The sequence below is a fragment of the Nonomuraea sp. NPDC051941 genome (assembly GCF_044593615.1).
On sequence record NZ_JBIUCF010000007.1, the window covers coordinates 228,269 to 320,587 of the forward strand.

At 69.7% G+C, this 92,319-nt stretch carries 88 protein-coding genes, 2 tRNA genes, 1 pseudogene and 1 riboswitch (1 of these 92 running past the window's edge); of the genes and pseudogenes, 52 read left to right on the top strand and 39 right to left on the bottom strand.

The window, feature by feature from the left end:
• From ACIHFD_RS15305 to ACIHFD_RS15320, 4 genes are all read left to right on the top strand, one after another.
• Window positions 1-1,242, top strand: the end of a protein-coding gene (locus ACIHFD_RS15305; RefSeq protein WP_397367404.1) for a dynamin family protein. 1,242 nt of this gene lie to the left of the window's left edge; 1,242 of the gene's 2,484 nt are visible here — the last part of the coding sequence; its start codon lies beyond the left edge, outside the window; its stop codon occupies window positions 1,240-1,242.
• Window positions 1,239-2,861: a YfjP family GTPase gene (locus ACIHFD_RS15310; RefSeq protein WP_350731613.1), complete on the top strand. Its 1,623-nt coding sequence runs from the start codon at window positions 1,239-1,241 to the stop codon at window positions 2,859-2,861. Before ACIHFD_RS15305 ends, ACIHFD_RS15310 begins: the two co-directional genes overlap by 4 nt.
• A 705-nt stretch (window positions 2,862-3,566) precedes the next feature.
• Window positions 3,567-4,364: a single-stranded DNA-binding protein gene (locus tag ACIHFD_RS15315; protein WP_397367405.1), complete on the top strand. Its 798-nt coding sequence runs from the start codon at window positions 3,567-3,569 to the stop codon at window positions 4,362-4,364.
• A 970-nt stretch (window positions 4,365-5,334) separates the two neighbouring features.
• Complete coding sequence (locus ACIHFD_RS15320) at window positions 5,335-6,543, top strand: GGDEF domain-containing protein (protein WP_350731609.1); 1,209 nt, start codon at window positions 5,335-5,337, stop codon at window positions 6,541-6,543.
• A gap of 162 nt (window positions 6,544-6,705) precedes the next feature.
• Here ACIHFD_RS15320 and ACIHFD_RS15325 read toward each other — a convergent pair whose 3' ends face one another.
• A complete protein-coding gene (locus ACIHFD_RS15325) occupies window positions 6,706-6,906 on the bottom strand; it encodes a hypothetical protein (RefSeq protein WP_397367406.1) in 201 nt (66 codons plus the stop codon).
• A gap of 547 nt (window positions 6,907-7,453) precedes the next feature.
• Here ACIHFD_RS15325 and ettA point away from each other — a divergent pair.
• A complete protein-coding gene (gene ettA / locus ACIHFD_RS15330; protein WP_363980788.1) occupies window positions 7,454-9,118 on the top strand; it encodes an energy-dependent translational throttle protein EttA in 1,665 nt (554 codons plus the stop codon).
• A gap of 370 nt (window positions 9,119-9,488) precedes the next feature.
• Here the strand turns inward: ettA and ACIHFD_RS15335 are convergent, their stop codons facing one another.
• Genes ACIHFD_RS15335 through ACIHFD_RS15345 form a run of 3 tightly spaced genes read right to left on the bottom strand, consistent with a single transcriptional unit; the run spans window position 9,489 to window position 12,163 of the window.
• Window positions 9,489-9,899 (bottom strand): hypothetical protein, encoded by a 411-nt coding sequence (locus ACIHFD_RS15335; RefSeq protein WP_397367407.1) that lies wholly within the window; start codon window positions 9,897-9,899, stop codon window positions 9,489-9,491.
• Window positions 9,900-9,902: 3 nt separating this feature from the next.
• Complete coding sequence (locus ACIHFD_RS15340) at window positions 9,903-10,850, bottom strand: ribonucleotide-diphosphate reductase subunit beta (protein WP_397367409.1); 948 nt, start codon at window positions 10,848-10,850, stop codon at window positions 9,903-9,905.
• Window positions 10,847-12,163, bottom strand: a complete 1,317-nt coding sequence (locus ACIHFD_RS15345; RefSeq protein ID WP_355200164.1) for an MFS transporter — start codon at window positions 12,161-12,163, stop codon at window positions 10,847-10,849. The genes ACIHFD_RS15340 and ACIHFD_RS15345 overlap by 4 nt, the downstream gene beginning before the upstream one ends.
• 162 nt (window positions 12,164-12,325) lie before the next feature.
• Between ACIHFD_RS15345 and ACIHFD_RS15350 the strand changes: the two genes are divergently transcribed.
• Window positions 12,326-12,838: a VOC family protein gene (locus ACIHFD_RS15350; protein WP_397367410.1), complete on the top strand. Its 513-nt coding sequence runs from the start codon at window positions 12,326-12,328 to the stop codon at window positions 12,836-12,838.
• A gap of 151 nt (window positions 12,839-12,989) precedes the next feature.
• On the opposite strand, the gene ACIHFD_RS15355 is transcribed toward ACIHFD_RS15350, so the two are convergent.
• Window positions 12,990-13,601, bottom strand: coding sequence for a TetR/AcrR family transcriptional regulator (locus tag ACIHFD_RS15355; RefSeq protein WP_355200166.1), 612 nt, complete (start codon window positions 13,599-13,601; stop codon window positions 12,990-12,992).
• 118 nt (window positions 13,602-13,719) lie between these two features.
• On the opposite strand from ACIHFD_RS15355, the pseudogene ACIHFD_RS15360 reads away from it, so the two are divergent.
• Both ACIHFD_RS15360 and ACIHFD_RS15365 read left to right on the top strand, forming a co-directional pair.
• Window positions 13,720-13,863, top strand: a pseudogene (locus tag ACIHFD_RS15360) (acyl-CoA dehydrogenase); the annotation flags it as partial.
• A gap of 175 nt (window positions 13,864-14,038) precedes the next feature.
• Entirely contained in the window at window positions 14,039-14,404 is a 366-nt protein-coding gene (locus tag ACIHFD_RS15365; protein WP_397367411.1) for a hypothetical protein, read from the top strand.
• 78 nt (window positions 14,405-14,482) lie between these two features.
• Here ACIHFD_RS15365 and ACIHFD_RS15370 read toward each other — a convergent pair whose 3' ends face one another.
• Window positions 14,483-14,734, bottom strand: coding sequence for an SCO4226 family nickel-binding protein (locus tag ACIHFD_RS15370; RefSeq protein WP_350731592.1), 252 nt, complete (start codon window positions 14,732-14,734; stop codon window positions 14,483-14,485).
• Window positions 14,735-15,414: 680 nt separating this feature from the next.
• Between ACIHFD_RS15370 and ACIHFD_RS15375 the strand changes: the two genes are divergently transcribed.
• Window positions 15,415-15,786 (top strand): thioesterase family protein, encoded by a 372-nt coding sequence (locus ACIHFD_RS15375; protein WP_350731589.1) that lies wholly within the window; start codon window positions 15,415-15,417, stop codon window positions 15,784-15,786.
• A complete protein-coding gene (locus tag ACIHFD_RS15380; protein ID WP_350731587.1) occupies window positions 15,783-16,949 on the top strand; it encodes an MFS transporter in 1,167 nt (388 codons plus the stop codon). The genes ACIHFD_RS15375 and ACIHFD_RS15380 overlap by 4 nt, the downstream gene beginning before the upstream one ends.
• A gap of 31 nt (window positions 16,950-16,980) precedes the next feature.
• Here ACIHFD_RS15380 and ACIHFD_RS15385 read toward each other — a convergent pair whose 3' ends face one another.
• From ACIHFD_RS15385 to ACIHFD_RS15400, 4 genes are all read right to left on the bottom strand, one after another.
• Entirely contained in the window at window positions 16,981-18,501 is a 1,521-nt protein-coding gene (locus ACIHFD_RS15385) for a glycoside hydrolase family 13 protein (RefSeq protein ID WP_397367413.1), read from the bottom strand.
• Window positions 18,502-18,506: 5 nt separating this feature from the next.
• Window positions 18,507-18,887 (bottom strand): globin, encoded by a 381-nt coding sequence (locus ACIHFD_RS15390; RefSeq protein WP_185067323.1) that lies wholly within the window; start codon window positions 18,885-18,887, stop codon window positions 18,507-18,509.
• 9 nt (window positions 18,888-18,896) lie between these two features.
• Window positions 18,897-19,730: a mechanosensitive ion channel family protein gene (locus ACIHFD_RS15395; protein ID WP_397367414.1), complete on the bottom strand. Its 834-nt coding sequence runs from the start codon at window positions 19,728-19,730 to the stop codon at window positions 18,897-18,899.
• A gap of 575 nt (window positions 19,731-20,305) precedes the next feature.
• Entirely contained in the window at window positions 20,306-20,590 is a 285-nt protein-coding gene (locus tag ACIHFD_RS15400) for a hypothetical protein (RefSeq protein ID WP_350731579.1), read from the bottom strand.
• A 276-nt stretch (window positions 20,591-20,866) separates the two neighbouring features.
• Here ACIHFD_RS15400 and ACIHFD_RS15405 point away from each other — a divergent pair, with 276 nt between their 5' ends.
• From ACIHFD_RS15405 to ACIHFD_RS15440, 8 genes are all read left to right on the top strand, one after another.
• Window positions 20,867-22,408 (top strand): XRE family transcriptional regulator, encoded by a 1,542-nt coding sequence (locus tag ACIHFD_RS15405; protein ID WP_397367415.1) that lies wholly within the window; start codon window positions 20,867-20,869, stop codon window positions 22,406-22,408.
• The gene (locus tag ACIHFD_RS15410; protein ID WP_363980757.1) at window positions 22,405-22,893 is read left to right on the top strand and encodes a GNAT family N-acetyltransferase; all 489 of its coding nucleotides are present in this window, start codon (window positions 22,405-22,407) and stop codon (window positions 22,891-22,893) included. Before ACIHFD_RS15405 ends, ACIHFD_RS15410 begins: the two co-directional genes overlap by 4 nt.
• 297 nt (window positions 22,894-23,190) lie before the next feature.
• The gene (locus tag ACIHFD_RS15415) at window positions 23,191-24,414 is read left to right on the top strand and encodes a DMT family transporter (protein ID WP_397367416.1); all 1,224 of its coding nucleotides are present in this window, start codon (window positions 23,191-23,193) and stop codon (window positions 24,412-24,414) included.
• A gap of 275 nt (window positions 24,415-24,689) precedes the next feature.
• Window positions 24,690-26,321, top strand: coding sequence for a tetratricopeptide repeat protein (locus ACIHFD_RS15420; protein WP_397367417.1), 1,632 nt, complete (start codon window positions 24,690-24,692; stop codon window positions 26,319-26,321).
• Window positions 26,322-26,352: 31 nt separating this feature from the next.
• Entirely contained in the window at window positions 26,353-26,805 is a 453-nt protein-coding gene (locus tag ACIHFD_RS15425; RefSeq protein ID WP_397367418.1) for a hypothetical protein, read from the top strand.
• Window positions 26,806-26,861: 56 nt separating this feature from the next.
• Window positions 26,862-27,038 carry a hypothetical protein gene (locus ACIHFD_RS15430; protein ID WP_397367419.1) on the top strand — a complete coding sequence of 59 codons (177 nt, stop codon included), beginning with the start codon at window positions 26,862-26,864 and terminating at the stop codon, window positions 27,036-27,038.
• 15 nt (window positions 27,039-27,053) lie between these two features.
• Window positions 27,054-27,845 carry a hypothetical protein gene (locus tag ACIHFD_RS15435; protein ID WP_397367420.1) on the top strand — a complete coding sequence of 264 codons (792 nt, stop codon included), beginning with the start codon at window positions 27,054-27,056 and terminating at the stop codon, window positions 27,843-27,845.
• Window positions 27,846-27,904: 59 nt separating this feature from the next.
• Window positions 27,905-28,645, top strand: a complete 741-nt coding sequence (locus ACIHFD_RS15440) for an MBL fold metallo-hydrolase (RefSeq protein WP_397367421.1) — start codon at window positions 27,905-27,907, stop codon at window positions 28,643-28,645.
• A gap of 7 nt (window positions 28,646-28,652) precedes the next feature.
• Here ACIHFD_RS15440 and ACIHFD_RS15445 read toward each other — a convergent pair whose 3' ends face one another.
• Both ACIHFD_RS15445 and ACIHFD_RS15450 read right to left on the bottom strand, forming a co-directional pair.
• Complete coding sequence (locus ACIHFD_RS15445) at window positions 28,653-29,108, bottom strand: NUDIX domain-containing protein (protein WP_397367422.1); 456 nt, start codon at window positions 29,106-29,108, stop codon at window positions 28,653-28,655.
• A gap of 10 nt (window positions 29,109-29,118) precedes the next feature.
• Complete coding sequence (locus ACIHFD_RS15450; protein ID WP_350731560.1) at window positions 29,119-29,475, bottom strand: ArsR family transcriptional regulator; 357 nt, start codon at window positions 29,473-29,475, stop codon at window positions 29,119-29,121.
• Between the two features lie 33 nt (window positions 29,476-29,508).
• Between ACIHFD_RS15450 and ACIHFD_RS15455 the strand changes: the two genes are divergently transcribed.
• The gene (locus ACIHFD_RS15455) at window positions 29,509-30,396 is read left to right on the top strand and encodes a TIGR03620 family F420-dependent LLM class oxidoreductase (protein WP_397367424.1); all 888 of its coding nucleotides are present in this window, start codon (window positions 29,509-29,511) and stop codon (window positions 30,394-30,396) included.
• Window positions 30,397-30,449: 53 nt separating this feature from the next.
• On the top strand, window positions 30,450-31,403 hold the full coding sequence (locus ACIHFD_RS15460) for an SDR family NAD(P)-dependent oxidoreductase (RefSeq protein WP_397367425.1): 954 nt from the start codon (window positions 30,450-30,452) through the stop codon (window positions 31,401-31,403).
• Here ACIHFD_RS15460 and ACIHFD_RS15465 read toward each other — a convergent pair.
• On the bottom strand, window positions 31,400-32,032 hold the full coding sequence (locus ACIHFD_RS15465; protein ID WP_397367426.1) for a DUF47 domain-containing protein: 633 nt from the start codon (window positions 32,030-32,032) through the stop codon (window positions 31,400-31,402). The genes ACIHFD_RS15460 and ACIHFD_RS15465 overlap by 4 nt on opposite strands.
• A 262-nt stretch (window positions 32,033-32,294) precedes the next feature.
• Between ACIHFD_RS15465 and ACIHFD_RS15470 the strand changes: the two genes are divergently transcribed.
• Complete coding sequence (locus tag ACIHFD_RS15470) at window positions 32,295-33,494, top strand: RNA-guided endonuclease InsQ/TnpB family protein (protein WP_397367427.1); 1,200 nt, start codon at window positions 32,295-32,297, stop codon at window positions 33,492-33,494.
• A 14-nt stretch (window positions 33,495-33,508) separates the two neighbouring features.
• Here the strand turns inward: ACIHFD_RS15470 and ACIHFD_RS15475 are convergent, their stop codons facing one another.
• The gene (locus tag ACIHFD_RS15475) at window positions 33,509-34,459 is read right to left on the bottom strand and encodes an anion permease (RefSeq protein ID WP_397367428.1); all 951 of its coding nucleotides are present in this window, start codon (window positions 34,457-34,459) and stop codon (window positions 33,509-33,511) included.
• A gap of 195 nt (window positions 34,460-34,654) precedes the next feature.
• Here ACIHFD_RS15475 and purU point away from each other — a divergent pair, with 195 nt between their 5' ends.
• Window positions 34,655-35,509 (top strand): formyltetrahydrofolate deformylase, encoded by an 855-nt coding sequence (gene purU, locus ACIHFD_RS15480; RefSeq protein ID WP_397367429.1) that lies wholly within the window; start codon window positions 34,655-34,657, stop codon window positions 35,507-35,509.
• On the opposite strand, the gene ACIHFD_RS15485 is transcribed toward purU, so the two are convergent.
• Entirely contained in the window at window positions 35,510-36,487 is a 978-nt protein-coding gene (locus tag ACIHFD_RS15485; protein ID WP_397367430.1) for an NADP-dependent oxidoreductase, read from the bottom strand.
• 80 nt (window positions 36,488-36,567) lie between these two features.
• On the opposite strand from ACIHFD_RS15485, the gene ACIHFD_RS15490 reads away from it, so the two are divergent.
• Window positions 36,568-37,161: a TetR/AcrR family transcriptional regulator gene (locus ACIHFD_RS15490; RefSeq protein ID WP_397367431.1), complete on the top strand. Its 594-nt coding sequence runs from the start codon at window positions 36,568-36,570 to the stop codon at window positions 37,159-37,161.
• A 98-nt stretch (window positions 37,162-37,259) separates the two neighbouring features.
• Here the strand turns inward: ACIHFD_RS15490 and ACIHFD_RS15495 are convergent, their stop codons facing one another.
• Complete coding sequence (locus tag ACIHFD_RS15495) at window positions 37,260-39,317, bottom strand: prolyl oligopeptidase family protein (protein ID WP_397367432.1); 2,058 nt, start codon at window positions 39,315-39,317, stop codon at window positions 37,260-37,262.
• Between the two features lie 285 nt (window positions 39,318-39,602).
• Between ACIHFD_RS15495 and ACIHFD_RS15500 the strand changes: the two genes are divergently transcribed.
• From ACIHFD_RS15500 to ACIHFD_RS15510, 3 genes are read left to right on the top strand one after another with little or no spacing between them, the layout of a single operon-like run.
• Entirely contained in the window at window positions 39,603-40,109 is a 507-nt protein-coding gene (locus ACIHFD_RS15500) for an HNH endonuclease (protein WP_350731891.1), read from the top strand.
• 47 nt (window positions 40,110-40,156) lie between these two features.
• Window positions 40,157-40,954, top strand: coding sequence for a GNAT family N-acetyltransferase (locus ACIHFD_RS15505; RefSeq protein WP_397367433.1), 798 nt, complete (start codon window positions 40,157-40,159; stop codon window positions 40,952-40,954).
• A 4-nt stretch (window positions 40,955-40,958) separates the two neighbouring features.
• Window positions 40,959-41,162 carry a zinc ribbon domain-containing protein gene (locus tag ACIHFD_RS15510; RefSeq protein WP_355200186.1) on the top strand — a complete coding sequence of 68 codons (204 nt, stop codon included), beginning with the start codon at window positions 40,959-40,961 and terminating at the stop codon, window positions 41,160-41,162.
• 16 nt (window positions 41,163-41,178) lie between these two features.
• On the opposite strand, the gene ACIHFD_RS15515 is transcribed toward ACIHFD_RS15510, so the two are convergent.
• The 3 genes from ACIHFD_RS15515 to ilvD all read right to left on the bottom strand — a co-directional run bounded on the left by ACIHFD_RS15515 (window position 41,179) and on the right by ilvD (window position 44,617).
• Window positions 41,179-42,054: a serine hydrolase gene (locus tag ACIHFD_RS15515; protein ID WP_397367434.1), complete on the bottom strand. Its 876-nt coding sequence runs from the start codon at window positions 42,052-42,054 to the stop codon at window positions 41,179-41,181.
• 67 nt (window positions 42,055-42,121) lie between these two features.
• Window positions 42,122-42,616 carry a helix-turn-helix transcriptional regulator gene (locus ACIHFD_RS15520; RefSeq protein ID WP_397367435.1) on the bottom strand — a complete coding sequence of 165 codons (495 nt, stop codon included), beginning with the start codon at window positions 42,614-42,616 and terminating at the stop codon, window positions 42,122-42,124.
• Window positions 42,617-42,778: 162 nt separating this feature from the next.
• Window positions 42,779-44,617, bottom strand: a complete 1,839-nt coding sequence (ilvD, locus tag ACIHFD_RS15525) for a dihydroxy-acid dehydratase (RefSeq protein ID WP_397367436.1) — start codon at window positions 44,615-44,617, stop codon at window positions 42,779-42,781.
• A gap of 146 nt (window positions 44,618-44,763) precedes the next feature.
• On the opposite strand from ilvD, the gene ACIHFD_RS15530 reads away from it, so the two are divergent.
• Window positions 44,764-47,460 carry an ABC transporter substrate-binding protein gene (locus ACIHFD_RS15530; protein ID WP_397367437.1) on the top strand — a complete coding sequence of 899 codons (2,697 nt, stop codon included), beginning with the start codon at window positions 44,764-44,766 and terminating at the stop codon, window positions 47,458-47,460.
• On the opposite strand, the gene ACIHFD_RS15535 is transcribed toward ACIHFD_RS15530, so the two are convergent.
• Window positions 47,457-48,239 (bottom strand): thioesterase family protein, encoded by a 783-nt coding sequence (locus tag ACIHFD_RS15535; RefSeq protein ID WP_397367438.1) that lies wholly within the window; start codon window positions 48,237-48,239, stop codon window positions 47,457-47,459. The genes ACIHFD_RS15530 and ACIHFD_RS15535 overlap by 4 nt on opposite strands.
• Before the next feature lie 96 nt (window positions 48,240-48,335).
• On the opposite strand from ACIHFD_RS15535, the gene ACIHFD_RS15540 reads away from it, so the two are divergent.
• A complete protein-coding gene (locus ACIHFD_RS15540) occupies window positions 48,336-49,091 on the top strand; it encodes a TetR/AcrR family transcriptional regulator (RefSeq protein WP_397367439.1) in 756 nt (251 codons plus the stop codon).
• Window positions 49,092-49,140: 49 nt separating this feature from the next.
• Here ACIHFD_RS15540 and ACIHFD_RS15545 read toward each other — a convergent pair whose 3' ends face one another.
• A complete protein-coding gene (locus tag ACIHFD_RS15545) occupies window positions 49,141-49,917 on the bottom strand; it encodes a nuclease-related domain-containing protein (protein WP_397367440.1) in 777 nt (258 codons plus the stop codon).
• Between the two features lie 256 nt (window positions 49,918-50,173).
• Here ACIHFD_RS15545 and ACIHFD_RS15550 point away from each other — a divergent pair, with 256 nt between their 5' ends.
• Both ACIHFD_RS15550 and ACIHFD_RS15555 read left to right on the top strand, forming a co-directional pair.
• Window positions 50,174-50,464, top strand: a complete 291-nt coding sequence (locus ACIHFD_RS15550; protein ID WP_397367441.1) for a hypothetical protein — start codon at window positions 50,174-50,176, stop codon at window positions 50,462-50,464.
• 7 nt (window positions 50,465-50,471) lie between these two features.
• Window positions 50,472-50,834: a DUF5130 family protein gene (locus tag ACIHFD_RS15555; protein ID WP_350731525.1), complete on the top strand. Its 363-nt coding sequence runs from the start codon at window positions 50,472-50,474 to the stop codon at window positions 50,832-50,834.
• Here ACIHFD_RS15555 and ACIHFD_RS15560 read toward each other — a convergent pair.
• The 9 genes from ACIHFD_RS15560 to pepN all read right to left on the bottom strand — a co-directional run bounded on the left by ACIHFD_RS15560 (window position 50,831) and on the right by pepN (window position 63,349).
• Entirely contained in the window at window positions 50,831-51,781 is a 951-nt protein-coding gene (locus tag ACIHFD_RS15560) for a hypothetical protein (RefSeq protein ID WP_397367442.1), read from the bottom strand. The two genes, ACIHFD_RS15555 and ACIHFD_RS15560, sit on opposite strands and share 4 nt — an antisense overlap.
• Window positions 51,782-51,831: 50 nt before the next feature.
• Window positions 51,832-53,121 (bottom strand): protein kinase, encoded by a 1,290-nt coding sequence (locus tag ACIHFD_RS15565; protein ID WP_397367443.1) that lies wholly within the window; start codon window positions 53,119-53,121, stop codon window positions 51,832-51,834.
• A 10-nt stretch (window positions 53,122-53,131) separates the two neighbouring features.
• Complete coding sequence (locus ACIHFD_RS15570) at window positions 53,132-55,384, bottom strand: TIM-barrel domain-containing protein (protein ID WP_397367444.1); 2,253 nt, start codon at window positions 55,382-55,384, stop codon at window positions 53,132-53,134.
• The gene (locus ACIHFD_RS15575) at window positions 55,381-56,478 is read right to left on the bottom strand and encodes a glycoside hydrolase family 15 protein (RefSeq protein WP_397367445.1); all 1,098 of its coding nucleotides are present in this window, start codon (window positions 56,476-56,478) and stop codon (window positions 55,381-55,383) included. The genes ACIHFD_RS15570 and ACIHFD_RS15575 overlap by 4 nt, the downstream gene beginning before the upstream one ends.
• A gap of 18 nt (window positions 56,479-56,496) precedes the next feature.
• Window positions 56,497-57,753: an ABC transporter substrate-binding protein gene (locus tag ACIHFD_RS15580; protein WP_397367446.1), complete on the bottom strand. Its 1,257-nt coding sequence runs from the start codon at window positions 57,751-57,753 to the stop codon at window positions 56,497-56,499.
• Window positions 57,754-57,765: 12 nt separating this feature from the next.
• Window positions 57,766-58,572 (bottom strand): carbohydrate ABC transporter permease, encoded by an 807-nt coding sequence (locus tag ACIHFD_RS15585; RefSeq protein ID WP_397367447.1) that lies wholly within the window; start codon window positions 58,570-58,572, stop codon window positions 57,766-57,768.
• Window positions 58,565-59,461, bottom strand: coding sequence for a carbohydrate ABC transporter permease (locus ACIHFD_RS15590; protein ID WP_397367448.1), 897 nt, complete (start codon window positions 59,459-59,461; stop codon window positions 58,565-58,567). Before ACIHFD_RS15590 ends, ACIHFD_RS15585 begins: the two co-directional genes overlap by 8 nt.
• Complete coding sequence (locus ACIHFD_RS15595) at window positions 59,458-60,657, bottom strand: ROK family protein (protein ID WP_397367449.1); 1,200 nt, start codon at window positions 60,655-60,657, stop codon at window positions 59,458-59,460. Before ACIHFD_RS15595 ends, ACIHFD_RS15590 begins: the two co-directional genes overlap by 4 nt.
• Window positions 60,658-60,784: 127 nt before the next feature.
• On the bottom strand, window positions 60,785-63,349 hold the full coding sequence (gene pepN / locus ACIHFD_RS15600; RefSeq protein ID WP_397367450.1) for an aminopeptidase N: 2,565 nt from the start codon (window positions 63,347-63,349) through the stop codon (window positions 60,785-60,787).
• 90 nt (window positions 63,350-63,439) lie between these two features.
• Between pepN and ACIHFD_RS15605 the strand changes: the two genes are divergently transcribed.
• Both ACIHFD_RS15605 and ACIHFD_RS15610 read left to right on the top strand, forming a co-directional pair.
• Complete coding sequence (locus ACIHFD_RS15605; RefSeq protein WP_397367451.1) at window positions 63,440-64,060, top strand: disulfide bond formation protein DsbA; 621 nt, start codon at window positions 63,440-63,442, stop codon at window positions 64,058-64,060.
• A 126-nt stretch (window positions 64,061-64,186) separates the two neighbouring features.
• A complete protein-coding gene (locus ACIHFD_RS15610; RefSeq protein WP_397367452.1) occupies window positions 64,187-65,590 on the top strand; it encodes an aldehyde dehydrogenase family protein in 1,404 nt (467 codons plus the stop codon).
• Between the two features lie 153 nt (window positions 65,591-65,743).
• Here the strand turns inward: ACIHFD_RS15610 and ACIHFD_RS15615 are convergent, their stop codons facing one another.
• Window positions 65,744-66,475, bottom strand: a complete 732-nt coding sequence (locus tag ACIHFD_RS15615; protein ID WP_350731506.1) for an SDR family oxidoreductase — start codon at window positions 66,473-66,475, stop codon at window positions 65,744-65,746.
• A 9-nt stretch (window positions 66,476-66,484) separates the two neighbouring features.
• The gene (def, locus tag ACIHFD_RS15620; protein WP_397367453.1) at window positions 66,485-66,970 is read right to left on the bottom strand and encodes a peptide deformylase; all 486 of its coding nucleotides are present in this window, start codon (window positions 66,968-66,970) and stop codon (window positions 66,485-66,487) included.
• Window positions 66,971-67,061: 91 nt separating this feature from the next.
• Here def and ACIHFD_RS15625 point away from each other — a divergent pair, with 91 nt between their 5' ends.
• Window positions 67,062-67,529: a ribose-5-phosphate isomerase gene (locus tag ACIHFD_RS15625; RefSeq protein ID WP_350731504.1), complete on the top strand. Its 468-nt coding sequence runs from the start codon at window positions 67,062-67,064 to the stop codon at window positions 67,527-67,529.
• Here the strand turns inward: ACIHFD_RS15625 and ACIHFD_RS15630 are convergent.
• Both ACIHFD_RS15630 and ACIHFD_RS15635 read right to left on the bottom strand, forming a co-directional pair.
• Window positions 67,526-67,672: a hypothetical protein gene (locus ACIHFD_RS15630; RefSeq protein ID WP_350731502.1), complete on the bottom strand. Its 147-nt coding sequence runs from the start codon at window positions 67,670-67,672 to the stop codon at window positions 67,526-67,528. The two genes, ACIHFD_RS15625 and ACIHFD_RS15630, sit on opposite strands and share 4 nt — an antisense overlap.
• 24 nt (window positions 67,673-67,696) lie before the next feature.
• Window positions 67,697-68,926, bottom strand: a complete 1,230-nt coding sequence (locus tag ACIHFD_RS15635; protein WP_397367454.1) for a GNAT family N-acetyltransferase — start codon at window positions 68,924-68,926, stop codon at window positions 67,697-67,699.
• Between the two features lie 118 nt (window positions 68,927-69,044).
• Between ACIHFD_RS15635 and ACIHFD_RS15640 the strand changes: the two genes are divergently transcribed.
• On the top strand, window positions 69,045-70,160 hold the full coding sequence (locus tag ACIHFD_RS15640) for a PP2C family protein-serine/threonine phosphatase (protein WP_363980638.1): 1,116 nt from the start codon (window positions 69,045-69,047) through the stop codon (window positions 70,158-70,160).
• 117 nt (window positions 70,161-70,277) lie between these two features.
• Here the strand turns inward: ACIHFD_RS15640 and ACIHFD_RS15645 are convergent, their stop codons facing one another.
• On the bottom strand, window positions 70,278-70,874 hold the full coding sequence (locus ACIHFD_RS15645; RefSeq protein ID WP_397367455.1) for a response regulator transcription factor: 597 nt from the start codon (window positions 70,872-70,874) through the stop codon (window positions 70,278-70,280).
• A gap of 156 nt (window positions 70,875-71,030) precedes the next feature.
• Here ACIHFD_RS15645 and ACIHFD_RS15650 point away from each other — a divergent pair, with 156 nt between their 5' ends.
• The gene (locus tag ACIHFD_RS15650) at window positions 71,031-72,335 is read left to right on the top strand and encodes a M50 family metallopeptidase (RefSeq protein WP_397367456.1); all 1,305 of its coding nucleotides are present in this window, start codon (window positions 71,031-71,033) and stop codon (window positions 72,333-72,335) included.
• Window positions 72,336-72,345: 10 nt separating this feature from the next.
• On the top strand, window positions 72,346-72,696 hold the full coding sequence (locus tag ACIHFD_RS15655; protein ID WP_397367457.1) for an MmcQ/YjbR family DNA-binding protein: 351 nt from the start codon (window positions 72,346-72,348) through the stop codon (window positions 72,694-72,696).
• Between the two features lie 55 nt (window positions 72,697-72,751).
• Here the strand turns inward: ACIHFD_RS15655 and ACIHFD_RS15660 are convergent, their stop codons facing one another.
• A complete protein-coding gene (locus ACIHFD_RS15660) occupies window positions 72,752-73,636 on the bottom strand; it encodes a LysR family transcriptional regulator (protein WP_397367458.1) in 885 nt (294 codons plus the stop codon).
• A gap of 172 nt (window positions 73,637-73,808) precedes the next feature.
• Here ACIHFD_RS15660 and ACIHFD_RS15665 point away from each other — a divergent pair, with 172 nt between their 5' ends.
• Both ACIHFD_RS15665 and ACIHFD_RS15670 read left to right on the top strand, forming a co-directional pair.
• On the top strand, window positions 73,809-74,012 hold the full coding sequence (locus ACIHFD_RS15665; RefSeq protein ID WP_397367459.1) for a hypothetical protein: 204 nt from the start codon (window positions 73,809-73,811) through the stop codon (window positions 74,010-74,012).
• A gap of 259 nt (window positions 74,013-74,271) precedes the next feature.
• A complete protein-coding gene (locus tag ACIHFD_RS15670) occupies window positions 74,272-75,501 on the top strand; it encodes a serine hydrolase domain-containing protein (protein ID WP_397367460.1) in 1,230 nt (409 codons plus the stop codon).
• A 384-nt stretch (window positions 75,502-75,885) separates the two neighbouring features.
• On the opposite strand, the gene ACIHFD_RS15675 is transcribed toward ACIHFD_RS15670, so the two are convergent.
• Window positions 75,886-75,962, bottom strand: a tRNA-Pro gene (locus tag ACIHFD_RS15675).
• A gap of 89 nt (window positions 75,963-76,051) precedes the next feature.
• Between ACIHFD_RS15675 and ACIHFD_RS15680 the strand changes: the two genes are divergently transcribed.
• The 4 genes from ACIHFD_RS15680 to ACIHFD_RS15695 all read left to right on the top strand — a co-directional run bounded on the left by ACIHFD_RS15680 (window position 76,052) and on the right by ACIHFD_RS15695 (window position 79,224).
• Window positions 76,052-76,125, top strand: a tRNA-Gly gene (locus tag ACIHFD_RS15680).
• 539 nt (window positions 76,126-76,664) lie between these two features.
• On the top strand, window positions 76,665-77,246 hold the full coding sequence (locus ACIHFD_RS15685; RefSeq protein ID WP_397367461.1) for a hypothetical protein: 582 nt from the start codon (window positions 76,665-76,667) through the stop codon (window positions 77,244-77,246).
• A 2-nt stretch (window positions 77,247-77,248) separates the two neighbouring features.
• Window positions 77,249-77,875 (top strand): uridine kinase, encoded by a 627-nt coding sequence (locus tag ACIHFD_RS15690; RefSeq protein ID WP_397367463.1) that lies wholly within the window; start codon window positions 77,249-77,251, stop codon window positions 77,873-77,875.
• A 38-nt stretch (window positions 77,876-77,913) separates the two neighbouring features.
• The gene (locus ACIHFD_RS15695) at window positions 77,914-79,224 is read left to right on the top strand and encodes a TrpB-like pyridoxal phosphate-dependent enzyme (protein WP_397367464.1); all 1,311 of its coding nucleotides are present in this window, start codon (window positions 77,914-77,916) and stop codon (window positions 79,222-79,224) included.
• Window positions 79,225-79,259: 35 nt separating this feature from the next.
• Here ACIHFD_RS15695 and ACIHFD_RS15700 read toward each other — a convergent pair whose 3' ends face one another.
• A complete protein-coding gene (locus tag ACIHFD_RS15700) occupies window positions 79,260-79,337 on the bottom strand; it encodes a 50S ribosomal protein bL37 (protein ID WP_376776135.1) in 78 nt (25 codons plus the stop codon).
• Between the two features lie 145 nt (window positions 79,338-79,482).
• Between ACIHFD_RS15700 and ACIHFD_RS15705 the strand changes: the two genes are divergently transcribed.
• The 4 genes from ACIHFD_RS15705 to ACIHFD_RS15720 all read left to right on the top strand — a co-directional run bounded on the left by ACIHFD_RS15705 (window position 79,483) and on the right by ACIHFD_RS15720 (window position 83,025).
• Window positions 79,483-80,259: a DeoR/GlpR family DNA-binding transcription regulator gene (locus ACIHFD_RS15705; protein WP_350731483.1), complete on the top strand. Its 777-nt coding sequence runs from the start codon at window positions 79,483-79,485 to the stop codon at window positions 80,257-80,259.
• Window positions 80,256-81,335, top strand: coding sequence for a galactose-1-phosphate uridylyltransferase (gene galT, locus ACIHFD_RS15710; RefSeq protein WP_355200214.1), 1,080 nt, complete (start codon window positions 80,256-80,258; stop codon window positions 81,333-81,335). The genes ACIHFD_RS15705 and galT overlap by 4 nt, the downstream gene beginning before the upstream one ends.
• A 65-nt stretch (window positions 81,336-81,400) precedes the next feature.
• A riboswitch (cyclic di-AMP (ydaO/yuaA leader) is annotated at window positions 81,401-81,542 on the top strand.
• A gap of 5 nt (window positions 81,543-81,547) precedes the next feature.
• Window positions 81,548-82,504, top strand: coding sequence for a hypothetical protein (locus ACIHFD_RS15715; RefSeq protein WP_397367465.1), 957 nt, complete (start codon window positions 81,548-81,550; stop codon window positions 82,502-82,504).
• 20 nt (window positions 82,505-82,524) lie between these two features.
• The gene (locus ACIHFD_RS15720; protein WP_397367466.1) at window positions 82,525-83,025 is read left to right on the top strand and encodes a DinB family protein; all 501 of its coding nucleotides are present in this window, start codon (window positions 82,525-82,527) and stop codon (window positions 83,023-83,025) included.
• Between the two features lie 10 nt (window positions 83,026-83,035).
• Here the strand turns inward: ACIHFD_RS15720 and ACIHFD_RS15725 are convergent, their stop codons facing one another.
• Window positions 83,036-83,512 (bottom strand): ATP-binding protein, encoded by a 477-nt coding sequence (locus tag ACIHFD_RS15725; RefSeq protein ID WP_357745423.1) that lies wholly within the window; start codon window positions 83,510-83,512, stop codon window positions 83,036-83,038.
• 233 nt (window positions 83,513-83,745) lie between these two features.
• Between ACIHFD_RS15725 and ACIHFD_RS15730 the strand changes: the two genes are divergently transcribed.
• The 6 genes from ACIHFD_RS15730 to ACIHFD_RS15755 all read left to right on the top strand — a co-directional run bounded on the left by ACIHFD_RS15730 (window position 83,746) and on the right by ACIHFD_RS15755 (window position 91,911).
• Complete coding sequence (locus tag ACIHFD_RS15730) at window positions 83,746-84,612, top strand: helix-turn-helix transcriptional regulator (protein WP_350731473.1); 867 nt, start codon at window positions 83,746-83,748, stop codon at window positions 84,610-84,612.
• A 200-nt stretch (window positions 84,613-84,812) separates the two neighbouring features.
• Window positions 84,813-86,204, top strand: a complete 1,392-nt coding sequence (gene tig, locus ACIHFD_RS15735; RefSeq protein WP_350731471.1) for a trigger factor — start codon at window positions 84,813-84,815, stop codon at window positions 86,202-86,204.
• Window positions 86,205-86,525: 321 nt separating this feature from the next.
• The gene (locus ACIHFD_RS15740; RefSeq protein ID WP_185078200.1) at window positions 86,526-87,158 is read left to right on the top strand and encodes a ClpP family protease; all 633 of its coding nucleotides are present in this window, start codon (window positions 86,526-86,528) and stop codon (window positions 87,156-87,158) included.
• Window positions 87,159-87,172: 14 nt separating this feature from the next.
• Entirely contained in the window at window positions 87,173-87,796 is a 624-nt protein-coding gene (locus tag ACIHFD_RS15745; protein WP_192786903.1) for an ATP-dependent Clp protease proteolytic subunit, read from the top strand.
• A 186-nt stretch (window positions 87,797-87,982) separates the two neighbouring features.
• Window positions 87,983-89,266: an ATP-dependent Clp protease ATP-binding subunit ClpX gene (gene clpX / locus ACIHFD_RS15750; protein WP_185067261.1), complete on the top strand. Its 1,284-nt coding sequence runs from the start codon at window positions 87,983-87,985 to the stop codon at window positions 89,264-89,266.
• 71 nt (window positions 89,267-89,337) lie between these two features.
• Window positions 89,338-91,911: a valine--tRNA ligase gene (locus ACIHFD_RS15755; RefSeq protein ID WP_397367467.1), complete on the top strand. Its 2,574-nt coding sequence runs from the start codon at window positions 89,338-89,340 to the stop codon at window positions 91,909-91,911.
• Window positions 91,912-92,319: the final 408 nt, after the last annotated feature.

Genomic DNA, 92,319 nt, shown 5'->3' on the forward strand with positions numbered 1-92,319 from the left:
ATGGTCGTGGTCGCGACGGAGAAGCTCCCGCAGGGCGTCGCGCTGCTCGACACCCCCGACATCGACTCGGTCGTCGAGGAGCACCACGAGGTCGCCCACCGCATGCTCGACGCCGCCGACCTGTGGATCTTCGTGACCACCGCGGCCCGCTACGCCGACGCCCCCGCCTGGAACCTGCTTAAGCTGGCCAAGGAGCGCGGCGCCCGGCTCGCGATCGTGCTGTCGCGGGTGCAGCCCCGGTCGACTGAGGTGGTTCTGAAGCATTTCGTACGGATGCTCACCGAATACGGCCTGGGCGAGATCGACAGATTCGTCATCAACGAGGCGAAGGTCACCGACGGCAGGCTGCCCGACAGCGAGGTCACCGACCTGCGGCTCTGGCTGGCCGAGCTGTCGGTCGACGAGGAGCGCAGGGCCCAGGCCGTGCGCGAGACGCTCAACGGCGTGCTCAACAGCTTCCGCACCCGCGTACCCGCGCTGGCCAGGCACCTGGAGGGGCAGGTCGCGTTCAGGACGGAGCTGCGCAGCGACGTGGAGGCGGCCTTCCGGGGCGCGCTCGGCGAGGTCGACAAGGCGTCGAAGAACGGCTCGCTGCTGCACGGTGAGGTGCTGGCCCGCTGGCAGGACTTCGCGGGCTCCGGCGACCTCGTGCGCTCGCTCCAGGTGCGCAAACGCGGCCGGTCGGACAAACACGCGCCGGAACGGGTGCTGGCGTTCAAGGCGGCGATCCGGGCCGGGCTCGAGGCCGTGATCGTCGCCGCCGCCAACCGCGCCACCGAGGAGGTGGTCGCGCGCTGGCGGCACCGTTCCGAGCTGGGCGCCAAGCTCGGTGAGGGCCTCGACAGGCCCTCCGACAATCTCGTACGTCACGCCGGTCGCGCCATCGCGTCGTGGCAGGAGCACCTGAGCGAGCTCGTACGCACCGACGGCGTGGCCAAACGGTCGGTGTCGAAGCTGGTGTCGTTCGATCCCGACTCGCTCTCGTTGATCTTCACGGTCGCGATGTTCAGCGGGACCAACGGCGAAGGGGTGCCGCACCGGCTGGTCAACGCGCTGCTCGGCGCGGAGTCCCTGCGTGGCATCGGGGCCAAGGCGCTCAGCGATTTGCGGGCCAGGATCGGCATGCTGTTCGACGAGGAATCCATGCGTTACGTGCAAGCCCTCGACACCGCGGGCATTCCGGACGAGTCCGTGGCGACTCGCCTCTACCAGGCGACGTACAACCTCGAGGTCGCCCGATGACCACCATGGCGACCAGGCCCGGGCTGGCTCCGCGGTTGTCCGCGCTCACCAAGGTGGTGGAGCACGGCCCCGGGCGGCTGGACAAGAAGCTGCTCACCGAGGCCAACACGCTGCTGACGCAGGCCGGAGACCGGCTCAAGCTGTCCTCCGAGCACACCGTCGTCGCGCTGGCCGGCGGCACGGGCAGCGGCAAGTCGTCGCTGTTCAACGCCATCTCGGGGCTGGAGCTGTCGCCCACCGGCGTGCGCCGGCCGACCACCGCCCGTACGCACGCCTGTGTGTGGGGGCTGGAGGGCGCCGGCCCGCTGCTCGACTGGCTGCAGATCCAGTGGCGGCACCGCTTCTCCCGGGCCAGCGCGCTCGACAAGGGCGACAGCCAGCTCCACGGGCTGATCCTGCTCGACCTGCCCGACCACGACTCGATCAGAGCCCTCACCGACACCGAGGCCGACCGGCTCATCGGCCTGGCCGACCTGGTGGTGTGGGTGCTCGACCCGCAGAAGTACGCTGACGCGTCCACGCACCGCCGCTACGTGACGGAGCTGGCCGGGCATGACGCGGTGACCGTGTTCGCGCTCAACCAGGCCGACAGGCTCACCAAGGAAGAGCTGGCCGAGCTGGTCATCGACCTTAACGACCTGCTGCGCCGCGAGGGCGTCGAGCATCCCAGCGTCGTACCCACCTCCGCGGTCACGGGCCGCGGCATCGAGAGCCTCAGGAGCGTCATCGCGACCGCGGTGGCCCGCAGGCGCGCCGCCATCCAGAAGCTGGAGGCCGACCTGCACCGGCTGGAGCAGCGCCTCAGCAAGGCCATGCCGCTGGGCGAGGCCCTGTCGGCGCCGTCCTCGGTCGACGAGGCCCGCCGGATGGGGCTCACGGACGCGCTGTGCGACGCCGTGGGCGTACCGGCCGTGGGTGAGGCCATGGAGAACGTCTACGCCGAGCGGTCGAGCCACTGGGTGGGCTGGCCGTACCCGCGGTGGTTCTCGAAGTTCCGCTCGGACCCGCTCAGGAGCCTGCGCCTGCAGGACCTGGGGGAGGAGATCCGCGGCATCACGACCGGCTCGGTGAGCGCGCAGTCGGCCGAGGTCGCCAACGCCGTACAGGCACTCGCCGACGGGTTGTCCGGTGGGATGCACCCGGTGTGGCGCACCGGGGTCCACCAGGCGGCCCGCTCCCGCTCCAGCCAGCTCCCGCAGGCCCTCACCGAGGACCTCACGGAGATCGCGCCGCAGCTCGACCGCGTACCCGGGTGGTGGCGCGCGCTCAAGGTGTGGCAGTACGTCCTGGTGGTCGCCTTCGTCGCCGGCCTGGCCTGGCTGGCCGCGGGCCTGCTGATGCCGGGACAGCTTCCTCCGGCCCTGGAACTGCTGGGCGACAGCGCGACGCTGCCGTGGGTGGGGCTGATGATGGCGTCGGTGCTGGGCCTGGGAGCACTGTCGGGCATCGCCTCCCGCAACTTCGTGGAACTTGGGGCTTCGCGGGAGCGGGAGCGTCTGGAGCGCGAGATGCGCCGTCGCGTGGCCGCCGTGTCGACCACGATGGTCGTGGAGCCGGTCGAACGCGAACTGACCCGCCACCACGCCTTCTACACAGCCCTACGCGACCTGTCCCCCTGACCCTCCCCCCGCCCCAACACACCTTCCACACCTCCACCGGCCAGGGCCCGCCTCGCTCCTGTCCTTATGACCATCCGGACCCACGTCCCACGGCCATCCGGACGCGCTCAACGGCCATGCGGGTCCGCGTGCTACGCCCGTTCGGGGCCGTGTCCCACAGCCGCGTTCGGGCTTGCGTGCTGCGGCCAGATGCGTCGGCGAGTCATGGCTCTCGGCACTTACGCACTGTGGCCGGATGCGCTCGCCAGCCACAGCCCTGATCCTCGACACTTGCCTGCCACGGCTGGCCGTGCCTGCGCCCGTCCTACGGCCTTTTGCGCCCGCTCGCTGTGGTCAGATGCAGCTGCGTGCACCGCCAACCGGCACCTTCGAGCTTCGGTCAGATGGCCCGCGTCCTACGGTCATTTGTGCCGGCACGCAACGGCTCGAATACGCCGACAGCCCTTAGCATTCCCGTAGGTCGGGCGGGCTGACACCTCCACCGTAAGCAGCTTCCCCACGGCAGATAACCACCAACAGCCTCCTCTCGCGCAAAAGGCCCATTGCCCACAGAGGCCTCACCGCCAACAACCCTCTCATCCACAGCCTCAACCCATACAGCCCCGCTCATCCACAGAACCCCGTTCCAGAGCTCGTGCCCAAGCCCACTCCCGGCACCCTGATCCCAGATCGCGGGCAGCCGGCCCGCCGCATGGGAGGCACGGGATGAACGACATTTACATCACACTCACCGGCAACGTCGCAGCAGAGCCGAGGCAGTACAGCTTCGATGACGGCAGCAGGGTCACCTCACTGAAGGTGTTCTCCTCACACCGCTACTTCGACAAGAAGGCAGGGCAATGGGTGGACGGCGACAGGGTGTGTTTCACGGTCCGCTGCTGGCGTACCTTGGGCGACAACGTCGCCTCCTCCATCCGGGCAGGACACCCTGTGGTGGTCTCCGGCAAGCTGCGCATCCGCGAGTTCGGCCCGGAAGGTGACCGCCGCTTCGTGCCCGAGATAGAGGCCAGCGCGGTCGGGCACGACCTGCGCTGGGGCACCGGCGTCTTCGCCAAGCCGGACCGTTCCGGAGTCACCTCGATGAGCAAGGAGATGCGCGACCGCCTGGACGAGGAGACCCGCGACTGGGCCATGGGCACCCGCAGCTTCCGAAACCTCCCCCGCTCCGGCTCCACCCCCGAACAGAACCCCTTCCACGCCCTGAGCACCGACCGCGATCTCCCCAGCATCTCGGGATCGGACGACGCGGCACACACCCAGGAGCCCGAGGCCGACACCCTGCGATCAGGAGAAGCCACCAGCACCGCAGACTCCTCAGAGGGTGAGGACAACATCATGCGCTCCGCAGGGGAGGCGAGCGGCAAGAGGCGCACCCCGAGCACGGGAGACCACACGGTCCGCTTCCTGGGCCCCGAGACCGACGAGACGACGAGCAAGGTGGGCGTCGACGAGGAAGACGGCGATGCCGAAGAGTCCGTGCTGGAGGAACGAGCCGCGGCGTAGGAGCACACGAAGGGGCACCGCTCGGCCAACCGGTGCCCCACACGCCCAAAGGGGCGGACCCAACTGAGAAGTCGACTGTCTGCGGTGCCACCGGTGTCCCTCACGCCCAGGGGGCGGACCCGGCGGTGGGGTCGACGGTTTGCGGCGCCCACCGGTGCCCTTCACGTCCGGGGGGCGGACGCTGACGAGCGACTCCCGAAGAGCGAGCCACGAGGCAGCAACCGCAGAAGGCGAGGTCTGCGTGAGCGGAGCTGCGGCAGGAGACGTCCTCGCGAGTGGAGCTGCTGCGACAGAAGCCATAGGGGGCGATACGTAGTGAGCGGAGTGCGCGGCTGCAGCGACAGAGGGAAAGCCTTCGCGAATGAGTTGCGACGGCAGTAACCGGAGAAGGACAGCGTCTTGGCATATGCCGAGGCCATGGCCGCGATAGGAGAAATCCGGGACGCGGTTATCGGAGCGAGAAATGCAACGGGGAAGGGCACTGGAGAGTCAGGCGAGCGAAGAGGGAGTAGGCGAAGACTGAGGTGTAGGGGAAGGGCGTGGTGAAGGGGAAAGTTGAGGCGAAAGGGAAAACTGAGGTCTAGGGGGAAGCTGGGGTGGAGGGGAAGGAGGGGGGAGGGGGCACCGGCCGTGGCCCGTTTGACTGGCACCCCCGAGGGCGGCCGATGGTGTGTTGTCCGCGGCAGATGGCTAGAGCATCTGTCAGGTCCAGGTCACGCCCCGCACCATGGCTGCTCCTTTCCGGCACGGCTGTCCAACACGACCCACTCGCGGCATGAGCAGGTGTGTGTAGTCAGTGCCAACGTATCCGTTCCCATCGCACATCGCACACTCCGCAATTATTGTGTTACACATCGTTAGTTAGGGAGGAGACGAGATGGCGGCGACCAGTCACGCCTCGATCGGGTCTCGCGACGGTGTGTCAACTTTGGCCGGCCGCTGGCCGTTGCTCGGGCAACGTCGCCCGCTCGTGATCTATTTGTGTGCGATCGTCGCTCTCGACCTTGCCGCGATCATGGTGTTCGCGGTGACCACCGTCTTCCAATGGTGGGACCTGGTCACGTTCAGTGCTCTCATGGCGTGCGGCGCGGTCTGCATCGAGGCCAGTCGGCGGCTGGGCATGCCCGCCGGCGTCTCGCGAGACCTGCTGTCGGCGTGGTGGCTGCCGGTTGCGCTGCTTCTGCCGCCGCTTTACGCCATTTTCGCGCCGATCGTCCTGCAGATTCTGCTCCAGGTACGCGTGCGCGCGACCGTTCTCTACCGGCGGGTGTTCAGCGCGGCCGCCATCGGTCTGGCCGGGTGCGCGGCGTCCGTCACGTTCCACTGGGTGATCGAGGACCCGTGGGTGCTGTCGCTCGGGAGCGGCCCGCCGATCCTTTGCGCGGTCGGGGCGGCTGTGCTGTTCTCCCTGCTCAACATCGCTCTCATCGCCATCGCCGCCCACACCGCAGACCCCGACATGCCGTGGCGGGAGGTCCTGTGGGACAGGGAGAGCGTGCTGCTGGACATCGTCGAGCTCTGCCTGGGCGTGACGGTCTCGATCTGCTGCGGACTCAACCTGGCCCTGCTGATCCTGACGCTGCCGCCAGTGGTGCTGTTGCAGCGCAGCCTCCTCCACGCCCAGCTCCAGGCCGCAGCCCGTACAGACGCCAAGACAGGCCTGCTGAACGCCGCCGCCTGGCAGCGCGAGGCCGACACCGAAATCGTCCGGGCCCGCCGGACGGGCGAAACCCTGGCGCTCCTGATCATCGACATCGATCACTTCAAACGGGTCAACGACGCCTACGGACATCTGGTCGGCGATCAGGTGCTGGTGGGGGTGGCGTCCACGTTGCGCAGCCAGCTGCGGGACTACGACGTTGTGGGGCGGTTCGGGGGCGAGGAGTTCGTGGTCCTCCTGCCTGGCGCCGACATCCACGAGGCCCGCCAGGTGGCCGAACGCCTCCGCACCCGCATCGGCCACATGGCCATCCCCGTCGACGACGCCCTTGTCAGGGTGACCATTTCGACGGGGGTCGCGTTGATGAGCGTGCACGGGGACGACCTGATCGACCTGTTGGCGGCCGCTGACCTGGCGCTTTACCGGGCGAAGGAGCTGGGGCGGGACCGTGTCTGCATTCCCGTCGTCCAATCACCCCCTCCTCCACGTTCCCTCCCCAGCGACGATCACAACTCCTGACCAACTGAGCCCCACTAGGTTGGCCGTCGGCTCCGCTTGGGGTGCCGATTCGGCGGTCCCATCCGCCCCACTGGGTGGGCTGTCGGCTCTGGCGTGCGGTGCCGGTTCAGCGCCTCCATCCGCCCCACTGGGTGGGCTGCCGGCTCTGGCTGCGATGTCGGTTCAGCGGCCCCATCCGCCGCTCGATATTGGCGGCAGCGGCGAAAGCGCATGCTGCGTACCGCAGCGCGCCATGCCCAGCACTGGAACTTCGATATCGGCCCGATCGAGCAGTTTCGCCGCGTACGCGAGGTGCTTCATTCCCGCTGCGCTGATGTGGGGCGGGACCCGTCCGGCATCCGATTTTCCTGTCAGGTGCGCCACGGCTTCTCCTGTCAGGTGCGCCACGACGGCGACCCGGCCGCGACGGCCACCTGCACACCGCCTGGACCCCGGTGTTCGGCCCTCGCCCCTGATGCCTTCGGCGCGGCGGGCTCCTGGATCGAGGCCAAGCCGTTCCTGCTCAGCGGCCGCCGCGCGCGTTCGCCGAAGCCGGAGCAGACCTCGCGATCGTCTACCTGCGACCGCCCAGCCACCCGTCGGTGCCGACCCTGACGGCGGAAGCCCTGCAGACGAGCTGACACCACAGCTTTCTCGGCTATGGGTTTGCGCGTTCCGCCAGCATGACGAAACGTGGAAACCCGGTTGCCTCGCTGTCCTGGCCGTCGCCAGTCAGTGACCACTGTGTTGCGACGACCTCACGAATGCGCCCGTGTACGCCAGGGGTGGGGGCTGGCCGCGTGGGTGGCCCGCATCGGCTTCGGAATGCGCCCGTGCACGCTAGGGGTGGGCGTGGGGGACCGCCTGGTCTTTCGGGTCTTACCGGGAGGAGCGGCGGAAGCCTGGGTGGAGAGCCCCTAAGCTAGAGGGCATGCCGGAGTACATCTATACCCTGCAGCGCGTGCGCAAGGCGCACGGCGACAAGGTTGTCCTTGACGACGTCACGCTGTCGTTCCTGCCCGGAGCCAAGATCGGCGTTCTCGGCCCGAACGGCACCGGGAAGTCGACGCTGCTCCGGATGATGGCGGGCCTGGAGCAGCCGTCCAACGGTGATGCCAAGCTGATGCCGGGCTTCACGGTGGGCATGCTCCAGCAGGAGCCGCCGCTCAACGAGGAGAAAACCGTTCTCGGCAATGTGCAGGAGGGCGTCGCCGAGACGATGGCGATGCTCCAGCGCTACAACGAGATCGCCGAGCAGATGGCCACCGACTACAGCGACGAACTGCTGGAGGAGATGGGCAAGCTCCAGGACCAGCTCGAGCACCGCAACGCGTGGGACCTCGACAGTCAGCTCGAGCAGGCCATGGACGCGCTGCGCTGCCCGCCGCCCGACGCCGAGGTGACGAAGCTGTCCGGTGGTGAGCGTCGCCGGGTCGCGCTGTGCAAGCTGCTCCTTGAGGCCCCCGACCTGCTGCTGCTCGACGAGCCCACCAACCACCTCGACGCCGAGAGCGTGCAGTGGCTGGAGCAGCACCTGGAGAAGTACGCCGGCACGGTGCTGGCCGTCACCCACGACCGCTACTTCCTCGACAACGTCGCAAACTGGATCCTGGAGCTCGACCGCGGCCGCGCGTACGCGTACGAGGGCAACTACTCCACCTACCTGGAGGCCAAGGCGCAGCGCCTCAAGGTCGAGGGGCAGAAGGATGTCAAGCGGAAGAAGCGCCTGGAGGACGAGCTCGAGTGGGTTCGGTCCAACCCGAAGGCCCGCCAGACCAAGAGCAAGGCCCGACTCCAGCGGTACGAGGAGATGGCGGCTGAGGCGGACAAGTTCCGCAAGCTGGACTTCGACGAGATCCAGATCCCGCCGGGCCCGCGTCTGGGCACCACGGTGATCAAGTCCGACGTGCTGACGAAGGGCTTCGGCGATCGGCTGCTGATGGAAGGGCTGACGTTCGACCTGCCGCGTAACGGCATCGTCGGCATCATCGGCCCCAACGGCGTCGGCAAGACCACGCTGTTCCGCATGATCACCGGTAGCGAGACGCCTGACACCGGCTCGATCACCGTCGGCGACACGGTCAAGATCTCGTACGCCGACCAGAGCCGCGGCGGCATCGACCCGAACAAGAACGTCTGGGAGGTCGTCTCCGACGGGCTCGACCACATCAAGGTCGGCAACGTGGAGATGCCGTCCAGGGCGTACATCGCAGCGTTCGGGTTCAAGGGGCCTGACCAGCAGAAGAAGGCGGGGGTGCTGTCGGGCGGCGAGCGCAACCGGCTCAACCTCGCGCTCACCCTCAAGCAGGGCGGCAACGTCCTGCTGCTCGACGAGCCCACCAACGACCTCGACACGGAGACGCTGTCGTCGCTGGAGAACGCGCTGCTCGACTTCCCGGGCTGCGCGGTGATCACCTCGCACGACCGGTGGTTCCTCGACCGCATCGCCACCCACATCCTCGCGTGGGAGGAAGGCTCGAACTGGTTCTGGTTCGAGGGCAACTTCGCCGACTACGAGAAGAACAAGATCGAGCGGCTGGGCGCCGACGCCGCCCGCCCGCACCGCGTCACCTACCGGAAGCTCCACCGCGACTGAGCTGATGCGCACGCGCCCCGCCGTCCCGGAGGGAACCCCCTTCGTGTACGGCGGGGCGCGAGTGACATTGCCTGACGCACATGGCCGGTCGCCGGGACCGTCGACCGGCCGGATGGTGGACGGGTGCCGGGATCGTCGGGCGGCGTACGGATGCCGGGCTCGGCGATCAGCTCGGTGGCTGACGGGTGTCGGAGCCGGCGATCAGCTCGGTGGCTGAGGGGTGCCGGGGCCGGCGGTCAACTCGGTGGCGGGCGGGTGTCGGGGCTGGTGATCAGCCCGCGGCCGACGGTCAGCTCGGTGGCGGATGGGGGCCCGGTGACGTGATGGACGCGCCGGGCAGGAGACAGCGCCGATCGGCCGCAGTGTTCGTTCAGGGCTCGACGGGGACCTGGGACAGGGCGGCGAGAGATTCCACGAAGAAGTAGATGACCCGGAAGAACGCCAGCACATCCCCGCGTTCCAGGCGTAACCCCCGATACATCACCACCCGTCCGGGATCGGCTCCCTCCCGCAGCTCCCGCCACGTCGCCTCCAAGGCCGCCAACACATAGTCGGCGGCCGCCGGGTCGGAGGTGATCGCCGCCTCGGCGCACTTGCCGTCTTTCCAGGTCAGGACCAGATAAGCCCCCGTCTCTCGTACGCCCAGCGCCCACGTGGCCGTGTAGCCGGCACGGGCGCGGTCGATCCAGCTCCAGTACGACGGCAGTTTGCCCTCTTGTGGAGGCCCCGTGTCCACGGCGGCGCGGGCGGCTTCGGCCCATTCCGGGGTGAAGAAGCGCATGCGTCAGCCTCCGGCGAGCTCTGGTTCGATGCGGGCGACCATGTCCTGGATGTCCGGAGGGAGCGCGATGCCCACGTCCACCAGCTTCATGTGGAGCTGGCGGATCATGAGGCGCCTGACCTCCTCCGGCGACCAGCCCAGAGACTCGAGGGCGAGCCTGCGGCTGGTGGCGCTGTTCATGGCGAGGATCGTACGAAGCGTCTCGTGGATCTGGAGCAGCAGCCGCGGATCCTCCTGCACCGAGTCGCGCAGAAACCGCATCCCGAACTGCACGTGCCTGGCCTCGTCCCGGCACGTGGCCGTGAAGCCGGTGTAGTAGCCGGGCAGGAACCCCCGCTCCCGGCAGTACGTGAGCGTGATCTTCATGACGGAAAGAGCGAGCACGCCCTCGATCCACAGGAAGTACGTCGTGCCGTAGCGCACCCGGGCAGCGGGGTCTTCGGGGTCCTTCCGCAGTTCGTCGGCCTGGTAGGCGAGCAGCCCGAACGGCCCCACGAACGTCTCCGACACGTGCTCGAACGACGCGTCCAGCACATCCCGCACCGAGTCGCCCGGCATGCCGACCACTTCGCGGTAGAAACGGTCGAAGAACACCGTGTGCCGGGCCTCGTCCTCGATCTGGCTGGACATGTAGATCTTGGACTCCTCGGAGCCGCCCAGCATGAACACCGGCAGCTCCACCTCCACCTGCCGCTCCCCATGGTGGAACCCGGCGGAGATCCCGACGAACGCGTCCCGTTCCTCCTGCGACATGCGCTCGCGCCAGTCGACGATGTCCTGCGAGAAGTCCAGTTCGTAGACGTCCCACCGCTGGCGCAGGTAACGCTTGTACAGCTCGGTGTAGTCGGGCAGCCGCTTGAGGTCGCGGTGCACGTACGCGAGCACGTCGTCGATGTCGAGGTGGCGGATCCCGCGCAGGTCGGAGCCGGCGACGTCGGGCAGTTCGGTCATCCTTCGGCCTCCCCGAGGGCGACTGTGACAGGCGTGCGGGCGGGGCGGCGCCACGGCCCGTTGAACATGACGATCGCAGGGATGAACAGGACAAGACACCCCAACGCCACGAACAGCCACGTCTGCCAGTCCGTCGCCGCGACGACTCGCGGGATGACCAGCAGCCCGACCACCGCGATAGCCTTGGTCAGGAACCCGAACAGCCCCCACGCCGTGCCCTGCAGCCGCGGGTCGGCGTCCTCGGCGTCCTCCGAGTAGTTGGCCATCCAGGGCGCGTACGCCACTCCGAGCGAGCCGCCGAGCAGCGCGCCGACCACCATGAGCGTGCCGGTCGAGACGTCTTCCTGGCCCAGGGAGACGGCGAGGTAGGCGGTGACGAGGACGGCCGCGATGGTTCCGCCGAGGGAGAACGGCTTACGCAGCTGGGTCCGGTCGGACAGGCGGCCTGTTACGATCAGCGTGAGCAGATTGAGACTCCAGAACGCCGCCATGATCGTCGAAGCCTGAGCACTGCTGATACCGAGCGCATCGACCAGCATCGTCTGCCCGAAGAGCGACAGCGTGATGTAGAGCACCAGCCACAGCGAGATGCCGATGACGTGCGCCCAGATGTTCCGCCTGACGAAGAGCGAGCGCACGCGCGCCGGCCTCCCGAGATCCACCACCTGAGCCGCGGCCTGCTCGGTGTGCTGGATCCGGGCCCGCAGCTCGGGCGACAGGTCTGCGATGTTGAATGCGATGACCGCCGAAATGACGAGCGAGAAGCACCCCATGATGACGAACTGCGAGCGCCACGAATCGTTGAAGATCGGCAGGGTCCAGCCGGCGATGGCCGCGGCCAGGAAGTTCGCGCCGACGGGTCCCCACGTCCAGAAGCCGAACGCCTGAGCCCGCCCCAGGCGCGGTGAGAAGTCCCTGATCAGCGGTGCGGTGCTGGCCATGGCCACGCCGTCCACGAAGGCCAGCACGATCCGGGCGATCAACAGGTCGCGCGGGTTGTGCACGAGCGTCATGGCGAAACAGCACACGGCCGTCAGGCCCATGAGTGGGATGAGCAGCCGCACCCGGCCGAGCCGGTCGGTGAGTCTGCCGCCCAGGATGGAGGCGATCGCCCCGGCCACCGCCGCGGCGCCCGAGACTGCGCCGTACGTGGCCAGCGACATGTGTAGATCTTTGAGGAGGAGGGGTACGACGGGGGCGATCTGCCCTTCGTAGGAGCCGATGAGGATGGCCAGCACGGCCATCGTGAGGATCTTCATGCGGCGGGCGCCGGTCGGGTACTCGTCGAGCTCGCGGACGTAGGACAGCCTCATGGCTTGCCTTTCTGTGGGCTGGACCCCCGTCAAGCGTTCTAGAAGCTTGCTCTAGAATTCATTTCTGTGATGTTGCTCCTCAGTGTGCCCGTCGTCAAGGGTGAGACGTTCATCCCTGGCTAGAATCCGATTCTAGGATCGCCCGGTGTAAGGAGTCGTGTGTTGGACCTTGAACTCGACGGCCTCGAAGTCACCTTCGACCACACGGCCGTGGCCGCTCCCCGGATCAGGGACCTCTTGCCGATCTACCTCGACCTGCTCGGCGGCCGGCACCTGGGCGGCGGTGGTGACAACCGGGTCGTCGGTTTCCGCACGTTACAGCTCACATATGCGAACGGCAGCAAGATCGAGCTCATGGAGCCCCTGGCCGGATCGACGTTCTTCGACAGCTTCTTCGAGCTCACCAGAGGGCGGGGCGGCGTCCACCACCTGAACTTCCACGTCGACGACCTGACGGCCGCGGTGGCCCTGCTGACCGACCGCGGCTACCGCCTGCACGGCCTCAACCAGGCGGATCCCCGCTGGCGCGAGGTCTTCCTGCACCCCAAGGAGGCCCACGGCGTCCTGATCCAACTGGCCCAGCCGGGTCCGCACGAGCCGGGCGACGTCCGGCCGACGCTGGAGGAGGTGCTGGCCGGCCGCGGGTGGAATGGCAACGGCGTACCCAGCCCTTGATGCTTGGAGTTCGCGGGGAGCCGTTCGAGGCGGGAGAGGAGAATCCAGTGGGGCTGCGCAGGCAGCCGGAGGGCTTTCCCGCTTCGGCGCGTTCGCTCCCGGCTCGTGTCGGAGCAAGGTGCGGATCGGAGCGCCGACCGCCAGGTCCCGGTCACCCCTCTTCGAGGACCTGGAGGGGGTCGAGGCGCCGGATCAGGGTCATCGCCGCCTCGATGACCTCCTGCGCCTCCTCCTCTGTGTCCGAGGTGGCGACCTCGCGGGCAGCCTCACCGATGATGCTGGTCAGCACGGCCACGGTGAACCGATCGAGTGGATCATCCCCGGCCCTCAGCAGCACCGCATTCTGGCGTACCCACTCCCGCCCCCGCGTACGGCGGATCAGCTCGAACCCCGGCGGCCCGTCCCCATCGATGAAGAGCCGCACCAGATCGCGCCGGTCCCAGGCCCCGGCGAGGTACGCGCGAGCCCCGGCGATCAGCAGCTCGACGGGATCATCCACGCCCGCCTTCTTGGCCTTGGCCACACTGGCGGCCGACGCCTCCTCATGCGCTGCCTGGTGGTCTTCATACAGGGCCAGGAACAGCTCGGTCTTGCCCCCGAAGTGGTGGTAGAGGCTGCCGACACTGGAGCCGGCGCGGGCGACCACCTCGGAGACGCTGGCCTCGGCGAAGCCGTGCTCGCCGAAGACCTCGCGAGCCGCCTGCAGCATGGTTTTACGGGTCTGAGCCGTACGACTCCACTCCCACGAGGACTTACGCGCCACGCGGCAGAGTATAGACCTGGCCGATTCTAGAATCAGGTTCTTGACACCGCGCAACAGTGATGGTCGGGGAGGCGGCTGACGGACTTCTCGCTCACCTCAAGATCCGCAAGTCCATGGGGCAGACGATCTGGCCATCCAGTGGATGGTCGCCGACTCCCTGGTGAAGATCGAGGCGGCCAAGTGGCTGCCGTTGCACGCGGCCTGGCGGGTGCGGGAAGGCATGGATGCCCGGCACGCCTCCTCGATCGCCTTGCACGGAGGAACCCTTACGCGAGCGTCTCCATCTCTCGCGCCGACAGACGCGGCGGGCTCGCCTCGGAGGTCGGGGAATCGAGCTCGTTCTGCAGACAGGATGTCGGCCAGCCAGGCCGACAGGTAGAAGCCACCGGACGCAACGGTACGCACGGCGTTCACGATGAGGCCCGCGGGGGGCCTTGGTGACGTACCCGTTGGCGTTCGAGCGGATGGCGGCCGGCACGTCGGCGGGCCGACCCGAGGCCGAGATGGCCAGGACCCTGGTGGTCGCCGACCGCTCCCTGACCTCGGTCGCCGGCGGACAGGTACGGGTCGAGGATCAGCACGTCGTGATCCAGGTCGGAGCCGCGCAGGTCACCGATCCCCGAGCCTTGGAGCACGACTTCGAGGTCATCGAAGCGGGGAAGGAGGTACTCCAGGCCATGGCGGATGAGCTCGTGGTCATCGATCATCGCGATGCGAATCACGCCGTGTTCCCTGAGGGCTGTGAACGTGGCGGCATGCGGGCGAGGGTGAGCATGGGCATGCAGGGCCGACCAGTCCCCTAAAAGCACTACAGACTCAGCGCGAGATCATTTAGTAGGAATGGGCGACGGGCTGCCGCCCATCCCTACTGTTGTATCCGCCTACTCCACCTCGACCGGCAACTCGTAGATCTCCGTCGTGGGATGCCCGGCCTTCTCGTGTACGCGCAGCACCGCCTCCTTGGACGGCCCGGACGACAGGCAGAACACCTTGCCCGACTCGGGGTCGAGCCAGGCGCGCTCGAAGTGCACGCCCTCGGACTCCTCTATCGCCAGGTCGCGCTCATGCGCCGCACGCAACTGCTCCTCCGTGACCCCCACGAACCCGCTGTGCACGTCCATGAACTTCGCCATCGCGTCCTCTCCTCCTTGCACCATCCGGTACGTCGTGTGCCCTCTGAGGAAAAGGCGTTCCATCGTGTGCCATCTCCGTGCCACTGCCGCCCAACCAAACCGGCATCACCCGAGCCCGCTCCAGGAGCGCCTACAGCCCCCGGCGCATCAGCATCGCCGTCCCATGAACGCCCACGGTCCCCCGACACGGGTAATGGGCGGTCAGGTGGCGGGGAAACCGGGCGCTGAGGGGGTCGGGCGCTGAGTGGGCCCGGTGGTGACAGCCCCGGGCGATGGTTACGTTGAGTAATTGAAGCTGTCAGGGTGGGTGGTGGCCGTATATCCCCGTCACCCGGGGGCGTGGTTCGCGCGCTCCCGGCAGGAGGCGGCTCCCGGTGCGGGCGCCCGCGCCTGATCCCCTTGTCCGGTGGACTTGAGCCCGTGCCTGCGCCCGTGCCGTGCCTGCGCCCGCGGCCCGGGCCCGCGCCCGTGCCTGCGCCGTGCCTGTGCCTGTGCCCGTGCCTGCGCTCGATCCCAATGTCCGCCCCCGGGACGATCATCGCGCGGCCTTTGACCAGCCCGCTCGTGCGACACCTCCGACCACGAGAACAGACCTGACGCAAGGACACCTGACCCGGGCGGGTACGGTGGCTGACGTGGTTGAACGCTCCCAAGCCCAGCGGCACATATACCTCCGAACGGTGAGATTTGCCGACATCGACTCCCAGGATCACGTGAACAACGTGCGCTTCCTCGACTATCTCGAGGACGCCCGCTTCGGCATGTTCCACATCGATCCGTACAACGCGGGCGAGGAGCCGTTCAAAGGGCTGGTGGTGACCCGCCACGAGATCGACTACCGCCGCCCCCTCGGCTTCCGTGCCGAGCCGGTGCGGGTCGAGACGTGGGTGACCGAGATCAGGTCGGTGCGGTTCACGATTCAGTACGAGATCCTCGACGACAGCGACGTGTACGTCACCGCCACTTCGGTCCTCGCGGCCTACGACGTCGAGCGGGCGGCACCGCGCAGGCTCACCGAGAGCGAACTGGCCTATCTCAAACGCTTCTCGTGAAGCGGTGGTTGATGCTGGCGCTGGGCGTGAACGCGCACACCAGCGTCACCTTAGGCCTGGGCGGACTGCCCCTGATCCTGCCCGAAATACAGCGACATTTCGAAGTTTCGTTGCCGGTCGCGGGGATCATCGCGAACGCCCCGGCCATCGGCATCCTGTTCGCGCTGGTCGCCTGGGGCGCGCTGGCCGACCGGCACGGCGAACGCGTGGTCCTGGGCACCGGAGTGGGCCTGGCGGCCGTGCTGTTCGCCGCCGTCGCGTTCGTCGACCGGACCTGGGCGGTGATCGCGCTGCTGGCCCTGGCGGGCGCGGCGGGCTCGGCCGCGCTGGTCGGCGGCGGGCGGATCGTGCTGCGCTGGTTCGAACCGCCCGAACGCGGCGTCGCGATGGGCGTGCGCCAGGTCTCCTTCACCCTCGGCATGGCCATCGGCGCCTTCGTCCTTCCGCCGGTCGCCCGGGCCCACGGCCTGCCCGGCGTGCTCGCCGTCTGCGCCGCCGTCAGCCTGCTGGCCGCCGTGCTGGCCGCGCTCTTCCTGGCCGAGCCACCGCGTACGATCTCCGCGCCGGGCAGCGCACCGGCGGGCACGCCGTACCGGCAGCCCGCGCTGTGGCGGGTGCACGCGACCAGCGCCCTGCACGTGGTGCCCCAGATGGTGGTCAGCACGTACGGCGTGACCTGCCTGGTGCACCTGTACGGCTGGGACAGCGTGGCGGCCGGGCAGTTGTTCGGGGTGGCGGCGATCGGCGGGGCGGCGGTGCGCATCGCGGTCGGGCGCTGGTCCGACAGGACCGGCCTGCGCATGCGGCCCCTGCTGCTCATCACCCTCGCCACCCTCGGCGTGCTGGTGCTGCTGGTCGTCGGCACGATCACCGGCGGCGAGTTCGGACCCGTCATGCTCGCCCTCGCCGCGGTGATGACCGTGGCCGGCAACGGGCTCGCCTATCTCGCCGCCGGAGAGCTGGCCGGACCCGCTTGGGCGGGCAGGGTGCTGGCCACCCACAACACCGTCCAGAACACCGTCTCCCTCGTCATCACGCCGCTCGCCGGCGTGCTGATCGAGCACGCCGGGTTCTGGGCGGGGTTCGCGGGGGGCCTGGCGTGCGCGCTGCTCTCGCTGCCCGTCATTCCCTTCCGCGGCGAGCGCTCGCGAAGGCATGACTAACGCCGGAGCCACACTCGCGGGATCGCTGAGGCTATGACTCGTGCCGGAGCCACACCGCGGTGTCGGGCGGCAGCAGGTCCCCCCTGAGCGGACCGCTCGACAGGAGCACGGTGTCGTGCTCGGGCAGGTGTACCGGCCGGAGTCCGCAGTTGATGGCGCAGGTCAGCGGGCCGCGGGTGAAGAAAAGCACACCCTCGGGTGAGTCCAGCCACTCCAAGGTATAAGGAATTGATCCGACCAGGTCACGGCGGCAGGCCAGGGCCCGGCGGTAGAACTCCAGCGTCGAGCCGGCGTCCCCTTCCTGCTTCTCCACGCTCAGCTCCGCGAACGTGGCCGGCTGCGGCAGCCACGGTTCCACCCCGCCGGGAGAGAACCCGTGGGAGGGCGGGTCCACCGTCCACGGGATCGGCACCCGGCACCCGTCGCGCCCGGGCAGCTCGCCCTTGGACTGGAAGAAGACGGGGTCCTGCCTGGCCTCGTCGGGCAGGTCGGTCACCTCGGGCAGCCCGAGCTCCTCGCCCTGGTAGAGGTAGGCGGACCCGGGCAGGGCCAGCATCGTCAGCAGCGCCGCCCTGGCCCGCGCGAGCCCCGTGCCGGGGTCGGCGGTCCCGTAGCGGGTGCGGTGGCGTACGACGTCGTGGTTGGACAGCACCCACGTGGCGAACGGCACGGCGGCCAGGGTGTCGTCGATCACCTTCTTGAACGCCGTCGGCGACCACGGCGCCTGCAGCCAGGCGAAGTTGAAGCTCTGGTGCAGCTCGTCCGGGCGTACGTAGCGGGCGAGGTCCTCGGAGCTGTCCGTCCACACCTCGCCCACGGCCATCCGCTCGCCCGGATAACCGTTCAGCAGCCGACGCCAGTCGCGGTAGACGTCGTGCACCTCCGGCTGCCCCCACACCGGCGAGACCGACATGAACGACTGGTCGCCCACGTTGGGCAGTCCCTCGGCCTTGTAGAGCCCCATGGCCACGTCGATGCGGAACCCGTCGACACCCCGGTCCAGCCAGAACCGCAGGATGTCCAGGAACTCGGCGTGCACCTCGGGATTGCGCCAGTCGAAGTCGGGCTGCCCGGGAGCGAACAGGTGCAGGTAGTACTGCCCGTCCGCCACCTTCGTCCAGGCGGGCCCGCCGAACGTGGACTGCCAGTTGTTGGTGGTGTCGCGGAAGATGTAGCGGTCGCGCCGCTCGCCCCGCAGCGCCGCCTGGAACCAGGGATGCTCGGAGGAACTGTGGTTGGGCACGATGTCGACCAGCACCCGCAACCCGTGCTCGTGCGCCTGCGCGACCAGCGACTCGAAGTCGGCCAGCGTGCCGAACAACGGATCGACACCCCGGTAGTCCGCCACGTCATAGCCGCCGTCGGCCATGGGGGAGGGGTAGAAAGGCGTCAGCCAGATGGCGTCGACCCCCAGCCGCCGAAGATACGGCAGGCGCTCGCGCACCCCGGCCAGATCGCCGACGCCGTCTCCCGAGGCGTCGGCGAAGCTGCGAACGTAGATCTCGTAGACGATGGCATCACGCCACCAGGGGATATCCATGTGGCGTGTCATGCCCGCTATGTTGGGGAGTTCACCAGGCTGTGGGCCGCGTAGACCAGATAGTCCCAGAGCCTGGTCTCCAGCTCTTCCGGCAGGTCGAGCGAGTCGACCGCGTCACGCATGTGCCGCAGCCAGGCGTCCCGCTCCGGCTCGCCGATCACGAACGGCATGTGCCGCATGCGCAGCCTCGGGTGGCCGCGCTGCTGGCTGTAGGTGTTGGGCCCGCCCCAGTACTGGATCAGGAAGCCCCGCAGCCGCTCTTCGGCGCCCTCGAAATCGGACTCCGGGTAGAGCGGCCGCAGCAACGGGTCTTCCGCGACGCCCTCGTAGAAACGGTGCACGAGGCGCCGGAAGGTCTCGTCGCCCCCGACGGCGTCGTAGAAGGAGGTCTCACTCACGCTCTCAGCCTATGCGGTGGCGACCATGGGGATGCCGGCGGAGTCGAGTGCGGACTTGACCCGGAACCTGAGCTCCCTGGACACCTCGGCCTGCGCCGAGGGCAGGGTCTTGGCGCTGATGCGGAACACCAGCGAGCTGTCGGACATCTGCTCGACGCCGTACACCTGCGGCTGCTCCACGATCTTGGTCTCGCGGAACTCGCCGTCGGCCCAGATCTCCTCGGCCACGTGCTCCAGGAGCACCCGGACGGACACGATGTCCGCGTCGTAGGCGACCGGAACGTCCATGAAGGCCCGCGACCAGCCCTGCGACTCGTTGCCGACCCGGGTGATGGTGCCGTTGCGGACGTACCAGACGCGGCCGTCGACGTCGCGCAGCCTGGTGACGCGCAGGGTCACCGCTTCGACCGTGCCGACCGCGGCGCCCGCGTCGATCACGTCGCCCACGCCGTACTGGTCTTCGAGCAGCATGAACATGCCCGCGATGAAGTCCTTGACCAGTTCCTGGGCGCCGAAGCCGATGGCCACGCCGAGGATGCCGACGCTGGTGAGCAGGGGTGCGATCGGGATCGTCAGCCGATCGAGCACGGTCAGCACCGCGGTGCCGAGGATGACGATCGAGGCGACGTGTTTGAGCACCGAGCCCATGGTCTCGGCGCGCTGCTTGCGGCGCTCGTGCAGCAGCGCGTCGATGCTGTCGGGCACCGCGTTCTTGCGGAACCTGCTGGTTATCGAACCACCCGTGGCCGCGCGGTTGACCACTCTCGTGATGACCCGGTGCGCGACTTTGCGAAGCACGATCGCGAGCACGAGGATCAGGACGATTGTGATCAGACTAGCCACCAAGGGCGCCCAGGTCGCATTCTGGAACATCCCGACAAGGGTAGAGCAAATGCCCGCCGGGTCGTTCTCGCAGCTCCCAGCCATTTGCTGGGTCAACTTCTCGAAGTCCAACTGAGAAGCGGGTGGTTGCGACGCTGTCACCAGCAGTAACACTGGGTAGATCCCCCTCCGGAAGCGGTTCGGTCGGCTGCTTTGGACCGATTCGATCCAAAATACCGCCGACCGGACCGCCCGCCGTCACATCACGCCGGGGAAGACGGGGACGCCTGCTCTCTGGGCCGCGGAGGGAGAGAGCGGACGCTCCGATGACGGACGGCTCGGAACGGGACGCGCACCCGGAAGCGTGTCCCGTGCCGGTTCCGGGAGGGATCCCCCGAACACCCGCCCGGGAGGACCGGGCGGGTGGCTGTGGACAGGCACGGCATGCGAGACCGTGCCTGGGCCGGAACCGGCGGGGCGACCAAGGGCTCCGGCATACGGGAGTCCCTCCGCACCGGCCACCCCGCCGGCTCCGTTGACGCCGCCGTGGGTGCGGTGAGCCGTGGTGGCTGCGCTCCACCCGGGTCACCGCTTTGTCACTCGCCCACGGCGGCCAGTACGCGTGCGACCTTCGTGGCCGCTCCAGCCGGGTCGTCGGCCTTGTGCATCCGTTCGCCCCAGGACCAGCAGTACCACCAGTCCGGTACATCGGTTGCGCTCGTCGACCGACAGGTGACGTTCTCCGACAGGCTGGTCGCGTTCGGGTTGATGACCCGTGCGAACATGCGCCCGCCCTGGGTCTGGACCACTCTCGCGAGCAACCCGTGAGCGTCGAGTTCGGATACGAGACGCTTCAGATGCTCGAAGTTGTCGTCCCCCACCTTTCGTCCCCTCCTTTTGGGAATCGGCTGGTGGGCCAAACATGGCTCATGTCAAGGGCGGGCGCAATGCCGCTTCCCCGGTCACGGGGAGTTGCTTCTCCCTCGTGGGATGTAAGAAACAGTCCCTCGGAGGACGATCCTTATCCGTAGGCTTGATGCCGGGCGTTTTCAAGCTGGCGACATTGGTTCACACTCATGGGTAGGCGCACAGCTACATGGACGCTACGCTGAGTCACCAGATATGGACCGGTCGAGACACGCGCGAGAGGGGCCGGGATGTCCGGCAGGCAGCACAGGGAAACGGAGATCGCCAGGCGGATCAGAGCCAAGGGCCTGGCCGCGGGGCGCACTTCGGCCCAGATAGCTGACGAGATCCATGAGCAGTGCACTCCGCAATTCGGCACCAGCCGCGTCAAATCCCACCGTCTTTCCTACGGCATCGCGCTGGCGGATGTCATCGAGCAGATCAGAGCCCTGTTCGAGCGCGACAACAAGGCGATGCCCGGCATCGGAGAGACCCTGCTGTCGGCCTACGAGAGCGGGCTCAAGCGCCCAGGACCCGAATACATGCACTACCTGTGCACGGTCTATCGGGTGGAGCCGCTGGAGCTCGGTTTCGACGGGCCGTGCATCTGCGGCCACGGGCACCGCACGCCGGGCGCGCTGCTGGGAGACAGCACCGAGCGGCCGTTAGCGCAGGCGGAGCGCGAGACCGGGTCGCCCCCGGAGCCCGAGACAGAGGCCGACGAGAACATCCTCCGGCGCACCATGCTCAACCTGCTCAACCCCGGGACCAGCGCCGCCACCGAGCTCGACGGGCCGGTGCTCGGCGCGTGCGAGGGCATCAGGCGCCGGATGGACGAGACGCTCGTCGCGGCCACGGTGTCGGCGGCGATGCTCGACCAGTGGGAAGAGGCCACGCAGAGCTTCGGCCGCCAGTACACGACGACGGCCCCGCTGCGCCTGCTGTGCGACGTGATGCTCGAGATGAGCGCCGTACGCGCGGCGCTGACCCACCGTCAGCCCATCGACCTGCACGACCGCCTTCTGCGGATGGCGGCCCAGCTGGCGGGGCTGAGCGGCATGATCATGATCAATCTCGGTGACCACCGGCTGGCCCGCTCCTTCTTCAGGACCGGACGCACCGCGGCCGACGAGACGGGCGACCGCGCACTGCGCGCGTGGATCACCGCCCGCGAGTCGCTCGTCCCGCTCTACTTCGGGGACGCCCGGGAGGCGCTCAACCTGGCGAAGAAGAGCCGCGACCTGGCCGGCACCATGCCCTGTCCCGCGCAGGCCATGGCACCGGTCGTCGAGGCGCGGGCGCTGGCCATGCTCTCGGGTGCCGAGAACAAGAAGGAGATCGTCGACCAGGCGAAACGGGCGCTGGCCAGGGCCAGGAACGCCTTCTCCCACATGCGGCCCGAGCACCAGGCGGACATGGCCTTCGGCTACACCGAGAAGCAGCTCTACTTCTACCAGGGTGACGTGCTCACCAAGCTCGGCCAGACCCTGGAGGCCGAGGTGGTGCTCGACCAGGCGCTGGAGAAGTACGAGGATCACATCCTCGACCAGACGCTGATCAGGCTCGACCAGGCCCAGTGCCGCATGATCGACGGGGAGTTCGACTCCGCGCTGGACATCGGCACCAGGGCGCTGCGGATGCTCGGCGACGAGTACATGACCGATTTCATCATGCGTCCCGCCCTGGCGCTCGAACAGGCGATCATGGCCCGTGACGCGAACAACTCGAAACTCGAGGAGTACAGGGCCGAACTGCGCCGGCCGAGGGTCCCGACGAAAGGCGGCGGTGCATGAACGTGGAGATCCGGCGCTATAGGTGGTCAGATCTCGACACCATCCTCGCACTCCACCGGATCTCCCTCGCCGAGGTGGGACTGGTGCCGGGCGACGGCGTCTACTACGACGACGACTTCCCGCGCATCCAGGAGATCTACCTGGGCTGCGGTGGTGACTTCCTGGTCGGCGAGGTGGACAAGCGGGTCGTCGCGATGGGCGGGCTGAAACCCGTCGACACGGCCACGGCCGAGATGTGCCGGCTGAGAGTGCACCCGGAGTTCCAGCGGCGCGGTTACGGTGCGGCCATGCTGCTCGCACTCGAACGGCGCGCGGTGGAGCTCGGCTTCGAACGCGTCAGAGGCGACACCACGCTCAACCAGGAGGCCGCCCTGGCGCTCTACGAGCGAGAGGGATGGCGCGAGCTCTCCAGACAGCGGGTCGGCGACCACACTGTCGTCTACCTCGAAAAACGCCTGGCCCCTCCGGCGGTCATCGAGCTCTGAGGCTCCCGGCGTACGGCCCCACCCAACCCCTCCTGGGGCCGCTTCCTCCCCTCCCCGGTGATCTTCCCCGGGCTCCCGGCGTGACTTCACCGCCGACATTCCTTCCGTCACCCGCAGTACGCGACGACGCCGGATCTGGCGTCCGCGGTATGGATGTACAAACCCGCGGGTGAGGCTCTTAACACCGAGGTGTAGAGGAACCTCACCGGCTGCTCCCTGTACATCAGTGGCTGCGAATAGTAGTGAGATGCTTTTGCCATGGCAGTCGTGCCCGCTCCCCGACCCCTCCTGGGAGCCGTGCTTCTGTTGTTCGTCAGCGCCGCTTGGGGGTCGGCGTTCCCGCTGATGAAGGATCTCATCCACCGGTTACCGGTGGAGGATCTGCTCGCCGAGCGCTACCTGATCGCCGCGCTCACCCTCCTCGTCATCAGGCCGCGCTGCTTTCGGGGGCTGCCGCGCAGGACCTGGATCAACGGGGTCGTTCTCGGGGTCATGTTCGGGATCGGTCAGGCCGGTCAGGCCGTCGCGCTGCACGGCCTGCCGTCCTCGCTGTCGGGGTTCGCCGTCGGCTGCAGCGTGGTGATCACGCCGATCCTGGCGCTCGTCCTGTTCAAGGTGAAAGTGCCGCGCCGGATCTGGGCGGGGGTGGTGCTCGCGCTGGCCGGGATGACCGTGTTCACGCTGCTGAGGGGGATGGAGGACCACGAGGTCTCGGTGCTGGCGCTCGGGGTCACGCTGTCCGCCGCCGCCCTCTACTCCGGCCACACGCTGCTGCTGGCGCAGTTGTCCAAGCGGGGTGAGACCTTCCACGCGTACGCGCTGACGGTGATCCAGCTGTTCACCATCGGGCTGCTCACCGGGGTCGTAGCCGTCCGCGACGGGGTCGTGCTGCCGTCGGGAGGGTCCGACTGGCTGATCCTGGGGCACCTGGCCGTGGTGTCGTGCGCGCTGGGGTTCCTGGCCCGCTCGTACGGCCAGGCGCACGTCACGGCCGTGCCGAGCGCGATCCTCATGTCGTCGCAGCCGCTCTGGGTGGCCGCGATCTCGGTGATCTGGTTCCACGAGCCGATCGGCTGGGGCATGGTCGTCGGCGGGGGGTTGATGGCCGGCGCGATGCTGCTCGCACTTCCCGCGAGGACCGCCGCGCTGGGAAAAGAGCGCACCCGCGCCAACCACGCCCTCCTCATCGTCGCCGCACGGGCGGCCAGGACGCTGACCGACCTGAGGATCAAACGTGAGGATCCGCTGCCGCTCGGCGGCAGCCAGACGCCGTATCTCGACAGAGGGGCCTGTGTGAACGCTGAGACGTGCCCCTGGCACACGCGCTCGCTCAAGGGTGGCGGGGAGCCCAGCCTGGAGCGGCTGATCGAGCGCGCCACGATCATCGTCCGGGCGAGGAACCTGCCGGGGCCGGGGTGCTGCCGGTCGGTCACCCTGCTCGGCCGGTGCCTGTGCGATCTGATGGAGGAAGCCGAGCAGGCCCGGACGAAAGCCCTCCCACGTTGGTTTCGGTCCCAATAGCTTACTGGTGTCAATCAAAAGGCAACCGCTTTTTGCGGTGTAACCTCCCACTTATTCACCATAAATCTTGATATTCGGCGGGGCGCACTAATAATGGGAAAATAGCCCCAGTGGGAGAGGTATGTCATGAAGCGCATCATTGTCCGCAAGCCTGGAACCGCGAGGCTGGCGGGGACCTCCAGCGTCCTTCACAAGGGGTGACCGAGGCAAGGTCCCATCTCAGAGTTGAGGGCGAAGCACCCGCTCAATGGGGGGCCGTACGGCTGCTGACACCGTTGATCGACGGACATCGCCGGCCGCGCGGCCCCTACACTGTCGCCGCCGCCCTGCTGCGTCACCTGGTGCCGCAGGCTCTGGAACGGGACGGGGACCTGGTGGCGGCGCACGACATCGAGATCCGTGCCGCCGCGCCCGAACTGGCCCCCCTCGTGCCGCTCCGGCGGGCCACGATCGACACCGGGCTGCCTGAGGACGAGCGCATCCTCGTGCCCGCGCCCCGCCGTACGCTGCGGCTGGCCAACGGGCTCGCGGAGTTCATCAGGGACGCCGTACCCCCCGGGCGGGCGATCGCCGTGTGCAACGGCGCCGAGGCCGACCCGACGGACACCGAACTGCTGGACGTCATGATGCGGCGGATCCCGCCGGACCTCCTCACGATCATGCTGTACTCCGGCGGCCCCGACCCGCCGCCCGACACCCGGAGCGCGGACGAGCTCTGGGCCCTGGTGGACCGGTGCATGCGCGACGGATTCCTGCACGCCGCCGTCGAGCTGGGGGAGCGCGGCATGGCGCGCACCGAGCCGGGCGGCGAGCACTGGTGGCGCTTCGCGCAGCGCACCGCGACCGCGCTGGGCGGCCTCGGCCGCACCGACGACGCCCAGGCGATCTGGGACGGGGTGCGCGCGGCCAGCCAGGATCCGGCGATGCACGCCGCCAGCGCGTACGGCACCGCCATGCTCGACGCCCGCCACCCCGACCCCGCACGCCGTGACCTGGGCCGGGCCCGGCGCTGGATCAACGAGGCCATCGCCATCTCCACCCTGCTGCCGGAGCCCTTGGACCGGGCGTTCAAGCTGGGTTTCGACCTCAACGGCCTGGCGCTGATCGAGCTGCGGCACGGCCGGCCGGGCGCGGCGCTGTCGCTGGTCGAGTCGGCCGTCGAGCTGGCGCGCGAGCTGCGGGAGCGGCATCCGCTGCACCGCATGGTGCTGCTGGCCAACCGGGCCCAGCTGCTGGCCGCGCTCGGTCACGTCAAGGAGGCGATGGAGGACTACGCGGCCGCGATCGCGCTGGACCCGGCCTTTCCCGACTACTACCTGGAGCGGGGGAACCTGCTGTTCAAGCTCGGGCGGCACGAGGAGGCGCTGGCCGACTTCGAACGGGCCATGCGGGCCGGGCCGCCACTGCCCGAGGCGTACTACAACCGGGCGGAGCTGCACACCGTGCGGGGCGACACCGAGGAGGCGCTGGCCGACCTGGGACGGGTGATCGAGCTGGACCCGTCCTACCTGGACGCTTACATCAACCGGGCCGGGCTGCTGGCCGCGGCGGGCCGGGACGAGGAGGCCCTGGCCGACGTCGTGGCCGGGCTGGTCCTGGAGCCGGGCAACCCCCACCTGCTCACGGTGCTGGGGCAGCTGGAGACGGCGGCGGGACGGCTGGCGGCGGCGGGGGAGGCGCTGGACCGCGCGGTGGAGCGCGCGCCCGGGCTCGCCGCCGCCTGGGGGAACCGGGGAGTGCTGCGGTACGCCGCCGGGGACCTGGAGGGGGCGGTCGAGGACCTGAGCCGGGCCATCGAGCTGCAGCCCGAGCCCGACCTGCACACCAACAGGGCCGTCGCCCTGCGCGCGCTCGGGCGCGCCGCCGAGGCCGACGCGGACGAGCGGCGGGCCGATCGCCTCTCCTGACGACCGCCTGTCGCGATGGGATTATTGGGTGATGCGGGGGCGAATGGGGCGGGCGGCCGCGGTGTGCGCCGCTCTGGGGGTGCTGTGGTGGGCCAGCGTGCGCCTGGCCTGGGTGGGCATCGGCTGTGAGGACTGGGGATGCCTGGCACCCGCCGTCGGCGTCGTGGTGGTGATCACGCTGGCCCTGATCGCCGGGTCCGCGCTCGTGCTGGAGCGGGTGGACGTACGGCCGGGGCGGCGGGTGGCGCTGGTGGCGGGCGGGGTGCTGGTGGTGTTCAGGCTCGTCGGCGAGGCGCTGCCGTCGTGGACGTCCTCGCTCGCGCACGCTGTCACGGCCGGGGCGGTCTTCGCCGGGGCAGGGGCCGTGGCGGCGTTCGTGACGGAGCCGGGGGTGGCGCGGCGATGGAAGGTGGTGACCGCGCTGGGGGTGGTCGCGCTGGTGCCTGCCGCGCTCGTCGTGTCGTGGGCGCGGTTCGGCGCCTAAACGGGCTGGATCATGAGCAGGCTCTTGCCGGTCACCGCGCGGGCCTCGATGGCGGCGTGCGCCTCGGCGGCCGACAGTTCAGCCGCCCGGCGCCCGGCGCCGAGCATCCGCACGCCAAGGAGCGGCTGCTGACCATCGCGCTCGACGGCCTGCGCGCGCCGGGGGCGACCGAGCTGCCCGGCGACCCGCCGAGCACGGAGTGGTACGAAGGCCGCTGGGGGAGCCCTTCGTAGGTCTACGGTGGGGGCGTGGGCTTCAACGACCTGCTCAAAGACCTCGATCACAGCGCCAGCGTCCAGGCCGCGGGCATCAGACGCGGCTACGGCGGGCCGCCCGCCCGCACGGTGGGCGTCACCGTGGGGCTGGCGCGGCTGCGCTGCGCCTCGCTGCTCAAGCCCCTGTACGCGTGGGTGAGCGCGGCCCACATCCCCGACGCCGAACGGTGGCGGCGGCACGCCGAGCCCGCGGTGGTCGTGTCCTCCAACGCCGACACGCTCAACCTGTGGCTGGCCGTCGGCCCCCGGGTCATCCTCGACGACCTCCGCAGCCGCACCGGCATCGCCTGGTCGCCGCCCAACGGCGACCCCTCGCGGTTCGGCTCCGTCGAGGTGGCCGCCGACGAGGTCGCTATCGCGTACGCGGTGCTCGCCCAGGCCGCCGTCGCCGGCGACCCGGTCGCGGAGACCATCCTGGGGTGGATGCGGCAGGTCAGCGCGTCGCAGGCGTTCGGGGCCCGGGAGGCGATCCGCTCGCCCGGGGCCGGGGTCAAGAGCGGCTGGTACGGCGCTCCTGACGAGACCTGCCTGCGTACGCACACCGTGGCCGTGCTGCCCCGGGGCGGCACCCGGGTCGCGGTGGCCGTGGGGATGACCGCGCTGCCGTACACCGACCTGCGGGAGCGCGAGGCGTACGTCGAGAAGGTCGGCAAGGGCGTGCCCGTGGAGCCCGATCATGAGAAGGTGGCGGGGCGGCTGCTACGCGGGCTCCTGGTGACGACGCTCGACGAACTCGGCCATTTCCGCGACGGCCCCCACGTGTGAGGGCCCGCGCGCCGCGTCCTGGATCTTTGCCGACTTTTCCTATTTCGTCTGGGGTTAGTGTGAAATTTACTGTTTTGGGCGGATGTGGGGCTTGGCCTGCGGCGGGGCAGGCGTGCAGCGGGTACGTGGTGGAGGCCGAGGGGTTCCGCGTCCTCGTCGATCCCGGCTATGCCACGCTGCCGAGGCTCCTCGGGCGCATGCGGGCCGACGAGGTGGACGCGGTGCTGGTCACCCACGGCCACCCCGACCACTGCGCCGACCTCAACCCGCTGCTGCGCGCCCGCGCCCTCGCCGACGTCCCCGCTCCCGCCCTGCCGGTGTACGCGCCGCCGGGGGCGCTGGACGCCGTCCTGGCGCTGGACAAGCCGCGCATGCTGGCGGACAGCATCGTGACGCGCGATCTGGCGCCCGGCGTGCCGTACGAGATCGGTCCGTTCCGCCTGGACGTGTTCGACCTGCCGCACCACGTGCCCAATGCCGGTCTGCGGCTGAGCGCCGGAGATCGCGTGATCGCCTACACCGGTGACACGGGGCCGTCCCCCGAGCTGGCGGTGCTGGCGGAGGGGGCGGACCTGCTGGTGGCCGAAGCGACCTATCCGGAACGCGTCCCCGAAGAGGACGCGCCTTACCTGTCCAGCGCCCTGGACGCGGGCCGCACCGCGGCCTCGGCGGGCGTGGGCCGCCTGCTCCTCACCCACCTGTGGCCCGACACGTCCCCGGCGCTCGCGCTGCTGGCCGCCGCGAAGTCCTATGATGGCACGCTGGAGGTCGCCTCCGAGGGCATCACGCTGGACCTGTGATGACGCCTCACCGCGCCGTGAGCCGCTCGATCACCTTCGCCAGCTCGGGCGGCTCCACGTTGCCGGGCAGCTCCTCGGCCCAGGCGTAGCCCCGGTAGGCCACTCGCTCCTCCTCGGTGAGCTCCCCGGGATCCACCTCCGGCCGCGCCTCCTCGAAGGTGGCCAGGAAGAACGGCTCGGTCTTCACGTACCGCACTCCCAGCCACGAGAAGTCGCGCTCGACCTCGACGAACCGCTCCCGCACCGCCGAGCCCGGCAGCCCGGTCTCCTCGCCCAGCTCCCGCCTGGCCGCCTCCAGCGCCGTCTCGCCGGGGTCGATCCCGCCGCCGGGCGGCTCCCAGATGTCCAGGCGGCTGACGGGGTCGTACCAGTGCATGAGCAGCACCCTGCCGTCGCGATCCAGGCAGACGACCCGAGCCGCAGGCCGGTCGCTGATGCCCGCTTGCTCCTCTATGGCACCCACCAGCCCGACGTTACTCCTGCCGCTCCTCCTCCAGCACGAGCCCCAGCAAGCCGGGGAAGCGGTGATCGAACTCCTCCTGGCGCAGGCGGTTGAGCCGCCGGGCGCCTTCGTCGCGCTGCTCCAGCAGCCCCACGTTGCGTAACACCGAGAAGTGGTGGCTGAGCGTGGACTTGGCCACCGGCAGGTGGGAGAACGTGCCGCAGGCGCGCGTCCAGTCGGGGACGTCCGCCAGCTCCCGCACGATGCGGCGCCGGATCGGATCGCCCAGAGCGTCGAGGGCGGCCTGCAGCGAGACCTCGATCGGGGATGTGTGCGTCAGACCGCGCGTCCTGTTCGACTGCGATCGAACATTGTTGTAGTGTTCCATCTCGATCGAACATTCTATGCGAGGGGAGCGGCCGTGGACATCGGGCGCGTCGGAGTGTGGCATCCCATGATCGGCATGGCCCCCGCCGAGGAGGCGCGTCGTGCGGCGGCCACGATCGAGTCGCTGGGCTACGGCTCGCTCTGGGTCAACGAAGGCAAGAGCAGCAAGGAGCCGCTCGTCATGTCCGCCGTCCTGCTGGCAGCCACCCGGCGCATCGCGGTCGGCACCGGCATCGCCAATATCTGGGTGCGCGACGCCACGGCCATGGCCGCGGGCGCGGCCGCGCTGGGCGACGCCTTTCCCGACCGGTTCCTGCTGGGCATAGGGGTCAGTCATGCCCCGCTGGTCACCGGCCGCGGCCACGACTACGCCAAGCCCCTGGCCGCGATGCGCACCTACCTGGAGGCCATGGACCAGGCCGGCCGGACGCTGCCCGTGCCCCTGGTCCCGGCTCCCAGGGTCCTCGCCGCGCTGAGGCCCAAGATGCTGGAGCTCTCCAGGGACCTGGCGGACGGCGCGCACAGCTACTTCGTGCCGCCGGAGCACACCGCGCAGGCCCGCGGGATCCTCGGCCAGGGCCCGCTCCTGATCCCCGAGCAGGCGGTCGTCCTGGAGTCCGACCCGGCCCGCGCCCGCGAGATCGCCCGCGCCCACATGTCCTACTACCTGACGCTGCCCAACTACCTCAACAACCTGCGCACGCTGGGCTTCACGGACGACGACTTCGCCGACGGCGGCAGCAACCGCCTCGCGGACGCCATCGTGGCCTGGGGCAGCGCCGACGCCATCACCAAGCGCGTGCGCGCCCACCTGGACGCGGGGGCCGACCACGTCGTCATCCAGCCCCTCTCCCCGGACGTCCCGGACCTCGCCCACGCCCTGACCCAGCTGACCGACCTCGCCCAGCCCCTCGGCCTGTAACGCCCGTCGGAGCGTTTGACCTCGAGTGGGCTCCAACTCGTAGCGTGAGTCGTATGACAACGCCGCAACACAAGATCGGGTCGGGGTTCGGGGCCAGGAGCACCGCGGACGACGTGCTCCACGGGATCGATCTCTCAGGAAAGCTGGCGATCGTCACCGGCGGCTACTCGGGCATCGGCCTGGAGACCACGCGGGCGCTCGCCCGAGCCGGAGCGCACGTCGTGGTGCCCGCGCGCCGTCGCCAGACCGCCGAGGAAGCGGTCGGGGGCATCGGCGGGGTCGAGGTGGACGAGCTCGACCTCGCCGATCTGGAGAGCGTACGGCAGTTCGCCGAGCGCTTCCTGGCCACCGGCCGCAGCGTCGAGATCGTCATCGACAGCGCCGGGATCATGGCCTGCCCGGAGACGAGGGTGGGCCCCGGGTGGGAGGCGCAGTTCGCCACGAACCACCTGGGCCACTACGCGCTCGTCAACCGCCTCTGGCCGGCCGTCGCCCAGGGCCGGGGACGGGTCGTGTCCGTTTCGTCCGCCGGGCACCGGCATGCGGGCATCCGGTGGGACGACGTCCAGTTCGAGCGGGGCTACGACAAGTGGCAGGCCTACGGGCAGGCGAAGACCGCCAACGTCCTGTTCGCCGTCCAGCTCGACGCGCTCGGCCGGGACGCGGGGGTGCGGGCGTTCGCGCTGCATCCGGGCGCCATCCTCACGCCGCTGCAGCGCCACCTCCGCAAGGAGGAGATGGTCGCCGCGGGGTGGATCGACGAGGAGGGCAACGCCCTGGACCCCATGTTCAAGACCCCCGAGCAGGGCGCGGCCACCCAGGTGTGGGCGGCCACCTCGCCGCAGCTGGCGGGCATGGGCGGCGTCTACTGCGAGGACTGCGACCTCGCCGAGCCGACCACGGAGGCCGTCGGGCCCGGGGTGCGCGACTATGCGATCGACCCGGAGCAGGCAGCCCGGCTGTGGGCGCTGTCCGCCGAGCTGACCGGGGTCAACGCCTTCGGCTAGCGCTTCATGGCGCCGTCGGCGATGGCGTCCGCGGCATCGCCGATGGCGACTCCGACGATCTCGAGGCGGCGTACCAGCTCCCGCCTCTTCAGCGCTTCCGCGGTCACCTCGCCCGAGAAGATGCGCGAGATCTCGTACTGGTACATCCGCCGGATCGACCCGCCCACCTTCTTCGCCTCCAGCGCGTCCTGGACCACGGCGGAGGGGCGGGAGGCGAGGTCGCGGACCGCGTTCTCCAGCGCTTCGATGCCGACGATGACCTGGTCGAGCAGGGGAGTGAAGCGGATCTGGTCGGGGACCCGGTAGAGGTGGGACTCGCGGACGAAGTCCCGCAAGGAGTCCAGCACGTCGTCGATGGCGCGGGACAGCCGGAACAGGTCCTCCGAGTCGATCGGGGTGACCAGGGCCGTTTTGAGCTCCTCGACGAGGCAGGCGCGTTCCTCGTCGCCTATGTGCTCGATCGAGCGCATCTGCTCGTGCGCGCCCGTCCTGCCCACCTCGCCCCCGATCATGGCCATCGCCAGCCACGCCCCTTCCTTGGTGGCCCGGAGCTGGCCGAGCAGGGCCTCCGTGAGCGCGCTGTCCATGCGGCCGGTCATGAGGTTGCGGATCCGCCGCAGCCGCTTCATGGTCCGGCCGCCTTCGCGGAGCTAGAGCGCGTCATGGACCGAGCCGCCCTCGAAGAGTCGGGGTGCTTCACCGCCCGAGCCGCTTTTGAGGAGCCAAGGTGCTTCACGTTCGCCGTCCCTTCATCTGGTTCGTTTCGCTGGAGGTCCCGGGCTTTGGCCCTGGGGAGGAATGCGCATCTCCCGCGGAGTGGCACAGGCGTAAACAGCCCGCCGTCAGGCGGAATGTCAAGCAGATAGGACACAGCCCGCTAAGATGATCTCTGTGAGGACGGCGTACAAGTGCCGGGCCTACCCCACGCCCGATCAGGCCTGCGTGCTGAATCGCACGTTCGGTTGTGTGCGCCTGGTGTGGAACCGCGTGCTGGCCTGGCGTCACGCCCGCTGGTATGGCGAGCAACTGTCCACCAATGTCCCCCAGGCCAATGCCTACCTGACCCGGCTCAAGCAGGCCGAGGAATTCGCCTTCCTGAGCGAGGTCTCCTCCGTTCCGCTTCAACAGGTGCTGCGCACTCAGCAGAAAGCGTTCGCGAACTTCTTCGCCAAGCGCGCCCGCTACCCACGCTACAAGTCCCGGACGGGACGGCAGGCCGCCGAGTACACCCGCTCGGGTTTCCGCTGGCGCGACGGGCGACTGTTCCTGGCGAAGATGGACGCTCCGCTGGAATTCGTCTGGTCCTGGCCCGACGTGGACCCTGCCTCGATCGACCCCACCACCGTGACCGTCTCCCGTGACCCGTGCGGCCGTTGGTATGTCTCCCTGGCTGTCGAGGTCGCCGACCCCGAGCAGGCTCCGGCCACTGCAAGCGCGGTCGGCGTCGATCTCGGCGTGAAGGACTTCGCGGTCACCAGCGACGGCGAGAAGATCCCCAACGCGCGCGTACTGGCCAAGCGGGACCGCAACCTGGCCCGCTACCAGCGGCGTATGGCTCGCAAACAGCGCGGGTCGAACAACCGCAAGAAGGCCAGGGCGAAGGTCGCTCGCGCCCACCGCAAGGTCGCGGCCTCCCGCCAGGATTTCCTGCACCGGACCTCGACCCGGCTGGTCCGCGATCACGACGTGATCGTGATCGAAGACCTCGCCGTCAAGAACATGGTCCGCAACCGCCGCTTGGCCAAGGCGATCTCCGACTGCGGGTGGGGCGCCTTCCGCCGCATGCTGGAGTACAAGACCGCCAAGTACGGCCGCCGCCTGATCGTGATCGACCGGTGGCATCCCAGCTCGAAAACGTGCAGTAAGTGCGGGCATCTGCTCGCCGCGCTGAGCCTTTCCACCCGGCGCTGGACGTGCCCGGGCTGCGGCACCCTGCATGACAGGGACATCAACGCCGCGAAGAACATCTTGGCGGCAGGTCTTGCCGTGTCTGCCTGCGGAGGTGACGTCAGACACTCCGAGTCCTCTCGGGTGCGGTCGCCGGCGAAGCAGGAACCCCAACCTGTGAAGGTTGGGATCCCTCGGCTTTAGCCGTGGGGAGGAAGTCAAGAGAGTTCAACCCTCGCGATCGCCTTCACCAGCGCCGCCAGCCCCGCACCCAGCAGGGCGCCGGCCGGCAGCGTCAGGAGCCAGGCCGCGACGATCTTGCCGGTGGCGTACCAGCGGACGCGGCCGCCGCCCCGTGCCACGCCCGCGCCGATGAGCCCGCCGGCGATGGCCTGGGTCATGCTCACCGGCATGCCCACGGCCGCGCAGGCGATCACCGCCGTGCCCGCGGCCAGCTCGGCCGCGACTCCGTGCGGAGGCCGGGAGGCGATGAGCTCACGGCCCAGCGTGCGGCCCGCCTTGGGGAGCCCGTACATGGTGCCGAGCCCGAAGAGGACGGCCACCAGCGACGTGTACGGGAGCGGCGCGCCCGAGAAGCCGAACATGATCATGAACACGGCCAGCATCTTCTGCCCGTCGTTGGCGGCGTAGGCGAGGCTCTGCAGGAGGAACCCCACCTGGTGCCAGCGCCGCAGCCCGCGGGCCGTGATCGTGATCAGGAGCACCCGAACGAGCAGCCAGCCCAGCAGTCCGCCCACGAAGGGCGCCGCCACCCCGAACGCCAGCACCAGCAGCACCGAGCCCGGCGACACCGGCAGCCCCCAGCCCAGCCCCGCACCGGTGAGCCCGCCCACGACGGCGAGCGTGAGGCTGGTCGGCAGGCCCTTCATGCTGAGCGCGGTCACCACGGCCAGCGCCGAGATCACCGCGACGGTCATCGCGATCCTGCCGCCCGGCGCGTGGAACGAGGCCAGCCTGGTCGTGAACGTCACCGCCACCTGATGCGTGACCAGCGGGACCAGCGCCGTCAGCACCACGAGCACGAGGATGCCGGTGGCCGGGCGCACCGAGGGCAGCTTGAGCCCGGTGGCGAGGAGGGCGCCCCCGTCGTTGACCCCGGACACGACGGCGAAGAGGCCGGCGACCACGATCAGTACGGCGACGTCCAAGGACCGCGCTCCATCCCAACCCGCGAGACAACCCGGGGTTGCCCCTCCCGAATCCGCGTTCCCCCCTGACTACCCGGGATCGCATGGATGATGGACGATCGGACGCGTAACGTGTGTCGGGTACTCTCTGTGATGGTCACCGGCCAGGATCAGCCCTGCGGTGACCGCCGATCCCACGCCCGTGAGAGTGAAGGCATGACCAGCCCCGCCGAATACATCCTGACGCTGTCCTGCCCCGACCGGCCCGGTGTGGTGGCCGCCGTCTCCGGCCTGCTGGCCCGGCACGGATGCAACATCATCGAGAGCCAGCAGTTCGGCGACCGGGCCGGGCAGCGCTTCTTCATGCGTGTCCAGTTCGCGGGGCCGTTGGGCGAGGACGAGCTCAACGGCGCCTTCGCGACGCTCGCGCCGGACTTCGCCATGGAGTTCAAGGTGCGCGACGTGGCCAGGAAGCCGCGCGTGCTGATCATGGTCAGCAAGTTCGACCACTGCCTGAACGACCTGCTCTACCGCGTCCGGTCCAAGGCCCTGGACATCGAGATCGTCGCGGTCGTCTCCAACCATCCCGACCTGCGGCCGCTCACCCAGTCCAACGGGATCGACTACCACCACCTGCCGGTCACCCCCGAGACCAAGGCGAGGCAGGAGTCCGAGGTGCTGGCGCTGGTGGAGCACTACCAGGCGGACCTGGTGGTGCTGGCCCGCTACATGCAGGTGCTCTCGGGCGAGCTGTGCGAGAAGCTGGCCGGGCGGGCGATCAACATCCACCACTCGTTCCTGCCGTCGTTCAAGGGCGCCAAGCCGTACCACCAGGCCCACAACCGCGGCGTCAAGCTGATCGGCGCCACGGCCCACTACGTGACCTCCGACCTGGACGAGGGCCCGATCATCGAGCAGGAGGTGGCCCGGGTCAACCACAGCCACTCTCCGGAGGACCTCGTGGCGATCGGCCGCGACGTGGAGTGCCTGGCCCTGGCCAGGGCGGTCAAGTGGCACGCCGAGCAGCGGGTCCTGCTGGACGGGCACAAGACGATCGTCTTCCCGCGCTAGCTACCCGGTGATCACCAGCTTGCCCCGCACGTGCTCGTGGACCAGATCCCGGTACGCCCGCGCCGCCTCGGCCAGCGGGTAGCGGCGGCTGACGGTGGAAGGCAGCGTGCCTTTCACCGCGAGGGCGGCCACCTCGTCCAGATCGCCGGGACGGGCGTGGGTGTAGACGGTCTTGAAGCCGGTGGACGGGTCGGGGCTGGGGAAGGCGACGGTCAGCAGCGGCCCTCCCGGACGGACGACCCGTGCCGGCTCGGCCAGGGCCGGGCCGGGGAGCACCAGGTTGACCAGGGCGTCGACGCCGCCGGGGTGGCGGCGCAGGGTCTCGGCGGCGGTGTCCGCGGAGCTGTGGTCGATCGTCTCCGCGGCTCCCAGGCCGCGTACGTAGCTCTCGTCCGGCGGGATCGCGGTGGCGATCACGTGTACGCCCCGGTCCGCCAGTAGCGGCACGACGGCTCCGCCCACCCCGCCGGCCGCCCCGATGACCAGCGCTTTCGTGCCGGGCGCGAAGGTCCCCGCGCGGAGCAGCGGAAGGGCGGTCAGGGCGGCGATGGGCAGGGCGGCGGCGTGCTCGACGGGAAGGCCGGCCGGCCGGTGCGCGAGGGCCGGCGTGTCGGCGTCGAAGATCGCGTACTCGGCCATCGTGCCCGTCGTGAACGACGGCGGCGAGGACGTCAGGCTCGCCATGCTCCCGGCGGCCCGCGCCAGGCCGAGTCCGAATATTTCATCACCCGAGGAGAATCGGGTCACGCCCGGCCCGACGGCCGTGACCGTGCCGGCGAAGTCGCTGCCGAGGACGTGCGGGAACTCCAGCGGGGCCATCTCTCTGAACGCCCCGCTCACGAGCCGGACGTCGGCGGGGTTGAGCCCGGCCGCCGCGACGCGGACCTGGATCTGGCCGGGGCCCGGCAGCGGGACGGGTACGTCCGCCACCTCCAGGACCTCCACCCCGCCGTAGCCCTTCGCCACCAGTGCCTTCATGGGAACCTCCAACTAAACGGACCGCTCGGTCAGGTTGAGCATAATATGACCGCGCGGTCCGGTTGCGGTAGGGTCCTGATGTGGCGAATGTGCGGGCGGACGCGGTGCGTAACAGGCGGTTGCTGCTCGACGCGGCGGCGGCCGAGTTCGCGGAGCGCGGCACGGAGGTCTCGATCGCGCGCATCGCGGCGCGGGCTGGGATCGGCAAGGGCACCGTGTTCCGGCACTTCGCCACCAAGGAGCAGCTCATGGCCGCGATCTTCAGCGACCAGCTGGAGTCGCTGGTGGCCAGGGGAGAGGCGCTGCGCGAGGGGGCGGACTCCGGGGCGGCGCTGCTGGAGTTCATGGCCGCCGGGGTCGAGCTGCGCTCGTTCTGCCAGGCGTTCACCCCGGCCATGCGCGAGGATCCGCAGATCAGGGCCGCGAGCGATCGGCTGGTGGCGGTCGCCCGGTCGCTCACGGACCGGGCCCGCCGCGACGGGTTCGTACGGCACGACGTCACGGGGCACGACGTCGTGCTGCTGATCAATGCCGCCTGCCAGGCGGTGGCCCCGCTGGGCGACGCGGTTCCGGGGCTCTGGCGGCGCTACCTGAGCATGATCTTCGACGGGCTGCGTCCCGAGGGCGCCCATCCGCTGCCCGTCCCGGCCCCCGGCTCCCTGACCCCCGGCTGAGGCCGCCTGGCGCGCGCGGCATGCGTCACGCAGGGTCGCGGCCCGGCGCCGGGGCGGCCTCGACCATGGCCGGCCCCAGCGCGCTCATGCCGTCGAGGCTACAGACCGGTGTGCCGGGCGAGGAAGGTGAGCGTGTCGGCCGACAGATCGACCGACCTGCTCACCGACCGGGCGCCGTGCCCCACCTCGGTCTCGTTGCGCAGCAGCACCGGGCGGTCGCCGGTCGAGGAGTGCTGCAGCGCCGCGCACAGCTTCCACGCGTGCAGCGGGTGCACGCGCGTGTCGGACTGGAAGACGGTGAAGAGCGTGGCGGGGTAGTTCACCGACTCCTGGACGTGGTGGTAGGGCGAGTAGCCCAGCAGCCAGCCGAACTGCTCGGGGTCCTCGACGGTGCCGTACTCGACGTTCCAGGTGGCGCCGAGCCCGAACTGCTCGTACCTGACCATGTCGAGCAGCGGCGCCGAGCAGACCACGGCCGCGTACAGCTCCGGCCGCTGCGTCAGCGCGGCGCCCACCAGCAGGCCGCCGTTGGAGCCGCCGGAGATGCCGAGCTGCTCGGGCGTGGTCACGCCGGTGGCGACGAGGTGCTCGGCCGCCGCGTGGAAGTCGTCGAACACGTTCTGCTTGTTGCCGAGCATGCCCGCGCGGTGCCACTCCTCGCCCTCCTCGCCGCCTCCGCGCAGGTTGGCGATGGCGTAGACCCCGCCGGCCTCGACCCAGGTCAGGATCGATGCCGAGTAGCCGGGGGTCATCGACAGGCCGAAGCCGCCGTAGCCGTACAGGATGGTGGGGCGCGGCCCGGGGGTGTCGTCGGCGGGAGAGATGATCAGCATGCGGACGTCGGTGCCGTCCTTGGACTGGTACACGACCTGCGAGGTGCGCACCGGGGGCACCTCGACCGCGCCCGGGGAGGCGGCCCAGAGCGTGGTCTCGCCCGTCCTGGCGTCGTAGCGCTGCACGGAGGGCGGCCTGGTGTTGTCGGTGTAGGCGAACCACGCCTCGTAGCCGCCCTCGGGGCGCTCGGAGAGGCTTCCGACGGAGCCGAGACCGGGCGTGGGCACCTCGCCGACGCGCTCGCCGGTCTCCAGGTCGTGGATGGTGATCTCGCTGATCGCGTGGCGGGTCCAGCCCACCAGGACGACCGGGCGCTCCAGGTCGTCGAGGATCGCGAAGTCGTTCAGCACCGCCTCGGGGTCCTCGGGGATGAGGTCGCGCCAGGTCTCGAAGCCCGGCTCGGCCGGGTCGGTGACGCACACCCGGGCCCTGGGCGCGTCGCGGTCGGTGTGGACGTAGAGCCTGCCGTCGCGGCCGAACACCAGCCCCGCCTGCGCGTCCACGCCCTCCTGCACGACCCGCAGGTCCGGCCGGTCGGCCGGGGACGCGGCCAGGTCGGCCACCCAGAGGTCGTTGCGCGGCGCGGTGCCCTCGTGCGCCGAGACCTGCAGCCAGCGGCCGTCACGCGAGACCGAGACGCCGTAGTAGTTGGTCATCTTCAGCCCCTGGCCGAAGATCATCACGTCGTCCTCGGTGGAGGTGCCGACTTGGTGCAGGTAGACGCGGCGGTGGAACTGCGTCTCGTTCTCCGGGACCTCGGTGCTGGGCAGCCTGCGGACGTAGAAGTACGCCTCCCCGCCGGGCAGCCACGCGATGGGGGAGTAGCGGCAGCGGTCGATCGGCCCCTCGACGCGCTCGCCGGTGGTGACGTCCATGACGTAGAGGATCGACTCCTCGTTGCCGCCCACGGAGATCTGGTACGCCAGCAGTCGCCCCTCCTTGTCGGGCTGCACGGCGTCGAGCGTGGTCAACCCCGACGGGTCGATCTCCATCGGGTCGATCAGCGCCCGCTCGGTCCCGTCGGGCTCGACGACGTAGTAGACGGCGTGCTCCTGGTCGGGCGTGCGGCGGCTGAAGAAGTGGCGGCCACCGCGCCACGCCGGCGCGCCGACCGAGCCGGACCTGAGCAGCTCGGCGATGCGGCTCTTGAACCGCTGCGGCCCGCTGCCCCTGCTGAACAGCTCGGCCTGCTCCAGCAGCCACCCCTTCGTCTCGGGACTGTCGGGATCCTCCAGCCATCGATAAGGATCTGGCACGGGCGTGCCGTGCAGGGTGTCGACGGTGTCTTCGCGGCGTGCGGTCGGGTACGGCTCCAGCTTCATGCTGGGAACCCTACTGCCAAAGGACATGCGTAAAGCGCTGGTGAAGCGGGCATAAAACGTAACGTGTGTCCCTCTGGTCCATTCCGGTTGGAGGATATTTGGGGTGGCGGGGACCGGGGTGCAAACGCCAGACTTGGTGACAGGACGGTGCCGTGGTGACCATCCGCTGGACCGTCCGGCGGAGGTCCACGTGACGGAAGCACAAGTGCCCCAGGAGGGGCCGACAGTCGGGACATGCCACGGCATGTCCCCTTTGATACGCGCGCAGCAGGGAGAGGCTCCATGATGCGCCAGGTCCTGCTGCTGAATGCCACCTACGAACCGCTGACCACCCTTTCCCTGCACCGGGCCGTCGTGCTGGTGCTGCGGGAGAAGGCCGACGTCGTCCACCGCGACGGCAGGGGCGCCGTGCTGCGCTCCGCCAGCCACACGCTCGACGTCCCTTCGGTGATCAGGCTGCGAAGATATGTCCGCATCCCCTACCGGTCCCGCATCCCGCTGACCAGGGCCGCCCTCATGAGGCGCGACGACTACCGCTGCGCCTACTGCGGGCAGCGGGCCGAGACCATCGACCACGTCATCCCGCGGTCCCGGGGCGGCACCCACACCTGGGAAAACTGTGTCGCCTCCTGCACCACGTGCAACCACAGGAAGGCCGACAAGTACCTGGAGGAGCTGGGGTGGACGCTGCGCTTCAGCCCCGCGGTGCCACGGGGCGCTCACTGGAGGCTCATCGGCGCGTCGCTGATCGGAGACCCCCAATGGGCGCCTTACCTCGAGGCCGCGGCCTGAGATATCGCTTTGTAAGGGGTGGCCACCGCCTGACACCATGAGCAGGCATGTGGACCTTCACCTCAGATGTTGAGGAGTACGCCGCGGTCGCCGAGCCCTTCCTGCTCGGCGACCCGGTGCGCAACACGGTCGCGTTGACCGTCCTCGCCAACCTGCGCGCCGGCATGCCCGCGAAGGGTCCCCGGTTCGGCTGGTGGACGGTCGACGGCGAGGTACGGGGCGCGGTCTTCCACACCCCGCCGCACCCGGTCGGGCTCGCCGACATGCCCCTGGAGGCCGTCGAGCCGCTCCTGGCCGCGCTCGGCGACCCCGCCGAGGTCGTGGGCAGGGTGGAGCTGACCTCCGAGGTCAAGCGGCTGCTGGGGGAGCCTGGGCGGCTGGTGCCCGAGCGGCTCTACCGCTTGGGGGCGCTCGCCGTCCCCGGCACGCCCGGACGCGGCAGGCTCGCCGCCCCCGCCGACTTCCCGCTGCTGGTCAGCTGGTACCAGGCGTTCGCCGAAGAGGTGCGGATGGGCATGGGCGACGACGTGGTCGAGTCGGTCGCGCGGCGGCTGGCGGCCCGCGAGCTGTTCGTGTGGGAGGCGGGTGGGGCGCCGGTCTCGCTGGCCGCGCTCTCCCCGGCGGTCGGCGGGGTCTGCCGCATCGGGCCCGTCTACACGCCGCCCTCGTGCCGCAGGAACGGCTACGGGGCCGCGGTCACCGCGTACGCCAGCCAGGTCGGCCTGGCCGAGCGCTGCGACCAGGTGGTGCTCTTCACCGACCTGGGCAACCCGACGAGCAACGCCGTCTACCAGTCGATCGGGTACGTGCCCGTGTCCGACTTCGAGCACATGACCTACTCTTAGGGGCATGCCGCGTTACGACTTCCGCTGCCGCGCCTGCGGCTCCACGTTCGAGGTCTCCCGTCCCATGTCGGCCTCCGACGACCCGGCCACCTGCCCCGACGGCCACGACGACACGGTGAAGCTGCTGTCCACCGTGTCGATGACGGGCGGCGCGGCCGCTCCGAAGGCGAGCGGGGGCGGCTGCTGCGGCGGAGGGTGCTGCTCCTAGAACGGCCTGTGACGGCCTAGAACACCTGGGCGGCGGTGAAGGTCGCCTGCGAACGCGTCAGCTCCTCCACCGCCAGCTTGGCGAGCCGCTCGACCGTGGCGATCCCCGTCTCCATGGTCGGGCTGCGCTCCGACAGCACCGCGATGAGCACGTCGTGCCCGTCCACGCCGAGCCGGCCCACGCTGTTGATCGTCCACAGCCCGTCGTGCGCGTCCACGGGCAGCCAGCCGTTCTTGAGCGCCACGTCGCCCCCGGCCGAGCTGACCCCCCACGCCTGTGACGGCTCCACGGACGACATGAGCTTCAGCGCGTAGCGCCGGTCGGAGGCCGGCAGCGGCCCCGCGGGGTCCGTGAGCCACTCCAGCACCTTGACCTGGTCGGACGGCCGGCTGCGGGTCGTTCCCCAGTACAGCCCGGGCCCCGGCCACGTCTGCTCGACGCCGAGCCGGCGCAGGACCCTGGTGAGCCCCTTCTGGCCGCCGACCGTCAGGTAGAGCTCGTGAGCGCAGTCATTGTCGCTCTCGCGGATCATCTTGGAGGTGAGCGTGCGCTCGTACGCGCTCAGCTCGCCCTGCTTGCCCAGCAGGAACGCCAGCAGGATGTCCACCTTCGCCACGCTCGCCAGCACGAACGGCGTGCGCTCGCGGTAGGAGTACCTGGCACCGGTCGTGCGGTCATAGACGGCCAGCGCCGCGCGCCCGGGGCGTTCGCGCAGGTATTGGTCCAGCGTGCGGTCGAGAGCGCGCCGCGCGGCAACAGGCAGCACGCTCTCGACGACCACCCCGCCCGGCTGCCCGAAGGAGGCGGCCTGAGGCGGGACGACGGTTGACGGGTTTGCACAGCCGGCCACGGCCAGCAGGGCAACGACGAGCGAGATCCCCCGAACGCGCATGTGCGGGAGCCTGCCAGCCGCCACCCCAAAGGCCGGGGGCACGGAAGGTCAAACGCCGGTCAGTTTCCTAGGCGGCCCTGGGGCGCTTGCGGCGCTGGAACGGGAGGAACCGGTCGGCCAGGTGCGGACGGGACGGCGTGAGCGTGGGCTCGACCGCGATGATCCGGTCGAACCGGAACGCCCTGATCCCCCGGCGCATCCTGCACACGCCGACCAGATACCAGTATTCGCGGTGGACCAGGCACGTCACCGGCTCGACGTCGCGCGAGGTGATGATGCCGGAGGCGTCGCGGTAGTGGAGGCGGATCATGAGACGGCTGGTGATGGCGTCCGCCATGAGCCTGGCTCTGGAGGCGACCTCGACGGGCAGCGGCTCGGTCAGGGTCGTGAGCGTGGTGGCGATGACGTCGTCGTCGAGCTCCAGGTGCTCGAGTGCGTGTTGCAGGCCACGTCGTGCGGTGATGGCCTGCGGGCCCGATCCGAGGTGAGCGAGGGAGAGGGCGAGGGCGGCGATCTCGGCGGTCGTCAGCGGGCGAGTATCGTGCTTCACGACTGTCGTCATACCCCAATACTAGAGACGACGACCGACATTTTTCGAAAACCTGTGCGGCAGGCAAGGTCCTTGTCACCTACCGCACAGTGAGTGTTCTCCCGCCGTGCTGCGCCCGGCGGTCCTGCGATGGATGTCCTCGCTGCGCTGCGGATCCATCGCAGGCTTACCGCATCACCGCGACAATTGGGACAGGTCGCGCGAGGCGCCCGTGGAGGCGGACGTGGTCATCGCCGCGTACGCCTGCAGGGCCGCGCTCACCGGCCGGTTGCGGTCGCGCGGCCGGTATCCGCCCAGGTCGGCCAGGAGCCGCTCGCGCCGCGCGGCCAGCTCGGCCTCGGGCACCCGCAGCTCCATCGACCGGCCGGGGATGTCGATGTCGATGATGTCACCGTCCTCGACCAGCGCGATCGCGCCGCCCTCGGCGGCCTCGGGCGAGGCGTGGCCGATGGACAGGCCGGAGGTGCCGCCGGAGAAGCGGCCGTCGGTGACCAGCGCGCAGGCCTTGCCGAGCCCCCTGCCCTTGAGGAAGGACGTCGGGTAGAGCATCTCCTGCATGCCGGGACCGCCCTTGGGGCCCTCGTAGCGGATGACCACCACGTCGCCCTCCTTGACGCGCCCGCCGAGGATGCCCTCGACCGCGTCGTCCTGCGACTCGAACACCACCGCGGGCCCGCTGAACTTCCAGATCGACTCGTCCACGCCGGCCGTCTTCACCACCGCGCCGTCGCGCGAGATGTTGCCGTAGAGGACGGCCAGGCCGCCGTCCGCGGTGTAGGCGTGCTCCAGGTCGCGGATGCACCCGGCCGCGCGGTCGAGGTCGAGGTCGTCCCAGCGGTTGTCCTGCGAGTAGGCCTTGACCGTGCGCACGTTGCCGGGGGCCGCGTGCCAGAGCTCGACGGCCTCGGGCAGCACCGTCGGCGACTTCGCGTCCCAGGCGGCCAGCATGTCGGCCAGCGAGCCGCCGTTCACGGTGGGCACGTCGCGGTGCAGCAGCCCGGCCCGGTCGAGCTCGCCCAGGATGCCGGGGATGCCGCCGGCGCGGTGGACGTCCTCGATGTGGTACTTGTTCGTGGCCGGGGCGACCTTGCAGACGCACGGCACCCGCAGCGAGATCTCGTTGATCTCCTTGAGCCCGAAGTCGACGCCGGCCTCGCGGGCGGCGGCCAGGATGTGCAGGATCGTGTTGGTCGAGCCGCCCATCGCGACGTCGAGCGTCATGGCGTTCTCGAACGCGTCGCGGGTGGCGATCGAGCGCGGCAGCACCGACGCGTCGTCGTCCTCGTAGTAGCGGCGGGTGATCTCCACGAGCTGGCGGCCCGCGTCCTCGAACAGCTTCTTGCGCGCCTTGTGCGTGGCCAGGATCGTGCCGTTGCCGGGCAGCGCGAGGCCGATGGCCTCGGCCAGGCAGTTCATGGAGTTGGCGGTGAACATGCCGGAGCACGAGCCGCAGGTCGGGCAGGCGCTCTCCTCCATCTCCAGCAGCGCGGCGTCGGAGACGGAGTCGTCGGCGGCGGCGATCATCGGGTCGATGAGGTCGAGCTTCTTGCCGGGGATCTTGCCGGCCTCCATGGGCCCGCCGGAGACGAAGATCGTCGGAATGTTCAGCCTGAACGCGGCCAGCAGCATGCCCGGCGTGATCTTGTCGCAGTTGGAGACGCAGATCAGCGCGTCCGCGCAGTGCGCGTTGACCATGTACTCGACGGAGTCGGCGATCAGCTCGCGCGACGGGAGCGAGTAGAGCATGCCGCCGTGGCCCATCGCGATGCCGTCGTCCACGGCGATCGTGTTGAACTCCCGCGGGATCGCCCCGGCCTCCCGGATCGCGGCCGACACCACCTCGCCGACATCCTTGAGATGCACGTGGCCCGGCACGAACTGGGTGTAGCTGTTGGCCACCGCGATGATCGGCTTGCCGAAGTCGCTCCCGGCTACGCCGGTCGCCCGGAGCAGGGCCCGGGCACCGGCCATGTTCCTGCCGTGGGTGACTGTACGTGACCTGAGGGCGGGCATTGGGCATCTCCCATCGCTAGCGAGTCTTCACATGTTACGGCCACTGCCCGGCAACTGAGACACGTGTCCACACATCGGACGGTTGGTTACCGGATCGAGCCCGAAAAAGCAGCCGTCCGCGCCCGGACTCGTGTTACAGAGATCAGATGAGCAACGGGGCAGTCATGCTCGACGACCCCGCCAGGGTCGGCAACTTCATCCACACGATAGACCGCCTGTGCCGCAGACCGGCCAGGGGCGAGGGGGTGCAGGACTCGCCGCACGTCGCCAGGCAGCCACGGCTGGCCAGGTGGCGAGGGGAAGAGGACAAGAAGCAGCACGTCGAACGGATGGGCATCCCGCTGGTCCAGCTGAGCGAGGCGGGCGCCTGGCCGGAGATCCTGGCGCCGCAGGACAGGCAGGCCACGCCGGTCATCTCGCGCGGGATCCCGCGGGCTCGCCCCGACATCCAGCCGGGCGAAGGGGTGCCGAAGATCCTCTCCCGGATCGTGTCCGCCCTGCGCGGCACGAGACTGCGCTTCCCGCGCTATCAGCTGACCGCCCAGATCGTCGAGCAGTTGGCCGAGTCGCACGGCAAGGAGGACCAGGCTCGCCGGGTGCTGCGCGAGTCCGACCGCAACTGGGGGTGGGGCGTCGACACCGCGGGCAGGGGCGCCGAACACGTCCCCTTCCCGCTCAACCTGCTGCTCAAGCTGTTACCCGGCTTCCTGCACGACCTGCGGCTCAGCGGGCGCGTGCCCGGACTCGGCGGGCGGTTCCGCTGGCTGCGGCGCGCGCTGTCGGACGACGGCTCCAAGGCGCCCGGCGTCGCCGCCCTGCTGGCCGACCTGGACCCGGCCGACGAGCCGGGCGTCGCGCGGCTGTTGCTGCGCGCGTTCATGGACGACCTGAGCTGGCAGTACCGGCGTTCCCCGCTGCACGTGCGGGGTGCGGGCCACGTCTTCTACCCGCTCCTGCTGCTCAACGAGCACGGCGAGGCGCTCGTCAAGCTCATCGAGGAGCGGCGCGCGGACCTCGACAGGTTCGATCCGGTCGTGGTGGTCTCCTACACGCCGGACGCCGTGCTCCTGGAGGACGACGAGGATTCGGTGTGGCGGCTCATCCGCTGGCGCCGTGAGCTGGTCACGGCCGAGGACCGCGACACGTGGCGGCGGGTGCTGGACACGCCGCTCACCATCTCGGCCCCGGCCGTGCCCGCCGACCTCACCAGGTACGACGTCGCCGACCCCGCCTGGGTGCCGCCCGCCCGCATTGCCCCGTGGTGGTCGTCCCGGACGGCCATCGCGCTGTTCTGGATGGCCCTGGCGGGCATGGTCGGCGCGTACGCGGGCCAGACCGCCGCCTGGCACCGCAACGCCTGCGCGACCGGCCTGTGGACGCCGTGGACGGAGAGCGGCAGGCAGCTGGCCGGCACCGAGTGCGTGGGCGTGGCCGAGCCCGACTACCTGTTCTCGCCGGGCAACACCGAGATGCGGCAGGTCCAGGCCGTGCTCCAGGAGGAGAACGAGCGGGCCGCGAAGCTGCACGAGGGCGGCGACCGGCCGTACGTGACGATCGCCTACCTCGCGGCGCTCACCTCCACGGACCGGGACACGCTGGCCGCCGCCCGCGAGGGCCTGGCGGGCGTGGCCATCGCGCAGAGGCGGCAGAACAACTCCGCCGGCGCCAGCGAGCCGCTGGTCCGTATCCTCCTGGCGAACGCGGGCGGCAGGATGGAGCACGGCTCGAGCATCGCCCGGCTGCTGCTGCGCTACCGCGACGAGGAGGCGCCCATCGTGGGTGTGGTGGGCCTGGACCAGAGCCGCCAGGAGACCGTCGCGGCCATCCAGGAGCTGGGCAAGGCCGGGCTGCCCATGGTGGCCTCGACGCTGTCGGCCGACCGCCTCGTGAACGAGTCGCCGTTCTACTTCCAGGTCGCCCCGCAGAACTCCCGCCAGGCGTGGATGGCGGCCGCCTTCGCCGACTCGCTGGTCAAGAAGGGCGAGGTGAAGCGGCGGGCCCGGGTCTACTACTCGCACGACGTGACCGACTACTACGCCTCCAACCTCAAGGCCCGGGTCGTCGCCCGGATGGAGGAGCGCGGGTTCGCGGTGGAGGGGCTCAGGTTCACGCCCGTCGGAGGGGCCAAGCCGGGCCCCGACGACCGCAGCGACGACCCCTACGCGGGGGACCCCAGAAACGCGGGGGTGTCGGCGTGCGGGTTCGACGGGCTGGTGTACTTCGCCGGGCGCGGGATTCCCGACTTTGCCGAGTTCGTGAAGGGGGTGGCAGACAAGTGCGCGGACGCGCCGCCGACCATCCTCGGCGGTGACGACGTCACCAGGTACGCCGCGGACGTGCGCGTCAGGTCGGCCGTCAGCGGCGTGGGCTACTACTACGAGTCGTTCGCCGCCGCCCCGAACAAGTGCGGCGAGCCGCAGCGGCACGACTTCTACGCGGCCCTGTTCGCCACGTTCCCCTTCGAGTGCGAGGAGCCGGGGCCGGGGCGGACGCTGGACGGGCACGCCGCCCTGGCCTACGACGCCACGGAGACGATGATCACCGCCATCCGGCGGCTCGGCAGGGAGCGGCACCGCGTGCCGGTGAACTCGTACACCGTCTGGCGCCAGCTCGGCACGCTCTACACGCCCGACCAGAGCGGGCACGCCATCGAGGGCGCCACGGGCGCGCTCGACTTCGGCGCGGACTCGCCCCGGCAGTATCCCCTGGACAAGGCCGTGCTGATCCTGCACGCCAAGGGGGCCGAGCGGCCGACCCAGGTCGGCCTGTGCGGCGACGTCACCCGTTCCAGCCGGAGCGAGATCTTCCCGTGGTGCGCCTCGGTCCCGGAGATCTACCGCTAGGACGGCAGCCGTACGGCGGCGAGCTGGGTCGCCTGGGCCACCAGGCGGCCCTTGTCGTCCCAGACGTGGGCCACCTCGTCCATCCGGTCGCCGCCGACGTCCGTGGCCGCCAGCCGCACCCTGATCGGGCCGGGAGCGGGCAGCCTGCGGATGTACGCCGAGAGCTGGATCGTCGGCACCCACCCGGACAGGCCCAGGTCGAACGACACCGGCGGCACCGGGTCGAGCGCCACCAGCAGGCTCAGCGGGTCCCAGTCGGAGCCGTCCGCCAGCCGCTGCCAGCTCGCGATGACGCCGGCCCGGGTGGGGGCGCCGAACGCGAAGGACAGGTGCTCGGGGACGATGCGCTCCTCGACCACGGCCATCAGCGGCACCGTGAGGTCCGTGCCCGGCGGGTTGGTGGGAGCGAGGAAGCAGTTCTCCTCGGGCGGCAGCTCGACCGGCTCTTGCGAGGACCACCAGGGGCCGGTGTCGTCCAGCAGGCCGAGCGTGATGTGCGACTCGACGCGGATGCGGCCCTCCTGCACCAGCGCGGCCCTGACCTGGGCCACGCTCCTGCCGACCCGCAGCGTCTCCACCCGGGCCACGGCCTCGCCGGGCTCGGGCGGCTCGATGAAGGAGCCGCTGACGGCCGTCACGTGCGGGTGGCCCGCGCCCGCCGGGCTCTCACAGGCGGCCCTGGCGAGCACGGCCAGCAGGTAGCCGCCGTGCAGCCGGTTGCCGACGCTCCACTGGGCGTCCAGCACGGCCCCGAACTCGCCTTCGCCGCGATCGGTCAAGGCGGTCGCTTCGCTAAAATTCCCCATTTTTCAGTAAATCCCTTCCCCAGGGTCTCAGATTGACATCGTTAACCTGACGGCGTCAACCTGAGACCCATGACCACCAGACGCGTACGCGCCAGGCGCGGAGAGGGAGCGCTGCTGCGCGAGGAGATCCTGCGGGCCGCCGAGGACCTGCTGGCCGAGTCCGGCAGCGAGGACGCGCTCACGCTACGCGCGGTCGCCCTGCGGGCCGGCGTCTCCACGCCCTCCGTGTACCTGCACTTCGCCGACAAGGAGGCGCTGGTCGAGGCGGTCTGCATGCGGGTCTGGGGCGAGTTCGGCCGGATGTTCAGGGAGAACCTGGGCGGCGACCCGTTCCTGGCCCTGGGCAGGTGCGGGCGCGCCTACGCCCGCTTCGCCCTGGAGCATCCGGTGCAGTACCGGGTGCTGATGATGCGGGCCACTGCCGGGCCGGGCGTGCCGCCGGCCGCCGCCGAGTGCTTCCGTCACATGGTCGCCGCGGTCTCGGCCTGCGTGGAGACACGGGTGCTGGAGGGCGACCCCGAGGAGCTCGCGCTGGGCATGTGGTCGGCCGTGCACGGCTGCGTCTCGCTGCTGATCGCCCAGCCGTCGTTCCCGTGGCCGCGCGACAGGGAGGCGCTCATCGACCACATCGTCCGCGTCGCCGGGTTCGGCACCGCGGTGTACTCGCGCCTGCCGCAGACGCTCCCGCCGAGCGCGGACCTGGCCATGGCCCTGGACGACTTCGGCGCGCGCCTGGCCTCAGGCGTGGCCTCAGACGTGGCCTCAGGCGTGGCCTCAGGCGTGGAGAAGCCCCGCGGGGACGAGCCCGGCGGGGCTGGGGAATGACCGTCGGCCCGGACCCCGCCATATCGAACGGGTATGCCCGGGCCGGGGCCTAGTCTTCGCCGTAGCGGGCGGGCAGGACCTGGGCGGCGATGTCGAAGATCCGGTCGATCTCGCCGTCGGTCAGGGCCCGCTCCCGCTTGGTGATCCACTTGCGTGCGCGGTCGCCCTGGTAGACGTCCACGCCGCGGATGGTCATGATCTTCCACGGCACCGGCGGGCCGTAGATGGCGAGCGAGGGCACGACCGAGACCTCGCGGCCGAACGACTGGGTGATCAGCTCGCTGGCCTGTGACGCCTCCCACTTCGCCTCGGTGAGGCGGGCCTTCTTGTCGAAGGGGCCGTGGAAGAGCTTCTTGCCCATCTGCACCCGCACCGGGAGCCGCTTGTCCCACTTCTCGGAGTCGACCGCGTACACGCCGGTCGGGCCCACCACGAGATGGTCGATCTGGGCCTCGCTGTTGGGGATCGCCCTGGCGTGGAGCGTGCGATAGCCGCTGCGTTCGAGCTTGCGCAGCTGCGCCTCGGTGCGGCGCTCCGCCACGGATGTGCGCCGCCAGGCGGGCACGGACGAATGGGATCGCGAGCGGTAGACCGCCTCGGCGACGGCCGCGATCACACCCGCGGTCACGCCCAGCCGCCAGTCGCTCACGAGGAAGCCCACCACCACCGCGACGCCGATCCCCACCAGCACGCGGTTGCGCAGGCGGTGGAACTGCGGTTGTTGCAGCAGGCTACGCACGGACGCGCGCTCGACGGGCGCGTACGTGGAGGTGGGCGCCGAAGGCTTCGCGGCAGCGGTCTGCTCGCTCTCTGGCCGGTCGTTCACCCAGATTGGTGACGCATTGTGACCGTCTTCACGCTGGATGTCGGAGTCCACGTAACTCACCGTAGCTCGGAGATCGGAACGATTCCTAGTGTTGCCCTGTCCATAGTTTTATGGCCCAGCTCATCGTGTTCCACGCATGTTTTCGGGGTATGTTCTACGTTCTTCTCTAGAGATGTCGTCTCAAAAAAGATCTTACCTGGTGGACACTCCCAGGTGGGGTCTGGCCCGCTGCTCACATCGGGATTACGTTCAAGGTGTGCACAGCGCAGGCGAGATTCTGCTCTTTCTCATCGGGGTGTCGTTCGGGCTGTTCATCGTGATCAGCCTGCTGGTCCTGCTGCCTGGGCGCAGCGCGCAGCGCCGGGTGGAGTCCGGCCCGGTGTGGCTGGGCGGCCCGTCCAGGAGCGAGCGTGGCGTGAGCACGTCGGACCTGGTGCTGGCCGACCGGGTGGCGCACTGGGCGGACGTCCCGGAGCACGACTGGGTGGCCGCCGCCGAGACGGCCGAGCCCGGCGGACACCTCGGCGGGGCTTCCGCGGGATGGTGATGTGACGATGCGAGGACTGACGGCCGCACAGGCCGACGACGTCAGGCGCGCCCTGCACACCGCCGAGCGGCGCAGCGGGCTGCGGTTCGGGGTGTTCCTGGGGGATCCGGTGGGCTCGCGCCGCCACTTCGCCGAACGCCTGCACGCGGCCCTGGGCGAGGAGGCCGGCGACGCCGTGGTGCTCCTCGTCGACCTGAAGGGCCGCGCGCTGGAGATCGTGACGGGCGAGAACGCCCGCAGGCGGCTGACGGACGGCTCCTGCCGGCTCACGGCGATGTCGATGGCGACGGCGTTCAGCGTGGGCGATCTGGTGGGCGGCCTCCTCTATGGCATCGGCGCCCTGGGGGAGCAGGCCACCGCCCGCCGCTAGAGGCGTTGGAGCAGGCCGACGATGTGCTCGCTGACCCCGCGCAGCAGCGTCGCGGGCTCGATGGGCGCGGCCGCGACGGCCGAGAACAGCGAGGGCAGTCCGGGCAGCGGGAACCCGTCGTCCTGCATGGCCGCGGCCCCGACGGGGTTCTTGTCGAGGGCGGCGCGGCTGCGCTCCCACGCGTCGAGCACCTCCTCGGGCGACGGCACCCCGAACCCGTGCCCCACCGGGGCCGCGTGCCGCAGCCGGACGAGGGGAGTGTCGGCGAAGGTGAGCGCCGTGCGGGCCCGGACATGCAGGTCGGCGCGCGGCTCGGGCGCGATCCAGTCCATGGCCGTGCACGGGTTGCGGCAGGTGGCGACGCAGACGGCGAGCGCGCCGGCGACCTGGCTGTGCTGCCGGTCGAAGTACGCGCGCCAGCCCTCGCCCGGCTCCAGGGACACCCGCAGCGTCCGGTTGGTGGCGGACTGCTCGGACTTGGTGTGGTCGCACTCCCGGTCGCCGATCACGCCGAAACGGCTCCCCGGCGCGCTCAGCCCCTCGGGCCAGCGGGCCGGGTCGCCGGCGTGGCCGAGCTGGGGCTCGAAGGCCAGCAGCGGCAGGTATTCGCTGGCGATGTGGACCGCGGCGATCATCGGGCTCAGCTCGCGCCGGTGCCACCGTGCGGCGATCACCTCGAGCAGCAGGCCGTACGCGGGCCGCAGCGACTCCAGCGCCCCACGCGGCTGCTCGCGCGGCGTCTGCGGCATGTGACAGGCCCGGGCGCGCCGCCGCAGGTCGGCCGGGACGCCCTTCGCCTCGGCCGCGAAGTCCTCGGCGTCGAGCGAGAGCAACCGGTGACCGAACTCGCAGACCTCGGCGATCTCCGCAGCCGGCGCGAGCGCGCCGAGATCGGCGAAGGCATAGCGGCGGGCCAGGGCGACGAGCAGGTCACGAGTCGAGTCCACCCGACGACTCTCTCACGATCGGCGAGCGGCTGAGGACACGCAAAAGACCGTCATCCCGGGCACGGGGAGCGGATGCACTGGATCTCGCCGGAAGAGTGGCTGATCGTGGGATCGGCGGTCGGGGGCTCCTCCGGACCGGCCGTGGTCGGCTCCGCCGTGGGCTCGGGCTCCGAGGTGGTCGGCGAGGGGGTGGGCGTCACGGTCGGGGTGGCGGAGACCGAGGCGCTGGGGCTCGGCACGTGCGTCACGCTGCCGGTCGCCGTCGGCTTGGGGGTCGGCGCGCGCCTGGCCGGAGGCGTGGACGGCCTCCTGGTGCTCGGCGTGGGCGGGGTGGCGGTGACCGAGGTGGCGTCCACGGTGGGCGATACCTCGTCGACGGTGGTCGCCGGGCCGGCCGGGCGCAGCCAGACGGACCCCGCCACCACCCCCGAGACGACCACCGCGACGGCCGCGGTCAGCACCGCCCGCAGCGTGCGGTGGCGGCGCGGCACGAGCGGCCGGTCGAGCGGCCGGTCTGGGGCGTCCATCGCCTTGCGCGCGGCCTCCGCCATCACGGCGGCCGACGGCCAGCGCCGGTCGGGCGTCTTCTCCAGCGCCCGCGCCACCACCTGGCGCGGCCCGGGAGGCACGTCGTGAGGCAGCTGCGGGATGGGGGCGTTGAGGTGCTTGAAGATGATCTGTACGGGTGTGTCGCCCTGGAACGGGAGCTCTCCCGTCAGGCACTCGTACGCCACCACGCCCAGGGCGTAGACGTCGACCGAGGGCGTCACGTCGCTGGCCGTGGCCAGCTCGGGGGCGCAGTAGCCGGCCGAGCAGAGCATCGTTCCCGTGGCCGTCAGATGGCCGGCCGAGGCCGAGTGGGCGATGCCGAAGTCGGTGAGCACCACGCCGCCGTCGGTCCTGATCATGAGGTTGGCGGGCTTGACGTCGCGGTGGACGATGCCCTGCGCGTGCGCGGCGGCCAGCGCGTCGCCGACCTCCGCGATCAGCCGCATGGTGGCCTCGGCGCCGAGCGGGCCGCGCCGCAGGACGCGGTCGAGCGACTCGCCACGCACGTATTCCATCACCAGGAAGCTGACCTGGCGGCCCTCGACCTCGCAGATGCCGTAGTCGTAGACATCGACCACGCCGGGGTGCCGGAGCGTGGCCATGGCGCGGGCCTCGTTCTGGAAGCGCTGGATGAACGCCGGGCTTTCCGACAACGCGGGCATGAGCACCTTGACCGCCACCGCGCGCCCGAGAACCGTGTCGTCGGCACGCCACACCTCGCCCATGCCACCGCCGCCGAGGCGGTCGGCGAGCACGTAGCGATCATTGAGAGTGGTCCCGGCCCCTAGCACGGTACCGAGGCTAACATCGTGTCCGGCGTGCTTTTGGCAAGTCGGTGAACACTCCCGCGAGGCGTGTCCAGTGCTCCTTCGCGCAGGTGACGGGCGGGTGATCGAGGGCGGCGGGCATTGTCACCTCCCGGCCGCCCGCCAGGTCGCGCCCGGTCCAGACGTCGACCCAGTCGCCGTCCGGAAGGTAGACCGAAATTTCCGAAATGCCCGGTTCGGTCACGGGGGCCACGAGGAGCGCGTCCCCGAGCTTGTACTGCAGGGGGTGACGCCAGACCCGCGGGTCGCGCGGGTGGTCGAAGAACAGGCCGCGCATGAGCGGCGCGCCGCCGCCGACCGCCGTACGGGCCTGCTCCACCAGGTACGGCACCAGCCGCTCGCGCAGCTCGGCCAGCCGCCGGAACACCGGGATCACCCGCTCGTCCCCGGTCCGGGCGGCGATGTTCCACGGCGTGCGATCCCTGAGGGGCGCGCGGTGGTGGTTGAACTCCGAGTGGTACTGCATGATCGGCATGAACGCCGCCGCCCCCGCCGCCCGCAGGTACAGCTCCGCCTCCGGCACCTCGCCGGAGAAGCCGGCCAGGTCCCAGCCCCAGTAGACGATCCCGCAGGCGGAGGCCGTGATCCCAGCTCTGATAGACGACCTGAACGCCTCCCACGTGGAGTCCTCGTCCCCGGCCCAGAACGCGCCGTGCGGCTGCGACCCGGCGAACCCGGCCCGGCTGAACGTCACCGGCGCCTTGCCGCACGACCGCAGCAGGTCGCCGAAGGCACGCGCGTAGTGGACGGGGAACAGCCCGTTGCCCGCCGCGCCGTCGCGCCCGTCGGCGTAGCGCAGGTCGTGGCCCCAGGCGTGCTCGCCGCCGTCCGTCTTGAAGCCGTCGACGCCCACCTCCTCGACCAGGTAGCGGCGCTTGGCCGTCCACCAGTCGCGTACCTCCTGGGAGGACAGGTCGGGCATGAGCGCGAGCGGGAACCACCAGCCCCGGTTGCGGTAGGGGCGGCCGTCGGGCTCGCGCACGCCGTACCCGCGCCCGACGAGCTGCCCGGCGTCCACGGCGGCCTGGTGCCGCGGGTGGGGGCGCGTCTTCTGCAGCGGGATCTGCCAGAGCAGCACCTTGATGTCCCTGCGGTGCAGCTCGTCCACCATGCCCTTGGGGTCGGGCCAGGGCCCGTCGGGCGGGAAGGTGTAGTCGGCCAGGCGGTGCGCCTCCTGGGAGGGCTCGTACTCGGCCCCCCTGAACGCCGTGAACGTGCTCTCGTCGCTCCACGCCTCGATGACCAGCGCGCCGACGGGGATGCCGTGCTCGCGGTGGCGGTCCATCTCGGCCAGCACCCGCTCCTGCGTGTTCCACTCGTTGCCGCTGGCCCAGAGCCGGAACACCCACGGCGGCAGCTCCGAGGGCCGCCCGACGTCGTCGAGGAAGCCGCGCAGGACGTCGGCGGGCGCGGCGCCGTCGTGGAAGCGCACGCCCAGCTCGCCGTCCCGGCCCACCTCGGCCTCCACCCGCACCCGGCCGGTCGTCGAGGCTCCCACGTCGTACCAGGTGCGCCGCGAGGTCCGCACGTGCCAGCCCCAGCTCGCGGGCCCGCCCACGACCATCGCGAACGGCATCGGCAGGTAGGTGCGGCCGTGCCGCCCCTGCGCCTTGTACTGCTCGAAGACGACCGCGTCGAGCTCGCGTCCGCGCTGGTCCACGGCGTCGAACCGCTCGCCGAACCCCACGACGTGCTCCTCCGGCCCCAGCTCCAGCTCGAAGCGCACCCGCAGCGGCCCGTCGCCGTCCGACAGCCACCGCACACTCCCCGGGACGATCCGGTCGGCGCCGGTGACGTCGAGCTTCCCGCCGTCGTCCGACCAGCTCGCCGCCGACACCTCGAACCACCTGCCGGTACGGGTCCCGCCGCCGGCGGCCGTGGCGCGGAAGCGGTAGGCGTAGCGGTGCCCGGCCCGCAGCGCGGGCGTCCGCACGGCCCACGACCCGGCGGCGGCCCGCGTGGCCCTGGCCTGGGCGGCGGTGAGATGGCCGCCGTCGACGCCCGCACCTGGGCCCGCGCCGGCCCGCGTACCGCCGTCGCTCCTGGTCAGAGGGAGCTCGATCGGCGGCGCGCCGTCGGCGGCCCATTCGCACACCACGGCGGTCACGTTCGCCGAGGCCCGCACCCGCAGCTCCACCGGCTCCCCGTCCACGGGTCTGGCCGGGACGCGCTGGTCCTCGGTCTCGGCGTACGGGTGCCCGGAGCCGTGCGGCCGATGCCGGATCATGCGTGTACTCCCAATTCGTCGGCGAGGATCAGGTACATGCCGTGCGACCACAGCAGCGGCGTGGCCACGGGCCCCCAGCGGTCGAGCCACTCCTGCCGCCGCCCGGGCGCCAGCAGCAGGTCGGACACCTGCTCGGGCAGGTCACCGCCGGGGGTGGCCTGGGCGGCCATCCAGTCCAGGTAGCGCCGGGCCTCGGCGGGGCGTCCCGCCCGGGCGTGGTTCCAGCCGAGGAAACCGGCCAGCAGCACCCACCGGCCCCCGCCGTAGAAGGTGTCGGCGAGGTAGCGGTACACCCCGCCGTCCCGGGCGAGCACGCGCTCCACCTCGGCGACCGTGGCCGCCCCGACGGGGTGCGTGGCCGGGTAGAGGCCGAACGGCTCCACGCACGCGAGCAGGCTCGCGTCCACGGCGTCGCCGCCGAGCCACTTCCGCAGCCGCGGCGGGCCGGACCCGTCCCGGGTGAGGCCGTCCCGCTCCACCAGCGCCGCGATGCCCTCGACCGCCTCGGCGGCCGACGCCTCCTCCGCCGCGCTCAGCACGCCGAGCGCGGCGGCGGCCCGCAGGCCCGCGTGGATCGCGCCGAGCGTGGCCACGTGCCGCTGCTCGACGTGCTCCTCCCACCAGTCGTAGCAGGGCAGGTGCCAGAACGCCGTCAGGTACCGGACGGTCGCCCTGACCCCCTTCTCGACCCCGGGGACCGCCCTGCCGTGCCGCGCGGCGTGCTCGCGCAGCGCCCAGAGCCACGTCCCGTACCCGTCGAGCTGGAAGTCCCACCAGTCGTCGTCCCCGTCCACCCCGTCGAGGGTGAAGCGGGTCGGCAACATCTCCGCGACCGGTACGGCCTCGCCCCGGGCGGCCCGCGAGACCAGCGCGTCCACCTGGCCCGCCCGGTCGCCGACCGTGCGGGCGCACCAGGCGTGGAAGGCGTCCGCCCCGGCCACGTCGCCGTGCCTGCTCACCCCCTCGGCGATGAAGGCCCCGTCCCGCAGCCACGAGTAGCCGCGGTAGGCGGAGAAGGTGGGCGAGGCCGGATAGGCCCCGGTGGGGGACTGCAACCTCTTGATCACGTCGAGGCTGTGCGCGACGAGGGACAACGAGAACTCTCCTAATGATCAGCCGAGCAGGGCGTTCACGTCGGCGGCGGCGGCCTTGAGCGCGTCCGCCACCGGCTTGCGCCCGGCCGCGGCCTCGCCGAGCTGCTTGGTCACCGCGTCCTGCATCTCCTGCTGCCGCTTGATGACCGGCGGCAGCGCGATGGACTTGAGCGAGTCGAACACGGCCTGCCGGTTGGCCGGCTTCGGGTCCTTGAGGTAGCCGGCGAGCACCTGCTGGTCGGCGACCGGCGGCAGCTCCCAGGAGGACTCGACGCGCGTGGTGGCCGCGGTGTCCGACGAGGACAGGAAGCGGGCCCACGCCCACGCCTCCTTGGTGTGCTTCGTGGTGGCGGAGGCGGCGACCGCGTTGTGGAAGACCGCGCTGGCCTTGGCGGCGTCACCGGGCTCGACGACCACGTCCCACGCGAACGGCACGTCCTTCAGCCCCGCGAACTGCCAGATGCCGTTGTGCCACATGGCGAGCTTGCCGGACTTGAAGAGGTTCGTGTCGTAGTCGGCGGTGCCGCCGATCTCCGCCTCGGTCGGCATGGTCTTCCCCACCTTGGAGACCAGCCACTGCGCCGCCTTGACGCCCTGCGGGCTGTCGAAGGCCGCCTTCTTCCCGTCGGCCGACAGGAACTCGCCGCCCGCCTGCTTGAGCGTCTTGTAGAACTCGAAGAACTGCACCGGCTGGAAGTCGCCGTACACGCCCTTCTTCCGGTCCGTCAGCTTCGCGGCCGCGGCCTGCTCGTCGGCCCACGTCCAGTCCGCCGTCGGCGGGGCGACCCCGGCCTTCTCGAACAGGTCCTTGTTGTAGAAGAGCACGACCGTCGAGAACGACGCGGGCAGGGCGTACTGCTTGCCGTCGCGCTTGAACGCGTTGAGCGACTCCTGGGCGTAGACCGAGGTGTCGCCGTCGCCCGCCACGCCGCCGAGGTCGAGCAGGGAGCCGGCACTGGCGTAGGTGACGAAGTTCTCGTAGTTGAGCTCGAAGGTGTCCGGCGCGGTGCCGCCCGCGATGCTGGTCTGGAGCTTGGTGAAGTACTGGTCGAAGGGCGCGGTCTCGACGACGACGTCCACCTTCGGGTTCTCCTTCTCGAAGGCCTTCTCGATCTTGTCCAGGTCTTTGACGTGGTCGGGGGCCGCCGAGAAGGTGAAGTACCGCAGGGTCACCCTGCCGTCCGCGCCGGTCGTGGCCTTCGTGGCCGAGCCCTGGGAGCAGGCGGAGGCGAGCAGCGCCGTGGCCGCCGCGACGATGAGGAAATGTCTGGACATGGGGGGATTCCTTTACTTGAGCCCGCTCTGCGCGACGCTGGCGATGACATGCTTCTGCGCGAAGACGTAGAGGATGAGGATCGGTACGACGCTGACCACCGAGCCCGCCATGACCACGTCCCACTCGGTGGTGAACTGGCCGTGCAGCGTGGCCAGGCCCAGGGGGAGGGTCATGAACTCGGGTGACTTGATGATGATCAGCGGCCAGAGGTAGCTGTTCCAGCTGGCCATGAAGCCGAAGATGGCGAACGTGGCCAGCGCCGGGCGGATCAGCGGCAGCACCACGTACAGAAAGATCCTGAAATGTCCGGCCCCGTCCAGCACCGCCGCCTCGTCGAACTCCCGCGGCACCTGGTTGACCGCCTGCCGCAGCAGGAACACCCCGAACGCCGAGGCGATCGTCGGCGCGAGCAGCGCGAAATACGTGTCGACCAGGTTGAACGTGCGCATCTCGATGAACAGCGGCACGACCAGCACCGGCAGCGGCATCATCAGCGTCGCGAGATAGACCGCGAACAGCGCGCCCCTGCCCGGGAACGGCAGCCGGGCGAACGCGTAGGCCGCCATCGCGCTCGTGACGAGCTGCAGCGCGGTGGAGGCGGCGCCGATCCAGGCGCTGTTGAGCACGATGCGCCAGAATGGCAACGTCTCCAGCAGCTTGCCGTAGGCGTCGAGGCTCGCGCCCTCGGGCGTGAAGTCGGGCGGCACGGCCAGCACCGCGTCACCGGGCGTGACGGAGGTGATCACCGCCCACGCGAACGGGAACAACATCACCAGCGCACCCAGCCCGACCAGCGCATGGCGCAGGAACTTACCCATACGTCACCCACCGCCTCTGACCCCGGATCTGCACGACGGTCACCAGCAGCACCACGGCGAACAGCAGCCAGGACAGCGCCGAGGCCGCACCCGCCCTGCCGTACCTGAAGGTCAGGTCGTAGATCTGCGACACCACCACCTGCGTCGCGCCCCCGGGACCCCCGCCGGTCATGATCTTGACCTGGTCGAAGACCTGGAAGCCGTTGATCAGCGAGATCACGACCACGAAGAACGTCGAAGGCGACAGCAGCGGCAGCGTGATGTGCCGGAACCTGCGCCAGGCCGACGCGCCGTCCACCATGGCGGCCTCCTGGTACTCGCGGGGGATCGCCTGCAGCCCGGCCAGCAGGATGATCATCACGAAGCCCAGGTCCTTCCAGGCCGAGGCCAGGATGATCGACGGCATCGCCCAGTCCGGGTCGGTCCACCAGCCGGGGCCGCTGATCCCGAGCAGGCCGAGCGCCCAGTTCACGACGCCGCTGGCGGGGTTGAGCAGCCACTTCCACATCAGCGCGACGACCACCCAGCTCGTGATCACCGGCAGGAAGTAGATGCCGCGCAGCAGGCTCCGGCCCCGCATCGCCCGGTTCAGCAGCACGGCCAGGCCCAGCCCGCCGACGTAGACGAGCGGCAGATAGCCGGCGATGAAGGAGAGCGTGTGCAGGAAGGCCGCCCGGGTCTCGGGGTCACCGATCAGCTCGGCGTAGTTGTCCAGGCCGACCCAGCGCATGTCGGTGATGAGGTCCCACTCGTGCAGGCTCGTCCATAACGAGCCCAGCATCGGGATGAGCGTGTAGAGGGTCAGGGGGACGAGGCTGGGGAGCAGGAACACGGCGACGGTGACCCCGTACCGCCAGCCCTTCCTGGGCGGGCCCTGGATGGGGGTCACGGCGTCGCCCCGATCAGGCGGGCCCGCACCAGGCGGCCCTGCTCGCCCGCCGCCCCCGCCGCGTCGAACGGGGTGGCCAGCACCAGGGCCGCCGCGCCCTGGGCCCAGCTCGTGTCGTCCCAGCTCTCCACCTCGACGGAGATGTCGCGCCGGCCCGGGTAGAGCTGCGCCCTGAGCGCCGCGTCGAAGCTCGCCCGCCAGAGCGGCCAGTCCGCCGTCCCCTCGCCGAGCACCACCACGACCTCGGGGTCGACGACGTTGATGAGCCCGGCGGTGGCCCGCCCCAGGATGGCCCCGGCCTCGGCGAACACCTCCCGCGCCCCCGCGTCGCCCCCGGCGGCGGCCCGGCCGAGCGCCGGCAGATCGAGATGGACGTTCTTGGCCCGGGCCGCGGCGAGCAGGCCGGCGGCGCCGACGTACGCCTCCAGGCAGCCCCGGGCCCCGCATCCGCACACCGGCCCGCCGGGGTCCACCGGCAGGTGGCCGAACTCGCCCGCGCCTCCGCGCGCCCCCCGGTACACCCGCCCGTCCGCCACGATCGCCGCGCCCACGCCGCGCCCGATCGTCACCACGAGGAAGTCCCGGTGCGTACGCCCCCGCCCGTACAGCCGCTCGGCCGCCGCCAGCGCGTTCACGTCGTTCTCCACGAGCACCGGCAGTTCGAGCCGGCGCCGCAGCCAGTCGCCCACCGCCATGGCCCGCCACCCGAGCGTGGGGGCGTTCACCGTCCCGGCCGCCTGGTCGTCCACGCTGCCCGGCACCCCGACCCCGATCCCGAGCAGCGGCGGCGTCCGCTCATCGGCCGAGCTCTCCGCCACCACGGACGAGATCGCCCCCGCCAGCGAGTCGAGCGCGTCGGGCGCGGACGGGTCGAAGGGCCGCTCCCACGAGCCGAGCACCTCCCCGTCGAGCCGCACGTCGACGAGAACCAGGTGCTCGGCGGTCACCTTGACGCCCAGCGCCCGCCCCGCGCTCCCGACCAGCCCCAGCCGCATGGCGGGCCGCCCGCCGCGCGACGGCGTCAGGTCGAGCTCCTCGAGCATCCCGTGCCCCATGAGCTCCCGCGTGAGCTGCGTGACGGTGGCCGGGCTGAGGTCGAGCCGGCGCGCGATCTCGCTGCGGCTGAGCGGCCCGACCGTGCCCAGCAGGGCGAGGATCGCCGTCCGGGTGAGGTCTCCGCGATCGGTGCTTACCATGCGATGAGGGACTTTCTTCAGAAGTAAAGTTAGTCCCGAAATATCCCCCTTGGTGCGCGTGCCTGTCAACCCTCGGACACACGAAAGGACCCCCGCCGGTGGCAGGGGTCCTCCGTGAAACGGCGCGTCAGGCGGACGCGGCGTCCTTCTCCCGGTTGCGCAGCGCCCGGCTGACGCCGTCGGCGCCCTCCAGGATCAGCCGCCGCAGCGCCTGCGGCGGCTGCTCGGCCTCCAGGTAGTCCTGCGCGGCCCGCACCGTCTCCGGCTCGATGAGCAGCGCGGGGAAGCACCCCACCGCGAACGTCGACGCCTGGTCGAACGTCCACTCCCGGTAGATCCGCCCCACCTCGGCGAAGTACTTCTCCCGGTACGGCGCCAGCAGTTCGGTGTGGTGCGGCTCCTGGAACCCGGAGATCGTCGTACGCGCGATGTGGTTGGCCAGCTTGCCGCCCACGACCCGCTCCCAGGCAGCGGCCTTGGCCTCGGCCGTCGGGATCGCGGCCCGGCACTGCGCCGCCGACCGCTCACCCGTGGCAGTAGGGTCCCGCTCGAGCTCGGCGTCGATGTCGGCCTCGCCCAGCCGGTCGCCGGCGACCAGCGCGTGCACGAGCGACCAGCGCAGGTCGGCGTCCACGCTCAGGCCCTCGGGCACCTCGGAGCCGTCGAGGATGCGCTGCAGCAGGTCGAGGTCCGCGTCGGAGGTGGCCACCGGCGCGAACGCCTGCAGGAACGCGAGCTGGTGGTCGGAGCCCCCCGCGGCCTGGCCGAGCTGCTTGCGCAGCTCCGCGGACAGCAGCGCCAGGCCCTCGGCCTGCCAGGCCGGGTCGGCGTACTGCTGGACGGCCATGCGCGCCTGGCGCAGCACCGCCTGCAGGACCGTGATGTCCTTGAGCGTGCCGGCGCCCGAGACGACCAGCCTGACGTAGTCACGCGTGGCCATCTCGCCGTCACGGGTCATGTCCCAGGCCGCCGACCAGCACAGGGCGCGCGGCAGCGACTCGGTGAACGCCGCGATGCCGCCGTCGACCAGCGTCCGCATCGAGCGGTCGTCGAGGCGGATCTTGGCGTAGGTGAGGTCGTCGTCGTTGAGCAGCACCAGGTCCGGCTGCTCCTCGCCGACCAGCTGGGCCACGCTCGTACGGGGGCCGACCACGTCCAGCTCGACCCGCTTGGTCCGCTTCAGCTCGCCGTCCACCAGCGAGTAGAGGCCGACCGCGACCCGGTGCGAACGCAGCGTCGGGTGCTCCGCGGGCGCCTCCTGCAGCATCTCGAAGCTGGTGAACCGCCCGTCGGACACCTCGAACTCCGGGCGCAGCGTGTTGACCCAGGACGTCTCCAGCCACTCCTTCGACCAGGACGAAAGGTCACGGCCCGAGGTCCGCTCCAGGGCGTTGAGCAGGTCCTTCAGCTCGGTGTTGCCCCAGGCGTGCTCGGCGAAGTAGTCGCGTACGCCGGCCAGGAAGTTGTCCAGGCCGACGTAGGCCACGAGCTGCTTGAGCACCGAGGCGCCCTTGGCGTACGTGATGCCGTCGAAGTTGACCTCGACCGCCTGCATGTCCGGGATGTCCGCGGCGATGGGGTGGGTCGAGGGGAGCTGGTCCTGGCGGTAGGCCCAGGCCTTCTCCACGTTCGCGAACGTGGTCCACGCGCCCTTGCCCCACCTGGTGGCCTCGGCCTGGGCCAGGACGGACATGTAGGTGGCGAACGACTCGTTCAGCCACAGGTCGTCCCACCAGCGCATGGTGACCAGGTCGCCGAACCACATGTGCGCCATCTCGTGCAGGATCGTCTCGGCGCGCCGCTCGACCACCGCGTCGGTGACCCGGGAGCGGAAGACGTAGTCCTCCAGGAACGTCACGCAGCCCGCGTTCTCCATGGCCCCGGCGTTGAACTCGGGCACGAAGCACTGGTCGTACTTCCCGAACGGGTAGCGGACCCCGAACACCTTGTGGAAGAAGTCGAAGCCCTGCCGGGTGACCTCGAGGATGTTGCCGGCGTCGAGGTGCTCGGCCAGCGAGGCCCGGCAGTAGATCCCCAGCGGGATGCCGTCGTGCTCCGAGGTCACCTTGTGGTACGGCCCCGCCACCAGCGCGGTGATGTACGTCGACATGACCGCCGTGGGCGGGAACTCCCACCGCCTGGCCGGGGCCACCGCCCCGTGCCTGCCGCCCTGCTCCGGCAGCTCCTCGACCGCCGAGGCGGCGGCGTTGGAGACGACCTCCCAGTCGGCCGGGGCCAGCACGGCGAGCTGGAAGGTGGCCTTGAGGTCGGGCTGGTCGAAACAGGCGTACATGCGGTGCGCGTCGGCCGTCTCGAACTGGCTGTGCAGGTAGACCTTCTTGTCCACCGGGTCGACGAAGCGGTGCAGGCCCTCGCCGGTGCGCATGTAGCTGCAGTCGGCGTCCACGCGCAGCTCGTTGGCCGCGGCCAGCGACGGGAGCGGGAAACGGCCCTTCTCCTCGTCGTAGGCGGACACGTCGAGGTCCTCGCCGTTGAGCGTCACCTTGCGCACGTGGGCGCCGTGCAGGTCGATGAAGGTGGACGCGCCCGGCCGGGCGCTGGTGAAACGGACTGTGGTGACGCTCTCGAAGCGCTCCTCTCCCTCGGTCAGGTCGAGTGCGACCTCGTACGACTCGACCTCCAGCAACCGGGCGCGCTCACGAGCCTCGTCCCGGGTCAGATTGCCTGCCAAGTTGCGCTCCTTTTCACCACTTCATCGAACTTTGTCCGTATCGTGCCACGCTGGGAATAGGACCCGATCCACCTCAGGTTACGGGTCCACATGAGCGAAAAGATTCCCGTGGATCTGTGGTTCGATCCTGCCTGTCCCTTCGCATGGGTCACGTCACGATGGCTTCTCGAAGTTGAGAAGGTCCGTCCCATCGAGCCTCGCTGGCGCATCATGTCCCTCTACGTGCTCAACGTGGACAAGGACATCCCGGATGAGTACCGCAAGTCGACCGAACGGGCCAGGGGCACCGTCCGGGTCGTCGCCGCCGCGGCCGCCAAGCACGGCGAGCAGATCCTCGGCCCGCTCTACACCGAACTCGGCACCCGCCTGCACAACCAGGGCCTGGGCAGGGAGCCGGAGCGCCTGCGCGAGGTCATCGCGGGCGCGCTCGAAGCGACGGGGCTCGAGGAGGAGCTCATCGAGGCCATCGACTCCGACGAATGGGACGAGGCCATCCGCACCTCCCACAACGAGGGCATCGACCTCGTCGGCCAGGAGGTCGGCACCCCGGTCATCCGGGTCGGCGCCAACGCCTTCTTCGGGCCGGTGATCACCAAGATCATCAGGGGTGAGGACGCGGGCCGGCTCTGGGACGGCGTGCTCGCCGTCACGTCCTTCGAGGATTTCTTCGAGCTGAAGCGCAGCAGGACCAAGCGCCCCGAATTCGACTAACTCTCTCATTTTACAGGGGTCAATCATCGTACGCTGGCGGAAGAACGCTGCTTGCGGTGTAGAAGACTTATCCCCGCATCAGGACAAGCCTCTCACCGCCGCCTGAGCTCCTGACAGGATGGTGCTATGCGTCAGCTGTACATCGGCGGCTCCTGGACCGCTTCTGCGTCGGACGAGTCAATCGACGTCGTCAACCCGGCCACGGAAGAGATCATCGACCGCGTGCCCGCGGGATCTCCCGACGACGTCGAGTCGGCCGCGGGCGCCGCTCGAAAGGCCTTCCCCGGCTGGTCGGAAACCACCGCCTCGGAGCGCGGCAAGCTGCTCGGCGACGCCGCCGAGCTGCTGAAGCAGCGCTCCGAGGAGATCGCCAAGACGATCGCCACCGACATGGGCGCGCCGCTGGGTTTCGCGCGCAGGGTGCAGACGCTCATGCCGGCGACCGTGCTGTCCTCCTACGCGCAACTCGCCGAGACCCACCCCCGCGAGTCGCGCGTCGGCAACTCGATGGTGGTCAAGGAGCCCATCGGGGTGGTCGCCGCGATCACGCCGTGGAACTACCCGCTGCACCAGATCATCTGCAAGGTGGCCCCCGCGCTGGCCGCCGGCTGCACCGTGGTGCTCAAGCCGAGCGAGGTGGCGCCGCTGGCGGCGTACGCGCTGGCGGAGATCTTCGCCGAGGTGGGCCTGCCGCCGGGCGTGTTCAACCTGGTCAGCGGGCGCGGCCCGGTCGTCGGCGAGGCCATGGCCGCCCACCCCGAGGTGGACATGGTCTCCTTCACCGGCTCGACCGCCGCCGGGCGCAGGGTGGCCGCGCTCGCCGCCGAGTCCGTCAAGCGGGTCGCGCTCGAACTCGGGGGCAAGTCGGCGAACATCATCCTCCCCGACGCCGATCTGGCGCTGGCTGTCAAGGTCGGCGTCGCCAACTGCTTCGTCAACGCCGGCCAGACCTGCTCGGCGTGGACCCGCATGATCGTCCACCGCGACCAGTACGACGAGGCCGTCCGCCTGGCCGTCGAGGCGGCGCGCGGCTACACCGTCGGCGACCCCTTCGACGAGTCCACCAAGATCGGCCCGCTGGTCTCCGCCACCCAGCGCGACCGCGTGGTCCGCTACATCAACCGGGGCCAGGAGGAAGGCGCCCGGCTGGTGGCCGGCGGCACCGAGCGGCCCCTCGATCGCGGTTACTACGTGGAGCCCACCGTGTTCGCGGCGGTGGAGCCGGGGATGACGATCGAGCAGGAGGAGATCTTCGGGCCGGTGCTGTCGCTCATCCCGTACACGAGCGAGGACAAGGCCGTCGCGATCGCCAACGACACGAAGTACGGCCTGGCCGGAGCGGTCTGGGCGGCCACCGAGGACCGCGCGATCGCCGTCGCCCGGCGGCTGCGCACGGGGCAGGTGGCCATCAACGGCGGCCGCTTCAACCCGCTGGCGCCTTTCGGCGGCTACAAACAGTCGGGGGTGGGGCGGGAGCTGGGGGAGCAGGGCCTGGAGGAATACCTCGAGACCAAGGCTATGCAGCTGTAACGCCGTGCCGGCGGCTCCCTCGGCGCATCGGGTCGTGGGGCTGCCCACGGCCCGTCTCGCGCCGTCTCGCGCCGCGCCGGGTGTGGCATCCATTAGGGGCGCCGCCCCCGGGTTGCGTGGGTGAGGGGCGGCGCCGACGGGAAGAGAGGTGGGTCAGATGAGCAGGCCGCCCGTGGCGTTGAGGTTCTGGCCGGTGATCCAGCGCGAGTCGGGCCCCGCCAGGAAGGCGACCACGGAGGCGATGTCGCCGGGCTGCCCGAGCCGTCCTAGCGCCGTCATCGCCGCCGTCTGCTCCAGCGCCTCCGGCGGGTTGGCCCCCCGCAGCATGTCCGTGTCGGTGGCGCCGGACGAGACCACGTTGACGGTGATCCCGCGCCCGCCCAGCTCCCGCGCCGCCACCTTGGCGAACTGCTCGACGGCCCCCTTGCTGCCGCAGTAGAGCGTCAGGGCGGGAGCGGGCACCTGCGTGTTGAGCGTGGAGATGTTGATGATGCGCCCGCCGTCGCGCATCACCCGCGCGGCCCACTGCATGGCCAGGTAGACCGACCGGGTGTTGACCGCGAACACCCGCTCGTACTCCTCGTCCGTGATCTCCGCCATGGGCTTCTGCCCGAGCACGGCGGCGGCGTTGTTGACCAGGATGTCGAGCCCGGGCAGCCGCGACCCGGCCTCGTCGAACAGCCGCGCCAGATCCTCCTTGCTGCCCAGATCGGCCTGTACGGCGTGCGCCCCCGTCTCCTTGGCGACCTGCTCCGCGGCCTCGGTCGAGCGCTCGTAGCAGAAGACGACCTCCGCCCCGTCGGCGGTCAGCCGCTCCACGATGGCCTTGCCGATTCCCCTGGATCCTCCTGTGACCAACGCGCCTTTCCCGGAAAGTATGCTCATGCGCCCAACCTATGCGCGGAGCATGATCTTGCGGGCTTCGTTTCGCGGCAGGCGATCGACGTACAGCTTGCCGTCGAGGTGCTCGGTCTCGTGCTGGAAGCAGCGCGCGAGCGACCCGCGGGCCTTGATCCGTACCGGACGCTGGAGCCTGTCGATCCCCTCGACGGTCACGCCCGCGGCCCGCGCCACCGGGGCGTAGATCGGCAGCCGCGTCTGCCGGTCGGGCACGGACAGGCAGCCCTCCTCGTCCGTCACTTCCTCCGGGTCGTCAACGCTCAGCACCGGGTTGAGCACGTGACCCTTGCGCCCGGCGATGTCGTACACGAACAGCCGGCGCGACACGCCGATCTGCGGGCCGGCCAGGCCCACGCCGTTGACCGCGTACATCGCCTGGAACATCTCGTCGATCAGCCGGCGCAGCTCGCGGTCGAAATCCGTCACGGGATCGGCGGGCGTGCGCAGGACCGGATCGCCGATGACACGGATCTCACGCATGGACATCTACTTTCGTAAGGACTGGACAACGGTAGAGGTCCTTACTCTAGCCAGCGAGGCTCATTCGCGGGGGCTGTGGAAGACTGGGCGGGTGCGTGTCTACATCGGTGCCGACCATGCCGGCTATGAGCTCAAGAACCACCTCGTGTCCTGGCTGAAAGACCACGGTCACGAGGTCACCGACTGCGGTCCCTTCGTCTACGACGCCGAGGACGACTATCCCGCGTTCGTGCTGCGCGCGGCCGAGGGCGTCGCGGGCGACCCCGGCAGCCTGGGGGTGGTCATCGGAGGCTCGGGCAACGGCGAGCAGATCGCCGCCAACAAGGTACGCGGCATCCGCGCCGCGCTGGCCTGGAGTGAGGAGACGGCCGGCCTGGCCCGCGAGCACAACAACGCCAACGTGGTCAGCCTCGGCGCGCGCATGCACTCCACGGAAGACGCCACCAGGTTTGTGGAGGTCTTCCTGACCACGGTGTTCACCGGCAGCGAGCGCCACAGCAGGCGCATCGCGCAGCTGACCACGTACGAGACGATCGGTCAGCTGCCCTCGCTGCCCTAGCCCTTGCGCTTGACGTCGCGTTTGGGCATCTCGTCGCGCAGAGGCCGCCGGTCGGCGGCCTCCTGCTGCTCCTTCGACGGTTTCGACACGTCGCGGGCACGCATGGCGATGGTCGCGGTGATCTGCAGGCTCTGCAATGCCATGCCTTCGACCTTACGCCAGGCTCATCAGAAGACGAGGCCGCACCACGGTTTCGGGCTCCACGACATCGCGGTGGCCAGCGCGCGTACCGAGCCGCTTGAGTGCTCGCGCAGCAGGCCCGCCTCCAGCGACTCCACGAGCAGGCCGTCGCCCATGTAGGCCGAGCCGAGCACGGCCACCGGCAGCGTCACGTCCGGCTCGTCCTCGACCGGCTTGCACTCGGCGCCGGTCGGGTCGGCGGTGAGCCGCCAGCGCCCGGCGTTCCACGGGCACACGTCGTCCTCGACCTCGATCACCACGTCCACCGGTGCCGAGTAGGCGCGCGAGGTGAGCGCCTTGTCGACCTCGACCACGCGTACCCACAGATCGTCCGCCCAGCTCGCGCGGAGCTGGCGCTGGTCGGCGATCAGCGCGATCAGCGGGTCGTCCACCGGCCTGCCGCCCGCCTCGATCTTGGAGACGAGGTCGCGGTCGAGGATGTTGCGCCAGAGCAGGGCGTAGGCCGCCGGGTCGGTGGCCTCCAGTTCCTGCAGCTTCAGCTCCCCGTCGGGGATGCCGTTGGCGTCCCAGGACCCCTTGATCCGGAACAGCGCGTAGCCGCGCACGCCGTCGTCGTCCTCGGCGAGCACCGAGCGCAGCGGTCCGTTGCCGCGCTGGTCGAACTCCTCGTCGGCCAGCACCGCGTCCCAGTTGTGCGGCTGGCGGTCATAGCGACCCGGGCGGCGGGTCGCGACGGAGGCGAACACCCGCTCCAGGTCGGCGCGGACGTCGGCGGGCGTGGCCACCCTGAGCCTGAGCGACGGGTCCACGGGGGCGCTCCCGACGAACGCGGAGCCGGCCTTGTTGATGCGGAACGACAGCTCGTGCGAGGCCCTGCCGTATCCGTAGCGGCCGTAGATGGCCGCCTCGGAGGCGTAGAGCGCGGCGACGCTCTCGCCGCGCTCGCGGATGTCGGCGAGTTGCCTGCGCATCAGCGCGGACAGGATGCCGCGGCGGCGGTGCGAGGGGAGCACGCTGACGCTCGTCACGCCCGCGACGGGGAGCCGGCCGCCGGGGACGGTCATGGTGAGGCTCAGGACGGCGGTGGTGCCCGCGATGACATCGCCGTCAAAGGCCGCCAGCGTGCGATCGAACTCGGTCTCCGCCTTGAACCGTTCCCGTTGCTGGGGGTGCGGAGTCCAGCCGAACGCTTCTTCGAGGACCGGGAAATAGACCGGCCACTCGGACTCGTCAATCGGACGGATCGGATACGTCATCTGTCCACGGTAGGAGCGGGCAAAGGGGGACGGCCACCCAATATACGTGCTTAATGATCAAGGCCTTGGTCAAGTGGGCTGCCCAAACACGGGTCAGACCGATACAGTCAGGCGCATCATGAGTACCCGTCCGGCGCCGCTGATCCCGCCACGGGTCCGCGCGGTCTTGGTGCGGGTGCCGTTTCTGGTGGCTGCCGTGCGGTTCGTCCGGCGTGGCCCGCTGGCCCGCGACCGCAACCTGCTCGTCGCGCTGACCACGCTCGCGCTCGTCATCGGGTTCCTGGCGGCGAAGGTTTCGACCGAATTCTTCTCGCCGTCGCTGCTCATCCTGGTCACCCTGATCGGCGGGCTCCAGCTGCGGCTGCGCAGCCTGGTCAAGCTGCTGGTGGGGGTCGGGGCCGCGCTCGGCTACATCGCGATCACGCTGGGCGTGGGCCGCGTCGGGCTGGGGCTCATGGTGACGATCGGGTTCACCACTGTGCTGGCCGTGCTGATGGCGCGTACCAGGGGCAAGCTGGGCGTCCAGGGGCTGCGCGGCGACGCGATGCTGCTGGAGCTGCGCGACCGGCTCAGGAGCCAGGGCGAGCTGCCCGCGCTGCCGAAAGACTGGGGCGGCAAGGTCGTGCTCAAGCAGGCGGGCGGGTCCTCGTTCGGCGGTGACTTCCTGGTCTCCATGCGCGACGGCAACTCCGTGGAGATCGCGCTGGTCGACGTGTCGGGCAAGGGGGTCGACGCGGGCACCAGGGCGCTGCTGCTGTCGGGCACGTTCGGCGGGCTGCTCGGCTCGGTCGAGGACTTCCTGCCCGCGTGCAACACCTACCTGCACCGGCAGCGGGGCGACGAGGGCTTCGTGACCGCGGTGCACGTACGCCTCGACCTCGAGACCGGCGACTACACGATCACCTCGGCCGGTCATCCGCCGGTGGTGAAGTTCGACGCGGGCACCGGAAACTGGCAGGTGGCCACGGCCAAGGGCGTGGTGCTCGGCGTCGTCCCCGACCTGCACTGCGAGCCCGACAGCGGCACCCTGCGCAAGGGTGACGCGCTGCTGCTCTACACCGACGGGCTGATCGAGCAGCCGGGCCGCGACATCGACGCCGGGCTCGACCGGCTGCTCGGGGAGGCGGAGCGGCTGCTGCCGTCCGGTTTCCGCGACGGCGCCAGAGCCCTGGTCAACGCCATGTCCTCGGGCCACAACGACGACTGCGCGCTGGTGCTGATCTGGCGGCCCTAGACCGGTGACGTTTCACACGGGGCGGTCGTGATCGTGCTCACTGGCGGCGTCCTCGCGCTGCTGAGATCCTCTAGGGGTTCGGGCCCGGGGGAGCGGCGCGGCTCCACCGGACCCGTCTCAGATCCACCCGGAGTCGCTCGCGATGCGTACGGCGTCGAGACGGTTGCGGGCGCCCGTCTTGCACATGATCCGCGACAGATGGTTACGCACAGTGCCCACCGACAGGAAGAGCTGGTCGGCGATCTCCGTGGAACGCGCGCCGCCCGCGGCGATCCGCAGCACGTCGAGCTCCCGCCGGGTCAGCGGGTTCGTCGCGCATTGGAGCGCGGCCACGGCCAGCTCCGCCTCGATCGCCCGGCCGCCCTCCGCGACCTGGCGCACTCCCTCGGCGAGGCGCTCCGGCCCCACGCACAGGCTCATGAACCCCAGCGCGGGCCCCGCCAGCGCCTTGCGCACCTGCCCGGGGTTGGGGCGGGCCGACAGCATCAGCACCCCGCAGCGCGGCGCCAGCTCGGCGAGCTGGACGGCCACCGGCAGCCCCGGCAGGTCGAGGTCGACGACCGCCACGTCGGGCCCGTACGCCAGCGCCGCCCGCACCGCCGCCTCGGGACAGCCGACCTCGGCGACGACGCGCAGATCAGGCTCGGCCTCCAGGGTGGCGAGCAGTCCGCGGCGGACCAAGGGCAGGTGCTCGGCGATCATAATCTGAATCAAGTCGACCCCCTTCGTCGTCACCCAGAGTGATTGTTCGATAGCGGACTGTCAATCCTCTCTAAATGGCACGCAAGCCGTGGAGCGGGGGTTGTTCGACTACCCTGGGGCTGTCGGACGGTTCGTCCACCCCTGTCGTCGGCTACGGAGCGCGCATAGATGAACTGGCTCTACATCGTGGGGATCATCCTCTTTCTCCTCGGGCTGATGTTCTCCATCGCGTTGCACGAGATCGGACATCTCGTGCCGGCCAAGATCTTTGGCGTCAAGGTGACCCAGTACATGGTCGGCTTCGGCTCGACCGCCTGGTCACGGCGCAAGGGCGAGACCGAGTACGGCATCAAGTGGATCCCGTTCGGCGGCTACATCCGCATGATCGGCATGCTGCCGCCGCGCCCCGGTGACGACCCGACCAAGCTCAGGAGCGCCTCGACGGGGCCGTTCCAGGGCCTCATCGACTCGGCCCGCGAAGCGGCGCAGGAGGAGGTGCTCCCCGGCGACGAGGACCGGGTCTTCTACCGGAAGAAGTGGTGGCAGAAGGTCATCATCATGTCCGGCGGCCCGCTGATGAACTTCGTGCTCGCGTTCGTCTTCTTCAGCGTCCTGCTGGTCGGCATCGGCCTGCCCACCTTGGCCCCGATCGTGTCGCCCGGAACCGAAACGTGCGTGATCCCGATCTCGGAGCACCGCAACACGTGCAAGCCCACCGACAAGCCCAGCCCGGCCGCCCAGGCGGGCATGAAGGCCGGTGACCGCATGGTCTCCCTCGACGGCCAGAAGATCGCCTCCTGGGATGACGCCACCCGCCTGATCCGCTCCCACGGCGCCGGACCGGTCGCGCTCGGCATCGTCCGCGACGGCAAGCCCATGACCCTCAACGTCACGCTCATCGCCCAGGACCGGCCCAACCCCGAGGACCCGAAGAAGATCGACAAGAACGTCGGCTATCTCGGCGTCCGGCCCACGGAGGTCATGCAGCAGCAGAGCATCGGCCAGGTTCCCGGCTACATGGGCGAGTTGATGGGCCGGGTGGCGGGCTCGATCGTCAACCTGCCGCAGAAGATGGTCGGCGTCTGGCAGGCGGCCTTCTCGGGCGAGGAACGCGACCCCGAGGGCCCGGTGGGCGTGGTCGGCGCGGGCCGCTTGGGCGGCGAGATCCTCGCCTCCGACCTGTCCAACACGAACAAGGTCGCCTTCTTCGTCAACCTGCTGGCCGGGTTCAACCTCGCGATCGGCATGTTCAACCTCATCCCGCTGCTGCCGCTCGACGGGGGCCACATCGCCGGCGGGCTGTGGGAGGGCATCAAGCGGGCCTACGCCAAGGTCATGCGGCGGCCGGAGCCGGCCTACGTGGACATCGCCAAGGTGCTGCCGCTGACGTACGTGATCGCGTTCGCCATGATGATCATGGCCGGCCTGCTGGTCTACGCCGACCTGGTCAACCCGCTCACGCTGACCGGCTGACGCCCCCGCCATGGACGCCCTGGAACGGCTGCGCGCCCTCTGCCTCGCGCTGCCGGAGGTCACCGAACGACCCAGCCACGGGGAGCCGACCTGGTTCGTCCGTGGGAAGAAGACGTTCGTGATGTTCGCCGACCACCACCACGACGACCGGCTCGCCTTCTGGTGCGCCGCGCCTCCCGGGACGCAGGGGGAGTTGGTGGCCGAGGACCCGGGGGGCTTCTTCCGCCCGCCGTACGTGGGGCACCGGGGGTGGCTGGGGGTCTACCTGGACGTTGAGGTGGACTGGACGGAGGTCGCGGAGATCGTCGCCGACGCCTACCGCCAGATCGCCCCGAAGTCGCTGGTCGCCCGCATGCCCTGACCGGCGTGAAACGCCGAAGGCCACCTCCGTGGTGGAGGTGGCCCACACCCCTCGTTCAGAATTCGAGTTCGCCGACGTCACGGGCAGCCTGGGCGAAGTGGCGGATGAGGTCGTTTTCTGCTGCGGTGCTCCAGATGAGTGCCCAGCGCAGCGGCAGCGCGTCCCGAATGGGCACGTGAACCATGTCCGGCCGTGCGTAGTAGCGGGCAGAGTGACCGAAAACGGGGGAGACAGCCTCTCCGGCGGCGAGGATGGGGAGCATTTCTTCACCGGTCGACACGATCGGCCCGATGCGGATGGGCCGGCCACTGGGGGTACGGGCGGGCACGATCGCCTCACGCCAGTAGCCGGGATGGGCGCCGCCCATGACGACCTCGTCGCCGAGGTCCTCGTGGCTCACCCACTTCCGCATGGCCAGCCGATGTGTGGCTGACACGGCCAGCACGGGATGTTCGGTGGAGATGATCGGACCCACGGTGAGGTCGCGCTCCTCGACTGGGAGCCAGGCCAGCAGCACGTCGACCTCCCTGGCACGCAGGGGCCCGAAGGGATCGCTGAAACTGATGTAGCGGAGCTGGATCTCGCAGCGGGGACGGTGGGCCGCGAACGCGTCGAAGAGGGGACGGAGCTCGGCGGTGTTGGTGCTGAGCATGCCGAACCGCAGCGTCTCGCTCTTGTCCCGCGCCTCACGTTTGGCCCGCTCCACGCTCTCGCCGAGTGCGTGGTAGATCGGCCGCAGGTCGTCGCGCAGGCGCACTCCCGCGGGCGTCAGCAAGACACTGCGGTTGTTCCGGACGAACAGCTGGGTGCCGATCTGACGCTCCTGCTTCTTGATCACCTGGGTGATCCGGGTCGGGGAGACGTGCAGGCGCTCGGCGGTGCGCCCGAAGTGCAGCTCTTCGGCCAGCGTCAGGAAGATCTCGATGTCACGCAGTTCCACGCCTGACCTGCCATGATGAGCTCCGCTTTATGTGATCTTGCGTCATTAGTCGTTGTTCCGGTGATCCACCGTACTCGATCCTCGGATCCGGAACCCCGGGCGCCGACAGGACCGTATTCGACCAGGCGTCCGTTCCATTGAATTTCGTCACCGATTCAAGGAGCACGCCACTATGTCCATCACCCTTACCGACCAGGACACGCTCACCCTGCGGACCGCCGCGTGGGGCGCCGTCTCCTTGATGTCCGCCGCTGGTGCCGCCGGCTTCCCCCACAAGGCCGCCATCGAAGCAGCCGCCCGGATCCAGAAGGGCGAGCCCAGCCCCACCATGGCCGAGATGGCCCGCAAGATCACCGAGGCCCTCGACGCCGCTTGATGGATGTCGCGGGCACGGGGGTCATGCCCGGCCGGCTACTTCCCGCCGCGTGTCAGCGGCGGTGTCAGGCCGGCAACGGCCCGGTATCAGAGTGGTCGGCGATGGTGGACGCCATGAACGGTTCAGCGACTGCGGCCTCGGGGCTACGAACCGGGCCACGCCGAGCCCACCTCCGACCCTCGCGTGTCGCTCATGGAAGCCCATGAGCGACACGCTTGGACAGGTCTCACAAGATCGAACACTGTGCGCAAGGAGCTTCATGATGGGACAGAGCAATGGCGGCTTCTCCGAGGCGGGGCTGCGCAGACTGCGTGAGATGCTGGCACGGCGCGTCGAGTCGGGGAAGATTCCCGGGCTTGTCGCCTTGTTCAGCCGGGGTGGTGAGACGCACGTCGAAGCCCTCGGGACGATGCGCCATGACGGTGGCGCGCCGATGGGCCGGGACACGATCTTCCGGATGGCGTCGACGTCCAAGCCGCTCACGGTCGCACCGGTGATGGTCCTGCTGGATGAGTGCCGGCTGCGGCTGGACGACCCGGTGCAGGAGTGGCTGCCCGAACTGGCCGACCGGCGGGTGCTGAAGCGGCCCGACAGCCCCTTGGACGACACCGTGCCGGCGCGGCGGCCGATCACCGTACGGGACCTGCTGACCTCCACGTTCGGGCTCGGCATGGATCTGACGGCGATGAGCTTTCCGATCATGGGCAAAGTCTTCGAGCTGGAGCTCACCGGCCATGGAGCACCGGTGCCCGGACCGGACGAGTGGATGCGCCGCCTCGGCACACTCCCGCTGATGCACCAGCCCGGAGAGCACTGGCAGTACCACATCAGCATCGATGTGCTGGGCGTGCTGGTGGCCAGGGTCACCGGCCAGCCGTTCGAGACGTTCCTGCGCGAACGCATCCTCGACCCGCTGGGCATGAAGGACACCGGCTTCCACGTGCCCGCCGACAAGATCGACCGGCTGCCGCCCAGCTACGCACCCGATCCGCAGACAGGAGAGTTCATCGTATGGGACGAGGCCAAGGGGGGACGCTACAGCCAACCTCGGGAGTTCCAGTCGGCCGCCAATGATGTGGCCTCCACCGTCGACGACTACGACGCCTACTTCCGGATGCTGCTCAATGGCGGGACGCACGGCAGCGAACGGATCCTGTCCCGGCCCGCCGTCCAGCTGATGACCAGCAACTGCCTCACGCCCGCGCAGGAAGCCGCCCGAACCGCCCTGGCCGGCAACAACGTCCATGTGTCGTTCGGCCAAGGGCAGCAGGGCGGCTGGGGTTTCGGGATGGCGGTGCGCACCTACCGTGGCGACTACGCGCCCATCGGCCAGTTCGGCTGGGACGGCGGAACGGGCACCACCGTCTACGCCGACCCGGCCAACCAGCTCACCGGAGTCCTGCTCACCCAGGTCGGGCTGTCAGTCCCGGATCCGGCGCGGCTTATCCAGGACTTCTGGACCACGCTCTACCAGGCAATCGACGACTGACACCGAACCCGCGTCCCGGTACGCCCCTTGGCGGCCCCGACCCACCAGGGCGAGTCCAGCCCACCATGGCCGAGATGGCGCGCAAGATCACCGAAGCCCTCGACGCCGCTTGATGCCGTGGCGATGTCTGAGCCCGAGATGTGCCACTGCTGCGGCGAGGAACTGGCGGAGGACGACCTCGCGTGGGATTACCCGTACCCCGACGATCTGGCCGGGCAAGGAGCCGCTGATCTACGGCCACTTGGCATCGCGTGCACCTGCCTGGCGCCCGCCCGCGGCTCTCGGCGGGAGTGTGTCCCGGGGCCGTGGAGCGGGTCTTCGGCACTGCGTGGGAGCGACAGTCAAGCAGAAGGCCCGCTCCACATCGGAGAGGGCCTTCTGAGCTGGTCGGGGCGACAGGATTTGAACCTGCGACTTCTTGCTCCCAAAGCAAGCGCGCTGCCAAGCTGCGCCACGCCCCGCTTAGCCGAGTGCGCATGCGCTCCGGGACTCCGGTACGCTTACGCCCTAACGACCGGATGAAGTCTAGACCAGAGTTCGACCGGTTCGCGCGGACGTAGCTCAATGGTAGAGCCCTAGTCTTCCAAACTAGCTACGCGGGTTCGATTCCCGTCGTCCGCTCCACAGGCGAAAGGCCAGGTCAGCCCCATGAGGCGACCTGGCCTTCGTGATCTGGACTACTTCTTCTTGATCTTCCGTGCCCGTCGTCTTTTTCCCGTGCTCCTGCCGTGCCCCCTTCAGCGCCTTGCCGAGCGCCTGCGCGATGGCCTGGTCACGGTCCTGCGTCGCGTGCCGGTAGATCAGCGCCGCTCGCGTGGAGGAGCGCCCCATACGGGTCATCAGTTCGCGGAGGCTCGCGCCTGTGGACCTGGCGAGTTATCGATCTGCTTGCCGACCGCCGGTGTGACGATCACCGTTCGCCGCCCCTGCCAGGTCAACCGAGTTCTATGAGTCTCTGGAGATCCCTGCGGAAAGCCGAGCCGTCGCCCCACCGCGCCGTACTGACCGAACGCTGGGGCCGGGGTCCGTACCTGGACGGTCCGGGGATCTTCCGAACTGCCGGCGTCCGTGCGAGACACCTTGGCCGACGTGGACGACGGCCGGATGCGCAGGTGAAGATCTGAAGCCGTCCGGCCCTTCGCGTCTGTGCCTATCCTTGGGGGATGGTGCCAGAAAGGATCTTCGGAGCTGCGACGCGGCACGACGGCGATCCTGATCGGGTGGCCGTGCTGCTTCCCAGAAGGGGCTACGTGCCCGCCCGTCCCCTCCTCCACTTCGCGGGCGCGGTCCTCAGGCGGCACGGCTGGTCCGTGCGGGAGGTCTGGTGGCAGTCGCCGGCGACCCAGGACGCGGGGGAGCTGGCCGGCTGGGTCATGGAGCAGGCCCGGCAGGCCCTCGACGGTGAGCGGGCCGTGCGCCTGCTCCTGGTCGGCAAGTCGCTCGGCACGTTCGCCGCGCCGCTGGCCGCCGAGCGGGGGCTGCCCGCGATCTGGCTCACCCCGCTGCTCAGGCATGAGGCCGTCGTCGAGGCGCTGCGCCGCACCGGGGCGCCCACGCTGCTGGTGGGCGGGAGCGCCGACAAGCTCTGGGACGGGGAGGTCGCGCGTGGGCTGGGCCACCCTTACCTGGAGGTCCCCGGCGCCGATCACGGCCTGGAGGCCTTCGAGGACCCGGTCCGATCGGTCGAGATCCTCAGGGACGTGACCGCGGAGATGGACCGGTTCGTGGCGGGCCTGCGATCGTAGGCATGCGCGCGCGAGCGATCTCCCGTGACGGCCTCGTCGAGGAGCTGGCCGAACGGGTCGCCGGACGGCCGGGGTGGGTGCGGATGGCCGTGGACGGGGCCGCGGCGGCGCGTCCCGGGACGCTGGCGGACGAGCTCGTCGCCCCGCTCCGGTTGCGCGGGCGGCCCGTGCTGCGCGTGTCGGCGGACGACTTCCTGCGGCCCGCGTCCCTGCGGCTGGAGCAGGGCAGGACCGATCCGGACGCCTTCTACGAGGACTGGCTCGACGTCAAGGCGCTCCGGAGGGAAGTGCTGGAGCCCTTGGACGAGGGCGGCTCGGGGCGGGTGCTGCCGCGGCTCTGGGACAGCCGCGTCGACCGGGCGTACCGGGTGCCGTACGAGGAGCTGCCCCCGGGCGGCGTGCTGATCGTGGACGGGACGCTGCTGCTGGGACGGGGGCTGGCGTTCGAGGTGAGCGTGCACGTATGGCTGTCGGCGGGGGCGCTGGAGCGCGGGACCCCCGAGGACGAGCGGTGGCGGCTGCCCGCGTACGAGCGGTACGAGCGTGAGGCCCGCCCCCAGCGGGCGGCCGACGTCGTGGTCAGGGCCGATCATCCCCGCAGACTCGCCGTCATGACCCGCGACGCGTGATGCTGGAACACGGAGCGTGAGCGGCGCAGACTGGGGCGATGATCCCCAGTCACTGGTACAACATCGTTCCCGACCTGCCCGCCCCGCCTCCGCCGCCGCTGCACCCGGCGACGCGCGAGCCCGTGGGGCCCGACGACCTGGCGCCGCTCTTCCCGATGGAGCTGATCGGCCAGGAGGTGAGCGGTGAGCGGTTCGTCCCGATCCCGCAAGAGGTGCTCGACGTCTACCGGCTCTGGCGGCCGACGCCGCTGATCCGGGCGCGCCGGCTCGAGAAGGCCCTCGATACGCCGGCCAGGATCTACTACAAGTACGAGGGGGTCTCGCCCGCCGGGTCGCACAAGGCGAACACGGCCGTACCCCAGGCGTACTACAACGCCCGCGAAGGGGTGCGGCTGCTGACCACCGAGACGGGAGCCGGTCAGTGGGGGTCGGCCCTGGCGTTCGCCTGCTCCCAGTTCGACCTCGAATGCCAGATCTGGATGGTGCGGGCCTCGTACGACCAGAAGCCGTACCGCCGCTCTCTCATGCAGGTGTACGGCGCCACCGTCCACGCCAGCCCGTCACCCATCACCGGCTCGGGCAGCAAGGTGCTGGCGGACGACCCGGACTCGCCCGGCAGCCTGGGCATCGCGATCAGCGAGGCCGTCGAGGTGGCCGCCGCCACGCCCGACGCCCGGTACGCGCTCGGCTCGGTACTCAACCACGTGCTCCTGCACCAGACCGTGATCGGCGAGGAGGCGCTGGAACAGCTGCCCGAGATGCCGGATCTGGTCATCGGCTGCACCGGCGGCGGTTCGAACTTCGCCGGCCTCACCTTCCCGTTCCTGCGCGAGAAGCTGGCCGGGCGGATTCGGACGGTGTTCAGGGCGGTCGAGCCGGCCGCCTGCCCGTCGTTCACGCGCGGCGTGTACGCCTACGACTTCGGCGACACCGCGGGCCTCACGCCTCTGCTCAAGATGCACACGCTGGGGCACGCGTTCATCCCTGACCCGATCCACGCGGGCGGCCTGCGCTACCACGGCATGTCGCCGCTGCTGTCGCACATGTACGAGCTGGGCCTGTTCGAGGCGGTCACCCGCGCCCAGAGCGAGTGTTTCGAGGCCGGTGTCCGCTTCGCCAGGACCGAGGGCATCGTGCCCGCCCCGGAGCCCACGCACGCGCTCGCGGAGACGATCGCCGAGGCCCTGCGGTGCAAGGAGAGCGGCGAGGAGAAGGTGATCCTGACCGCGCTCTGCGGCCACGGCCACTTCGACCTGGGCGCGTACGACCGCTACCTGGCCGGGCACCTGGAGGACTACACGCTGCCGCAGGACCGCATCGAGCAGGCCCTGACCGAGCTGCCGGGCTGAAAGCGGGGTGGCCGCCGAAAGAGGCGGCCACCCGGTCAGCGCGCCGTGGGGCGCTTGCCGTGGTTCGCCTTCTTCTTCTTGCGTGCCTTGCCCTTGCGTGAGCGCCTGGCCATAAGCTCACCTCCGGTGATCGGGCCAATGATCGGCTACGCCACGAGCCTCCCCGCCGGTGCTGACCAGCGCAAGCGCAGCACGCGAACTAACATTCCCCAACAATTCCGTGTCATAATTTGGTGGAATCTGTTGGAAGGAGCGGGCGTGCTCGCACAGCAGCGTCAGCAGACGATCCTCGAACGCGTGCGCAGCAACGGCGGCGTCCGGGTCGCGGACCTGGTCCGCGAGCTGGGCGTATCCGACATGACCATCCGTCGGGACCTCGAGGTGCTGGCCGAGCGCGGGTTGCTGGAGAAGGTGCACGGCGGCGCCACCGCCCTCGGCCCCGGCTCCACCGAGGAGCCGGGCTTCACCGCCAAGTCGGCCCGCCAGCAGCAGGAGAAGGAGGCCATCGCGCGCCGCGCGGCCGGCCTCGTCCGGCCGGGCACGGCCGTGGCGCTCTCGGCGGGCACCACCACGTGGGCGCTGGCCCGCCACCTGATCGCCGTCCCCGAGCTGACCGTGATCACCAATTCGATCCCCGTCGCCGAGGTCTTCCACCGCAACCCGCGTTCCGACCGCACGGTCGTGCTGACCGGCGGCGTGCGCACGCCGTCCGACGCGCTGGTGGGCCCGGTGGCCGTGGCCGCGATCCGCCGCCTGCACGTGGACACGCTGTTCCTCGGCGTGCACGGGATGAGCGTGCGGGCCGGGTTCACCACCCCCAACCTGCTGGAATCGGAGACCGACAGGGAGCTGGTGGCGGCCGCCAACCGGCTGGTCATCCCCGCCGACCACACGAAGTGGAACACGGTCGGCATCAGCACCATCGCCGAGCTGACCGAGGCCGACGTGGTCGTCAGCGACGCGGGGCTGCCTGAGGACGCACGCATGGAGCTGGCCGAACGGGCCGGAGAACTGATCATCGCGGAGGGCTCGTGAAGCGCACCATCACCCATCTGGCCGACGGCCGTGAGCTGATCTACTTCGATCAGCGGGACGACGCCGACCGGAGCGCGATCGACCGGCGGGTGCTCGACCCCCGGCCGGTGGCCTCCGAGCTGCGCTACGACCCGCTGACCGAGGAGTGGATCGCGATGGCGGGGCACCGGCAGACGCGCACGTTCCAGCCGACCGGCTCGGCGAGCGAGTGCCCGCTGTGCCCGTCGTCGGACACGCGCTCGTCGGAGATCCCGGCGTACGACTACGACGTGGTGGTGTTCGAGAACCGATTCCCCTCCTTCTCCACCAATTTCGGGACTTATACAGACGTGGGGGGCCTGAGTGAGGTCCGGCCGGGAGTGGGGCGGTGCGAGGTGGTCTGCTTCACCTCTGAGCATTCGTCGTCGTTCTCCCAGCTCTCCGACGGCCAGGTGGAGCTGGTCATGGAGGCGTGGGCCGACCGGACGGCCGAGCTGTCCGGGATCGAGGGCGTGGAGCAGGTGTTCTGCTTCGAGAACCGGGGCGAGGAGATCGGCATCACGCTGGCCCACCCGCACGGCCAGATCTACGCCTACCCGTACGTCACGCCCAGGACCAGGCTCCAGCTCGCCGCCGCCAGGCGCTACTCGAAGGGGAACCTGTTCGCCGACGTGCTGGCCGCCGAGCGGGCCGCGGGGACGCGCGTGGTGGCCTCCAACGAGTTGTGGACGGCGTTCGTGCCGGCCGCCGCGCGGTGGCCGTACGAGGTGCACATCTACCCGCACCGGCAGGTGCCCGATCTGGCCGCGCTGACGGAGGAGGAGCGGTCGGCGTTCGCGCCCCTCTACACCTCGGTGCTGCGGGCCTTCGACGACCTGTTCGGCGTGGTGATGCCGTACATCTCGGCCTGGCACCAGGCGCCCGTGAGGCAGGACCGCGAGCTCGGCTACCTGCACCTGGAGCTGTTCAGCATCAGGCGGGCTCCGGGCAAGCTCAAGTACCTGGCCGGGTCGGAGTCCGCCATGGGGGCGTTCGTGAACGACGTGCTGCCGGAGGAGGCCGCCCGGATGCTTCGATCACAGGTAGATCACTATTAGATTTCTAATGGGGGTCGCGTTACTCGTGATCTACCACTAACATCCCTTTTGTGCCTGGCCGTAACAGCAGGCACACGCCTAATCCCGGGCGAGTCGCCCGGGAGCCGGGGACCCATCCGCACCTGGGGTGAATCCACTTCGGTGGTAGGGCACGCAGCTCCCAGCCCGAACCCGTCAGCTAACCCGGCCGGCAGAGGGAGAGGAACATCCACGTGGCGGCTCCGTCCCCCGCGACTCTTGCCATCGGCCTCGTCGCCGCCGCGGCCGTCGCCCTCCTGCCGGCGACCGCGGCCTCGGCGGCCCCCAAGCCGTCGGAGGCCGAGCTCCGTGCCCAGCTCAAGCAGCTCAACAGCAAGATCGACAAGCTCATCGAGAAGTACAACCTCAAGCGCGTCGAGCTGGCCAAGGCGCAGGCCGCCGCCAAGGCGGCCAAGGAGCGGCTGGCGGCCGCGGAGACGACGCTGGCCGCCGCCGAGCAGCGGGTCGGCGACCTCGCCAGGATGCGCTACCAGAACCACGACCCGTCGCTGCCCTCCGTCCTCATGGTCCAGAACGGCGGCGGCGCGGCCCTGCTCGAGCAGCTGACGGCCGAGCAGCAGGCTCTGGTCCAGGGGGTGGCCAAGGCCCGCGACGACAAGAAGAAGGCCTCCGACGAGGCCGCCGCGCTGGCCACCCAGATCGGCGTGGACGCCAAGGACGTGACCGAACAGCGCTCCGAGGCCGAGGACATCATCGACGACATCAGGAAGAAGCTCCAGGACCTCGTGCCGCTCGGTCCCGGCCGCAAGTCCGACGGGAGCTGGGCACCGGAACTGCCCTCGGGCTCGGACAACATCACGGCCCGTACGCGGCTGATGAAGGCGGAGCTGGCCAAGAACTTCAAACTGCCGTACACGGTGGGCTGCTTCCGCTCGGGCTCCAGCGGCGAGCACCCGCTCGGGCGGGCCTGCGACTTCATGATGAGCACCGGCGGCACGATGCCCGCGGCCATCAACAACGCCCTGGGCGACCGGATCGCGGACTGGGCGCTCAAGAACAAGGGCAAGCTCGGCGTCAAGTACGTGATCTGGAAGCAGCGCATCAACATGGGCTCGGGCTGGCGGGCCATGTCGGACCGCGGCAGCGTCACCGAGAACCACTACGACCACGTCCACATCTCGATGTACTGAGCTGGATAAGGTCGGACATCATGACTGACACCCGAATCCCGCCCGCTCTCACCGGCGACGAGCGGACCACGCTGAACAACTGGCTCGAATGGCACCGCGGCACCCTCGCCGTCAAATGCGCGGACCTGTCGGACGATCAGCTGCGCCTGCGCTCCGTCTCACCCTCGACCATGTCCCTGCTCGGCCTGGTCCGGCACATGGCGAACGTCGAACGATCCTGGTTCCGCCGCGTGCTGAACGGCGAGGACCTCCCCAAGCTGTGGGACAAGGACCGCGACAACGACGCCGACTTCAAGGAAGTGGACGCCGCCTCGGTCAAGGAGGCCTTCGCCACGTGGGAAGAGGAGATCGAGCGCGCCCGAGCCATCTCGGACGCCAGGCCGCTGGACGCCGTCGGTGACCACAGAGGCCAGGAATGCACCCATCGCTGGATCCTCATCCACATGATCGAGGAGTACGCGCGGCACAACGGTCACGCGGATCTGCTGCGCGAGCGCATCGACGGGGTGACCGGAGAGTGACGGGACCGAATCAGGGCTCGGTGCGGAACAGCGCCCACACGGCCTTGCCGCCGCGGGCCAGCGGGTCCCAGCCCCAGCACTGACTGTAGGTCTCGACGATGTAGAGGCCGCGCCCGTTCTCCGAGATGAAGTCCGGCTCCTTGGGGCGCGGCACCTCGTCGCTGGGGTCGGCCACCGCCAGCAGCACGTGCGGCTGTACGCGCATCAGCAAGAGCTCGATCTCCCGCCGTCCCGCCGCGTACATCGCGTAGCGCACCGCGTTGGTCACGAGCTCCGACACCACCAGCGCGGCGTCGTCGCTGAGTTCGTGCAGGCCCCAGCCCTTCAGGGTCGAGCGGGTCACGTCCCTGGCCGTCTTCACGGAGTCGGCCTGAAAGGGCAACGGGCACGAGGTCGTGTACGGCTTGCCACCCATGAGCAGGTGGTCGAAGCCCACGTCACGGGTGATTTGCAATGCATCGGCAGTGGCCAGAGGATCCTCCACCATGCTGCCGATACCTCCCCGTTCAGCCCGACTTAGTGCATGTTTGGCCCAATATGCACTAAGCCATCATGGGTCACGATCGCTGCACCTGCAAGACCCAAATGCACGTGCACTTGCATTGTGCAGTAGCAAGCGGCGTTTTGGGGCATAACTCTGCTAATCGGACACGGGGTTGAGACCTTGTCATACCCGGCAATGTGGTGTCACTGTGTGTGCGGACCTTGATAGGAGGCAAAGTGACGCAGAACCAGCCGGGTTCCGGACCGACGGCGCTGCGCATCCTCCTGGGCTCCCAGCTGCGCAAGCTCAGGGAAGCGAAGAACGTCACTCGTGAGGAGGCGGGCCACCTCATCCGTGGCTCCGAATCCAAGATCAGCCGCATGGAGCTGGGCCGAGTGGGGTTCAAAGAACGGGACGTGGCGGACCTGCTGACCCTCTACGGGGTCATCGACAAGCAGGCCCGCTCCGCCGTACTCGACCTGGTCGCCACCGCCAACGAGCCTGGTTGGTGGCACCGGTTCAACGATGTCCTGCCCACGTGGTTCCAGGCGTACGTCGGCCTTGAAGAGGCCGCCGCCAGGATCAGGACCTACGAAGTCCAGTTCGTGCCAGGACTGCTGCAGACCAAGGAGTACGCAAGGGCCGTCGTGACCGCCGGATCGGCGGGAATCGGGGCCGAGGAGATCTCCAGAAGAGTGGATCTCCGGCTGGAGCGCCAGCGGATGTTCGACAGGCCGGACGGGCCAGTGTTCTGGGCCGTGATCGACGAGGCCGCCCTACGACGCCCCATCGGCGGCGTCGAGGTGATGCGGGCCCAGATCGAGCACCTCATCGACCTGATGCGCCAGCCCAAAATCACTATTCAGATCATGCCGTTCAGCTTCGGCGGGCACAGCGCGGAAGGCGGGGCGTTCAGCGTCCTGCGCTTCCCCGACACCGATCTGCCCGACGTCGTGTACGTCGAGCAGCTGGCCAGCGCGCTCTACCTTGACAAGCGTGAAGACGTGGACCGATACACCGAGGTGATGGAGCGACTCTGCGCCGTGAGCACCACTCCGGACGAGACGGTCGAGCTGTTGCGGACGATCGCGGACGAGTTCTGACGGACGGTAACGGATGATCGCGGGCGACTTGTGACGGCGCGGACGTCGTTGTTGGGTACGCATCTGCCCTAGACTGGCCATCGGCGTTGGATCCCGCCGTGGCGGAGCATGCCCAACACCGCACATGTGGGCGCGGCGCGTGTGCCGTAACCGATGGACGCGCCCGCGATCACTCGTAGCTTGATCAAGGAGACCATTCCGTGAAGACCGCTGTCGAGGAGCTCAGCCCGACCCGGGTCAAGCTCACTGTCGAGGTGCCGTTCGACGAGCTGCGCCCGAGCATGGATGCGGCGTACAAGAAGGTCGCGCAGCAGGTGCGCGTCCCCGGGTTCCGGCCTGGCAAGGTTCCGGCCCGCATCATCGAGCAGCGCTTCGGCCGGGCGGTAGTGCTGGAGGAGACCCTCAACGACGCGGTGCCCAAGCTGTACGGCAAGGCCGTCGACGAGGTCGACGTGTTCCCGGTCGCGCAGCCCGACATCGAGGTCACGAAGATCGAGGACGGCGAGCAGATCGAGTTCACCGCCGAGGTCGACATCCGGCCCAACTTCGAGGTGCCCGACTACCAGGGCCTCGAGGTCACGGTCGACTCCGCCGAGGTCTCCGACGAGGACGTCGACGCCCAGCTCGACTCCCTGCGCCAGCGTTTCGCGACGCTGACCGGCGTCGAGCGCGCGGCCGCCAACGGCGACTTCGTCGTCATGGACCTGCGCGCCGAGATCGACGGTGACAACATCGAGGAGCAGCAGGCCAGCGAGGTCTCCTACGAGGTCGGCGCCGGCTCCGTGCTCCAGGGCCTCGACGCCGCGCTCGAGGGCATGTCCGCGGGCGAGGAGAAGAGCTTCAAGACCGAGCTCGTCGGCGGCGAGAACGCCGGCGACGAGGCCGACGTGATCATCAACGTCAAGTCGGTCAAGGAGAAGGTCCTGCCCGAGCTCGACGACGAGTTCGCCCAGCTCGCCAGCGAGTTCGACACGCTCGACGAGCTCAAGACCAGCATCCGCGAGCAGGCCCGCCGCAACAAGCTGATCGACCAGGTCGTGCAGTCCCGCGAGAAGGCCCTCGACACGCTGCTGGAGCAGATCGACATCCCGCTCCCGGACAGCGCCCTCAAGGCCGAGGTCGACGCCCGCAAGCACAACCTCGACCACCAGATCGCCGAGAGCGGCCTGAGCCGCGACGCCTTCTTCCGTCTCTACCAGACGACGGAGGAGGAGCGCTTCGCCGAGTTCGACACCAACTCCGCCCGCGCGATCAAGGTCGGCTTCGTGCTCGACAAGATCGTCAAGGCCGAGGAGCTGGGCGTCTCCGAGCAGGAGCTGACCAACTTCGTCGTCCGCCGCGCCATGGAGATGGGCGTGCAGCCCAACGAGCTGGCCAAGCACCTCGCCGACAACGACCAGCTCACGCTGGCCATGGTCGAGATCGTGCGCGACAAGGCCAAGTCGGTGCTCGGCGACGCCGCCAAGGTCGTCGACACCGACGGCAACGAGGTGGACCTCAAGGCGATCTACGCCGAGATCAACGGCCAGGAGGTCGTGGAGGAAGAGGCCGCCGCCGAGGACGAGCCCGCCGGGGAGAAGTCCGAGGCGTAACCGCCTTCCCGCTCTTTCCGAAGCCCCCGAACCGTCCGGTTCGGGGGCTTCGGCCTTTCCGGGGGAGCTGCCGAAGAAGACGTGCAGGCCGTGTAAGGCCCTCAGAAGGCTCGTGGGCACCCGGAGGGCTCCGATGGGCCTCTGGGTGCCGGACCCGCGGCTGGCAGGCCGTGCGTGGCGCTTCAGGGAGCCACGCCGCAGGAGGGCGTGCTGAACCTGCGCCGTCAGCGAACAGTACGGGGACCGGGCATGAGCTGTGCGCGGCGCGCGTTAAGGTCACAAGCAAAGCCAATCGATTACGACGCATCGGAAGGTGACGCTGTGACCAGCCCGCCGACCTTCTATCAGCCTGAGTCGCGAGGCCGTGAGAACGGCTCGTCCTTCCGGCTTGAGGACCAGCTTTACCAGCGCCTGCTGCGGGAGCGCATCATTGTGCTCGGGCAGGAGGTCAACGACGAGATCGCCAACCGCATCTGCGCCGAACTCCTGCTGCTCGCGGCCGACGACCCCGACCGTGACATCACGCTCTACATCAACTCGCCGGGTGGCTCGGTGAGCGCTGGCATGGCCATCTACGACATGATGGAATACGTACCGAACGACGTTTCCACGGTTGTGATGGGCATGGCCGCTTCGATGGGGCAGTTCTTGCTCACCGCGGGCACCAAGGGCAAGCGATATGGCCTGCCCCACGCCCGGGTCATGATGCACCAGCCGTCCGGAGGCATCGGCGGCACCGCGGCCGACATCGCCATCCAGGCCGAGCAGATGCTCTATGTGAAGAAGACACTGGCCGAGCGGATCGCCCACCACACGGGCCAGCCGCTGGAGCAGATCGAGGCCGATTCCGACCGCGACCGCTGGTTCACGGCCGAGGAAGCCAAGGATTACGGCTTCATCGACCACGTGGTCCGCAGTGCGCGGCAGGTGCCCTCACAGGGCCCGGTCTCCTAAGGGGGAGCAGAGAAGTGAACATCCAGAGCCGCTACGTTCTCCCCTCCTTCGTCGAGCGCACGTCATATGGCGTGAAGGAGATGAACCCGTACAACAAGCTCTTCGAGGACCGCATCATCTTCCTCGGAGTGCAGATCGACGACGCGTCGGCCAACGACGTGATGGCCCAGCTGCTGACGCTGGAATCGCTCGACCCCGACCGTGACATCAGCATCTACATCAACTCGCCGGGTGGCTCCTTCACCGCCATGACGGCGATCTACGACACGATGCAGTTCGTCCGGCCGGAGATCCAGACCGTCTGCCTGGGCCAGGCAGCCTCGGCCGCGGCCGTGCTGCTGGCCGGCGGCACCCCGGGCAAGCGATTCGCGCTGCCCAACGCCCGGGTGCTGATCCACCAGCCGTCCACCGAGGGTGGCGGCCAGGGCAGCGACATCGAGATCCAGGCCCGCGAGATCCTTCGCATGCGAAACCTCCTCGAGGACATCGTGGCGAGGCACTCCGGGAAGACCGCCGCCCAAGTCCGCAAGGACATCGAACGCGACAAAATTCTCAACGCGGACGAGGCAAAGGCGTATGGTCTGATCGATGACATCATCCCGTCCAGGAAGAAGCGCGCTCAGGCCGTGGCTTCCTAGACGGGACGTGACGCACCGGAGCGCTGCCCAATAGGGCACGTTCCGGTGCGACTCGCCGCTAGGGGGCTCACTGAGGGCCCAGAAGACGGTAACGTCGAAACCTGAGCGGTTCGGCCAAGTCCGGAGGATGTCCGGAGACACTGCTCTCGCAGGAGCAGGGCGGTCCCACGCAAAGGAGTATCTGGGGTGGCACGCATCGGCGACGGGGGAGACCTGCTGAAGTGCTCTTTCTGTGGAAAGAGTCAGAAGCAAGTCAAGAAGCTCATTGCCGGTCCAGGCGTCTACATCTGCGATGAGTGCATCGATCTCTGCAACGAGATCATCGAGGAGGAGCTCTCGGAGTCCTCCGAGCTCAAGTGGGACAACCTGCCCAAGCCGAGGGAGATCTACGAGTTCCTCGACGCCTACGTCATCGGTCAGGACAAGGCGAAGAAGGCCCTCTCGGTGGCGGTCTACAACCACTACAAGCGGGTGCAGTCGGGTGACCGGGGCAGAGACGACGGCCTCGAGCTGGCCAAGAGCAACATCCTGCTGCTCGGGCCGACCGGTTCGGGCAAGACGCTGCTGGCGCAGACCCTGGCGAAGATGCTCAACGTGCCGTTCGCCATCGCCGACGCCACCGCGCTGACCGAGGCGGGATACGTCGGCGAGGATGTGGAGAACATCCTCCTCAAGCTCATCCAGGCCGCCGACTACGACGTCAAGAAGGCCGAGACCGGCATCATCTACATCGACGAGGTCGACAAGATCGCTCGTAAGAGCGAAAACCCGTCGATCACGCGCGACGTCTCCGGTGAGGGCGTGCAGCAGGCGCTGCTGAAGATCCTGGAGGGCACCACGGCGAGCGTGCCCCCGCAGGGCGGCCGCAAGCACCCGCACCAGGAGTTCATCCAGATCGACACCACCAACGTGCTGTTCATCTGTGGCGGCGCGTTCGCCGGTCTGGAAAAGATCATCGAGTCGCGCATCGGCAAGAAGGGCATCGGCTTCAACGCCATCATCCGCTCGAAGGAAGAGGTCGACACGGCCGACATCTTCGGCGACGTGATGCCCGAGGACCTGCTGAAGTTCGGCATGATCCCCGAGTTCGTCGGGCGTCTGCCGGTCATCACCTCGGTGCACAACCTCGACCGCGAGGCGCTCATCCAGATCCTCACCGAGCCGCGCAACGCGCTGGTCAAGCAGTACCGCAAGCTGCTCGAGCTCGACGGGGTGGAGCTGGAGTTCACCGACGGCGCCCTCGAGGCCATCGCCGACCAGGCCATCCTGCGCGGCACCGGCGCCCGCGGGCTGCGCGCGATCCTGGAGGAAGTGCTCCAGTCGGTGATGTACGAAGTGCCGTCGCGCCAAGACGTGGCCCGCGTCGTCATCACCCGCGAGTCCGTCCTCGAACACGCCATCCCGACGCTCGTACCCCGCGACCAGCTTGCCGCCAAGCAGCAGCGCACGCCGCGGGAAAAGTCGGCCTGATCCCATAAACCACGGCAAGCGCCCCGGCGGAGTCGATCCCTGGGGCGTTTTGCTTTCCCACCTCCCTAGAATTGGTCACCGTGACAACGCCAGAGCTGCCCACCCAGTACACCCCGGCCGACGTCGAGACCCGGAGCTATGAGCGCTGGGTATCCCAGGGGTACTTCACCGCCGACCCGGGCAGCTCGCGCGTGCCGTACAGCATCGTCCTGCCCCCGCCCAACGTGACGGGCGTCCTGCACATCGGCCACGCGCTCGACCACTCCATCCAGGACGCGCTGACGAGGCGCGCCCGCATGCAGGGGCGCGAGACCCTCTGGCTGCCGGGCATGGACCACGCCGGCATCGCCACCCAGAACGTCGTCGAGCGCGAGCTGGCCAAGGAGGGCAAGTCGCGGCACGACCTCGGGCGCGAGGCGTTCGTCGAGCGGGTCTGGGAGTGGAAGGAGGAGTCCGGCGGCCGGATCCTCGGCCAGATGCGCAAGCTCGGTGACGGCGTCGACTGGTCGCGCGAGCGGTTCACGATGGACACCGGGCTCTCCCGGGCCGTGCAGACGATCTTCAAGAAGCTGTTCGACGACGGGCTGATCTACCGCGCCGAGCGGATCATCAACTGGTGCCCGCGCTGCCTGACCGCGCTCTCCGACATCGAGGTGGAGCACAGCGAGGACGAGGGCGAGCTGGTCTCGATCCGCTACTCCGACGAGATCGTGGTGGCCACCACGCGCGCCGAGACGATGCTCGGCGACACGGCCGTGGCCGTCCACCCCTCTGACGAGCGGTACGCGCACCTGGTCGGCACGATGGTGGAGCTGCCGCTCACCGGGCGCATGATCCCCGTGGTCGCCGACGAGCACGTCGACCCTGCCTTCGGCACCGGCGCGGTCAAGGTGACCCCCGCCCACGACCCCAACGACTTCGAGATCGGACGGCGTCACTCCCTGCCGTCGATCACCGTCATGGACGAGCGCGGTGTCATCACCGCGCACGGGCCCTTCCTGGGGCTCGACCGCTTCGAGGCCAGGCCCGCCGTCGTCGCCGCGCTGCGCGCCGAGGGCCGCATCGTCGCCGAGAAGCGCCCGTATCTCCACTCGGTCGGCCACTGCTCGCGCTGCAAGACCGTGGTCGAGCCCAGGCTGTCGCTGCAGTGGTTCGTCAACGTCGGGCCGCTGGCCAAGGAAGCGGGCGACGCCGTCCGCGACGGCCGCACCCGCATCCACCCGCCGGAGCTGGCCAAGCGCTACTTCGACTGGGTCGACGACATGCACGACTGGTGCATCTCCCGGCAGCTCTGGTGGGGGCACCGCATTCCGGTCTGGTACGGGCCGGACGGCGAGGTCGTGTGCGTGGGCCCGGACGAGGAGCCGCCTGCCGGCTACACGCAGGACTCCGATGTCCTCGACACGTGGTTCTCCTCGGCGCTGTGGCCGTTCTCGACGCTCGGCTGGCCGGACACGACGCCCGAGCTGCAGCGCTTCTACCCGACCTCCGTGCTGGTCACCGGATACGACATCCTGTTCTTCTGGGTGGCCAGGATGATGATGTTCGGGCTCTACGCCATGGACGGCGAGCCGCCGTTCCGCGTGGTCGCGCTGCACGGCATGGTCCGCGACCAGTACGGCAAGAAGATGTCCAAGTCGTTCGGCAACGTGGTCGATCCGCTCGACTGGATCGAACGCTTCGGCGCCGACGCCACCCGCTTCACCCTGCTGCGCGGGGCCAACCCCGGCGCCGACGTCGCGGTGAGCGAGGAGTGGGCGGCCGGGTCCCGTAACTTCTGCAACAAGATCTGGAACGCCACCAGGTTCGCCCTGATGAACGGCGCGGCCGTCGGATCGCTGGAAGGAGCCGAGCTGACGGCGGCCGACCGGTGGATCCTGTCGCGCCTGCAGTCCGTGGTGGCGACCGCCGACGCGGCCTTCGAGGACTACGAGTTCGCCAAGGCGTCCGACCTGCTCTACCACTTCGCGTGGGACGAGGTCTGCGACTGGTACCTGGAGCTGGCCAAGATCCAGCTCGGCGAAGGGCTCGAACACACTCGGCTGGTGCTCGGCCACGTGCTCGACGCGTTGCTGCGGCTGATGCATCCGCTCGTGCCCTTCGTGACCGAGGAGCTCTGGCGGGCCGTGACGGGCGGCGAGTCGATCGTTGCGGCCCCGTGGCCGGAGGTCGACACCCGCTTCACCGACGCCTCGGCAGAGGCGGAGATCGGGGCGCTGCAGGAGCTGGTGACGGAGGTCCGCAGGTTCCGCTCGGATCAAGGGCTCAAGCCGGGCCAGAAGGTCGCCGCCCGGCTCGGGCTGGCGGGCACTGCGCTCGTCGGCCAGGAGAGCGCGATCCGGTCGCTGCTGCGCCTCACGGAGCTGGCGGGGTCGTTCAGCGCCACGGCGAGCTTCACGGTGGGCGGGGTGACCGTGGACATCGACACCGCGGGCGCCATCGACGTCGTGGCCGAGCGCAAGCGCCTGGAGAAGGACCTGGCGGTCGCCCGCAAGGAGGCCGCGCAGGTGGCCGCCAAGCTGGGCAACGAGCAGTTCATGGCCAAGGCGCCGGAAGATGTGGTCACCAAGGTCAGGGGCCGTGCCGAGCAGGCCGCCGCGGACATCGCGCGGCTCGAGGCACAGCTCGCCGGGCTCGGGGTTTGAACCATACGAACGCGGGGAAGGTCCATTCGTTACCTAAGATGGACCTTCGACGCCGTCGGGGCTGCTACAGTTTTCAACGTAGGGCGGTTGCCCTGACACCCCTTCTGATCTACCCCCGGTTTTCGGGCGGGTCCAGCCGCACGGTTGGACAAGCGCCGAAAGTTGGAGTAAGTTAGCAGGGTTGCCTCGAAGAGAGGCAAGTCCGGAAGCTACCGGATCGGGCGGTTTGACAAGGATCGTCCGGATCTGCTAGACTGAAGGAAATGAAATGTGCGCCTCCGCACTAGGGTCTAACCAAGATCTTGGTGGGGATGTACGCGTCCGTTTCTTGAGAACTCAACAGTGTGTTAAAAGCCAGTGCATGAGATACACATGCATATCCCCGTCATTTATGACGGAAATTGCTTG

What these genes read in the sequence shown, in the direction of transcription:
- ACIHFD_RS15310 (WP_350731613.1), top strand. Translation starts at nt 1,239, where the DNA reads ATGACCACCATGGCGACCAGGCCCGGGCTGGCTCCGCGGTTGTCCGCG.
- ACIHFD_RS15315 (WP_397367405.1), top strand. Translation starts at nt 3,567, where the DNA reads ATGAACGACATTTACATCACACTCACCGGCAACGTCGCAGCAGAGCCG.
- ettA (WP_363980788.1), top strand. Translation starts at nt 7,454, where the DNA reads ATGCCGGAGTACATCTATACCCTGCAGCGCGTGCGCAAGGCGCACGGC.
- ACIHFD_RS15335 (WP_397367407.1), bottom strand. Translation starts at nt 9,899, where the DNA reads ATGCGCTTCTTCACCCCGGAATGGGCCGAAGCCGCCCGCGCCGCCGTG.
- ACIHFD_RS15340 (WP_397367409.1), bottom strand. Translation starts at nt 10,850, where the DNA reads ATGACCGAACTGCCCGACGTCGCCGGCTCCGACCTGCGCGGGATCCGC.
- ACIHFD_RS15345 (WP_355200164.1), bottom strand. Translation starts at nt 12,163, where the DNA reads ATGAGGCTGTCCTACGTCCGCGAGCTCGACGAGTACCCGACCGGCGCC.
- ACIHFD_RS15370 (WP_350731592.1), bottom strand. Translation starts at nt 14,734, where the DNA reads ATGGCGAAGTTCATGGACGTGCACAGCGGGTTCGTGGGGGTCACGGAG.
- ACIHFD_RS15385 (WP_397367413.1), bottom strand. Translation starts at nt 18,501, where the DNA reads ATGACACGCCACATGGATATCCCCTGGTGGCGTGATGCCATCGTCTAC.
- ACIHFD_RS15405 (WP_397367415.1), top strand. Translation starts at nt 20,867, where the DNA reads ATGTCCGGCAGGCAGCACAGGGAAACGGAGATCGCCAGGCGGATCAGA.
- ACIHFD_RS15410 (WP_363980757.1), top strand. Translation starts at nt 22,405, where the DNA reads ATGAACGTGGAGATCCGGCGCTATAGGTGGTCAGATCTCGACACCATC.
- ACIHFD_RS15425 (WP_397367418.1), top strand. Translation starts at nt 26,353, where the DNA reads ATGCGGGGGCGAATGGGGCGGGCGGCCGCGGTGTGCGCCGCTCTGGGG.
- ACIHFD_RS15450 (WP_350731560.1), bottom strand. Translation starts at nt 29,475, where the DNA reads ATGGAACACTACAACAATGTTCGATCGCAGTCGAACAGGACGCGCGGT.
- ACIHFD_RS15460 (WP_397367425.1), top strand. Translation starts at nt 30,450, where the DNA reads ATGACAACGCCGCAACACAAGATCGGGTCGGGGTTCGGGGCCAGGAGC.
- ACIHFD_RS15465 (WP_397367426.1), bottom strand. Translation starts at nt 32,032, where the DNA reads ATGAAGCGGCTGCGGCGGATCCGCAACCTCATGACCGGCCGCATGGAC.
- purU (WP_397367429.1), top strand. Translation starts at nt 34,655, where the DNA reads ATGACCAGCCCCGCCGAATACATCCTGACGCTGTCCTGCCCCGACCGG.
- ACIHFD_RS15485 (WP_397367430.1), bottom strand. Translation starts at nt 36,487, where the DNA reads ATGAAGGCACTGGTGGCGAAGGGCTACGGCGGGGTGGAGGTCCTGGAG.
- ACIHFD_RS15495 (WP_397367432.1), bottom strand. Translation starts at nt 39,317, where the DNA reads ATGAAGCTGGAGCCGTACCCGACCGCACGCCGCGAAGACACCGTCGAC.
- ACIHFD_RS15500 (WP_350731891.1), top strand. Translation starts at nt 39,603, where the DNA reads ATGCGCCAGGTCCTGCTGCTGAATGCCACCTACGAACCGCTGACCACC.
- ACIHFD_RS15505 (WP_397367433.1), top strand. Translation starts at nt 40,157, where the DNA reads ATGTGGACCTTCACCTCAGATGTTGAGGAGTACGCCGCGGTCGCCGAG.
- ACIHFD_RS15510 (WP_355200186.1), top strand. Translation starts at nt 40,959, where the DNA reads ATGCCGCGTTACGACTTCCGCTGCCGCGCCTGCGGCTCCACGTTCGAG.
- ACIHFD_RS15515 (WP_397367434.1), bottom strand. Translation starts at nt 42,054, where the DNA reads ATGCGCGTTCGGGGGATCTCGCTCGTCGTTGCCCTGCTGGCCGTGGCC.
- ACIHFD_RS15520 (WP_397367435.1), bottom strand. Translation starts at nt 42,616, where the DNA reads ATGACGACAGTCGTGAAGCACGATACTCGCCCGCTGACGACCGCCGAG.
- ilvD (WP_397367436.1), bottom strand. Translation starts at nt 44,617, where the DNA reads ATGCCCGCCCTCAGGTCACGTACAGTCACCCACGGCAGGAACATGGCC.
- ACIHFD_RS15530 (WP_397367437.1), top strand. Translation starts at nt 44,764, where the DNA reads ATGAGCAACGGGGCAGTCATGCTCGACGACCCCGCCAGGGTCGGCAAC.
- ACIHFD_RS15540 (WP_397367439.1), top strand. Translation starts at nt 48,336, where the DNA reads ATGACCACCAGACGCGTACGCGCCAGGCGCGGAGAGGGAGCGCTGCTG.
- ACIHFD_RS15555 (WP_350731525.1), top strand. Translation starts at nt 50,472, where the DNA reads ATGCGAGGACTGACGGCCGCACAGGCCGACGACGTCAGGCGCGCCCTG.
- ACIHFD_RS15570 (WP_397367444.1), bottom strand. Translation starts at nt 55,384, where the DNA reads ATGATCCGGCATCGGCCGCACGGCTCCGGGCACCCGTACGCCGAGACC.
- ACIHFD_RS15580 (WP_397367446.1), bottom strand. Translation starts at nt 57,753, where the DNA reads ATGTCCAGACATTTCCTCATCGTCGCGGCGGCCACGGCGCTGCTCGCC.
- ACIHFD_RS15585 (WP_397367447.1), bottom strand. Translation starts at nt 58,572, where the DNA reads ATGGGTAAGTTCCTGCGCCATGCGCTGGTCGGGCTGGGTGCGCTGGTG.
- ACIHFD_RS15595 (WP_397367449.1), bottom strand. Translation starts at nt 60,657, where the DNA reads ATGGTAAGCACCGATCGCGGAGACCTCACCCGGACGGCGATCCTCGCC.
- ACIHFD_RS15605 (WP_397367451.1), top strand. Translation starts at nt 63,440, where the DNA reads ATGAGCGAAAAGATTCCCGTGGATCTGTGGTTCGATCCTGCCTGTCCC.
- ACIHFD_RS15610 (WP_397367452.1), top strand. Translation starts at nt 64,187, where the DNA reads ATGCGTCAGCTGTACATCGGCGGCTCCTGGACCGCTTCTGCGTCGGAC.
- ACIHFD_RS15615 (WP_350731506.1), bottom strand. Translation starts at nt 66,475, where the DNA reads ATGAGCATACTTTCCGGGAAAGGCGCGTTGGTCACAGGAGGATCCAGG.
- def (WP_397367453.1), bottom strand. Translation starts at nt 66,970, where the DNA reads ATGCGTGAGATCCGTGTCATCGGCGATCCGGTCCTGCGCACGCCCGCC.
- ACIHFD_RS15630 (WP_350731502.1), bottom strand. Translation starts at nt 67,672, where the DNA reads ATGGCATTGCAGAGCCTGCAGATCACCGCGACCATCGCCATGCGTGCC.
- ACIHFD_RS15635 (WP_397367454.1), bottom strand. Translation starts at nt 68,926, where the DNA reads ATGACGTATCCGATCCGTCCGATTGACGAGTCCGAGTGGCCGGTCTAT.
- ACIHFD_RS15640 (WP_363980638.1), top strand. Translation starts at nt 69,045, where the DNA reads ATGAGTACCCGTCCGGCGCCGCTGATCCCGCCACGGGTCCGCGCGGTC.
- ACIHFD_RS15650 (WP_397367456.1), top strand. Translation starts at nt 71,031, where the DNA reads ATGAACTGGCTCTACATCGTGGGGATCATCCTCTTTCTCCTCGGGCTG.
- ACIHFD_RS15655 (WP_397367457.1), top strand. Translation starts at nt 72,346, where the DNA reads ATGGACGCCCTGGAACGGCTGCGCGCCCTCTGCCTCGCGCTGCCGGAG.
- ACIHFD_RS15665 (WP_397367459.1), top strand. Translation starts at nt 73,809, where the DNA reads ATGTCCATCACCCTTACCGACCAGGACACGCTCACCCTGCGGACCGCC.
- ACIHFD_RS15670 (WP_397367460.1), top strand. Translation starts at nt 74,272, where the DNA reads ATGATGGGACAGAGCAATGGCGGCTTCTCCGAGGCGGGGCTGCGCAGA.
- ACIHFD_RS15685 (WP_397367461.1), top strand. Translation starts at nt 76,665, where the DNA reads ATGGTGCCAGAAAGGATCTTCGGAGCTGCGACGCGGCACGACGGCGAT.
- ACIHFD_RS15690 (WP_397367463.1), top strand. Translation starts at nt 77,249, where the DNA reads ATGCGCGCGCGAGCGATCTCCCGTGACGGCCTCGTCGAGGAGCTGGCC.
- ACIHFD_RS15695 (WP_397367464.1), top strand. Translation starts at nt 77,914, where the DNA reads ATGATCCCCAGTCACTGGTACAACATCGTTCCCGACCTGCCCGCCCCG.
- ACIHFD_RS15700 (WP_376776135.1), bottom strand. Translation starts at nt 79,337, where the DNA reads ATGGCCAGGCGCTCACGCAAGGGCAAGGCACGCAAGAAGAAGAAGGCG.
- ACIHFD_RS15720 (WP_397367466.1), top strand. Translation starts at nt 82,525, where the DNA reads ATGACTGACACCCGAATCCCGCCCGCTCTCACCGGCGACGAGCGGACC.
- ACIHFD_RS15725 (WP_357745423.1), bottom strand. Translation starts at nt 83,512, where the DNA reads ATGGTGGAGGATCCTCTGGCCACTGCCGATGCATTGCAAATCACCCGT.